This window comes from Kitasatospora sp. GAS204B (genome assembly GCF_029892155.1).
Lineage (GTDB): Bacteria > Actinomycetota > Actinomycetes > Streptomycetales > Streptomycetaceae > Kitasatospora.
In genome coordinates this window covers 1-115,343 of record NZ_JARZAG010000005.1, presented here as the reverse complement: position 1 = coordinate 115,343, position 115,343 = coordinate 1, and the positions used below count along the sequence as shown (strand labels likewise).

At 74.1% G+C, this 115,343-nt stretch carries 23 protein-coding genes and 2 pseudogenes (1 of these 25 running past the window's edge); 15 read left to right on the top strand and 10 right to left on the bottom strand.

Going from position 1 to position 115,343, the window contains the following annotated elements; translation table 11 throughout:
• The 4 genes from P3T41_RS08875 to P3T41_RS08860 all read right to left on the bottom strand — a co-directional run.
• On the bottom strand, positions 1 to 1,242 hold the 5' portion of the coding sequence (locus P3T41_RS08875) for a prolyl oligopeptidase family serine peptidase (protein WP_280689081.1). Its footprint begins 870 nt before the window's first position; only the first 1,242 of its 2,112 coding nucleotides appear in the window; it begins with the start codon at positions 1,240 to 1,242; its stop codon lies beyond the left edge, outside the window.
• A gap of 14 nt (positions 1,243 to 1,256) precedes the next feature.
• Positions 1,257 to 3,041, bottom strand: a complete 1,785-nt coding sequence (locus P3T41_RS08870) for an N-acetylglutaminylglutamine amidotransferase (RefSeq protein ID WP_280689080.1) — start codon at positions 3,039 to 3,041, stop codon at positions 1,257 to 1,259.
• Entirely contained in the window at positions 3,029 to 4,372 is a 1,344-nt protein-coding gene (locus P3T41_RS08865; RefSeq protein ID WP_280689079.1) for a YbdK family carboxylate-amine ligase, read from the bottom strand. Before P3T41_RS08865 ends, P3T41_RS08870 begins: the two co-directional genes overlap by 13 nt.
• A gap of 232 nt (positions 4,373 to 4,604) precedes the next feature.
• Positions 4,605 to 5,714, bottom strand: coding sequence for an agmatinase family protein (locus P3T41_RS08860; RefSeq protein WP_280689078.1), 1,110 nt, complete (start codon positions 5,712 to 5,714; stop codon positions 4,605 to 4,607).
• A 626-nt stretch (positions 5,715 to 6,340) separates the two neighbouring features.
• On the opposite strand from P3T41_RS08860, the gene P3T41_RS08855 reads away from it, so the two are divergent.
• Positions 6,341 to 21,871, top strand: coding sequence for a type I polyketide synthase (locus P3T41_RS08855; protein ID WP_280689077.1), 15,531 nt, complete (start codon positions 6,341 to 6,343; stop codon positions 21,869 to 21,871).
• Positions 21,872 to 22,166: 295 nt separating this feature from the next.
• On the opposite strand, the gene P3T41_RS08850 is transcribed toward P3T41_RS08855, so the two are convergent.
• Positions 22,167 to 23,009: an ABC transporter permease gene (locus P3T41_RS08850; RefSeq protein ID WP_280689076.1), complete on the bottom strand. Its 843-nt coding sequence runs from the start codon at positions 23,007 to 23,009 to the stop codon at positions 22,167 to 22,169.
• Complete coding sequence (locus P3T41_RS08845; protein WP_280689075.1) at positions 23,006 to 24,019, bottom strand: ABC transporter ATP-binding protein; 1,014 nt, start codon at positions 24,017 to 24,019, stop codon at positions 23,006 to 23,008. Before P3T41_RS08845 ends, P3T41_RS08850 begins: the two co-directional genes overlap by 4 nt.
• A gap of 566 nt (positions 24,020 to 24,585) precedes the next feature.
• Between P3T41_RS08845 and P3T41_RS08840 the strand changes: the two are divergent.
• The 7 genes and pseudogenes from P3T41_RS08840 to P3T41_RS08810 all read left to right on the top strand — a co-directional run.
• A pseudogene (locus tag P3T41_RS08840) lies at positions 24,586 to 35,250 on the top strand (type I polyketide synthase); the annotation flags it as partial.
• 60 nt (positions 35,251 to 35,310) lie between these two features.
• The gene (locus tag P3T41_RS08835; RefSeq protein WP_280689074.1) at positions 35,311 to 44,973 is read left to right on the top strand and encodes a type I polyketide synthase; all 9,663 of its coding nucleotides are present in this window, start codon (positions 35,311 to 35,313) and stop codon (positions 44,971 to 44,973) included.
• 119 nt (positions 44,974 to 45,092) lie between these two features.
• Entirely contained in the window at positions 45,093 to 56,939 is an 11,847-nt protein-coding gene (locus P3T41_RS08830; protein WP_280689073.1) for a type I polyketide synthase, read from the top strand.
• Between the two features lie 226 nt (positions 56,940 to 57,165).
• Complete coding sequence (locus P3T41_RS08825; protein ID WP_280689072.1) at positions 57,166 to 60,150, top strand: non-ribosomal peptide synthetase; 2,985 nt, start codon at positions 57,166 to 57,168, stop codon at positions 60,148 to 60,150.
• Between the two features lie 391 nt (positions 60,151 to 60,541).
• Positions 60,542 to 81,757 carry a type I polyketide synthase gene (locus tag P3T41_RS08820; protein WP_280689071.1) on the top strand — a complete coding sequence of 7,072 codons (21,216 nt, stop codon included), beginning with the start codon at positions 60,542 to 60,544 and terminating at the stop codon, positions 81,755 to 81,757.
• 59 nt (positions 81,758 to 81,816) lie between these two features.
• Positions 81,817 to 88,095 (top strand): type I polyketide synthase, encoded by a 6,279-nt coding sequence (locus P3T41_RS08815; RefSeq protein ID WP_280689262.1) that lies wholly within the window; start codon positions 81,817 to 81,819, stop codon positions 88,093 to 88,095.
• Positions 88,096 to 88,288: 193 nt separating this feature from the next.
• A complete protein-coding gene (locus P3T41_RS08810) occupies positions 88,289 to 89,050 on the top strand; it encodes an alpha/beta fold hydrolase (protein ID WP_280689070.1) in 762 nt (253 codons plus the stop codon).
• A 73-nt stretch (positions 89,051 to 89,123) separates the two neighbouring features.
• Here the strand turns inward: P3T41_RS08810 and P3T41_RS08805 are convergent, their stop codons facing one another.
• The 4 genes and pseudogenes from P3T41_RS08805 to P3T41_RS08790 form a co-directional block, all read right to left on the bottom strand.
• Positions 89,124 to 91,961: a LuxR family transcriptional regulator gene (locus P3T41_RS08805; protein ID WP_280689069.1), complete on the bottom strand. Its 2,838-nt coding sequence runs from the start codon at positions 91,959 to 91,961 to the stop codon at positions 89,124 to 89,126.
• Positions 91,962 to 92,879: 918 nt separating this feature from the next.
• Positions 92,880 to 93,041: pseudogene (locus P3T41_RS08800) on the bottom strand (transposase family protein); the annotation flags it as partial.
• A 251-nt stretch (positions 93,042 to 93,292) separates the two neighbouring features.
• Entirely contained in the window at positions 93,293 to 94,978 is a 1,686-nt protein-coding gene (locus P3T41_RS08795; protein ID WP_280689068.1) for an NAD(P)/FAD-dependent oxidoreductase, read from the bottom strand.
• 34 nt (positions 94,979 to 95,012) lie between these two features.
• Complete coding sequence (locus P3T41_RS08790) at positions 95,013 to 95,816, bottom strand: carbon-nitrogen hydrolase family protein (RefSeq protein ID WP_280689067.1); 804 nt, start codon at positions 95,814 to 95,816, stop codon at positions 95,013 to 95,015.
• A gap of 323 nt (positions 95,817 to 96,139) precedes the next feature.
• Between P3T41_RS08790 and P3T41_RS08785 the strand changes: the two genes are divergently transcribed.
• From P3T41_RS08785 to P3T41_RS08755, 7 genes are all read left to right on the top strand, one after another.
• Positions 96,140 to 97,027 carry an ACP S-malonyltransferase gene (locus P3T41_RS08785; RefSeq protein WP_280689066.1) on the top strand — a complete coding sequence of 296 codons (888 nt, stop codon included), beginning with the start codon at positions 96,140 to 96,142 and terminating at the stop codon, positions 97,025 to 97,027.
• Between the two features lie 28 nt (positions 97,028 to 97,055).
• Positions 97,056 to 97,919 (top strand): metallophosphoesterase, encoded by an 864-nt coding sequence (locus P3T41_RS08780; RefSeq protein WP_280689065.1) that lies wholly within the window; start codon positions 97,056 to 97,058, stop codon positions 97,917 to 97,919.
• Complete coding sequence (locus P3T41_RS08775; protein WP_280689064.1) at positions 97,916 to 98,572, top strand: 4'-phosphopantetheinyl transferase superfamily protein; 657 nt, start codon at positions 97,916 to 97,918, stop codon at positions 98,570 to 98,572. The genes P3T41_RS08780 and P3T41_RS08775 overlap by 4 nt, the downstream gene beginning before the upstream one ends.
• Positions 98,573 to 98,841: 269 nt before the next feature.
• Positions 98,842 to 100,278, top strand: a complete 1,437-nt coding sequence (locus P3T41_RS08770; RefSeq protein ID WP_280689063.1) for a class I adenylate-forming enzyme family protein — start codon at positions 98,842 to 98,844, stop codon at positions 100,276 to 100,278.
• A gap of 285 nt (positions 100,279 to 100,563) precedes the next feature.
• Entirely contained in the window at positions 100,564 to 101,064 is a 501-nt protein-coding gene (locus P3T41_RS08765; protein WP_280689061.1) for a PH domain-containing protein, read from the top strand.
• Positions 101,061 to 102,602, top strand: a complete 1,542-nt coding sequence (locus P3T41_RS08760; RefSeq protein ID WP_280689060.1) for a PH domain-containing protein — start codon at positions 101,061 to 101,063, stop codon at positions 102,600 to 102,602. Before P3T41_RS08765 ends, P3T41_RS08760 begins: the two co-directional genes overlap by 4 nt.
• A gap of 230 nt (positions 102,603 to 102,832) precedes the next feature.
• Positions 102,833 to 115,343, top strand: a 12,511-nt coding sequence (locus P3T41_RS08755; RefSeq protein ID WP_280689059.1) for a type I polyketide synthase, incomplete at its 3' end; no start/stop codon positions are given.

Here is a 115,343-nt window from a genome sequence, read left to right as displayed (position 1 = left end):
ACGCCGCCCGGAGCCGGAGACGGCCAGCGCGAGGCCGCGCGGACCGGCCGGGCTGACCCGGGTCACCACCTCGTGCGGCAGCGGGACGCGGCTGCCGTCGAGCCCGCCGACCCCGGTCGGGGGCAGCACGAGGGTCTCCAACTCGCTGCACCCGCGCATGTTCCAGGCCAGCACGGCGGTCCGCCCGTCGTCGCGGACCGAGAGCAGCTCCAGGTCGGCGTCCTGCCGCTCGGCGCTCACCACGAGCCGCCGGCAGCTGCCGTCGGGTGCGAGTTCGGCGGTGAGCAGGGCCGCGAACTCGCGGTCGACGTCGCTGCGCAGGTACAGCGCCCGGCCGTCGGGCGAGAAGCGGCCGATCCACGGATCGCCGTCGGCCACCGGCACCGTGCAGGCCGTCTCCCGGCTGCCGGTCCGCAGCACCACGGCCTCCCGCCGCCCGCGTGGTCCGCGCAGCAGCAGGACGAGCCGGGCGTCCGGGGTGGTGTCGCAGACCCGCAGGGTGGCGCCCGCCGGTTCGGTGGCGAGCAGCTCGGGCGGCCGGGCACCGGCCGGATCGGCCAGGTAGGCGGCGAGGCCGCCGCCCGAGAGGTGCGGCTCGGGGGCGGGTCCGTAGGGGGCCGGCGGTGGCGGGACCAGCGCTCTGCCGGGCTGCTCGGGCCCGGCGCCGCCGAGCAGCACCGAGCGCCCGTTGCGGCTGGCCCAGCCGCTCGGGTACGGCTCCTGGGGCGGTTGCCCGTACGGCGTGGCGGACAGCGGGGCGGCGCCGTGCTCGGCGACCAGCAGGCCGGACGGCGGGTCGGTGGCGGTGACGGCGATCGCCGAACCGTCACGCGTCCAGCGGCCCAGATAGGCGGTGCTGCCGGGCGCGGCACCGGCCAGCACCCGGCGGTCGCTGCCGTCCGGGCGCACGCACAGGACCCGGGTGTGCTCGCCGCCGCCGGGGGCGGTGGTGTAGGCGATCCAGCGGCCGTCCGGGGACCAGGAGACCTCCAGGACCGGGTCGGGCCCGGCGTCCAGCAGGTGCACCTCGCCGCCGTCGGCCGAGCCCGTCCACAGCTGCGGCACGCCGCCGCGGTTGCAGATGAAGGCCAGCTGCCCGCCGGCCGGGTCCGCCGACGGGTACCAGCAGCCGTGGGCGGTCACCGGGCTGGGCGCGTCCCGGGCCCCCGGGGCGTCCGGCAGGGCTTCGGCCAGCGGCGCCGCCTGCGCCGAGGCCACCGGGTCGGGCCGCTGATCCGCCACCGTGCGCCTCCCGCTCAGTCGATCCCGTGGGACTGCAGCCACATCTCCAGCAGCGCGACCTGCCACAGGGTGTTCGCCCCGCGCCTGGTGCGGTGGTCGTCCGGCGCGGCCAGCAGCTCGGCCAGATATCCGGGGCGGAAGATCCCCCGGGTCCGCGCCTCGGGCGCCGACAGGGCCTGCTGGATCCGGTCCAGCACCGGCGGAGCCATCCGGCGGATCGCCGGCACCGGGAAGTAGCCCTTGGGCCGGTCGACGACCTCGCTCGGCAGCAGCTTGCGGGCGGCGTCCTTGAGCACGCCCTTGCCGCCGTGAGCCAGCTTGAACTCCGGCGGGCAGGCGGCGGCCAGCTCGACCAACTCGTGGTCCAGGAACGGCACGCGTGCCTCCAGGCCCCAGTCCATGGTCATGTTGTCGACCCGCTTGACCGGGTCGTCGATCATCAGGACGTGGGTGTCCAGCCGCAGCGCCGCGTCCAGGGCGCTCTCAGCCCCCTCGACCGCCATCTCGGCCCCGACCAGCTCACCGGAGACGTCGCGGTCCGCCAGCAGCTCCGGCTGAAGCATCCGGCCCAACTCGGCGTGCGACCGGTCGAAGAACACCTCGACGAAGGTCTCGGGCTCCCGCTCGCGCGGCACGGCCGCCAGCGCCGGATGCCAGCGGTACCCGGCGAAGATCTCGTCGGCCCCCTGCCCGCTCTGCACCACGTTGACGTGCTTCGAGACCTGCTCCGCGAGCAGGTGGAAGGCGACCACGTCGTGGCTGACCATCGGCTCGCTCATGGCCGCCACCGCCCGGTCCAGCGCGGTCCGCAGCCGGTCCGAGGGGACCATGATCTGGTGGTGGTCGGTGGCGAACTCCCGGGCCACCAGGTCCGAGTAGTGGAACTCGTCGCCCTGCTCGCCGCGCTCCGCCTCGAAGCCCACGCTGAAGGTGGCCTGGTCGCACTGGCCCGCTTCGGCCAGCAGCGCCACGATCAGGCTGGAGTCGAGGCCGCCGGAGAGCAGTACGCCCAGCGGCACGTCGGCCACCGTGCGGCGGCGGACCGCCGTGCGCAGCGCGTCCAGCACTGCGTCGCGCCAGTCGGCGGCGTCCATGTCCGCGTGCTCGGGCCGCCGCCGGTAGGACGGCTGCCAGTAGCGGTGGTCGTGCTGCGTGCCGTCCGGCTCGACCACCCGCACGGTGGCGGGTGCCAGCTTGCGCACGCCGGCCAGCACGGTGCGCGGCGCCACCACGGTGCCGTGCAGGGTCAGGTACTGGTGCAGCGCGGCCGGATCGAGCGAGGTGTCCACCCCGCCCCCGGCGAGCAGGGCCGGCAGCGAGGAGGCGAAGCGCAGCCGGTCGGCCCGCTGCGCCAGGTAGAGCGGCTTGATGCCGAGCCGGTCACGGGCGAGCACCACCCGTCCGGTGTCCTGCTCGACCACGGCGAAGGCGAACATGCCGAACAGGTGGTCGACGCAGGCCGTCCCCCACTGCCGGTACGCCTTGAGCAGCACCTCGGTGTCCGAGCCGGAGAAGAAGCGGTGGCCCAGGCCCGCCAGCTCCCGCCGCAGCTCCCGGTAGTTGTAGATACAGCCGTTGAAGACGCCGGTCAGCCGGCTCTCCGAGTCGGTCATCGGCTGGGCGCCGCGCTCCGACAGGTCGATGATCTTCAGGCGGCGGTGGCCGAGCGCCACGGCGCCCTGGGACCAGAGCCCCCGGCCGTCGGGTCCGCGGGCCGCCAATCGGTCGGTCATCCGCTCCACGGCGGCCAGGTCCGGGCGCCCGCCGTCGAAACGGATCTCTCCGCTCAGCCCGCACATGCCGGTTCACCGCCGTCCGACCAGTGCTGGGGCGCTCGGGGCAGCAGCGCGGCCGTCGCCGGGTCGGCGCTGCAGGCGCAGGCCCGTTCCTCGATGGCCGCGATCCGGCTGCGCCGGCAGAGCGGCGTGCTCGGCCGGTGGGGCGCCAGCCGGGCCGGGCGGTTCGGTCGGCGGCGGGCGGGCGACCCGGTCCGGCCGAGCCGGGCCCGGCCGGCGTCGACGGTGCGGGCCGTCCGGGTCTGGGCGATCAGCAGGTCCACCGCGGCCGGCAGGCCGGCGGTGGCGGCGACCTGCCGCAGCCGGCGGGCGGCGGTGCCGCCACGCAGCGTGTGCTCGGTCAGCTCCACGACGGTCGACCAGTCGCCGTACGCCTCCAGGGTCGGGCGCGACCGGGCCAGCAAGGCGCGGACCACGGCGTCGGCCGGTGCGGGTTGCCCGGTGGCCGGGTCCAGCAGGTCGCCGTCCAGCCCCGAGCGGGCGGCCCGCCAGGTCGCGGCGCGCAGCCACTGCTGGCGGGCCGGCGGGCAGCGGTGCTCTCCGGGCGTCCGTTCTGCGGGCCTGTGCTGTACGGTCTCGCAGGCGTCGACCACCAGCGCGCGGAACAGCCCGGCGATCAGCAGCACGGTCTCCAGGCGCGGGCAGGCGTCGCAGATCCGCAGTTCCAGCGTCTGCTGGTGCGCGGAGGGCCGGACGTCGTAGTAGACCATCCCCGGGTCACTGACCACCCCGGAGCGCACCAGCTCGGCCACGGCGGCGTCGTACTCGGCCGCCGAGGCGAAGCAGCCGGCCGGCCCCGTGCTGGGCCAGCGCTGCCAGAGCAGGGTGCGCCAGCTGGCATAGCCGGTGTCCGCGCCGAGCCAGCAGGGCGAACTGGTCGACAGCGCCAGCAGGGTGGGCAGCCAGGGCGCCAGCACGCAGATCGCGCGGACCGCCGTGTCGCGGTCGGGCACGTCCACGTGGACCTGTGCGCCGCAGATCAGCTGCTCGTCGGCCACCCTGCGGTACTCGTCGGCCATGTGCAGGTAGCGGGGGTGCGCGGTGGCCGCCACCGTGCCCAGGCGGGCCAGCGGCGGGGTGCCGGCCGCGACGGGCGCCAGGCCCAGCGGGGCAGCGGCAGCGGCCAGGGTCCGCCGGGAGCGGGCCAGATCGGCGTGCAGGGCGTCCAGCGAGCGGTGCACGCCGCTGTTGGACTCGACGACCGACCGCTGGAACTCGTGAGCGAAGCCGCGCCGTGGTAACCGGTCCAGCACCTCGGGCGCTCGTGGGACCAGCATCCGGCTCTCCACATCGACGATGTGGAACTCCTCCTCGACTCCCATCGACACGGCCATGGGGCACCTCCGAACGGGCTCGACGGCCCGGCGGCCGCTTCGCCGCCGTGCTCCGGCGACCGCGATCACGCGGCCGCCGCTTCCGCCCCCAGAGACCAACCTCCCACCACCGCCCACCGCGCGCGCGGCCACCACGACGACGAGACGTGACGTTGCGGACGCGCACGGTCGCGGGTGCCCGGCGGCCTCGGCCTGGCGGGCCGGCCTCACCCCGCCGGGAAACGTGACAGCCTCAGCCCATCGGGAACTTGACCTGCCCGGAGACGATCGGGTTGAGGTAGTTCGGTCCGGCGATCTTCAGGCGGTTCATCGCCAGGCCGGTCAGGCCCTCGAAGATGGCGCGCCGGGCGTTCATCGTGGTCGAGTATCCGGGGTCCAGGTGCGGGGCGACCTCGACCACGTCCATGCCGATGACCTTGGTCTCGTGGCAGATCCGGCGGAAGGCCGGGAAGATCTCACGGTTCGTCAGGCCGCCGGGCTCGGGGGTGCCGGTGCCGGGCGCGAAGGCCGGGTCGAGCACGTCGATGTCCAGCGAGAGGTAGACGAACTCGGCCTTCTCCTGGACCTCGGCGATCGCCTTGTCCAGCACCGCGTTGAACCCGATCTGCTCGATCTCGGCCATGAAGTGCGACTTCATGCCCTGCCGGCGCATCCAGTTGAACAGCTGGTTGTCGGGGCCGGTGATGGTCCGCAGGCCGACCTGGACCACGTTGCCGGCCGGGACCTTCTCGTCCTCGATGATCCGCCGGATCGGGGTGCTGTGGGTCACCTTGTGGCCGAACTGGCTTTCGTGGCAGTCCGGGTGGGCATCGAAGTGGATCACGCCGATCTTCTCCGGGCCGTACACGTCGGCCAGCGCGCCGACGCTCGGCCAGAGCAGCGAGTGGTCGCCGCCGAGCAGCACCGGCACCGCGCCGACCTCGGCGATCTCCCGGACCAGGGAGCGGATCGGGCCGATCGAGTTCGGCGTGCTGAACGGGTCCACGGCGGCGTCGCCGTAGTCCACCACCTTGAGCACGTCGAACGGGTTGATCCGGGTGCTGGCGTTGATCACCGCTTCGGGGGTGTTGAAGACGTAGCGCTCGTCGGAGCGGATCATCCGCGGGCCGTAGGAGGCGCCGCGGTGGCCGACCGAGGCGTCCAGCGGGATGCCCAGCACGGCCACGTCGACGTTCCCGGCCCGCAGGTCGTCCTGGTTGAGGCAGAGCGGCACACCCATGAACGTGGCGATGCCCGAGTAGGCGGGGTGCGCGTAGTAGCGGCGGATGTCGATCGGCCCCGGCTCCCGAGCGGGCGACGCTGACCGGTCGATCTCCACGCGCTGCGCAGGTATCTGAGGCATCTCGTTCAACACATCTCCCCGGTGGCCGGCACGGCGCATTTCCCCATGCGATCGGTTCGCATATAACTCGCGATAACTTCAGCGTAGTTGCGCGGCAAATCCGCAGCCCCCCGATTCGCCTCCTAGCTGCCCCCTTCGACCCCTGTCCAGCGGCCGATCAACCCCTACGCGCGCCCCTTGTCGATCAGGGTGCTCGGGGCGGCCGTCAGGGTGCTGACGATCCGTCGGGAACGGCGCGGCGGCCAGGCGGCCCTAGGGGCAGGGTAGGGGTTGGCGCTCCGATCCGGCCGCTCTACCGTGACGCCGGAAAACGTCGTGTCGACTGCCCTGACCGCGCCTGGGCAGGCAGTTCGACCGGAGACCCGTTGGAGCGTCGCAGATGGCAGGAGTGTCGGGCCTGCTGCCGATCGGGCGCGATGACCACGGCAGTTCGGACCTGGTGAAGCCTCTGGCGGACGCGTTGCCCCCGCGCGGGGCAGCCGCCGCCCGGGGCTTCGCGGCGCTCCGGGCGGCCGTCGTCGGCGGGACTGTGCCCAGGACGTTTCGTCGCCCGCCCGAAAGCGTCGGAAAAACCTTCTGCGTGGGCGCACCCGCGCGCAGCCGGAATGCCGTAATGAGGTCACGAAATGGCGAATGAAGAGACACTCCGCAGCTACCTCAAGCGGGTGACGGCCGACCTGGCACAGACGCGGCTGCGGCTGCGCGAGGTGGAGGCCAAGGACCAGGAGCCGATCGCCATCGTCGGCATGAGCTGCCGGCTCCCCGGCGGGGTCACCTCGCCCGAGGAGCTGTGGCAGCTGGTCGCCGGCGGCCACGACGCGATCTCCGAATTCCCCACTGACCGCGGCTGGGACCTGGACGCGCTGTACGACCCCGACCCGGACTCCGTCGGCACCTCCTACACGCGCGAGGGCGGCTTCCTGCACGACGTCGCCGAGTTCGATCCGGCGGTCTTCGGGATCTCGCCGCGCGAGGCGCTCGCCATGGACCCGCAGCAGCGGCTGCTGCTCGAAGCGGCCTGGGAGGCGTTCGAGCGGTCCGGCATCGACCCGACCGGGCTCAAGGGCAGCCGGACCGGCGTCTTCGCCGGGACCAACGGCCAGGACTACCTGGCGGTCCTGCTCAACTCCACGGACGACGTCCAGGGCTATCTCGGCACCGGCAACGCGGCCAGTGTGCTGGCCGGGCGGCTCTCCTACACCTTCGGGCTGGAGGGTCCGGCGGTCACCGTCGACACCGCCTGCTCGTCCTCGCTGGTCGCCCTGCACCTGGCGGTGCAGGCGCTGCGCAACGGCGAGTGCTCGCTGGCGCTGGCCGGCGCTGTCACGGTGATGAACACCCCGGGCAACCTGATCGACTTCAGCCGCCAGCGCGGGCTGGCCGCCGACGGCCGGTGCAAGGCCTTCGCGGACGCCGCCGACGGTACGGGCTGGGGCGAGGGCGTCGGCATGCTGCTCGTCGAGCGGCTGTCGGACGCTCGTCGCAACGGGCATCCGGTGCTGGCGATCGTGCGCGGTAGCGCCGTCAACCAGGACGGCGCTTCGAACGGTCTGACGGCGCCGAACGGGCCGTCGCAGCAGCGCGTCATCCTCCAGGCGCTCGCCAGCGCCCGGCTGACGCCGGATCAGGTGGACGCCGTCGAGGCGCACGGCACCGGCACCCGGCTGGGCGACCCGATCGAGGCGCAGGCCCTGCTGGCCACCTACGGCCAGGGCCGCCCCGAGGGCCGGCCGCTGCTGATCGGCTCGATCAAGTCCAACCTCGGGCACACCCAGGCCGCGGCGGGCGTCGCCGGTCTGATCAAGATGGTCATGGCGATCCGGCACGGCGTGCTGCCCAAGACGCTGCACGTGGACCGGCCCTCGTCGCAGGTGGACTGGTCGGCGGGTGCGGTCGAGGTGCTCACCGAGGCCCAGCCGTGGCCGGAGACCGGGCAGCCGCGCCGGGTCGGCATCTCCTCGTTCGGGGTGAGCGGCACCAACGCGCACGTCATTGTCGAGCAGGCCCCCGCCGTCGAGGCGACCGCTGAGGCCGTCGTCGAGCCGGCCGTTGAGCCGGCCGCTGTGCTCCCCGCCGTGCTGCCCTGGCAGCTCGCCGGGCGCACCGAGGACGCGCTGCGCGCGCAGGCAGCCCGGCTGCGGGACCGGCTGGCGGCCGACCCCGGGCTCGAACCGTTGGACGTGGGCTACTCGTTGGCGACCGGCCGGGCCGCGCTGGAGCAGCGCGCGGTGCTGGTGGCGAGCGACCGCGCGGAGTTCCTGCGCGGGCTCGGCGCACTGGCGGCGGGCGAGCCGGCCGCCGGCGTGGTGCGGGGCTCGGCGGCGGAGCGCCGCACGGCGTTCCTGTTCACCGGGCAGGGCAGCCAGCGGGTTGGGATGGGCGCGGAGCTGTACAGCGCTTTCCCGGTGTTCGCGGCCGCCCATGACGCGGTCTGTGCGGAGCTGGACCGGCACCTGGAGACGCCGCTGAAGGATGCTTCGGCGCTGATCGACCAGACCGCGTACACCCAGCCCGCGCTGTTCGCGATCGAGGTGGCGCTGTTCCGGCTGGTCGAGTCGTTCGGGGTGCGGCCGGACGTCCTGGCTGGTCACTCGATCGGTGAGTTGGCGGCCGCGCATGTCGCGGGTGTGCTGTCGCTGGCGGATGCGGCGAAGTTGGTGGTGGCGCGTGGGCGGTTGATGCAGGCGTTGCCGTCCGGTGGTGCGATGGTGGCGGTGCAGGCGGCTGAGGACGAGGTGCTGCCGCTGTTGGCGGGTCGCTCGGACGTGGCTGTCGCTGCGGTCAACGGGCCTTCCTCGGTGGTGATTTCGGGTGCCGAGGCAGCCGTGGTCGAGGTGGCCGGGCAGTTGGCGGAGTTGGGGCGCAAGACGAAGCGGCTGACGGTCAGTCACGCGTTCCACTCGCCGTTGATGGAGCCGATGCTGGCCGAGTTCCGGGCTGTCGCCGTGGAGTTGACGTTCAACGCGCCGCAGTTGCCGATCGTCTCGACGCTGGACCAGGGTGCCGATCTGACCTCGCCCGAGTACTGGGTGCGGCATGTGCGCGAGGTGGTGCGGTTCGCCGACGCGATGCGTGCGCTGGAGGCCCAGGGCGTCACGAGTTACCTGGAGTTGGGCCCGGACGGTGTGCTCAGCGCGATGGGTCAGGAGTGCGTCGGCGGCGATGCGGTGTTCGCGCCGGTGCTGCGTGGCGACCGACCCGAGGTCCAGGCGCTGACCACCGCCCTCGCCCAGGTCTTCGTGCGGGGCACGGCCGTCGACTGGCGGGCGCTGTACGCCGACCGCGGTGCCCGCCAGGTGGACCTGCCCACCTACGCTTTCCAGCGCCGCCGCTACTGGCCGACCGCCGCTGCCTGGGCGGAGACCGCGGCGGCCGGGTCGTCCGAGAGTGACGCGGTGGACGCCCGGTTCTGGGCGGCCGTGGAGCGCGGTGACTTGGAAGCGCTCACCAGCACGTTGGCGCTGGACGGTGATCAGCCGCTGAGTTCGGTGCTGCCGGCGTTGACCGCTTGGCGTCGGCAGAGCCGGGATCGTTCCACGGTGGACGGTTGGCGCTACCGGATCGGTTGGCGGCCGACCTCGGAGGCGCCGGGGGCCGTGGTCGCGGGTCACTGGCTGCTGGTGGTCCCGGCTGGTGGAGCGGGCCAGGAGTGGTCGGACGCCGTCGAACAGGCGCTTGTCCAGTGTGGTGTGACGGTTGGTCAGATCATCTGGGATGCGGCGTCCACGGGCCGTGCCGAGCTGGCCGAGCTGCTGCGTGCCGCGTGCGCGGCGGATGGGCAGCCGGTTGCCGGGGTGCTCTCGCTGGTGGCGTTGCGGGAGGGCGCGTGCCCTGGTCTGCCGTCGGTGCCGGCTGGGCTCTCCGGCACGCTGGCGCTGGTTCAGGCGCTGGGGGACGCCGGGATCGGGGCGCCGCTGTGGTGTGCGACCCGGGGCGCGGTGTCGACCGGGCGGTCCGATCGCCTGGACTCGCCGGCACAGGCGCCGGTCTGGGGTCTGGGCCGGGTGGTGGCGCAGGAGTATCCCGAGCGTTGGGGCGGTCTGGTCGATCTCCCGGTGACGCTCGATGAGCGGGCGTTGGGCCGGTTGGTGGCCGTGCTGGGTGGCCTGGGTGCTGAGGATCATCTGGCGATCCGTTCCTCCGGGATTCTGGCGCGCCGGTTGCTGCGTGCGCCGCGGGTCGAGGCGGCCCGGGCCGAGGCGGTGGTTCCGGGGTTCGCTCCGCGCGGGACGGCGCTGGTCACGGGTGGTACCGGCGCGCTGGGTGCGCATGTCGCGCGGTGGTTGGTCAAGGCCGGCGTCGAGCATCTGGTGCTCATCAGCCGGCGGGGTCGCGAGGCGGCGGGTGCGGCCGAGCTCGAGGCCGAGCTGACCGCGCTGGGCGCGCGGGTGACGGTGGCCGCGTGTGATGTGGCGGATCGTGGCGCGCTCGCGGAGCTGCTGGCCGCGATCCCGGCCGAGTTCCCGCTGACCACGGTGGTGCACGCCGCCGGTGTGCTGGATGACGGTGTGCTGGACGCGTTGACGCCTGAGCGGTTGGCGGGCGTGCTGCGTTCCAAGGTGGATGCCGCGGTCAACCTGGACGAGCTGACTCGCGAGCTGGACCTGTCCGCGTTCGTGCTGTTCTCCTCCTTCGCGGGTGCCTTCGGCGGCCCGGGGCAGGGGAACTACGCGGCGGCGAACGCTTTCCTGGACGCGTTGGCCGAGCAGCGTCGGGCCGCCGGTCTGCCTGCCACCTCGGTGGCCTGGGGTGCCTGGGCCGAGGGTGGCATGGCGGGGGACGCGGTGGTCACCGAGCGGCTGCGCCGGGCCGGGATGCCGGCGCTGGCGCCCGAGCTGGCGATCACCGCGCTGCAGCACGCGCTCGATCACGACGAGACCTACTCGCTGGTGGTGGACCTCCTCTGGGACCGGTTCGCACCGCAGTACACCGCGATCCGGCCGAGCACCTTCTTCACCGAACTGCCCGAGGCGGTGCAGGCGATGGTGGAGGCCGACACGAAGGACGGCGAGCCGTCGGATGCCGGGTCGCTGCGGCAGCGGCTGGCGGCCGCCTCCGGTGGTGAACGTGCGCGGCTCGCGTTGGACTTCGTGCGGACGCAGGTGGCGGCCGTGCTCGGGTACCCGGGGCCGGAGGCGGTGGAGCCGGCGAGGGCTTTCCGGGAGTTGGGCTTCGACTCGCTGACAGCGGTGGAGCTGCGCAATCTGATCGCCGCGCTGACCGGTCTGAAGCTGTCGGCGACGCTGGTCTTCGACTACCCCAACGCCACCGCTCTCGCCGAGCAGCTCTGTGTCGAACTCCTCGGCACGGTCGGGGAGACCGCTGTCCTGGCGGCGGCCGAGGGGCGCCCGGTCGATGACGACCCGATCGCGATCGTCGGCATGGCCTGCCGGTTCGCGGGTGGGGTGAGCACGCCCGAGGACCTCTGGCGGCTGCTCGCGGACGGCACCGACGCGCTCACCGACTTTCCCACTGACCGCAGTTGGGACCTGGACGCGATCTACCACCCCGACCCCGAGCATCCCGACACCACCTACGTGCGGGAGGGTGGTTTCCTGGCGGCGGCGGGTGCTTTCGATGCCGGCTTCTTCGGGATCTCGCCGCGTGAGGCGCTGGCGATGGATCCGCAGCAGCGGTTGCTGCTGGAGGTCTCCTGGGAGGCGTTCGAGCGGGCCGGGATCGACCCGGCCGCGTTGCGTGGCAGCCGGACCGGTGTGTTCACCGGTACCAATGGTCAGGACTACCTGCCGCTCATCCTGATGGCACCGGACGGCTCCGAGGGCTTCCTGGGCACCGGCAACGCGGCGAGTGTGATGTCGGGGCGGGTCTCCTACAGCCTGGGGCTGGAGGGGCCGGCGGTCACGGTGGACACGGCGTGTTCGTCCTCGCTGGTCGCGCTGCACTGGGCGATCCAGGCGCTGCGGGCGGGCGAGTGCTCGCTGGCGCTGGCCGGTGGTGTGACGGTGATGTCGACGCCGGGGTCGTTCATCGACTTCAGCCGGCAGCGTGGGCTGGCGGCGGATGGGCGCTGCAAGGCGTTCGCGGCGGCGGCCGACGGTACGGGCTGGGGCGAGGGTGCGGGCATGCTGCTGGTCGAGCGGCTCTCCGACGCCCGTCGCAACGGGCATCCCGTGCTGGCGATCGTGCGCGGTTCGGCGGTGAACCAGGATGGCGCTTCGAACGGTCTGACGGCGCCGAACGGTCCCTCGCAGCAGCGGGTGATCCGGCAAGCGCTTTCCAGTGCCGGGCTGACGGCCGATCAGGTGGACGTGGTCGAGGCGCACGGGACGGGTACGGCGCTGGGCGACCCGATCGAGGCGCAGGCGCTGCTGGCGACCTATGGGCAGGACCGGCCGACGGACCAACCGCTGTGGCTGGGTTCGGTGAAGTCGAACCTGGGACACACCCAGGCGGCGGCCGGTGTCGCGGGCATCATCAAGATGGTCCTGGCGATGCGGCACGGCGTGCTGCCCAAGACGCTGCACGTGGACGAGCCTTCGCGGCAAGTGGACTGGTCCGCCGGCGCGGTGGAGCTGCTGACCGAGGCCCGGCCGTGGCCGGAGACCGGTCGGCCGCGTCGCGCGGCGGTGTCGTCCTTCGGGATCAGCGGCACCAACGCGCACACCGTGCTGGAGCAGGCGCCGGAGGTCGGCGCGGCGCCGGTCGCCGAGGTGACCGTGACGGCGCCGGTGGTGCCGTGGCCGCTGTCCGCTCGCACCGAGGCGGCGCTGGCGGCCCAGGCGGAGCGGCTGAGTGACCACCTGGTGGCGCTGCCCGAGGCGCGGCCGGTGGATGTCGGCTACTCGCTGGCCACCACGCGGGCCGCGCTGGAGCACCGCGCGGTCGTGGTGGCCGAGGACCTGGACGGCTACCGCTCGGCGTTGGCCGCGCTGGTGGCGGGAGAGCGCTTTCCGGGGTTGGTGGAGGGTACGGCGGCGCTGGGGCGTACGGCGTTCCTCTTCACCGGGCAGGGGAGCCAGCGCCCGGGCATGGGCGCGGAGCTGTACAGCGCTTTCCCGGTGTTCGCGGATGCGCTGGACGAGGTGTTCGCGCACCTGGACCAGCACCTGGAACGGCCGCTGCGCGAGGTGATGTTCGCCGCTGAGGGTGAGCTGATCGACCAGACCGCGTACACGCAGCCCGCGTTGTTCGCGGTCGAGGTGGCGCTGTTCCGGCTGCTGGAGTCGTGGGGTGTGCGGCCCGAGGTGCTGGCGGGCCACTCGATCGGTGAGCTGGCCGCCGCACACGTTGCGGGCGTTCTCTCGCTCGCCGACGCGGCCAAGCTGGTCGCCGCCCGTGGCCGTCTGATGCAGGCGCTGCCCGCAGGCGGCGCGATGGTGGCCGTCCAGGCGGCCGAGGACGAGGTGCTGCCGCTCCTCGCGGACCGCACGGACGTGGGTGTCGCTGCCGTCAACGGGCCTTCCTCGGTGGTGATTTCGGGCACCGAGGCGGCTGTGGTCGAGGTGGCCGGGCAGTTGGCGGAGTTGGGGCGAAAGACGAAGCGGCTGACGGTCAGTCACGCGTTCCACTCGCCGTTGATGGAGCCGATGCTGGCCGAGTTCCTGGCTGTCGCTTCGGAGTTGACGTTCAACCCGCCGCAGCTGCCGATCGTCTCGACGCTGGACCAGTCCGCTGACCTGACGTCCCCCGAGTACTGGGTGCGCCACGTCCGCGAGGCCGTCCGCTTCGCCGACGCGATGCACACGCTGGACGCCCAGGGCGTCACGAGTTACCTGGAGTTGGGCCCGGACGGTGTGCTCAGCGCGATCGGCCAGGAGTGCGTGACCGAGCCGGCGTCGTTCGTGCCGGTGCTGCGCGCGGGCCGTCCGGAGGCGCGCGCCGTGGTCACCGCCGTCGCGCAGGCCTACGTGCAGGGCGTGGCCGTGGACTGGGACGCGGTCTTCGCCGGCCAGGGTGCCCAGCGGATCGAGCTGCCCACCTACGCCTTCCAGCACGAGAACTACTGGCCCGATGTCCCGGCGCTGGGTGCCGGCGACGTCACCATGGCGGGCCTCGGTGCCACCGACCATCCGTTGCTCGGCGCGGCGGCCGAACTGCCGGACTCCGGTGGCCTGGTGTTCACCGGCCGGCTCGCGCTCGGTACCCACCCGTGGTTGGCCGACCACGCCGTGATGGGCTCGGTGCTGCTGCCCGGCACGGCCTTCGTCGAGATGGCCGTGCGCGCGGGCGAGCAGGTCGGCTGCGACCTGCTGGAGGAGCTCACCCTCACGGCGCCGCTGATCCTGGCCGCGCAGGGTGCGGTCCAGCTGCGCCTGACCGTGGCCGCGCCGGACGCGTCCGGGCGGCGGGCGCTCAGCGTGTACTCGCGGCGCGAGGACGTCCCGGCCGAAGAGCCGTGGACCCGGCACGCGACCGGTCTGCTCGGCTCCGGCGCGCAGCCGGCCGCATTCGACCTCGCCGAGTGGCCGCCGCCCGGCCTGACCGAGGTCGAGCTGGACGGCCACTACCAGGGGCTGATCGAGCTGGGCTTCGAGTACGGCCCGGCCTTCCAGGGCCTGCACCGGGTCTGGCGCGGCGACGGCGAGGTCTTCGTCGAGGTCAGGTTGCCGGAGCACGCGCAGGGCGACGCCGGCCTGTTCGGCCTGCACCCGGCGCTGCTCGACTCCGCGCTGCACGCGCTCGGCATGGCCGACACCGACGGCGAGACCGACTGGCACGGCCGGCTGCCGTTCTCCTGGACGGGCGTCTCGCTGTTCGCGGTCGGCGCCTGCGCCCTGCGGGTGCGGCTGACCAAGACCGGCTCGGACGTGGTGTCGCTGGAGCTGGCCGACGAGGCCGGACGTCCGGTGGCGTCGGTGGACGCGCTGGTGCTGCGGGCCGTGTCGGCCGAGCAACTGCGGTCCGCGCAGGCCGCGTTCCACGAGTCGCTGTTCCGCCCGGAGTGGGTGGCGCTGGCCCCGGCCGCCGCCCCGGCGGGCGAACGCTGGGCGGTGCTCGGCGACGGTGCCCGGGCGCTGGACGGCCTGGATCGCGACCTGCCGTCCTACGCCGACCTGGACGCGCTGCTGGCGACCGGGACGCTCCCCGACGCGGTGATCGTGCCGTGCTTCGTGCCGGACGCCCCGGACGCCCCGGCGGCTGACACGCCCGGGACGGTGCTCGCGACCGTGAACCGGGTGCTCGCGCTGGCGCAGGCTTGGCTGGCCGAGGACCGGACGGCCGACACGCAGCTGGTGCTGGTCACCCGGGGCGCCGTCGCGACCGCCGACGACCCGGACCGGACCGACCTGCCGCACGCCGCCGCCTGGGGCCTGGTGCGCTCGGCGCAGACCGAGAGCCCCGCGCGGATCGTCCTGGTCGACCTCGACGAGGACGCCGCCTCGGCGCGGGCGCTGACCACCGTGCTGGCGCACGAGGAGCCGCAGCTGGCGATCCGTCAGGGCGTGCCGCACGCGCTGCGGTTGGCCCGGGTGGAGTCCACGTCGCGTCCCGAGGCGGCGGCCGAGGCCCCCGCCTTCGGGCCGGACGGGACCGTCCTGATCACCGGCGGCACCGGCACGCTCGGTGCCTTGCTCGCCCGCCACCTGGTCACCGAGCACGGCGTCCGGCACCTGCTGCTCACCAGCCGCCGTGGTGCCGACGCCCCGGGTGCGGCCGAACTCATCGCCGATCTGGACGAGTTGGGCGCCTCGGTGACGGTCGCGGCCTGCGACGCCGCCGACCGGGAGGCGCTTGCCGCGCTGCTCGGCAGCGAGCTGGCGCAGCCGCTGCGTGCCGTCGTGCACACGGCGGGCATCACCGACGACGGCATCCTCGCCTCGCTCACCCCCGAGCGGATCGCGCAGGTGCTCCGGCCGAAGGCCGAAGGAGCCTGGAACCTGCACGAGTTGACCGCCGGACTCGACCTGTCGGCCTTCGTGCTCTTCTCCTCGGCCGCCGGTCTCTTCGGTGGCCCGGGCCAGGGCAACTACGCCGCCGCCAACGCCTTCCTGGACGCGCTCGCGCACTACCGCCGGGCCCAGGGCCTGGTGGCGACCTCGCTCGACTGGGGGCTGTGGGCGCAGCAGAGCGGTGTCAGCGGCCACCTGGACGCGAACGACCTGGCCCGCCTGGAGCGTTCGGGTCTCGGCGCGCTCGGTTCGGCCGAGGGCATGGCACTGTTCGACGCCGCGCTGGCGGCCGAGGGCGCGGACGCCGTCCTGGTGCCGATGCACCTGCGGACCGCCACCCTGCGCGAGCAGGCGGCAGCGGGCCTGCTGCCCACGTTGCTGCGCGGGCTGGTCCGCACCCCGCTGCGCCGGAGCGTGATGCCGGTGGCCGCAGGCGCGGTCGGTGGCGAGTCCGAGCTGCTCACCCGGCTGGCCCCGCTGCCGGTGGCCGAACAGCGCGAGGCGCTGCTGGAGCTGGTGCGCGGGCAGATCGCGGCCGTGCTCGGCTACTCCGGTGCCGAGGCCGTCGGCGCCGACCGGGCCTTCAAGGAGCTGGGCTTCGACTCGCTGACCGCCGTCGAGCTGCGCAACCAGCTGAACACGGCGACCGGACTGCGGCTGCCCGCCACGCTGATCTTCGACTACCCCAACCCGGCCACCCTGGCCGGCCACCTGCGCGACGAACTGCTGGGCTCGCAGCCGGAGTTCACCCAGCAGTCGGCCACCGTCCGGACGGCAGCGGCGGCGGCGGTCGATGACGACCCGATCGCCATCGTCGCGATGGCCTGCCGCTACCCGGGCGGGGTGTCCTCGCCCGAGGAGCTGTGGCAGCTGATCGCCGCCGAACGCGACGGCATCGCCGGATTCCCCACCGACCGCGGCTGGGACCTGGACGCGCTCTACGACCCGGACCCGGACTCGCTGGGCACCTCGTACACCCGCGAGGGCGGGTTCCTGTACGACTCCAGCTACTTCGACCCGGCGTTCTTCGGCATCTCGCCGCGTGAGGCGCTGGCGATGGACCCGCAGCAGCGGCTGCTGCTCGAGACCTCCTGGGAGGCCTTCGAGCGGGCCGGGATCGACCCGGCGACCGTGCGGGGCACCTCGGTCGGCGTCTTCGCCGGTGTGATGTACCACGACTACGGCACCCGCCTGCGGGCCGCTCCGGACGAGGTCGAGGGCTACCTCGGCACCGGTAGTTCCAGCAGCGTGGTGTCCGGGCGGGTCTCCTACACCTTCGGTCTGGAGGGCCCGGCGGTCACCGTCGACACGGCCTGCTCCTCCTCGCTGGTCGCGCTGCACCTGGCGGTCCAGGCGCTGCGCAACGGCGAGTGCGCGATGGCGCTGGCCGGCGGTGTGACCGTGATGTTCACCCCCGGCACCTTCATCGAGTTCAGCCGGCAGCGCGGCCTGTCCGAGGACGGCCGCTGCAAGTCCTTCGCCGCGGCGGCGGACGGCACCGGCTGGGGCGAGGGCGCGGGCATGCTGCTGGTCGAGCGGCTCTCCGACGCCCGGCGCAACGGGCACCCGGTGCTGGCGATCGTGCGCGGCTCGGCGATCAACCAGGACGGCGCCAGCAACGGTCTGACCGCGCCGAACGGGCCCTCGCAGCAGCGGGTGATCCGGCAAGCGCTCTCCAGTGCCGGGCTGACGGCCGATCAGGTCGACGCGGTGGAGGCGCACGGTACCGGCACCGCGCTCGGCGACCCGATCGAGGCCCAGGCACTGCTCGCCACCTACGGCAAGGAGCACTCCGCCGACCGGCCGCTCTGGCTCGGGTCGGTCAAGTCCAACCTGGGACACACCCAGGCGGCCTCCGGCGTCGCGGGCATCATCAAGATGGTGCAGGCGATGCGCCACGGCGTGCTGCCGAAGACGCTGCACGTGGACGAGCCCACCCCGCAGGTGGACTGGTCCGCCGGCGCGGTGGAGCTGCTGACCGAGGCCCGGCCGTGGCCGCAGACCGGACGTCCGCGCCGCGTCGCGGTCTCCTCCTTCGGCATCAGCGGCACCAACGCGCACACCGTGCTCGAGCAGGCGCCGGAGGTCGGCACGGAGCCGGCCGCCGAGGCGTCCGGGTCGGCGCCGGTGGTGCCCTGGGTGCTCTCCGCCAAGGGCGAGCCGGCGCTGCGGGCACAGGCCGCCCGGCTGCGCGCCCGGCTGCTGGAGCAGCCTCAGGCGCGCCCGGTCGACGTCGGCTACTCGCTGGCGACCACCCGGGCCGCGCTGGAGCAGCGTGCGGTGCTGGTGGCCGACGACCGGGCGGAGTTCCTGAGCGCGCTGGACGCGCTGGCGTCCGGGACGGCGCCCGGCGCGAACCTGGTGCAGGGTTCGGCCGGTGCAGGGCGCACCGCCTTCCTCTTCACCGGCCAGGGCAGCCAGCGAGCCGGGATGGGCGCCGAACTGTACAGCGCTTTCCCGGCGTTCGCCCAGGCCTACGACGCGGTCCGCGCGGAGCTGGACAAGTACCTTGAGACGCCGCTGTTGGAGGCCGACGCGCTGATCGACCGGACGGCCTACACCCAGCCCGCGCTCTTCGCGGTCGAGGTGGCGCTGTTCCGGCTGGTCGAATCCTGGGGTGTGCGGCCCGACTTCCTGGCCGGGCACTCGATCGGTGAGCTGGCCGCCGCGCACGTCGCGGGTGTGCTGTCCCTGAGCGACGCGGCCGAGCTGGTCGCCGCGCGCGGTCGCCTGATGCAGCAACTGCCCACGGGCGGTGCGATGGTGGCGGTGCAGGCGGCCGAGGACGAGGTGCTGGCGCTGCTGACGGGCCGCGCGGATGTCGGTATCGCCGCTGTCAACGGGCCGTCGGCCGTGGTGATTTCGGGTGCCGAGCAGGCAGTGCTTGAGGTCGCGGAGAAGCTGGCGGCCGACGGTCGCAAGACGAAGCGGCTGACCGTCAGCCACGCGTTCCACTCGCCGCTGATGGAGCCGATGCTGGCCGAGTTCCGCGCGATCGCCGCGCGGTTGGAGTTCCACGAGCCGCGGATCCCGATCGTCTCGACGCTCGACCAGGGCGCGGACCTGACCTCGCCCGAGTACTGGGTGCGCCACGTCCGCGAGGCCGTCCGGTTCGCCGACGCGGTCCGGACCCTGGAGGCGCGCGGCGTCACCCGGTACTTGGAACTCGGTCCCGAGGGTGTGCTGGCGGCCATGGGCCAGGAGTGCGTGGCCGAACCGGCGGTCTTCGCGGCGGCGCTGCGGGCGGGCCGTCCGGAGGCGCGGACGCTGGTGACGGCGGTGGCCCAGGCCTACGTGCAGGGCACGGCGGTCGACTGGGCGACGGCCTTCGCCGGGCACGGCGCCCAGCGGGTCGACCTGCCCACCTACGCCTTCCAGAAGGAGCGGTACTGGCTGGACATGGGCGTCTCGCTCGGTGACCTGGCCACCGCCGGCGTCGACCCCACCGGGCACCCGCTGCTCGGTGCGGCGGTCGAACTGCCGGACTCCGGCGGCTTCGTCTTCACCGGCCGGCTCGGGATCTCCACCCAGTCGTGGCTGGCCGACCACGCCGTGATGGGCTCGGTGCTACTGCCCGGCACGGCCTTCGTCGAGCTGGCGCTGCGGGTGGGCGAGGAACTCGGCTGCGACCTGCTGGACGAACTCACGCTGGCCGCACCGCTGATCCTGCCGGAGCGCGGCGGCGTCCAGCTGCGGATCACGGTCGGCGCGCCGGACGACTCCGGCAGCCGCCCGCTGACCCTGCACTCGCGCCATGAGGACGCGAGCGCCGAAGAGCCGTGGACCCGGCACGCCACCGGCCTGCTCAGCTCCGGCGCGCAGCCGGCCGGCTTCGATCTGGCCAGCTGGCCGCCGGTCGACGCCGAGCCGATCGACCTCGCCGACTTCTATGCCGGGATGGCGGCGGCCGGGCTGGAGTACGGCCCGCTCTTCCAGGGGCTGCAGCGGGCCTGGCGTCGCGACGGCGAGGTCTTCGCCGAGATCCGGCCCGCCACGGCCGGATCGGCACCGGACGCGCACGGTCCGCACCAACTGGGTCTGGACACCGCCGCGTTCAGCCTGCACCCGGCGCTGCTCGACGCGGCGCTGCACGGGGTGGGCCTGGGCGGCGTCGTCGCGCGCGCCGACCAGGACGCGGGCCGGGCCCGGCTGCCGTTCTCCTGGAGCGGGGTCCGCCTGCACGCCGCCGGCGCGGCCGCGCTGCGGGTGCGGCTGACGCCGGCCGGGACGGACGGGGTGTCGTTGGAGCTGGCCGACGAGGCCGGACGTCCGGTGGCGTCGGTGGACGCGCTGGTGCTGCGGGCCGTCTCGGCCGAGCAACTGCGCTCCGCGCAGGCCGCGTTCCACGAGTCGCTGTTCCGCCCGGAGTGGGTGGCGCTGCCGCCGGTGGCCGCCTCGGCGCCGGAGAACTGGGCGGTGCTGGGCGATGAGACCCAGGCCCAGGCGCTGGGCGCGTTCGGCCGCGAGCTGACCGTGCACCCCGACCTCGCCGCGCTGGTGGCGAGCGGTGCGGCGCCCGAGGCCGTGGTCGTCCCGTGCGTCGCGCCGGACGGCACCGGGCCGGAGCTGGCCGAGGTGGCCCGGACCGCCGTGCACCGGGCGTTGGCGCTGGTCCAGTCCTGGCTCGCCGAGGACCGCCTCGCCGACACCCGCCTGATCGTCGTCACCCGGGGCGCGGTGGCGACCGGCGAGGACGCCGGCGTCACCGATCTGGTGCACGCCCCGGTCTGGGGTCTGCTGCGCTCCGCCCAGGCCGAGAACCCCGACCGGATCGTGCTGGTCGACCTGGACGCCGACGCCGACCCGCGGCGCGACCTGCCGGCGGCACTGGCCACCGGCGAGCCGCAACTGGCCGTCCGGGCGGGCCTGCCGCACGGGTTCCGGCTGGGCCGGGTGCCCGCCGCACCGACCGAGCGGGCGAGCCTGCTCGACCCGACCGGCACGGTGCTGGTCACCGGCGGAACCGGCGCGCTCGGCGCGCTGGTCGCCCGCCGGCTGGTCACCGAGCACGGCGCCCGGCACCTGCTGCTCACCAGCCGGCGCGGGGCCGACGCCCCGGGAGCGACGGAACTCGTCGCGGAGCTCGGTGAGTTGGGTGCCCAGGTGGAGCTCGCCGCGTGCGACGCGGCCGACCGGAAGGCGCTTGCCACGCTGCTGGCCGCCGTGCCGGCCGAGCGGCCGCTGACCGCGGTCGTGCACACCGCCGGCGTGCTGGACGACGGCGTGATCTCCGCGCTGACGCCCGAGCGGCTGGACACCGTGCTGCGCCCCAAGGTGGACGCGGCCTGGCACCTGCACGATCTGACGCAGCATCAGAATCTGGCCATGTTCGTGCTGTTCTCCTCGTCCTCCGGTGTCTTCGGCGGCGCGGGACAGGGCAACTACGCCGCCGCCAACACCTTCCTGGACGCGCTGGCCCAGCACCGCAGGGCGCTGGGTCTGGCGGCCGGTTCGCTGGCCTGGGGCCTGTGGGCGACGGACGGCGGCATGGCCGGCGGTCTGGACGAGGCGGACGTGGCCAGGCTGGCCCGGGCCGGGTTCGCCCCGCTGGCGCCCAAGGAGGGCATGGAGCTCTTCGAGCTGGCGCTGGGACTGGACGACCCGGTGCTGGTCCCGATGCGGCTGGACGCGGCGGTGCTGCGCGGCCAGGGCGACCCCGAGCTGGTGCCGCACCTGCTGCGCGGTCTGGTCCGGATCCCGGTCCGCCGCCCGGCGTCCGCCGGGGCGGCCGGAGCGGCCGGACGGGGCGCGGAGGCGACCGAACAGAGTTCGCTGGCCGAGCGGTTGCGCGGCCTGCCGGACGCCGAGCGGGATCGCCTGCTGCTGGACCTGGTGCGCGGCCAGGTGGCCGCGGTGCTGGGCTACGGCAACGCCGAGGCGATCGAACCGGAGCGCGGCTTCGTCGAGTTGGGCTTCGACTCGCTGACCGCCGTCGACCTGCGCAACCGCCTGGGCGGGCTGGCCGGGCTGCGGCTGCCGGTCACGCTGATCTTCGACTACCCGACACCCGTGGCGCTGGCCGGCTACCTGCGCGAGGAGACCCGCCAGGACGAGGCGGCCGGCGGCCCGGCCCTGCCGATCGGTGCGGAGTTGGACCGCCTGGAGTCGGTGCTCGCCACCCTCACCCCGGGGGACGAGGACCGCCGGAGCATCACCACCCGCCTGCGCACCCTGCTGTCGATGTGGACCGAGACCCAGCAGCCTGAGGCGGCCGCCACCGCCGACCCGGCCGCCGACGCCGAGTTGAGCTCGGCCACCGCGGACGAGCTGTTCAGCCTGCTCGACGAGGAGTTGGGCCTGAACTGACCAGCCTCGGGCCTGAACCGGCCCGGCGCAGACCGGGCCCGCCGGGGGACTGACACCCCGGCGGGCCCCCGCAAGCTCGATCGCCCCCTTTGGACCGGAGCACCGTCCCGGTCCAAGGGGGGCGATCGTGTGTCGGGGGGCACGCCTCGTTGGAGTCGGCTGCGTTGCGGGCGCCTCGCCGGCCCCGGACCGCGAAAAGGCTTCGGCCCCGCGACCGTTGTGCCGGTCCCGGGGCCGAAGCCGTTGCCGCGCTTCCGTCTCAGGTGAACCCACGCAGGCTGGGCCAGAACTGCGTTCAGTCCAGTGCCCGCTTTCGGAAGCCGCGGATGCCGAGCAGCCCGAACAGCAGGCAGGCGCCGACCAGGGCGGTCGCGTCGATCCAGAGCGGGATCGAGTGCTGGACGGCGTGCGGGATCAGCACGGCCCGCATCCCCTCGCTGACGTAGGTCAGCGGGTTGAGCGCGCAGAGCACCTGGAACGGCCGGACGGCGGCGAGGCCGAACCACGGGAACTGGGTGGCGCCGGTGAACATCAGCGGCGTCAGCACCACCGTGATGATGATGCTGATGTGCCGGGAGTCGACCGCCGTGCCGATGGTCATCCCCACCGTGGCGCCGGCCAGCGAGCCGAGCGCGAGGATACCGGCGATCGGCAGCGCGCTGGAGAGCGGCCAGTGCACGTGGTTGAGCAGCAGGAAGCCGAGCGGGATCATCACGGCGGCGCCGATCATGCCGCGGATCGCCCCGAACAGCAGCTTCTCCAGGGCGACCAGGGCGAGCGGGATCGGGGAGAGCAGCCGGTCCTCGATCTCCTTGGTGAAGGAGAAGTCCACGATGAGCGGGAAGGCCGTGTTCTGCAGGGCCACCAGGAAGCTGCTGAGCGCCACCACGCCGGGCAGCAGCACCTGCTGGAAACCCTCGCCGGTGAAGCCGATGGTGGTCAGCACCTTGCCGAAGACGAACAGGATGAAGAACGGCTCGATGATCACCTGGGCCAGGAACGGCACCAGTTCGCGGCCGGTGACGAAGATGTCCCGCCAGAGGATGTAGCAGAACGCCCAGGCCGCTGAGCCGCCCTTGCGGGGCTTCGCCCGCTCGGCACCGCCGTGCAGGGGCATGGTGGGGGTGGTGGTGCTCAACGGAGTTCTCTCCCGGTCAGTTCGATGAAGACGTCCTCCAGGGTCAGTTCGCCGAGGGACACGTCGTCCAGGTCGCAGTGCAGCTCGGCGAAGACGCCGACGACGGCGGGCAGCGCCGTGGTCGGGCGACCGGTGGTGTAGATCCGCAGCCGGCTGGTGCCGGGCTGGACGTCGCCCTCCTCGTCGGGGGCGACCCGCTCGACCGGCTCGACCCGCTCGACCCCGGCGGTCTTCTCCAGGGCCCGGACCACGTCGTTGAGTTCCGCAGAACCGGCCTCGGCCGCCTCGGGGGTGCGCAGCGTGACCGTCAGGGTGCCGGTGCCGGGCAGCGACTCGGTCAGCGCCGCCGGGGAGTCGAGCGCCAGCAGCTTGCCGTGGTCGACGATGCCGACCCGGTCGCAGAGCTTGGCGGCCTCCTCCATGTCGTGCGTGGTGATCACCACGGTGATGCCGCCCGCGCTCAGCTCGGCCACCCGCTCGTGGACGAAGAGCCGCGACTGCGGGTCGAGACCGGTCGCCGGCTCGTCCAGGAAGAGCACCCGGGGCCGGTGCATCAGCGCGCGGGCGATCATCACCCGCTGCGCCTGGCCGCCGGAGAGCTCGTCCACCCGGGCCTTGCCGTGGTCGCTGAGGCCGACCCACTCCAGGCTGCTGTCGGCCAGCCGGTTGCGCTCGACCCGGCCCATGCCGTGGTAGCCGGCGTGGAAGACCAGGTTCTGCCGGATGGTCAGGGAACGGTCGAGGTTGTTGCGCTGGGGGACGACGGCGAAGTTCCGGTGCGCGGTGGACGGGTCGGCCGCCACGTCGACCCCGAGGATGGTGACGCTGCCCGAGGTCGGCGCCACCCGGGTGGTCATCATTCCCACCGTGGTCGACTTTCCGGCGCCGTTCGGCCCGAGCAGGCCGAACACCTCGCCGGGCCGGACCCGGAAACTCAGCCCGTCGACCGCAGGACGATCGCGATTACGGTATCTCTTGACCAACTGGTCGACCACGACGGCTGAATCCACGGCCTGTGGTGCGCGTGCTGTATTCATTGATGCCTGCGAATCGAGCGGGACGCGATAACGGCGGCATAGGGGTTACGCGGCGAGGAGTTCACGCGCATCCTGATACGACGTCATGCGCCGGTGGAAAGGGACACGGAACCGTGCGCACCATGTATAGCATGGGGAGAGTTGGCCAGCTCCGCCGCAATCCGGCGCTCTCCGGAACAGGGGGGCTAGGGGGCGGCTAGGGGATGTCTCCCACTGGCGGCCGCTGCTAGCGTGGCGGAGCAGCAATTGTGTTCCGCGAGTCCGCCGGAATCATCGCCCAGCAATGACGCGACCGGGCCGGTGGGGTGCGCGAATACCGATGCCGGAACTGTGCGGGACCCCCGTCGGAAATGGCAGAGGTCCTTCCCGGGCGGCGGGGAGCTGCGGGCGCGCGCTTTCATCACGAATCAATTGGTGGTCGATCAATTGGTGGTCATGCCCGGTCCGCTCGACGGCGTCCTTCGGACGTCGGCGGCGACCGGCAGGACCTTCACGGCCGGTTCAGGGGTGTGACGGACAACGTGGAGAACGAAGAGAAGCTCCTCGACTACCTCAAGCGGGCGACCGCCGACCTGCGTGAGACCCGCCGGCGGCTTCGCGATCTCGAGGAGCAGGAGCCCGAGCCGATCGCGATCGTCGGCATGGCCTGCCGCTATCCGGGCGGCGTGCGCTCTCCCGAGGACCTGTGGCGGCTGGTGGCGACCGGTGCCGACGGCGTGTCGGGCTTTCCCGTCGACCGTGGCTGGGACCTGTACGACGAGGACCCCGAGCAGCCGGCCAGCTCCTACACCCGGGAAGGCGGTTTCCTGCACGAGGCCGCCGAGTTCGACCCCGACTTCTTCAACATCTCGCCGCGCGAGGCGCTGGCGATGGACCCGCAGCAGCGCCTGCTCCTGGAGACCTCTTGGGAGGCCTTCGAGCGGGCCGGCATCGACCCCGAGTCGGCGCGCGGCAGCGCCACCGGTGTCTTCGCGGGCCTGATGTACCACGACTACGCCGCCCGCCTGTTCGACGTCCCCGAGGGCGTCGCGGGCTACCTCGGCAACGGCAACTCGGGCAGCGTGGCCTCGGGCCGGGTGGCCTACGCGCTCGGCCTGGAGGGCCCGGCGGTCACGGTCGACACCGCGTGCTCCTCCTCGCTGGTCGCCCTGCACTGGGCGATCCAGGCCCTGCGCGCGGGCGAGTGCTCGCTGGCACTGGCCGGTGGCGTCACGGTGATGTCCACCCCCAACGCCTTCATCGACTTCAGCCGCCAGCGCGGACTCGCGGCGGACGGCCGTTGCAAGTCCTTCGCGGCGGCGGCCGACGGCACCGGCTGGGGCGAGGGCGCGGGCATGCTGCTGGTCGAGCGGCTCGCCGACGCCCAGCGCAACGGGCACCCCGTGCTCGCCGTGGTGCGCGGCAGCGCGGTCAACCAGGACGGTGCCAGCAGCGGACTGACGGCCCCCAACGGCCCGGCCCAGCAGCGGGTGATCCGCCAGGCGCTGGCCTCGGCACGGCTGACGGCCGGTCAGGTCGACGCGGTGGAGGCACACGGCACCGGCACCCGGCTCGGCGACCCGATCGAGGCGCAGGCGCTGCTCGCCACCTACGGGCAGGACCGGCAACGCCCGCTGCTGCTGGGCTCGTTGAAGTCCAACATCGGCCACACCCAGGCGGCGGCCGGGGTCGGCGGCATCATCAAGATGGTGATGGCGATGCGCCACGGCGTGCTGCCGAAGACGCTGCACGTGGACGAGCCGTCCCCGCACGTGGACTGGTCGGCCGGTGCGGTGGAGCTGCTGACCGAGGCGCGGCCCTGGCCCGAGACCGGGCGGCCGCGCCGCGCGGCGGTCTCCTCGTTCGGCGTGAGCGGGACCAACGCGCACATCATTATCGAGCAGAGCATCATCGAGCAGGACCCGGCGGCCACGGCCGGCGGGCCGGGCCCGCTCGCGCGACCGCTGCCGCTGGTGGTCTCAGGGCGGGACGAGCGGTCGCTGCGCGCCCAGGCGGCGCGGCTGGCGGAGCACTTGGCGGGTGAGGCCGATCTGACGGTCGCCGACCTGGGCTTCTCGCTGGCCACTTCCCGCACGGCCTACAAGCGGCGGGCCGCGCTGCTGGTCCGGGACCGCGCCGAGGCCCTGGCGGCCGTCGAGGCGCTGGCGAACGGCGAGTCGGCTTCGCGCGCGGTGCTGGGGACGGCCGGGTCGGCGGGTCGGACGGCGTTCCTGTTCACCGGTCAGGGCAGCCAGCGGGCTGGGATGGGTGGCGAGCTGTACAGCGCTTTCCGGGTGTTCGCTGCGGCCTATGACGCGGTCTGTGCGGAGTTGGACCGGTGGCTGGAGACGCCGCTGAAGGATGCTTCGGCGTTGATCGACCAGACCGGGTACACGCAGCCGGCGCTCTTCGCGCTTGAGGTGGCGCTGTTCCGGCTGGTGGAGTCGTGGGGTGTCCGCCCGGACTTCCTGGCCGGGCACTCGATCGGTGAGCTGGCGGCCGCGCATGTGGCGGGCGTGCTCTCGCTGGCGGATTCGGCCAAGTTGGTCGCCGCGCGCGGGCGCCTGATGCAGGCGCTGCCGGCCGGTGGCGCGATGGTGGCCGTGCAGGCGACCGAGGACGAGGTGCTGCCGCTGCTGGCGGACCGCACTGACGTCGGTATCGCCGCCGTCAACGGTCCGTCGGCCGTGGTGATTTCGGGCGACGAGCAGGCCGTGCTGGAGGTTGCGGAGCAGCTGGCGGCCGAGGGTCGCAAGACGAAGCGGCTCACGGTCAGCCACGCGTTCCACTCGCCGCTGATGGACCCGATGCTCGCCGAGTTCCGTGCGGTCGCCTCGGAGTTGACCTTCAATGCCCCGCGGATCCCGATCGTCTCGACGCTCGACCAGCAGGCCGATCCGACCTCGCCCGAGTACTGGGTGCGCCACGTCCGCGAGGCCGTCCGCTTCGCCGACGCGGTCGTGACCCTGGAGCGCGAGGGTGTCCGCACCTTCCTGGAGTTGGGCCCGGACGGCACGCTGTCCGCTCTCGCGCAGGAGTGCGTGACCGCCGAGGAAAGCGCCTTCACCCCGGTACTGCGCCGCGACCGCGCCGAGCCGGAGACGTTCAGCAGCGCGCTTGCCCAGCTGCACGTGCGCGGCGTCAAGCTCGACTGGCCGGCGGTCTTCGCGGACACGGCAGCCCGGCGGGTCGACCTGCCGACCTACGCGTTCCAGCGGCAGCGCTACTGGCTGGACACCGGCGACTTCCCCGGCGGCGACGTGACCACGGCCGGCCTCGGCGCGGTCGATCACCCGCTGCTGGGCGCGGTGGTCGCGCTGCCCGACGCGGACGGCCTGCTCTGCTTCGGGCGGTTGTCGCTCGACGCGCAGTCGTGGCTGGCCGACCACACGGTGGCCGGCAGCGTGCTGCTGCCCGGCACCGCGTTCGTGGAGCTGGCGGTGGCGGCCGGCGACCAGGTGGGTTGCGGCCTGCTGGAGGAGCTGACGCTGGAGGCGCCGCTGGCCCTCCCGACCGCAGGTGCGCTCCAACTCTGCCTCGCTGTCGGCGAACCGGACGACGCGGGTCGCCGGACGCTGCAGGTGCACTCCCGCCCGCAGGACGAGACGGCCGGCGCGGCGTGGTCCGACCGTCCGTGGACGCGGCACGCGACCGGTCTGCTGGCCGTGGGTGAGCGGGCGGCGTCGTTCGAGCTGACCCAGTGGCCGCCGGTGGGCGCCGAGGCGGTGCCGGTCGAGGGGCTGTACGACGGCCTCGGGCAGGCCGGTTTGGCCTACGGCCCGCTGTTCCAGGGGCTGCGGGCGGCCTGGCGGCGCGGCGGCGAGCTGTTCGCCGAGGTGGCGCTGCCGGAGCAGGCCCGGGAAGCTGCGGCCGCATTCGGGCTGCACCCGGCGTTGCTGGATGCCGCGCTGCACGCGATCGGTCTGGGCGGGCTGCTGGCGGACTCCGGTCAGGGCCGGCTGCCGTTCGCCTGGTCGGGTGTCTCGCTCTTCGCTGCCGGTGCGGCCGAGTTGCGGGTGCGCCTGTCGGCGGCGGGTGCGGACGCGGTCTCGCTGGCGGTGGCCGACGGCACGGGTGCGCCGGTGGCCCTGGTGGACTCGCTGGTGCTGCGGCCGTTCTCGCCCGAGCAGTTGGCGGGTGACGGCGGCCACCAGGAGGCGCTGTTCCGTCCGGAGTGGACGGGCGTGTCGCTGCCGTCGGCCGGTTCGCTCGGCGTGGTGGCGGTGCTCGGTGACGACGGCTTCGGGTTCGCGGATGCCGTGTGCGTCGACGAGTTGGGTGCGCTGGTCGAGGCGGCGCCCGAGACGATCGTCCTTCCGGTGCTGCCGGGTGCTGCTCTCGACGTGGTCGCGGTCACGCATCAGGCTGTGCACCGCGCGCTGGCGCTGGTTCAGCAGTGGCTGGCCGAGGAGGCGTTCGCCGACTCCCGGCTGGTCGTGGTGACGCGTGGCGCGGTGGCCGTCGCCGGCGAGGAGGTCCGCGACCTGCCGTCGGCCGCCGTCCTGGGTCTGCTGCGCTCGGCGCAGTCGGAGAACCCGGGCCGGATCACGCTGGTCGACCTGGACGAGGAGTCGTCGGGCCTGCTGCCCGCCGCCGTCGAGTCGGGCGAGCCGCAGCTGGCGCTGCGCGCGGGTGCGGCCTTCGCCCCGCGCCTGGCGCGGGTGATGGCGGCTGCCGAGGCGCCGGCGCCGGCGCTGGACCCCGAGGGCACGGTGCTGCTGACCGGTGCCACCGGCACGCTGGGCGCGCTGGTGGCCCGGCACCTGGTCACCGAGTACGGCGCGCGCAACCTGCTGCTCGTCTCGCGTCGCGGTGAAGCGGCCCAGGGCGCTGCGGAGTTGGCCGCCGAGCTGGCGGAGCTGGGAGCGGTCGCGAGGTTCGCCGCCTGCGACGTGGCCGACCGCGAGGCGCTGGCCGCCCTGCTCGGTACCGAGCTTGAGCATCCGCTGACCGCCGTCGTGCACACCGCCGGTGTGCTGGACGACGGCGTGATCTCCTCCCTCACCCCCGAGCGCGTCTCTGCGGTGCTGCGCCCGAAGGTCGACGCGGCCTGGCACCTGCACGAGTTGACGAAGGGTCAGAACCTCGCCGCCTTCCTGCTCTTCTCCTCCGCCGCCGGCGTGTTCGGCGCGGCCGGTCAGGGCAACTACGCTGCGGCGAACGGCTTCCTGGACGCGCTCGCCGAGCACCGTCAGGCCGCCGGGCTGCCGGCCGCCTCGCTGGCCTGGGGCCTGTGGGCCGAAGACGGCGGCATGGCTGGCGAGTTGGCCAGTACCGATGTCGAGCGGATGGCGCGCGGCGGTGTGCTGCCACTCTCCGCCACCGAGGGCCTGGCGCTGCTCGATGCCGCCGCGCGCTCCGGTGAGCCGCTGCTGGTGCCGGTCCGGCTCGACCTGGCCGGCCTGCGGGCGCAGGCCGAGGCGGGCCTGCTGCCGCCGTTGCTGCGCGGCCTGGTCCGGGCGCCGCTGCGTCGCGCCGCCTCCGCTGCCGCCGGCGCCGAGTCCACCGCGCTGGGAGCCCGGCTCGCCGAGCTGTCCGAGGCCGAGCAGGACGCGCTGCTCCTCGACCTGGTCCGGACCCACGCGGCGGCCGTGCTGGGCTACGGCGGGCCGGAAGCGGTCGACCCGACCCGTGCCTTCCGCGAACTGGGCTTCGACTCGCTCAGCGCTCTCGAACTGCGCAACAGCCTCACCGCGGCGAGCGGCCTGCGCCTGCCGGCCACCCTGGTCTTCGACCACCCCAACTCGCAGGTGCTCTCCCGGCACCTGCGGGCCGAACTCCTCGGCACGACCGGTCTCGACCAGCCGGCGGCCGCTGTGGCCCGCCCGACGGCGGCCGACGAGGACCCGATCGCCATCGTCGCGATGAGCTGCCGCTTCCCCGGCGGGGTCAGCACCCCCGAGGAGCTGTGGCAGCTGGTCGCCGACGGGCGGGACGCCATCTCGGGCTTCCCCGAGGACCGCGGCTGGGACATCGAGCGCCTCTACCACCCGGACCCGGAACACCCCGGCACCTCGTACACCCGTGAGGGCGGCTTCCTGCACGACGCCGCCGAGTTCGACCCGACCTTCTTCGGCATCAGCCCGCGCGAGGCGCTGGCCACCGACCCGCAGCAGCGGCTGCTGCTCGAGACCTCCTGGGAGGCCTTCGAGCGGGCCGGTATCGACCCGGCCACGCTACGCGGCAGCAGGACCGGCGTCTTCGTCGGCGTGATGTACCACGACTACGCCACCCGCCTCCAGGACGACCCGGCCGGTGGCGAGGGCTACCTGGGCGGCGGCGACACGGGCAGCATCGCCTCGGGCCGGGTCTCCTACACCTTCGGCCTGGAGGGGCCGGCGGTCACCGTGGACACGGCCTGCTCGTCCTCGTTGGTCGCGCTGCACTGGGCGATCCAGGCGCTGCGCAGCGGCGAGTGCACGATGGCGCTGGCCGGCGGTGTGACCGTGATGGCCACCCCCAACACCTTCGTCGGCTTCAGCCGCCAGCGCGGCCTGTCGGCCGACGGGCGTTGCAAGGCGTTCTCGGACGAGGCGGACGGCACCGGCTGGGGCGAGGGCGCGGGCATGCTGCTCGTGGAGCGGCTCTCGGACGCACGCCGCAACGGGCACCCGATCCTCGCCATCGTGCGCGGATCGGCGGTCAACCAGGACGGCGCTTCGAACGGTCTGACGGCGCCGAACGGCCCGTCCCAGCAGCGGGTGATCCGGCAGGCGCTTTCCAGTGCGGGGTTGACCGCCGATCAGGTCGACGCGGTCGAGGCGCACGGCACGGGAACCACGCTGGGTGACCCGATCGAGGCCCAGGCGCTGCTCGCCACCTACGGCCAGGACCACACCGAGGAGCAGCCGCTCTGGCTCGGCTCGATCAAGTCCAACCTGGGCCACACCCAGGCCGCCGCCGGCGTGGCCGGCGTGATCAAGATGGTCATGGCGATGCGGCACGGAGTGCTGCCGCGCACGCTGCACGTCGGCGAGCCGTCCCGGCACGTGGACTGGACCGCCGGCGCGGTGGAACTGCTCACCGAGACGCGGCCGTGGCCGCAGACCGGGCAGCCACGACGGGCCGCGGTCTCCTCCTTCGGTATCAGCGGCACCAACGCCCACACCGTCATCGAGCAGGCCCCGGACGTCGAGCAGGCCCCGGACGTCGAGCAGCCGTCACTGCTCCCGCTCGTCCTGTCGGGCCGGACACCGCAGGCCCTGCGCGGCCAGGCGGCCCGGTTGCGGGACCACCTCGCCGCCCACCCCGGGCCGGCCATCGCGGACCTCGGCTACTCGCTGGCCACGGCACGCGCCGCCTTCGACCACCGTGCCGCTCTGGTGGCGCACGACCGGGCGGAGCTGCTGCGCGGGCTGGAGCTACTGGCGAGTGACGAGGCGACCGTCAGCGCCGGGGTGGTCAGCGGCGGCCGGACGGCCTTCCTGTTCACCGGCCAGGGCAGCCAGCGCGCCGGGATGGGCGCCGAACTGTCCAGCGCTTTCCCGGTGTTCGCGGCGGCCTACGACGCCGTCTGCGCGGAGCTGGACCAGCACCTGGAGACGCCGCTGAAGGACGCCGGCGCGCTGCTCGACCAGACGGCCTACACCCAGCCCGCGCTCTTCGCGATCGAGGTCGCGCTGTTCCGCCTCGTCGAGTCCTGGGGTATCCGCCCGGACTTCCTGGCCGGCCACTCGATCGGTGAGCTCGCCGCCGCGCACGTCGCGGGCATCCTCTCGCTGGCCGACGCCGCCGAGCTGGTCGCCGCGCGCGGTCGCCTGATGCAGCAACTGCCCACGGGCGGCGCGATGGTGGCCGTCCAGGCCGCCGAGGCCGAGGTGCTGCCGCTGCTCGCCGGGCGCGAGCACGAGCTCGGCATCGCCGCTGTCAACGGGCCCACCTCCGTGGTGATCTCGGGCGCCGAGCAGGCCGTGATCGAGGTCGCCGGGCAGCTGGCGGAGCTCGGCCGCAAGACCAAGCGGCTCACCGTCAGCCACGCCTTCCACTCGCCGCTGATGGACGGCATGCTCGCCGAATTCCGGTCGGTGGCCGAGGAATTGACCTTCCACGCGCCGAAGATCCCGATCGTCTCCACCCTCGACCGGAGCGCGGACCTGACCTCGCCCGAGTACTGGGTGCGGCATGTGCGCGAGGCGGTCCGGTTCTGCGAAGCGGTCCAGGCCCTGGAGAGCGAAGGCGTCCGCACCTTCCTGGAGTTGGGCCCGGACGGCACCCTCACCGCGATGGCGCAGGACTGCCTGACCGACGAGACGGCCGCCCTGCTGACGCCGCTGCTGCGACGCGACCGCCCGGAGACCGAGGCCGCCGCCACCGCCCTGGGCCGGCTGCACGTGCGCGGGGTGCGGGTCGACTGGGCGGCGCTGTATGCCGGGAGCGGGGCGCGGCTCGTCGAACTGCCCACCTATGCCTTCCAGCGCGAGCGCTACTGGCCCAGGCCGCAGGCCGGGTGGCTCGGCGATGTCGCCTCCGCCGGCCTCGGGTCGGCGGATCACCCGCTGCTGGGCGCCTCGTTGGCGCTCGCGGACGCCGACAGTCACGTCTTCACGGCTCGACTCGCACTGGACAGCCACCCGTGGCTGGCCGACCACGCGGTGGCGGGCAGCGTGCTGCTGCCGGGCACGGCGTTCGTGGAGCTGGCGATCCGGGCCGGTGACCAGGTGGGTTGCGGGCTGCTGGAGGAGCTGACGCTGGAGGCGCCGCTGGTGCTGCCGGCCAAGGGCGCGATGCAGGTGCAGCTGACCGTCGGCGCGCCCGACGAGAGTGGCGGGCGCCGGCTGGCGGTCTTCTCGCGCCCGGCGGAGGCCGAGCCGGACCTGCCATGGACCCGGCACGCCACCGGCCAACTGGCCGCAGCCGAGCGGACCGCGTCGTTCGACCTCGCGCAGTGGCCGCCGGCGGGCGCCCAGCCGGAGCCGGTCGAGTCGGTCTATCCCGCCTTCGAGGCGGCCGGGTTCGGCTACGGCCCGACGTTCCAGGGCCTGCGGGCGGCCTGGCGGCGGGACGGCGAGCTGTTCGCCGAGGTGGCGCTGCCGGAGGAACACCGTTCGGAGGCAGGCCTGTTCGGTCTGCACCCCGCGCTGCTGGACGCGACACTGCACGCGCTCGGCCTGGGCGGCCTGCTCGGCGAGGAGAGCCGTGGCCGGCTGCCGTTCGCCTGGTCGGGTGTCTCGCTCTTCGCCGCCGGTGCGGCCGAGTTGCGGGTGCGGATCACCTCGCTCGGCGCGGACTCGGTCTCGCTGGCGGTGGCCGACGGCACCGGCGCGCCGGTGGCCTCGGTGGACTCGCTGGTGCTGCGGGCCTTCTCGCCCGAGCAGTTGGCGGGCGACGGGTCCGGCCGGCACGAGGCGCTGTTCCGCTCCGAGTGGACGGGCGTGGCGCTGCCCGCCACCGGTTCGCTGGGCGTGGTGGCGGTGCTCGGGCAGCACGACCTCGGGCTGCCCGGCGCCGAGTGCTTCGACGACCTGGCGACGCTGAGCGAGCTGCTGCCGGACACGGTCGTGGTGCCGGTTGTGCCGGCTGCCGCCGCCGATCTCGCGGTGGCCACCCACGGGGCGGTCCACCGCGCGCTGGCGCTGCTCCAACAGTGGCTGTCCGACGAGGCGTTCGCCGACTCCCGGCTGGTCCTGGTGACCCGTGGCGCGGTGGCCGTCGCCGGTGTGGACGTCCGCGACCTGGCCGGGGCCGCTGTCTGGGGCCTGGTGCGGTCCGCGCAGGCCGAGAACCCGGGCCGGATCACGCTGGTCGACCTGGACCAGGACGTGGCTTCGACGGCCGCCCTGGCCGCCGCCGTCGACACGGGCGAACCCCAACTGGCGCTGCGCGCCGGTGCGGCGCTCGCCCCGCGCCTGGCAGCCGTGGCCACCGGCGAACCCGAGGTCACCCCGGCGTACGACGCCGACGGCACGGTCCTGGTGACCGGCGCGACTGGCTCGCTCGGCCGCGCGGTGGCCCGGCACCTGGTGGCCCGGCACGGCGTGCGGCACCTGCTGCTGGTCTCGCGTCGTGGTGAAGCGGCCGAGGGCGCGGCGGAGTTGGCCGCCGAGCTGGCGGAGCTGGGTGCGGTCGCCAGGTTCGCCGCCTGCGACGTGGCCGACCGCGAGGCGCTGGCCGCCCTGCTCGGCACCGGACTCGAGCATCCGCTGACCGCCGTCGTGCACACCGCCGGTGTGCTGGACGACGGCGTGATCTCCTCGCTCACCCCGGAGCGGCTCGACACCGTCCTGCGCCCGAAGGTGGACGCGGCCTGGCATCTGCACGAGCTGACGAAGGATCAGAACCTCGCCGCCTTCGTGCTCTTCTCCTCCGCCGCCGGCATCTTCGGCAACGCGGGCCAGGGCAACTACGCCGCCGCCAACGCCTTCCTGGACGCGCTCGCCCAGCACCGCCGGGCCGCCGGGCTGCCGGCCGCCTCGCTGGCCTGGGGCCTGTGGGCCGAGGACGGCGGGGGGATGGGCGGCGAGCTGGACGAGGCCGACGCCCGCCGGCTGAACCGCGGTGTGGCGGCGCTCTCGGTCGAGGAGGGCCTGGCCCTGCTCGACACGGCCGTCGGCCTGCCGGACCCGGTGCTGCTGCCGGCCCGGCTGGACCTGGCCGGACTGCGGGCCCAGGCGGCCGAGGCGGGCGAGGTGCCCGCGCTGTTGCGGGGCCTGATCCGCCAGCCGGCACGGCGCGCGGCCGGCAGCGCGGCCGCCGACCCGGGCACCGCGCTGGTGCGGCAGTTGACCGGTCTGGCCATCGAGGAGCAGGAACGCATCCTGCTGGAGCTGGTGCGCGGGCAGGTCGCCGCGGTGCTCGGCTACTCCGGTGGTGCGGCCGTCCAGCCGGCGGCCAGCTTCCGGGAGTTGGGCTTCGACTCGCTGACCGCCGTCGAGCTGCGCAACCGGCTGAACGCGGTGACCGGCCTGCGGCTGCCGGCCACGCTGGTCTTCGACTACCCGAGCCCGGCCGAGCTGGCCGGGCAACTGCGGGGCGCGCTGCCGCTGGACGAGCAGGCGGCCGGGGACGGCGTCTTCGCCGAGCTGGACCGCCTGGCGCAGGCCCTGGCGGCCACCCCCACCGACGAGGAGACCGGCACCCGGGTCACCCTGCGCCTGCAAGCGCTGCTGGCCCAGTGGCGGGACTACGTCGGTGCGGACCAGCACCCGGCGGAGGACGACACCGACATCGAATCGGCCACCGACGACGAGCTGTTCGACCTGCTCGACGACGAGCTCGAAACCTTCTGACCGGGCTTCCGGGCCCCCAGTACGCAGGCGCGACCCCTTTTCCGCAAGGAATGGACGGACATGGTGAACGAGGACAAGCTGCGCGACTACCTCAAGCGCGCCACCGCTGATCTGCGGAACGCTCGCCGGCGCCTGCGGGAGCTGGAGGAGCGCGACCAGGAGCCGATCGCGATCGTCGGCATGGCCTGCCGCTACCCCGGTGGGGTGTCCTCTCCGGAGGAGCTGTGGCGGCTGGTGGCCGACGGTGGTGACGCCGTCACCGGCTTCCCGACCGACCGTGGCTGGGAGGTCGAGTCGCTGATCGACGAGGACCCCGACCAGCAGGGCACCAGCTACGTCAGCCAGGGTGGTTTCCTGCACGACGCCTGCGAGTTCGACCCGGCCTTCTTCGGGATCTCGCCGCGCGAGGCACTGGCGATGGACCCGCAGCAGCGGCTGCTGCTGGAGACCTCCTGGGAGGCCTTCGAGCGGGCCGGCATCGACCCGACCGGGCTCAAGGGCAGCCGGACCGGCATCTTCGCCGGCCTGATGTACCACGAGTACGCCAGCCGGCTCAGCTCGGTGCCGGAGGGCGTCGAGGGCCACCTGGGGACCGGCAGCTTCGGCAGCGTCGCCTCGGGCCGGGTCTCCTACACCCTCGGCCTGGAGGGCCCGGCGGTCACCGTCGACACCGCGTGCTCCTCCTCGCTGGTCGCCCTGCACCTGGCCGTGCAGGCGCTGCGCACCGGCGAGTGCACGCTGGCGCTGGCCGGTGGCGTCACCGTGATGGCCACGCCCGGCACCTTCGTGGAGTTCAGCCGGCAGCGCGGGCTTGCCACCGACGGGCGCTGCAAGGCCTTCTCGGCCGACGCGGACGGCACCGGCTGGGGCGAGGGCGTCGGCATGCTGCTCGTCGAGCGGCTCTCCGACGCGCGGCGCAACGGGCACCCGGTGCTGGCCATCGTGCGGGGCTCGGCGATCAACCAGGACGGCGCCAGCAACGGCCTCACCGCCCCGAACGGCCCGTCCCAGCAGCGGGTGATCCGGCAAGCGCTCGCATCGGCCGGTCTGACGCCGGGTCAGGTCGACGCGGTCGAGGCGCACGGCACCGGCACCACGCTGGGCGACCCGATCGAGGCGCAGGCCCTGCTGGCCACCTACGGCCAGGAGCGGGCGGCCGAACGGCCGCTGCTGCTCGGCTCGTTGAAGTCCAACATCGGCCACACCCAGGCGGCGGCCGGGGTCGGCGGCATCATCAAGATGGTGATGGCGATCCGCCACGGCGTGCTGCCGAAGACGCTGCACGTCAGCGAGCCGTCCCCGCACGTGGACTGGTCGGCCGGTGCGGTGGAGCTGCTGACCGAGGCGCGGGACTGGCCGGACACCGGGCAGCCGCGCCGGGCCGCCGTCTCCTCCTTCGGGTTCAGCGGCACCAACGCACACATCATCATCGAGCAGAGCATCATCGAGCAGAGCACCGCCGAGCAGGCTCCGTCGGCCGAGCAGCCGCCCGCCGAGCAGCAGCCGCCGGCCCAGGTGCAGGGCGCCGCGATCGAGGCCGACGTGCTGCCCTGGCCGGTGTCCGCCCGAGGCGCGGCGGCGCTGCGCGGGCAGGCGGCCCGGCTGGCCGCCTTCGCGGCCGTCGAGCCGGTGCCGGACGCGGCGGCCGTCGGGCTCTCGCTGGCGGTGGGCCGGGCCGCGCTGGAGCACCGGGCCGTGGTGCTCGGCACCGACCTCGCGGAGTTCGGTCGCGGACTGGAGACGCTCGCCGCCGGTGGGGTGGCCGCCGACCTGGTCGAAGGCGTGGCCCAGCCGGTCGGCAAGGTCGCCTTCGTCTTCCCCGGGCAGGGCTCGCAGTGGGCCGCGATGGGCGTCGAACTGTGGGACCGGTCGCCGGTGTTCCGCACCGCGATCGAGGAGTGCGCGGCTGCGCTCGCGCCGTTCACCGACTGGTGGCTGCCGGACGTGCTGCTCGGCCGGGCCGGCGAGGAGTGGCTGGACCGGGTCGAGGTCGTGCAGCCGGTGCTGTGGGCCGTGATGGTCTCGCTCGCCGAGGTCTGGCGGGCGGCGGGTGTCGAGCCCGCGCTGGTGGTGGGCCACTCGCAGGGCGAGATCGCGGCCGCCGTGGTGGCCGGGGTGCTGTCGCGTGCCGACGGCGCCAAGGTCGTCGCGCTGCGCAGCAAGGCGATCGCCGCCGGCCTGGAGGGCCACGGCGGCATGGTCTCGATGGCGCTGCCGGTGGCCGCGGTCCGCGAGCGGCTGGCCGCCTGGGGCGAGCAGCGGATCTCGGTGGCGGCCGTCAACGGCCCGACCTCGGTGGTGGTCGCGGGCGAGCCGGCGGCGCTGGACGAGCTGCTCGCCGGCTGCGAGGCGGACGGTGTCCGGGCCCGTCGGGTGCAGGTCAGTTACGCCTCGCACTCCGCCCAGGTCGAGGCGATCCAGGAGGAGCTGGCCACCGCGCTGGCCGGGATCGCCCCGGTCACCGGGCGGGTGCCGCTGCTCTCCACGGTGACCGGCGAGCTGCTCGACGGCGCCGCGATGGACGCCGCGTACTGGTACACCAACCTCCGCTCCACCGTGCGGTTCAGCGACGCGGTCCGGGCCGCCGTCATGGACCACGGGGTCGGCGGGTTCGTCGAGGTCAGCCCGCACCCGGTGCTGCTGACCGGCCTTCAGGAGGTCCTGGAGGAGGCCGACGCGCCGGCCGTCACCGTCGGCACGCTGCGGCGCGGTGAGGGCGGCGCCCGCCGGATGGCGGCCTCCTTCGCCGAGGCCTGGGTGCGCGGCATCGCCGTGGACTGGCAGGCCGCCGTGTTCGCGGGCACCGGCGCGCAGCGCGTCGAGCTGCCCACCTACGCCTTCCAGCGCAGCCGCTACTGGTTGGACGCGCCGAGCGCGGCCGCCGCCGAGCAGCGTGACGCCGCGCTGGATCCGGTGGAGGCGGAGTTCTGGGCGGCCGTCGAGAACGAGGACCTGACGGCGCTGGCCGGCTCGCTCGACCTGGGTGGGGACGCCCCGTTGAGCGCTGTGCTGCCCGCGCTCTCCTCCTGGCGGCGCCAGCGCCGCGAGCAGTCCGTGATCGACGGCTGGCGCTACCGGGTCGGCTGGCAAGCGCTTACCGACCTGCCCGCCCCGGTGCTCTCCGGCACCTGGCTGGTCGTCGTGCCGGCCGGCCTCACGGCGGACGCCTGGGCCGTCGGCGCCGTCCAGAAGCTCACCCAACGCGGCGCGGACCTAAAGCAGTTGGTGGTCGACGAGGCCGACCTGGAGCGGGCGGCGCTGGCCGAGCTGCTCCGCCGGGAGCTGCCGGAGGGCGCCGCGCCCGCCGGGGTGCTGTCGCTGCTCGCGCTGGACGAGACCCGCTGCCCCGCGTACCCGTCGGTGCCGTTCGGCATGGCGGGCTCGGTCGCGCTGCTCCAGGCGCTGGCGGACGCCGGGTTCGAGACGCCGGTGTGGACCGCCACCCGGGGTGCGGTGGCGGTGAACCGCGGCGAGCGGCTGGCCAGACCCGCGCAGTCACTGGTCTGGGGGCTTGGCCGGGTCGCCGCGCTGGAGGACGCGCAGCGCTGGGGCGGTCTGCTGGACCTGCCCGAAACGGTCGACGAGCGCGCCCTGGATCACCTGGTCGGCGTGCTGGCCGGCACCGGGGTCGAGGACCAGCTGGCCGTCCGGGCCGCCGGGGTGTTCGTCCGCCGCCTGCTGCACGCGCCGGCCGGCCCGGCGCAGGGCGAGAGTTGGCGGCCGAGCGGCACCGTCCTGGTCACCGGCGGCACCGGCGCGCTCGGCGCGCACGTGGCCCGCTGGCTGGCCGGCAACGGCGCCGAGCACCTGCTGCTGACCAGCCGCCGCGGCCCGGACGCCGAAGGCGCCGCCGAACTGCACGCGGAGCTCACCGCGCTGGGCGCCCAGGTCACCATCGCCTCCTGCGACGTCTCCGACCGTGCGGCGCTGGCCGAGCTGCTGGCGGGCATCCCGGCCGACCGGCCGCTGACCGCCGTGATGCACACCGCCGCAGTGCTGGACGACGCGGTCATCCAGGCCCTGACGGCCGATCAGCTGGAACGGGTGCTGCGGGTCAAGGTCGACGCCGCCCTGCACCTGCACGAGCTGACCCGCGACCTCGAGCTGTCCGCGTTCGTGCTCTTCTCCTCCTTCGCCGCCACCTTCGGCGCCCCCGGCCAGGGCAACTACGCGCCCGGCAACGCCTTCCTGGACGCGCTGGCCGAGCAGCGGCGGGCCGACGGCCTGCCCGCCACCTCGGTGGCCTGGGGGCCGTGGGGCGAGGGCGGCATGGCGGCCGAGGACGGCGTCGGCGACCGGATGCGCCGGCACGGCATCCTCGAGATGGCGCCCGGGCGGGCGGTGGCCGCCCTTCAGCAGGCGCTGGACCAGGGCGACACCGTGCTGACCGTCACCGAGATCGACTGGCAGCGCTTCGCGCTCGCCTTCACCTCGGGCCGGGTCCGGCCGCTGCTGTTCGAGCTGCCCGAGGCCGTCGCGGCCCTGGCGCGCACCGGCGGCGGCGCCGAGGAGCAGGAGAGCGCCGGCGACGGCCTGGCCGCCCGGCTCGCCGGTCTCGCGGCGGCCGAGCGCGAGGAGATCCTGCTCGACCTGGTCACCTCCCACGTCGCGGCCGCGCTCGGCTACCCGGGCCCGGAGGCGGTGGACACCGGCCGGGCCTTCAAGGAGCTCGGCTTCGACTCGCTCACCGCCGTCGAGCTGCGCAACCGGCTCGGTGCGGCCGCCGGGATCAAGCTCCCCGCCACCCTGATCTACGACCACCCCAACGCCGTCGCACTCGTGCGCCACCTCGCGGAGGAACTCTCCGGCACCGCCGGCGCGGTGGCCGCCCCGGTCGTGGTCAGGGCCGCCGACGAGCCGATCGCGATCGTCGGCATGAGCTGCCGGTTCCCCGGCGGCGTGGCCTCGCCCGAGGACCTGTGGCGGCTGCTGGTCAACGCGGGTGACGCGCTGTCGGAGTTCCCCGCCGACCGTGGCTGGGACCTCGACGCGGTCTTCAACGCCGACCGCGACCACCAGGGCACCTCCTACATCCGCGAGGGCGGGTTCCTGGACGACGCCAGCCGCTTCGACGCCGCCTTCTTCGGGATCTCGCCGCGTGAGGCGATGGCGATGGACCCGCAGCAGCGGCTGCTGCTTGAGACCTCCTGGGAGGCGCTCGAGCGGGCCGGCATCGACCCGGGCGCGCTGCGCGGCAGCCGGACCGGCGTCTTCGCCGGCACCAACGGATCGGACTACCTGGCCCTGCTGGCCGGCGCGGCCGAGTCGGCGGAGGGCCATGTCGCCACCGGCACGGCGGCCAGCGTGGTCTCCGGCCGGGTCTCCTACCTGTTCGGCCTCGAAGGCCCGGCGATGACCGTGGACACCGCCTGCTCGGCCTCGCTGGTGGCCCTGCACCTGGCGGTGCAGGCGCTGCGCAACGGCGAGTGCGAGCTGGCGCTGGCCGGTGGCGTGACCGTGATGTCGACCCCGGGGACCTTCGTCGAATTCAGCCGCCAGCAGGGGCTGGCCTCCGACGGCCGCTGCAAGCCGTTCTCGGCCGCCGCGGACGGCTTCACGCCCTCCGAGGGCGTCGGCATGCTGCTGGTCGAGCGGCTCTCCGACGCGCGGCGCAACGGGCATCCGGTGCTGGCCGTGGTGCGCGGCTCGGCGATCAACCAGGACGGTGCCAGCAACGGGCTGACGGCGCCGAACGGTCCGTCCCAGCAGCGGGTGATCCGGCAAGCGCTCTCCAGTGCGGGATTGACGGCCGCTCAGGTCGACGCGGTGGAGGCGCACGGCACCGGCACCGCGCTCGGCGACCCGATCGAGGCCCAGGCGCTGCTCGCCACCTACGGCAGGGACCGGCCCGAGGGCCGGCCGCTCTGGCTCGGTTCGGTGAAGTCCAACATCGGCCACGCGCAGGCGGCGGCCGGCCTGGCCGGCGTCATCAAGATGGTGCTGGCGATGCGGCACGGCGTGCTGCCGGAGAGCATCCACATCGACGAACCGACCCCGGAAGTGGACTGGTCGGCGGGTGCGGTGGAGTTGCTGACCGAGGCCAGGGCCTGGCCCGAGACCGGGCAGCCGCGCCGGGCGGGCATCTCCTCGTTCGGGTTCAGCGGGACGAACGCGCACATCATCCTGGAGCAGGCACCGGCCGTCGAGCAGGAGCCGGTCCTCCAGGCCGAGCCGTCCGACCCGCCGCAGGCCGGCAGCCCGGTGCTCGGCGCCGAGGTGCTGCCGTGGCTGGTGTCGGGCCGAGGCGCGCAGGCGCTGCGCGGTCAGGCGGCGCGGCTGCGGGCCTTCGCGGCCGCCGAGCCGGAGTTGGACGCGGCGGGCGTCGGCCGCTCGCTGGCGGTGGACCGCGCGGTGCTGGAACACCGGGCGGTGGTGCTGGGCGGGGACGTCGAGGAGTTGGGTCGCGGTCTGTCGGCGCTGGCCGCCGGCGAGGTCTCGGCCGAGGTGATCCAGGGGATCGCCGGTGCCCCCGGGAAGGTGGCGTTCGTCTTCCCGGGCCAGGGCTCGCAGTGGGCCGCGATGGGTGCTCGGCTCTGGGAGGAGTCGGCGGCGTTCCGGGCCTCGATCGAGGCGTGCGGCGCGACGCTGGCGCCGTTCACCGACTGGTCGTTGGAGGACGTGCTGCTCGGCCGGGCCGGTGAGGCGTGGCTGGAGCGGGTGGACGTGGTGCAGCCCGTGCTCTGGGCGGTGATGGTCTCGCTGGCGGAGGTCTGGCGCGGGGCGGGCGTCGAGCCCTCGGTCGTGCTGGGTCACTCGCAGGGCGAGATCGCGGCCGCCGTGGTCGCCGGTGCGCTGTCGCTCGAGGACGGCGCCAAGGTCGTCGCGCTGCGCAGCAAGGCGATCGCGGCCGGCCTGGCGGGTCTGGGCGGCATGGTGTCGCTGGCGCTGCCGGTGGCCGCCGTCCGCGAGCGTCTCGCCCGCTGGGGCGAGCGGCGGATCTCGGTGGCCGCCGTCAACGGGCCATCCTCGGTGGTGGTTTCGGGCGAGCCGACCGCGCTGGAGGAACTGCTGGCCGCCTGTGAGGCGGACGGTGTCCGGGCCCGGCGGATCCCGGTGGACTACGCCTCGCACTCGGCACAGGTCGAGCTGATCCGCGACGAGCTGCTCGGCGTGCTGGCCGGCATCGAGCCGCGCGCAGGGCGGGTGCCGCTGCTGTCCACGGTGACCGGCGAGCTGGTGGACGGCTCGGGCATGGACGCCGAGTACTGGTACACCAACCTCCGCGAGACCGTGCGGCTGCAGGAGGCCACCGAGGCGCTGCTCGCCACCGGCTACGGGACGTTCATCGAGGTCAGCCCGCATCCGGTGCTGGTGATGGCGGTTCAGGAGAGCATCGAGGAGGCGGACCGCGACGCGGTGGCCTTCGGCACGCTGCGCCGTGGCGAGGGCGGCGCCCGCCGGGTGCTGGCCTCGTTCGCCGAGGCCTGGGTGCGCGGTGTCGCGGTGGACTGGCAGGCCGCCGTCTTCGCGGGCACCGGCACGCGGCGGGTCGAGTTGCCGACCTACGCCTTCCAGCGCCGCCGCTTCTGGCCCGAGGCGGCCAGGCCCGAGACCTGGTCCGGGCAGGCCGGCAACGACCCGGTGGAGACGGCGTTCTGGGAGGTCGTCGAGAGCGAGGACCTGGCGGCGCTGGCCGGCTCGCTCGACCTCGGCGGGGAGGCCCCGCTGAGCGCCGTGCTGCCCGCGCTCTCCTCCTGGCGGCGCCGGCGCCGCGAGCAGTCCGCCATCGACGGCTGGCGTTACCGGGTCGGTTGGCAGGCGCTCACCGACCTGCCGGCCGCGCCGAGCCTGGCCGGCACCTGGGCGGTCATCGTGCCCGAGGAACTCGCCGAGCAGGGCTGGGTGGCCGACACCGCCCGGGCCCTGGACCGGGCCGGCGCGGAGGTGCGGACGTTCAGCCTCAGCGGGCTCGACCTGGACCGGGAGGCGCTGGTCGACGTGCTCCGCAAGGAACTTGGCGATGTGGTCGAGCTGACCGGCGTGCTCTCGCTGCTCGCGCTGGACGAGCGGCCGCACCAGGACCACCCGGGCCTGCCGCTGGGCCTGGCCGGGACCGTCGGGCTGGTCCAGGCACTCGGCGACGCCGGGTTCGAGGCGCCGCTGTGGTGCGCCACCCGGGGTGCGGTGGCGGTGAACCGCGGCGAGCGGCCGGCCGGACCCGCGCAGTCGCTGGTCTGGGGTCTCGGCCGGGTCGCGGCGCTCGAGCAGCCGCAGCGCTGGGGCGGCCTGCTGGACCTTCCCGAGCGGATCGACGAGCGCGCGCTGGACCGGCTGGTCGGCGTGCTGGCCGGCGCCGGGGTCGAGGACCAGCTGGCCGTCCGGGCCTCCGGGGTGTTCGTCCGCCGGCTGCTGCCCGCGCCCGCGGGCCTCGCGCCTGAGGCGAGTTGGCGCCCGAGCGGCACCGTCCTGGTCACCGGCGGCACCGGCGCGCTCGGCGCGCACGTGGCCCGCTGGCTGGCCGGCAACGGCGCCGAGCACCTGCTGCTGACCAGCCGTCGCGGCCCGGACGCCGAAGGCGCCGCCGAACTGCACGCGGAACTCACCGCGCTGGGCGCCCAGGTCACCATCGCCTCCTGCGACGCGGCCGATCGGGCGGCGCTCGCCGAACTCCTGGCCGCCGTACCGGCGGACCGGCCGCTCACCGCGGTCGTGCACACCGCGGGCGTGCTGGACGACGGCGTGCTCGACTCGCTGACGCCCGACCGGGTCGCCGGGGTGCTGCGTCCGAAGGTGGACGCCGTGCTCAACCTGCACGAGCTGACCCGAGAGTCGGACCTGACGGCCTTCGTCCTGTTCTCCGGCATCGCCGGCACGCTGGGCGACCCCGGGCAGGGCAACTACGCGGCCGCCAACGCCTTCCTGGACGCCTTCGCCGAGCACCGCCGGGCCCAGGGCCTGCCCGCCACCTCGGTCGCCTGGGGCCGCTGGGGCGAGTCGGGCATGGCGGCCGACGGCCTGATCGGCGACCGCCTGGACCGGGCCGGACTGCCCGGCATGCGGCCCGAGTCGGCGATCGCCGCCCTCCAGCAGGCGTTGGACCTGGACGAGACCGTGGTCACCATCGCTGACATCGTCTGGGAGCGGTTCGCGCCCGGCTTCACGGCCGTGCGCGCCTCCGCCCTGCTGGACGAACTGCCCGCCGCCCGCCGGCAGTCCGGTGGCGAGGAGGCCGGCGCGCAGGCGGCGCCGAGCGACGCCGCCGAGCTGCGCCGGCGCCTGGCGGGGATGGCGGAGCTGGAGCGCGAGCAGGCCGTCCTCGACCTGGTCCGGGCCCACGCGGCGGCGGCGCTCGGCCACGCGACGGTGGACGAGGTGGTCGGCGGCCGGGCGTTCAAGGAGCTCGGACTGGACTCGCTGACCGCGCTGGAGCTGCGCAACCGGCTCAGCGCCGCCACCGGGCTGCGGCTGCCGGCGACGTTGGTCTTCGACTTCCCGACCCCGGCCGCGCTGGCCACCCGGCTGCGGGCGGAGCTGCTGCCCACCGGCGGCGGGCAGGGCGAGCCCTCGCTGGCCGACCTCGACCGGCTGGAGGCCGCGCTGGCGGCGGTCTCCGCCGACGAGGACACCCGCGCGGACGTCGCCGCCCGCCTCCAGGCCCTGGCGGCCCGGTGGAGCGGCGCGCCGCGCGAGCGGGAGGCCGAGGAGCAGGTGACCGAGAAGCTGCAGGCGGCCTCGGCCGACGAGCTGTTCGCCTTCATCGACAACGAGTTGGGCATCGCCTGACGGGCCCGCCTCCGTGGGCGCGGCCCGTGCGGCCCGCACGGCCGCGCCCACGACCGGACCGGGCCCGGATCGGCCCGCAACTACTTGCAGCAGTGATCGAATTGGGTGAGGTTCCAACAGTGGATCAGGAAAAGCTCCTCGACTATCTGAAGCGCGTCACGGCGGATCTGCACCAGACCCGCCAGCGGCTGCGTGAGGCGGAGTCGGGCGACTCCGAGCCGATCGCCCTGGTCTCGATGAGCTGCCGGTTCGCGGGCGGGGTGAACTCTCCCGAAGATCTCTGGCAGTTGGTGGCCGAGGGCCGCGATGCGATCGGCGACTTCCCGGCCGACCGGGGCTGGGACATGGAGTCGCTCTTCGACGAGGACCCCGAGCAGCAGGGCACCAGCTACACCCGGCAGGGCGGCTTCCTGTACGACGCAACCGAGTTCGACGCCGCCTTCTTCGGCATCAGCCCCCGCGAGACGCTCGGCATGGATCCGCAGCAGCGGCTGCTGCTCGAGGCGTCCTGGCAGGTGCTGGAGCGGGCGGGCATCGATCCGACCTCGCTCAAGGGCAGCCGGACCGGTGTCTTCGCCGGGACCAACGGCCAGGACTACGGCGAGCTGCTCTACCAGGTGCCCGAGGGAGTCGAGGGCTACACCCTCACCGGCAACTCGGCGGCCGTGCTCTCCGGCCGGCTCTCCTACACCTTCGGCCTGGAGGGCCCGGCCGTCACCGTCGACACCGCCTGCTCCTCCTCGCTGGTCGCCCTGCACCTCGCGGTGCAGGCGCTGCGCCAGAAGGAATGCTCGCTGGCGCTGGCCGGCGGCGTCACGGTGATGTCCAGCCCGCGGGCGTTCATCCAGTTCAGCCGCCAGCGCGGGCTCGCCGCCGACGGCCGCTGCAAGTCCTTCGCCGCCGCCGCCGACGGCACCGGCTGGGGCGAGGGCGTCGGCATGCTGCTGCTGGAGCGGCTCTCCGACGCCCAGCGCAACGGCCACCCGGTGCTCGCGGTGATCCGCGGCTCGGCGGTCAACCAGGACGGCGCTTCGAACGGTCTGACCGCGCCGAACGGCCCCTCCCAGCAGCGGGTCATCCGCCAAGCGCTCTCCAGCGCGGGGCTGACGCCCGGTCAGGTCGACGTGGTCGAGGCGCACGGCACCGGGACGGTGCTCGGCGACCCGATCGAGGCCCAGGCCCTGCTGGCCACCTACGGGCTGGAGCGGCCCGAGGACCGGCCGCTCTGGCTGGGCTCGGTCAAGTCGAACCTGGGCCACACCCAGGCCGCCGCCGGTGTCGCGGGCATCATCAAGATGGTGCAGGCGATGCGCCACGGCGTGCTGCCCAAGACCCTGCACGTGGACGAGCCTTCGCCGCACGTCGACTGGACCTCGGGCGGCGTGGCGCTGCTCGAAGAGGCCCGGCCGTGGCCGGAGACCGGCGAGCCGCGCCGCGCGGGCATCTCCTCGTTCGGCGTCAGCGGCACCAACGCCCACATCATTGTCGAGCAGAGCATCATCGAGCAGGCACCCGAGGTCGAGCAGGCACCCGCGGTCGAGCCGTCCGCCGGCCGGACCCCGGCGGCCGCCGCCCCCGCGCTGCTGCCGCACCTGGTCTCGGGCCGGACGGCCGAGGCGCTGCGGGCCCAGGCCGCCCGGCTGCGGGCCCACCTGGAGACCGTCCCGGACCTCGCCCCGGCCGACCTCGCCCACTCGCTGGCCACCACCCGCGCCGCCCTGGACCACCGCGCCGTCGTGCTGGCCGCCGACCGCGCCGAACTGCTGACCGGCCTGGACGCGTTGGCCGCCGATGAGAGCGCGCCGCAGCTGGTGCGCGGCGTCGCCGCCACGGGCCGCACGGCCTTCCTCTTCACCGGCCAGGGCAGCCAGCGCGCCGGGATGGGCGCGGAGCTGTACAGCGCTTTCCCGGCGTTCGCGCAGGCCTACGACGAGGTCTGCGTGGAGCTCGACCGGCACCTGGCGACGCCGCTGAAGGACGCCGACGCGCTGATCGACGAGACCGCCTACACCCAGCCGGCGCTGTTCGCGATCGAGGTGGCGCTCTTCCGGCTGCTGGAATCCTGGGGCCTGGCACCGGACTTCCTGGCCGGCCACTCGATCGGCGAGCTGGCCGCCGCGCACGTCGCGGGGGTCCTGTCGCTCGCCGACGCGGCCGAGCTGGTGGCGGCGCGCGGCCGGCTGATGCAGGAACTGCCGCGCGGCGGTGCGATGGTGTCGCTCCAGGCGGCCGAGGACGAGGTGCTGCCGCTGCTCGCGGGCCGCGCCGACACGGTGGGCATCGCCGCCGTCAACGGCCCGAGCGCCGTGGTGATTTCGGGCGCCGAGGACGACGTGCTGGCCATCGCCGGGCACTTCGAGGAGCTGGGCCGCAAGACCAAGCGCCTCACCGTCAGCCACGCCTTCCACTCCCCGCTGATGGACGGCATGCTGGCGCAGTTCCGCAAGATCGCCGAGGGCCTGGACTACCAGCCGCCGCGGATCCCGATCATCTCCACCGTCACCGGCGCCTCGCTGAGTGCCGAGGAGGTCTGCTCGCCCGAGTACTGGGTGCGCCACGTCCGCGAGGCCGTCCGTTTCCTGGACGCCGTCCGCCGGCTCGACGCCAGCGGTGTCACCAGCTACCTGGAGCTCGGCCCCGAGGGCGTCCTCACCGCGATGGCCCAGCACTGCCTCGGCGAGCAGGCCGACGGCGCCGCCCTGGTGCCCACGCTGCGCGCCGGCCGCCCCGAGGTGCGGAGCCTGCTGACCGCGCTCGCGCTGGCCCACGTGCACGGCGCCGCGCCCGACTGGTCCGCCGTCAGCGCCGCTTGGGGCGGCGCCCGGGTGGACCTGCCCACCTACGCCTTCCAGCGCCGCCGCCACTGGCCCGAGCCGCTGGCCGGCTGGCTCGGCGACGTCGCCTCGGCCGGTCTCGGCACGGCCGACCACCCGCTGCTCGGCGCCGCCGTCGCGCTCGCCGACGCGGACGGGGTGCTCTTCACCGGGCTGCTCTCACTGCGGACCCACCCCTGGCTGGCCGACCACGCCGTCATGGGCAGCGTGCTGCTGCCCGGCACGGCCTTCGTCGAGCTCGCGATCCGGGCCGGCGACCACGTAGGCTGCCACCAGCTCGCCGAACTGACCCTGCAGGCCCCGCTCGTGCTGCCCGAGCACGGTGCCGTCCAGATCCAGCTCGCGGTGGGGGAGGCGGACGCCACCGGCGCCCGCGGCTTCACCCTGCACTCCCGTCCCGAGCCCGAGGAGGCCGTCAGCGGCGCGGCCCTGACCGCCGAGCACGCCTGGACCCGGCACGCCACCGGCATCCTCGCGCCCGCCGGTACCGGCCACCGCGCCGAGCCGCTCGGCCTGGACAGCTGGCCGCCGGCCGGCGCCACCCCGGTCGAGACCGAGGGCCTCTACGACTTCCTGGCCGAGGCCGGGTTCGGCTACGGCCCCACCTTCCAGGGCCTGCGCGCCGCCTGGCAGTCGGGCGACGAGATCTTCGCCGAGGTGCGGCTGCCCGAGCAGGCCAGGGCCGAGGCCCGCCGGTTCGGCCTGCACCCCGCCCTGCTGGACGCCGCCCTGCACGGCGTGGGCATGGGCACCCTGCTGAGCCCCAGCGAGTCCGGGCGGCTCCCGTTCGCCTGGAGCGGCGTCACCCTGCACGCCTCGGGCGCCGACACCCTGCGGGTGCGGCTCTCCCCGGCCGGTGCGGACGCCGTCTCGGTCACCGTCGCCGACGGCACCGGCGCCCCGGTCGCCCACATCGACTCGCTGCTGCTGCGCCCGGTCTCGGCCGCCCAGGTGCGGGCCGCCCGCGGCGCCCACGTGGAGTCGCTGTTCACCGTGGAGTGGCAGCCCGCCTCTCTCGGTGGTGCGGACACCGCGGGGTGGGCGCTGCTCGGCGCCGAGCGGCTCGCCCTCGATCTGCCCGGACACGCCGACCTGACCGCGCTGGCCGCGGCCATCGACGCCGGCGCGACGCCGCCCACCACCGTGCTCACCGTGGTGGCGGCCGAGCCCGGCGAGCTGCCGCAGGCGGCGCACGCGACGGCCCGCCGCGCCCTCGCCCTGGTCCAGGAGTGGCTGGCCGCCGACGAGTTCGCCGACGCTCGGCTGGTGCTGGCCACCCGCGGCGCGCTGGCCGTCAGCGCCGGCGAGGCGGTCGCCGAGCTGGCCGCCGCCACCGTCTGGGGCCTGGTCCGCTCGGCCCAGACCGAGAACCCGGGCCGCCTGGTGCTGCTCGACCTGGACGGCGACGAGGCTTCGCTGCGGGCGCTGCCCGCCGCCCTGAGCACCGCGCTGGCCGCCGACGAGTCGCAGCTGGCGCTGCGCGAGGGCGTCCTGTTGCTGCCCCGGCTGGCCCGGGTCGCCGCCCCCGCCGACGACGTCTCGCCCGGTCTCGAGGTGGGCCCGGACGGCACCGTGCTGGTCACCGGCGCCACCGGCACGCTGGGCCGGCTGGTCGCCCGTCACCTGGTCGCCGTGCACGGCGTGCGGCACCTGCTGCTGGTCTCCCGGCGCGGCGCCGAGGCGGCCGGCGCGGCCGAACTCGCCGCCGAGCTCGGCGAGTCGGGCGCTTGTGTCCGGTTCGCCGCCTGCGATGTGGCCGACCGCGAAGCGCTGGCCGCGCTGCTCGACTCGCTCGCGCCGGAGCACCCGCTGAGCGCCGTGGTGCACACCGCCGGCGTGCTGGACGACGGCATCGTCTCCGCGCTCACCCCCGAGCGGCTGACCCCCGTGCTGCGTCCCAAGGTCGACGCGGCCTGGCACCTGCACGAGCTGACGAAGGATCAGGACCTCACCGCCTTCGTGCTCTTCTCGGCGGCGGCGGCCACCCTCGGCGGACCCGGCCAGGCCAACTACGCCGCCGCCAACGCCTTCCTGGACGCGCTCGCGCAGGACCGCCGGGCCGCGGGGCTGCCCGCCACCGCGCTGGCCTGGGGCCTGTGGGCCGAACGCAGCGGCATGACCGGCAGCTTGGAGGCGGCCGACCTCCAGCGGATGGCTCGCGGCGGGGTCGCCGCGCTCTCCTCCGAGCAGGGCCTGTCGCTGCTCGACACCGCTGCCGCGCTGGGCGGTGCGAGCTACGTCCCGATCCACCTGGACCTGGCCGGGCTGCGGGCCCAGGCCGCGAGCTCGGCGCTGCCCGCCCTGCTGCGCGGCCTGGTCCGGGCGCCGGCCCGGCGTGCCGCGCAGGTCGAGCAGGCCGCCGGCTCGCTCGGCGAGCAGCTGGCCGCGCTGCCGGCCGCCGAGCGGAGCAAGGCGCTGCTGGCCCTGGTCACCGGTGAGGTGGCCGCCGTGCTCGGCCACGGCGGCGCCGACGCCATCGAGCCGAACCTGGCCTTCAAGGAGCTCGGCTTCGACTCGCTGACCGCCGTCGAGCTGCGCAACCGGCTGACCGCCGCGACCGGCCTGCGGCTGCCGGCCACCCTGGTCTTCGACTACCCGAACCCGGCCGCCCTCGCCGACCAGCTGGGCGCCGAACTCCTCGGCTCGGTCCAGAGCGTGGCCACCCCGGCCGGACCGCGCGCCAGCACCACCGGCGTCGCCGACGACCCGATCGCGATCATCGGCATGGCCTGCCGCTACCCGGGTGGGGTGACCACGCCCGAGGAGCTCTGGCAGCTGGTCACCAGCGGCCGCGACGGCATCTCCGGATTCCCCACCGACCGCGGCTGGCTGGTGGACGCGCTGCACAGCGCCGACGCCGAGCGGGCGGCCGCCGCGCTGCAGGGCGGGTTCCTGCATGACGCCAGCGCCTTCGACCCCGGCTTCTTCGGCATCAACCCGCGTGAGGCGCTGGCGATGGACCCGCAGCAGCGGCTGCTGCTCGAGGCGTCCTGGGAGGCCTTCGAGCGGGCCGGCATCGACCCGACCTCGGTCAAGGGCAGCCGGACCGGCGTCTTCGCGGGCGTGATGTACCACGACTACGTCACCCGGCTGCCCGCCGTCCCCGAGGACGTCGCGGGTTACCTCGGCACCGGCGGCTCCGGCAGCGTGGCCTCGGGCCGGGTCTCCTACACCTTCGGCCTGGAGGGGCCGGCGGTCACCGTGGACACCGCGTGCTCGTCCTCGCTGGTCGCCCTCCACCTGGCCGCCCAGGCGCTGCGCAGCGGCGAGTGCTCGCTGGCGCTGGCGGGCGGCGTGACCGTGATGGCCACGCCCGACACCTTCGTCGACTTCGCCCGCCAGGGCGGCCTGTCCTCCACCGGCCGCTGCAAGTCCTTCTCCGCCGACGCGGACGGGACCAGCTGGGCCGAGGGCGTGGGCATGCTGCTCGTCGAGCGGCTCTCCGACGCCCGTCGCAACGGGCACCCGGTGCTGGCGATCGTCCGGGGCACGGCGGTGAACCAGGACGGCGCTTCGAACGGTCTGACGGCGCCGAATGGTCCCTCGCAGCAGCGGGTGATCCGGCAAGCGCTTTCCAACGCCGGGCTGACGGCCGATCAGGTCGACGCGGTCGAGGCACACGGCACCGGCACCTCGCTGGGCGACCCGATCGAGGCGCAGGCGCTGCTCGCCACCTACGGCCAGGAGCACGGTGCGGAGCAGCCGCTCTGGCTGGGCTCGATCAAGTCGAACCTCGGGCACACCCAGGCCGCCGCCGGCGCCGCCGGGATCATCAAGATGGTGATGGCGATGCGGCACGGCCTGCTGCCGCAGACGCTGCACGTCGGTGAGCCGACCCCGCACGTGGACTGGACGGCGGGCGCCGTCGAGCTGCTGACCGAGGCACGGGACTGGCCGGAGACCGGCCGGCCGCGCCGGGCGGGCGTCTCGTCCTTCGGCGTCAGTGGCACCAACGCGCACGTCGTTATCGAGCAGGCACCGCTCGCTGCGGCTGAGCCCGCCACCCCGGTCGAGCCTGCCGCACCGGCCGCGCTGCCCTGGGTGCTCTCCGCCAAGACCCGCGAGGCGCTGCGGGATCAGGCGGGCCGGCTGCACGAGCAGCTGACCGCCGACGAGGCGTCGCACCCGCTCGACGTCGCCTTCTCACTGGCCACCACGCGCGCCGGCCTGGAGCAGCGTGCCGCAGTGGTCGGCGGCGACCGGATGGACCTGCTGCGCGGCCTGGCGGCACTGGCCGCCGGCGAGCCGGCCGGGCAGCTGGTCGAGGGCACCGCCGGCAGCACGCTGCGGACGGCGTTCCTGTTCACCGGTCAGGGCAGCCAGCGGGCTGGGATGGGTGGCGAGCTGTACAGCGCTTTCCCGGTGTTCGCCGCGGCGTATGACGCCGTGTGTGCGGAGCTGGACCGGTGGTTGGAGACGCCGCTCAAGGACGCCGACGCGCTGATCGACCAGACCGCGTACACCCAGCCGGCGCTCTTCGCCGTTGAGGTGGCGCTGTTCCGGCTGGTGGAGTCGTGGGGTGTGCGGCCTGACTTCCTGGCCGGGCACTCGATCGGTGAGCTGGCGGCCGCGCATGTGGCGGGTGTGTTCTCGCTGGCGGACGCGGCCAGGCTGGTGGCGGCGCGCGGCCGTCTGATGCAGGCGCTGCCGTCCGGTGGCGCGATGGTGGCCGTGCAGGCCGCCGAGGACGAGGTGCTGCCGCTGCTGGCGGACCGCGCGGATGTCGGTATCGCCGCCGTCAACGGGCCTACGTCTGTGGTGATTTCGGGTGCCGAGCAGGCCGTGGCCGAGGTGGCCGAGAAGCTCGCGGCCGACGGTCGCAAGACGAAGCGGCTGACCGTCAGCCACGCGTTCCACTCGCCGCTGATGGACGGCATGCTCGCCGAATTCCGTGCGATCGCAGCCGAGTTGACCTTCAACGCCCCGCAGATCCCGATCGTCTCGACGCTCGACCAGAGCGCCGACCTGACGTCCCCCGAGTACTGGGTGCGTCACGTCCGCGAGGCCGTCCGCTTCGCCGACGCGGTCGTGACCCTGGGGCGCGAGGGCGTGCGCACTTTCGTGGAGTTGGGCCCGGACGGCACGTTGTCGGCCCTCGCGCAGGAGTGCGTGACCGCCGAGGAAGGCGCTTTCACCCCGGTACTGCGCCGTGACCGCGCCGAGGCGCAGACGTTCACCACCGCGCTCGCCCAGTTGCACGTGCGCGGCGCCAAGCTCGACTGGCCGGCGGTCTTCGCCGGCACCGGCGCCCGCCGGATCGAGCTGCCGACCTACGCGTTCCAGCGCGAGCGCTACTGGCTGGAGGCCCCGGCGCTGTGGGCCGCCGATGTCGCCTCGGCCGGGCTGCTGGCCCCCGTGCACCCGCTGCTCGGTGCCGCCGCCCCGCTGGCCGAGTCGGACGGCTTCCTGTTCACCGGGCGGCTCGCCCTGGACACCCACCCCTGGCTGGCCGATCACGCCGTCTCCGGGACCGTGCTGCTGCCCGGCACCGCCTTCGTCGAACTCGCGGTCCGCGCCGGCGACCAGGCGGGTTGCGACCGGCTGGAAGAGCTCACCCTGCAAGCGCCGCTGCTGCTGCCGCCGAGCGGTGCGCTGCAGTTGCAGCTCTGGCTCGGCGCCGCCGACGAGTCCGGCACCAGGCCGCTCTCGGTCTACTCCCGTCCCGAGGACGCGGAGGCCGACGAGCCGTGGACCAAGCACGCCGGCGGCGCGCTGGGCACCGGCGGAGTGCGTGAGCCGGCCGAGGCCGGCGACCTCGCCGTCTGGCCGCCGGTGGACGCGGTGCCGCTGGAGACCACCGGCTTCTACGAGCGCCTGGCGGTCGGCGGATTCGCCTACGGGCCCGCCTTCCAGGGGCTGACCGCCGCCTGGCAGCGCGGCGAGGAGATCTTCGTCGAGGTCTCGCTGCCGGAGGGCACCGAGCCGGACGCGAGCCTGTTCGGGCTGCACCCCGCGCTGCTCGACGCCGCGCTGCACGGCACCTTCCTCCAGGGGAGCGGCGCCGAAGGGGGCCGGCTGCCGTTCTCGTGGAGCGGCGTCACGCTGCACGCCGCCGGGGCGAGCGCGTTGCGCGCACGGATCACCCCGCAGGGCACGGACGCGGTCGCCCTCACGCTCGCCGACGCCACCGGCGAGCCGGTGGCCACCGTGGAGTCGCTGGTGCTGCGCCCGATCGGCGCCGACCAGCTGCGCGGCGCCGCCCGCGGCACTCACCACGACTCGCTCTTCCACGTCGACTGGTCTGCCCTGCCGGCCGCGGCCGAGGTGACGCAGGACGGCCGCTGGGCGGTCGTCGGCGGCGACTCGGACCTGTCCCGCGCCTTCTCCGCCGCGGGCCTCGCGGTCGACACCTTCGCCGATCTGGCGGCGGTGGCGGCTGGTGGGACGGTGCCGGACGCGGTCTTCGTGCCGTGCTCGCCCTCGGCCGTCGGTGAATTGTCGGCGGATGTGGTGCGGGAGGCGACGCACCGGGTGCTGGGCCTGGCTCAGGCCTGGCTGGCGAAGGAGCGGTTCGCTGACTCGCGGCTGGTGTTGGTGACCCGGGGCGCGGTGGCGCCGTTGGCGGGGGAGGAGTTGGCCGATCCGGCGCATGCCGCCGTCTGGGGCCTGGTTCGTTCCGCGCAGGCGGAGAATCCCGAGCGGTTCGTGCTGCTGGACCTGGACGACACCGAGGCCTCGGTCGCCGCGTTGCCGGCCGCGCTGGCGCTGCCCGAGTTCGAGCTGGCGCTGCGTCAGGGCACCTGTTACGCAGCGAGGTTGGCGCGACTGGCGACCGATGACGCGCTTGCCGAGCCGCAGGACGCGGTTGCCTGGCGCCTGGGCATCCCGGTCAAGGGTGCGCTCGACAACCTGGCGCTGATCGAGCACCCGGCGGCCGTCGCTCCGCTGGAGCCCGGCAGCGTGCGGATCGGGGTGCGGGCCAGCGGCCTGAACTTCCGTGACGTGCTGAACGCGTTGGGGATGTACCCGGGCAACGCCGGTCTGCTGGGCCTGGAAGGCGCCGGCGTGGTGCTGGAGGTGGCAAGTGACGTCACCGATCTCGCGGTCGGTGACCGGGTGTTCGGCATGATGTCCGGCGGGTTCGGCCCGGTCGCCGTGGTCGACCGCCGGATGATCGCCAGGATGCCCGCCAGCTGGAGCTTCACCGAGGCGGCCTCCGTCCCGGTGGTCTACCTGACCGCGTACTACGCGCTGGTGGATCTGGCGGAGTTGCGGGCGGGTGAGTCGATCCTGGTGCACGCGGCGGCCGGTGGCGTCGGGATGGCAGCCGTGCAGCTGGCCCGTCACCTCGGCGCGGAGGTCTACGGCACGGCGAGCGCGGGCAAGTGGGACGCGCTTCGCGCGCTGGGGCTGGATGATGCGCACATCGCGTCTTCGCGTGATCTGGAGTTCGAGGAGCGGTTCCGCTCGGCGACCGGTGGTCGTGGTGTGGATGTGGTCCTTGACTCGCTGGCACGGGAGTTCGTGGACGCCTCGCTGCGGCTGCTGCCGCGTGGCGGGCGGTTCGTGGAGATGGGCAAGACCGACGTCCGCGACCCCGAGCAGGTGGCTTCCGAGCACCCGGGCGTGCGCTACCAGGGCTTCGACCTGATCGAGGCCGGCCCGCAGCGCACCGGCGAGATGCTCGCCGCCGTCCTGGAGCTCTTCGAGCAGGGTGCGTTGGCGCATCTGCCGATCGCGACCTGGGACGTTCACCGGGCGCCGGAGGCGTTCCGTTTCGTCTCGCAGGCCAAGCACATCGGCAAGGTCGTGCTCACCGTCCCGGCCCCGCTGGACCAGGACGGCACCGTGCTGATCACCGGCGCGACCGGCACCCTCGGGGCGCTGGTGGCCCGGCACTTGGTGGTCGAGCATGGTGCCCGGCATCTGCTGCTCACCAGCCGGCGCGGCGCCGACGCCCCGGGCGCGGCCGAACTGGCGGCCGAGCTGGAGCAGTTGGGTGCCTCGGTGACCGTCGCGGCGTGCGATGCGGCCGACCGGGCCGGGCTCGCGGCGCTGCTCGGCTCGCTGGCGCGCCCGCTGACCGCCGTCGTGCACACGGCGGGCGTGCTGGACGACGGGGTGGTCAACGCCCTGACGCCCGACCGCCTGGACACCGTGCTGCGGCCCAAGGTGGACGCCGCGCTCAATCTGCACGAGCTGACCGCCGGACTCGACCTGTCGGCCTTCGTGCTCTTCTCCTCCGTCGCCGGCACCTTCGGCGGCGCCGGGCAGGGCAACTACGCGGCTGCAAACGCTTTCCTGGACGCGCTGGCGACCAAGCGCACCCAGGCGGGCCTGCCCGCGCTCTCGCTGGCCTGGGGCCTGTGGGCCGAGAGCAGCGGCATGACCGGCGACCTGGCGCAGGCGGACCTGGAGCGGATGGCCCGCGGCGGCATCACCCCGCTCTCCTCCGCCCAGGGCCTGGCGCTGCTCGACACCGCCGCGACGCTGGGCCGCGGCACCGTCGCCGCGATGGGCCTGGACGTCGCCGGGCTGCGCGACCACGCCGACCCGGCCACCGTCCCGCCGCTGCTGCGCGGCCTGGTGCGCGGCCCCGCGCGCCGCGCCGCCCGTGCCGCGGCCGGGGTGGTGGAGGGGCCGACGCTGGAGCAGCGCCTGAGCGGCCTGGCGCAGGACGAGCGCCGCAAGCTGCTGCTCGAACTGGTCTGCGTCCAGGTCGCCGCCGTCCTCGGGTACTCCGGACCGGAGGTCGTCGAGGCCGAACGGGCCTTCAAGGAGATCGGGTTCGACTCGCTGACCGGCATCGAGCTGCGCAACCGGATGAACGCGGCCACCGGCCTGCGGCTCTCCGCGACGCTGGTCTTCGACTACCCGACGCCCGCCGCACTCGCCGAGCTGCTGCTCGCCGAGATCACCCCGGCCCCGGCCGCCGCCGCACAGTCGCTGCTGGCCGAACTCGACCGCCTGGAGGCGGCGTTCACGGCAGCTCCGGTGCCCGACGGCGAGCTGCGCGGCAGCCTGGCGGCCCGGCTGCAGGCGATGCTGGGCCGGCTCGGCGAGCCCGCCGCGCCCACGGCGGTGGCGGGTGGTGGCGCGGTGGACGGCGGGCAGCTCAAGGCGGCTTCCGACGACGAGCTGTTCGCGTTCATCAACGACCAGCTCGGCCGCTCCCATGGAGGCGGCAACTGACCACCTGAGAGACGGAGTTGCCGCGGCCCCGGCCCGACGCAGTCGGTGCCGGACCGGGGCCGCGGCAAGGCTTCCCGCCTCGAAGAGCCGCGCCCGACGACCCCGCCAGGGCGCAGGAACGCCACAAGAGATTGCGATCACGTTGAGTACCCAACAGGAGAACCAACGCCCGCCCGCTGCACCGGCGGTGAGCACCTCCGCCGGCTCGCAGCCGTACAGCCGAGTCATGACGCCGATGGAGCGGGCCTTCCTGGGCCTGCGGCCGGCGCAGAGCGTCGTCCAGCACGTGGTGGAGGGCGAGGGAGTCCTGCCGGCCGGCGAGCTCGCCGCCGCGCTGGCGACCGCGGCCGCGGCGTCCCCGGGCATGCGGCTGGTCCGCCGGGGCCGGGACTGGGTCGACAGCGGCAAGGCTCCCGAGCTGCACGTCCTGGCGGCGGGCAGCTTCGACAACGAGCGCTTCGACAGCCCCGCACTGCGCCGCGGGCTCGACGGCAGCGGCCCGACCTGTGAGGTGGTGCTGATCCCCGGCACGCCGACCACGCTGCTGTTCCGCGCCTTCCACGGCATCACCGACGCCCGCGGCCTGCAGCTGTGGGCCGCCGACGTCTTCCGGGTGCTGCGTGGGGAGCCGCCGCTGGGCTACGACGCCACCGCCGACCACCACGAGTTCGCCGAGCGCGTCGCCGGTCACCAGCCGCCGCCGGCGCCCGCCGCCGCGCTGGAGTGGCCCTCGCTGCTGGGTCACCCGGTGCCGGACCCGAGCCGCCTGCTCTGGCGCCGCCGCACGATCGACGGCCGCCATCCGGCGGCGGTGGCCAAGGTGGCAGCCGCGCTCGCCGCGACCACCGAGTCCGGCGCCGGCCGGTTCTTCGTCCCGGTGGACCTGCGCCGCCACGATCCCGAGCTGCGCTCGACCGCCATGCTGGCGCACAGCCTGAGCGTGGACGTCGCGGCCGGGGAGCAGTGGCAGCAGGTGCACGAGCGGCTGCTCGGCTCGCTGGTCAAGCGCGAGGAACTGGCGCTGCCACTGGGCTCCTGGCTGCTGCGGGTTCCGGTGCCGCTGCTGCGGGTGTTCAACGCCGGGATCGAGCGGTCCGCCGCGCGCAGGCGCCGCCACTCCGGCACCGCCCTGCTCTCGCACCTGGGCGGCATCGAGCTCGCCGAGCTGTCCACCGAGGGCTTCCGGGCCGACGCCTACTACTCGCTGGGCAGCACCAGCCCCGGCGGCCCGCCCGAGATCGACCTGATGGAGTGCCCCGGCCGCACCGAGGTCACCGTCGCCTGGCATGACGAGCCGGGAATGGCGGAACGCGTCGAAGGCCTGCTGGAGACGATCACGGACGCGCTCTCCCCGCCCGCACACCGCCAGTGGGCCGGCAACCGCACCGAGCGTGCGCTGCCCAGCGAGCGCTCGGTGGTCGAGCTCTTCCGCGAGCAGGTCGAGCGCACCCCGGACCGGATCGCGCTGAGCGGCCCCGAGGGCAAGGTGACCTACGCCGAACTGAGCCGCCGGGCGGACCGCGTCGCCGCCGAACTGCGCAGACAGGGCGTGGGACCGGGCAGCGTGGTCGGCCTGCTGGCCGGCCGCACGGTGGCGGCGCTGGCCGGACTGTGGGGGGTACTGCGGGCGGGGGCCTGTTACCTGCCACTGGACACCCGGCACCCCGACGCCCGGATCGCCGATCTGCTCGCGGACGCCGAGAGCGGCCACTGCCTGCTGGAGCGGGCCTACGAGCAGCGCGACTGCCTGCCGACGGGCTGCCAACCGCTGCTGCTGGACGAGTTGGCCCTGGACGGCGACGCGCCCGCGGACTTCCAGGACGCGTCCATCGATCGTTCAGATCTCGTCTACATCATATACACCTCGGGATCGACCGGGCGCCCCAAGGGCGTTCAGATCGAGCACCACAGTCTGGCCAACTACGTGCACTGGGCCACCCGTGCCTTCGGGGTGGACGCCGACACCCGGCTGCCGCTGATCACCTCACCCTCCTTCGACGTCACGGGCACCTCGGTCTTCCTGCCGCTGCTGGCCGGCGGTGAGGTGATCCTGCTGCGCGAGGAGCCCAACCACCTGTCGCTGGGCCGCCTGTTGGAGCAGTCGGGCGCCAACACGCTGAATCTGACGCCCTCCCACCTCGACCTGATCGGCCGCCTCGACCTGACGCCCACCGGCTACCGCACGGTGCTGGTGATCGGTGAGCAGTTGCGGGTGGAGGTCGCCGCCCGGGCCCAGCAGATGTTCGGGCCCGACTGCAGGATCATCAACGAGTACGGGCCGACCGAGGCGACCATCGGCTGCACCGCGCACACCTTCGACCCGGAGCGCGACGCCGAGCGGGCGGTGGTGCCGATCGGCCTGCCGGCCGACAACACCACGGCCCATCTGCTCGACCAGGAGCTGCGGTTCGTCGCGCCCGGCGAGATCGGCGAGCTCTACCTGGGTGGCGCACAGCTGGCCCGCGGCTACCTCGGCCGGCCCGAGCTGAACCGGGAGCGGTTCGTCACGTTGGCCGACGGCACCCGGGTCTACCGCACCGGCGACCTGGTCCGGCTGCTGCCCTCGGGCGAGTTGGAGTGCGTCGGGCGGATCGACGACCAGGTCAAGGTGCGCGGCCACCGGGTGGAGCCGGCGGAGGTGGCGCAGGCGCTGGAGACGCATCCCGCCGTCGAGCGCGCCGTGGTGATCGCCCGGTCCAGGACCGGCGGATCGGCCAAGGCACTGTACGGCTACGTGCTGGCCAACGCGGCTGTCGGCGAGGACGCGTTGACCGCGCACCTGGCCGACCGGCTGCCCTCGTACATGGTGCCGGCAGCCGTCCTGGTGCTGCCGGAGCTGCCCTACACGGTGAGCGGCAAGGTCGACACGCGCGCGCTGCCCGACCCGTTCGCGGCGGACCCGGAGGCCGCTGCCGAGCCCGGGACGGAGCCGGCGGCGCCGCTGGACCCGGTCGAGGCGGCGGTGGCCGAGATCTGGGCCCGCACCCTCGGTGTGCCACGCGGCCGGCTCGACGGGACGGCCGACTTCCACCAGCTCGGCGGGGACTCGGTGGGGTTGCTGGCGATGCTGGCCGCCGTCTGCCGCGAGGTGCTGCTGGAGCCCGCCCAGGAGGAGGGCTTCATGGGGCAGTTGGCCTGGTTCCTGCGCGAGCCCACGCTGGCCCGGGTGGCCGACCTGGCCCGCCGCGCCCGGGCCGGCAAGCTGCGCTGACGGCTCGTCCCTGACGGCCCCGGTCACCACCCACGACCTCCTGCGGCCGCACCACAACGCCCGCGACCGCCCGCCACCGTGCCGGGCGGTCGCGGGCGTTGTGGTGCGGCCGGGACCCGCCGCCGTCGCTCCGGCCCGGTCCGGCCGGGCTGCCGGGCGCCCGGACCGGACCTAGGGGACGAATAGGGGTTGAGACGGCTAGGGGGGCCAACCATCATCGCGATAGCGAAATGCAATGGGTGAGCTGGGCGAAAACGCCCGGTGCCGAAGGCCGCCGAGGAATCCGGCGGCCGCTGCATGCCGTCGGGGTCATGGCTGCGAATTCCTGCCGGTGAAATCCGTCGAAGCGCGACGTGAGCCGACTGGATGCGTTGAAGAGGTGGGCAATTAGATGGCGAATGAAGAGACGCTGCGTGACTACCTCAAGTGGGTGACCGCCGATCTGGCGCAGACCCGCCAGCGCCTCCAGGAGGTGGAGAGCGCCGACCACGAGCCGATCGCGATCATCGGCATGGCCTGCCGCTTCCCCGGCGACGTCGGCTCCCCCGAGGAGCTGTGGCAGCTGGTCAGCGAGGGCCGTGACGCCGTCGACGCGTTCCCCGTCAACCGCGGCTGGGACGTCGAGACCATCTACCACCCGGACCCCGAGCACCCGGGCACCTCGTACATCAACGAGGGCGGCTTCCTGCACCGGGCCACCGAGTTCGACCCGGAGTTCTTCGGCATCTCGCCGCGCGAGGCGATGGCGATGGACCCGCAGCAGCGGCTGCTGCTCGAGACCTCATGGGAGGCCTTCGAGCGGGCCGGCATCGACCCGGGCACCCTGCGCGGCAGCCGGACCGGCGTCTTCGCCGGCGTCATCTACCACAACTACGCCGCCCGCCTGCACGCCGTGCCGGAGGGCGTCGAGGCGTTTCTGGGCACCGGCAGCTCGGCCAGCATCGCCTCGGGCCGGGTCGCCTACGCGCTGGGCCTGGAGGGCCCGGCGCTGACCATCGACACCGCCTGCTCCTCCTCGCTGGTTGCCCTGCACCTGGCCGTGCAGTCGCTGCGCCGCGGGGAGTCGACGCTGGCGCTGGCCGGTGGCGTCACCGTGATGTCCACGCCCGACGCGTTCATCGACTTCAGCCGCCAGCGGGGCCTGGCCGCCGACGGCCGCTGCAAGGCGTTCTCGGCCGGCGCCGACGGCACCGGCTGGGGCGAGGGCGTCGGCATGCTGCTCGTCGAGCGGCTCGCCGACGCGCGGCGCAACGGCCATCCGGTGCTGGCCATCGTGCGCGGCACCGCGGTCAACCAGGACGGTGCCAGCAACGGCCTGACCGCCCCCAGCGGCCCCTCGCAGCAACGGGTGATCCGCCAGGCCCTGGAGGACGCCCGGCTGACGGCCCAGCAGGTCGACGCGGTCGAGGCGCACGGCACCGGCACCTCGCTCGGTGACCCGATCGAGGCCCAGGCGCTGCTCGCCACCTACGGCCAGGACCGGCCCGAGGACCGCCCGCTGTGGCTCGGCTCGATCAAGTCCAACATCAACCACACCCAGGCCGCCGCCGGCGTGGCCGGCGTGATCAAGATGGTCGAGGCGATGCGCCACGGCGTGCTGCCGCGCACCCTCTACGCCGAGCAGCCCTCGCCGGTGGTCGACTGGACGGCGGGCGCCGTGCGGCTGCTCGCCGCGGCGCAGGACTGGCCGCAGGGTGACGAGCCGCGCCGGGCCGGCGTCTCCTCCTTCGGCTTCAGCGGCACCAACGCGCACGCCATCATCGAGCAGGCGCCGGAGCCCGAGGCGGCCGCCGAGCAGCCCGCGGTGACCGTGCGCACGCCGGTGGTGCCGTGGGCGCTGTCGGGCCGCACCGAGCGGGCGCTGGCCGAGCAGGCCGAGCGGCTGCTGGAGCGGCTGGACGCCGAACCCGAGCTGAACCCGGTCGACCTGGCCTTCTCGCTGGCCACCTCCCGGGCCGCCTTCGAGCACCGGGCCGTCGTGGTCGGCGGGGAGCGGGCCGAACTGCGCCGGGCACTGGCGGCGCTGGCGGGCAGCGAGCCGGCCGCCGGCACGCAGCAGGGCAGCACGGGCCCGGTCGGCCGGGTGGCCTTCCTGTTCGCCGGACAGGGCAGCCAGCGAGCCGGGATGGGCGCCGAACTGTCGGACGCCTTCCCGGTGTTCGCCGAGGCCTACGACGCGGTCTGCGCCGAGCTGGACCGCTACCTGGACCGGCCGCTCAAGGAGGCGGTCGCCGACGCCGAGCTGATCCACCAGACCGCCTACACCCAGCCCGCGCTCTTCGCGATCGAGGTGGCGCTGTTCCGCCTGGTCGAATCCTGGGGTGTGCGGCCCGACTTCCTCGCCGGGCACTCGATCGGTGAGCTGGCCGCCGCGCACGTCGCCGGGGTGCTCTCGCTCGGCCACGCCGCCGCACTGGTCGCGGCGCGCGGCCGGCTGATGCAGCAACTGCCCGCCGGTGGGGCGATGGTGGCTGTGCAGGCCGCCGAGGACGAGGTGCTGCCGCTGCTCGCAGGCCGCTCGGACGTCGCCATCGCCGCCGTCAACGGGCCTTCGTCCGTGGTCATTTCGGGTGCCGAGCAGGCCGTCCAGGAGATCGCCGAGCAACTGGCCGCCCAGGGGCACAAGACCAGGCGCCTGACGGTGAGCCACGCCTTCCACTCGCCGCTGATGAGCGGCATGCTGGACACCTTCCGGGCCGTCGCCGAGCGGCTGAGCTACGCCGCGCCGCGCATCCCGATCGTCTCCACCCTCACCGGCCGGCTCGCCACCGCCGAGGAGTTGGGCTCGCCGGACTACTGGGTGCGCCACGTCCGCGAGGCCGTCCGCTTCCAGGACGCGGTGCGGAGCCTGGAGCAGGAGGGCGCCCGCACCTTCCTGGAGCTGGGCCCCGACGGCACCCTGACCGCGCTGGCCCAGGAGTGCGTCACCAAGGACGCCGTCCTCGCCCCCGTGCTGCGCCGCGACCGTCCCGAGGCCCAGGCGTTCACCGCCGGCCTTGCCCGGCTGCACGTGCGCGGCGTCAAGCTCGACTGGCCGGCGGTCTTCGCGGGCCGCGGCGCCCAGTGCGTCTCGTTGCCCACCTACGCCTTCCAGCACGAGGAGTACTGGATCGACCGGTCGGCCCCGCTGCCGGCCGACGCGCGCGCGATCGGCCTCGGCTCGGCCGAGCACCCGCTGCTCGGCGCGGCGGTGGCGCTCGCCGACAGCGACGGCTTCTTCTTCTCCGGGCGGCTGTCCTGCGCCACCCACCCCTGGCTGGCCGACCACGCGGTGGCCGGCACCGTGCTGCTGCCCGGCACCGCCTTCGTCGAGCTGGCGATCCGGGCCGGCGACTACGTCGGCTGCGACCGGCTGGAGGAGCTGACCCTCCAGGCACCGCTGGTGCTGCCCCAACAGGGCGGCATCCAGGTGCAGTTGTGGGTCGGCCAGGCCGATCCGGCAGGCCTGCGCCCGCTGACCGTCTACTCCCGCCCGGAGGACGCCGAGGACGACGAGCCGTGGACCCGCCACGCCGAAGGCCTGCTCGGCGCCGGCGGCGCGGCTCCCGAAGCCGGCTTCGACCCGGCCGTCTGGCCGCCCGCCGAGGCCCGCCCGGTCGAGCTCGACGGTTTCTACCAGGCGCTGGCCGAGGCCGACTTCGGCTACGGCCCGACCTTCCAGGGCCTGGGCGCGGCCTGGGTGCGCGGCGAGGAGGTCTTCGCCGAGGTCGCCCTGCCGGCGGGCGCCGTCGCGGACGCGGCCGGCTTCGGCCTGCACCCCGCGCTGCTCGACGCCGCCCTGCACGCGGTCGCCCTCAGCGGCGCCGACGCGGCCGGGCCCGCCCAGGGCCGGCTGCCGTTCTCCTGGACCGGCGTCGCGCTGCACGCCGTCGGCGCCGCCACGCTGCGGGTGCGGATCGTCCCGGCGGGCCCGGACGCGGTCTCGCTGACCGCCGTGGACCCGGCCGGCGCGCTGGTCTCCACCGTGGAGAGCCTGATCCTGCGGCCGCTGGTCCCGGAGCACCTCCAGGAGGCCGACCGCCGCGCGGCCGCCCTCGCCGACGCGCTGTTCGGCCTGAGCTGGACCCCCCTCGCGCTGCCCGAGCGCACCGACGCGCCCGCCGAGCGGCACACCGTCATCGGCGCCGACCGGCTCGGCCTGGCCGCCGGCCTGCTGACCGCCGGCCACGGCGTCGACACCCCGCCGAGCCTGGCCGCCCTGGCGGCGCGCCTGGACACCGACGAGCACGCGCCCGCCACCCTCTGCCTGCCGCTCGGCACCGGCGGCGGCACCAGCGATGGCGCCGAGCGCTCGGCGAGCGCGGTGCGCACCGCCGTCCACGAGGCGCTGGCGCAGCTCCAGCAGTGGCTGGCCGAGGACGCGTTCGCCGCCTCCCGGCTGGTCGTGGTGACGCGTGGCGCGGTGGCCGCGGGCGCCGGCGAGGAGGTCCGCGACCTGGCCGCGGCCGCTGTCCTCGGCCTGGTGCGCTCCGCCCAGTCGGAGAACCCGGGCCGGATCACGCTGCTCGACCTGGACGAGGACCCGGCTTCGCTGCGCGCGCTCGCCGCCGCCGTCGACGCTGCCGCGGATTCGGGCGAGCCGCAGCTGGCGCTGCGCGCGGGTGCGGCCCTCGCACCGCGACTGGCCAGGGTGCCCGCCGCCGCCGAGGCGGCGCCGGTCGAGCTGGACCCCGAGGGCACCGTCCTGATCACCGGCGCCACCGGCACGCTGGGTGGTCTCTTCGCCCGGCACCTGGTCACCGCGTACGGTGCGCGGCACCTGCTGCTGGTCTCGCGTCGCGGTGAAACGGCCGATGGCGCAAGCGAGTTGGCCGCCGAGCTGATCGAGCTGGGCGCCTCCGTCCGGTTCGCCGCCTGCGACGTGGCCGACCGCGAGGCGCTGGCCGAGTTGCTCCGGTCGTTGGAGCACCCGCTGACTGCCGTGGTGCACACGGCCGGTGTGCTGGACGACGGCATCGTCACCTCGCTCACCCCGTCGCGGACCGATGCGGTGTTGCGGCCGAAGGTGGACGCGGCCTGGCATCTGCACGAGCTGACGCAGGATCAGAACCTGGCCGCCTTCGTACTCTTCTCCTCCGCGTCCGGCGTCCTCGGCGCCGCGGGCCAGGGCAACTACGCCGCCGCCAACGCCTACCTGGACGCGCTGGCCGAGCACCGTCGAGCGACCGGCCTCGCGGCCACCTCGCTCGCCTGGGGCCTGTGGGCCGGCGGCATGGCCGGCACCCTGGACGAGGCCGACATCGAGCGGATGACCCGGGGCGGCGTCGCCCCGCTCACCGCCGAGCTGGGCCTGGCCCTGTTCGACGCGGCCATCGCGCAGCCGGCCGCCACGTTGGTGCCGATCCGGCTCGACCAGGCCGGACTGCGCCAGCAGGCCAGGACCGGCCGGCTGGCCGCCGTCCTCACCGGCCTGGTCCGCACCCCCGTGCGCCGGGCGGCCGCCGCCGGTGCGACCGGGGACGCCTCGCTGGTGCAGCGCCTGCTCGCCCTCACCGAGGATGAGCAGCAGCGCGCCCTGGTCGAACTGGTCCGCACCCAGGTCGCCCTGGTACTGGGCCACGCGGGCGCCCACACCGTCGATCCGGCCAAGGCCTTCCGCGAGATCGGCTTCGACTCGCTGACCTCGGTCGAACTGCGCAACCGCCTGAACGCGGCGGCCGGTGTCCGGCTGCCGGCAACCGTCGTCTTCGACTACCCGACGCCCGTCGCGCTGGCCGGCTACCTGCACACCGAGGCGCTGGGCCTGAGCGAGGCCGCCACCGAGACGGCGCCCACCCTGGTGGCAGCGTCCGACGACCCGATCGCCATCGTCGGCATGGCCTGCCGCTACCCGGGCGGCGTGCGCTCGCCCGAGGACCTGTGGCGGATGATCGCGGCCGGGGTCGACGGCATCTCGCCCTTCCCCACCGACCGCGGCTGGGACGTCGAGAACCTCTACCACCCGGACCCCGACCACCCCGGCACCTCGTACACCAGCGAGGGCGGCTTCCTGCACAACGCCAGCGAGTTCGACCCGGCGTTCTTCGGCATCTCGCCGCGCGAGGCGCTGGCGATGGACCCGCAGCAGCGGCTGCTGCTGGAGACCTCCTGGGAGGCCTTCGAGCGCGCCGGCATCGACCTGGAGACGGTGCGGGGCAGCCGGACCGGGGTGTTCGCCGGCATCATGTACCACGACTACATCACGCGGCTGCCCGCCATTCCGCCGGGCGTCGAGGGGTATCTCGGCACCGGGAACTCGGGCAGCATCGCCTCGGGCCGGGTCTCCTACGTGCTGGGCCTGGAGGGTCCGGCGGTCACCGTCGACACGGCCTGCTCCTCCTCGCTGGTCGCGCTGCACTGGGCGATCCAGGCGCTGCGCACCGGCGAGTGCACCATGGCGCTGGCCGGCGGCGCGACCGTGATGGCCAAGCCCGACACCTTCGTCGACTTCAGCCGCCAGCGCGGCCTGGCCCGCGACGGGCGCTGCAAGTCGTTCTCGGACGACGCGGACGGCACCGGCTGGGCCGAGGGCGCGGGCATGCTGCTGGTGGAGCGGCTCTCCGACGCGCAGCGCCTCGGGCACCCGGTGCTGGCCATCGTGCGCGGCTCGGCGATCAACCAGGACGGCGCTTCGAACGGTCTGACCGCCCCCAACGGGCCGTCGCAGCAACGGGTGATCCGGCAAGCGCTCTCCAGTGCGGGACTGACCGGGGATCAGATCGACCTGGTCGAGGCGCACGGCACCGGCACCACGCTGGGCGACCCGATCGAGGCGCAGGCGCTGCTCGCCACCTACGGCCAGGAGCACACCGAGGACCAGCCGCTCTGGCTCGGCTCGGTGAAGTCCAACCTGGGCCACACCCAGGCGGCGGCCGGGGTCGCCGGCATCATCAAGGTCATCATGGCGATGCGGCACGACACGCTGCCGCAGACGCTGCACGTCGGCGAGCCGTCCACGCACGTGGACTGGGCGGCGGGCGCCGTGGAGCTGCTCACCGAGGCGCGGGAGTGGCCGAAGGCCGATCGGCCGCGCCGGGCCGGCGTCTCGTCGTTCGGCATCAGCGGCACCAACGCGCACGCCATCATCGAGGAGCCGCCGGCACTGCGCGGGACTGACCCCAAGGCGGTGGCGCAGCCGTCGGTGCAGCCGTCGCGGGTGCTGCCCGTGCTGCTGTCCGCGAAGAGCCCCGAGGCGCTGCGGGCGCAGGCCGAGCGACTGCGCGAGCACCTGCGGGAGCGGCCTTCGTCCACACTGCTCGACATCGCCTTCTCGCTGGCCACCACGCGCACCGCCTTCGAGCACCGCGCAGTCCTGCCGGTCGCCGAACGCGAGCCGCTCGAAGCGGAGTTGGCCGCCCTCGCGGCAGGCGAGCCGGCCTCGCGCGCGGTGCTGGGGACGGCCGGGTCGGCGGGTCGGACGGCGTTTCTGTTCACCGGTCAGGGCAGCCAGCGAGCCGGGATGGGCGCGGAGCTGTACAGCGCTTTCCCGGTGTTCGCGGCTGCGTATGACGCCGTGTGTGCGGAGCTGGACCAGCACCTGGAGACGCCGCTCAAGGACGCCGACGCGCTGATCGACCAGACCGGGTACACGCAGCCGGCGCTGTTCGCGCTCGAGGTGGCGTTGTTCCGGCTGGTGGAGTCGTGGGGTGTGCGGCCTGACTTCCTCGCGGGCCACTCGATCGGTGAGTTGGCGGCCGCGCATGTGGCGGGTGTGTTCTCGCTGGCGGATGCGGCCAAGTTGGTCGTCGCGCGCGGGCGTCTGATGCAGGAGCTGCCGGCCGGTGGCGCGATGGTGGCCGTGCAGGCTGCTGAGGACGAGGTGCTGCCGCTGCTGGCGGGCCGCGTGGATGTCGGTATCGCTGCCGTCAACGGGCCCACGTCCGTGGTGATTTCGGGCGCCGAGCAGGCCGTGCTGGAGGTTGCGGAGCAGCTGGCCGCCGAGGGCCGCAAGACGAAGCGGCTCACGGTCAGCCACGCGTTCCACTCGCCGTTGATGGACCCGCTGCTCGCCGAGTTCCGGTCCATCGCCTCGGAGTTGACCTTCCACGAGCCCCGGATCCCGATCGTCTCGACACTCGACCAGTCCGCTGACCTGACGTCCCCCGAGTACTGGGTGCGCCACGTCCGCGAGGCCGTGCGCTTCGCCGACGCGATCGTGACCCTGGAGCGCGAGGGCGTCCGCACCTTCCTGGAGTTGGGCCCGGACGGCACGCTGTCCGCTCTCGCGCAGGAGTGTGTGACCACCGAGGAAAGCGCCTTCACCCCGGTACTGCGCCGCGACCGCGCCGAGGCGGAGACCTTCACCACCGGCCTGGCCCGGCTGCACGTGCGCGGCGTCAAGCTCGACTGGCCGGCCGTCTTCGCCGGACTCGGCGCCCAGCAGGTCGAGCTGCCCACCTACGCGTTCCAGTACGAGCGTTACTGGCTGGAGGCCCCGCCGGTCCTGGTGGGCGAGGCGGCGGTCGCGCTGCTCGGCCTCGACCTGGCGGACCACCCGCTGCTGGGCGCCTTCGTCGGCCTGGCCGACGCCGACGGGCTGCTCTTCACCGGCCGGCTCGCGGTCGACACCCACCCGTGGCTCGCCGACCACGCCGTCGGCGAGGTCGTCCTGCTGCCGGGCACGGCCTTCGTCGAGCTGGCGATCCGGGCCGGCGACCAGCTCGGCTGTGACCTGGTGGAGGAGCTGACGCTGGAGGCGCCGCTGGTGCTCCCCGAGCGCGGTGGCGTCCAGGTCCAGGTCGCGGTGGGCGGCCCCGACGAGGCGGGCCGGCGTCAACTCTCCGTCTACTCCCGGTTGGAAGACGCCGACCCGGGCGAGCTGTGGACCCGGCACGCGACCGGTCTGCTGGCCGTGGGTGAGCGGGCGGCGTCGTTCGAGCTGACCCAGTGGCCGCCGACCGGTGCCGAGGCGGTGTCCGTCGAGTCGGTCTACCCGGCCTTCGAGGCAGCCGCGTTCGGCTACGGCCCGGTCTTCCAGGGACTGCGGGCGGCCTGGCGACGCGGCGGCGAGCTGTTCGCCGAGGTGGCGCTGCCGGAGGAGGCCGTCGAGGCCGCCGCCGGGTTCGGGCTGCACCCGGCGCTGCTGGACGCCGCGCTGCACGCGATCGGCCTGGGCGGGCTGGTGGCGGACACCGGTCAGGGCCGGCTGCCGTTCGCCTGGTCGGGTGTCTCGCTCTTCGCTGCCGGTGCGGCCGAGTTGCGGGTGCGCCTGTCGGCGGCCGGTGCGGACGCGGTCTCGCTGGCGGTGGCCGACGGCACGGGTGCGCCGGTGGCCCTGGTGGACTCGCTGGTGCTGCGGCCGTTCTCGGTCGAGCAGTTGGCGGGCAGCGGGGCCGGTCGGCACGAGTCGCTGTTCCGCGCCGAGTGGTCCGAGGTGGCGTTGCCCTCGGCCGGTCCGCTCGGCGTGGTGGCGGTGCTCGGTGACGACGGCTTCGGGTTCGCGGAGGCCGTGTGCGTCGACGAGTTGGGTGCGCTGGTCGAGGCGGCGCCCGACACGATCGTGCTTCCGGTGCTACCGCTTGCCGGTCCGGACGTGGTCGCCGCCACCCATGAGGCCGTCCATCGCGCGCTGGCGCTGGTTCAGCAGTGGCTGGCCGAGGAGGCGTTCGCCGACTCTCGGCTGGTCGTGGTGACCCGTGGCGCGGTGGCCGCCGCACCCGGTGCGGACGTGCACGACCTGGCCTCGGCCGCTGCCCTGGGCCTGCTGCGCTCGGCGCAGTCGGAGAACCCGGGCCGGATCACCCTGGTCGACCTGGACGAGGACGCTGCTTCGCTGCTCGCCCTGCCCGCCGCTGTCGAGTCGGGCGAGCCGCAGCTGGCGCTGCGCGCGGGTGCGGCTTTCGCCCCGCGCCTGGCGCGGGTCGTGGCGGCTGCCGAGGCGACGGCGCCGGCGCTGGACCCCGAGGGCACGGTGCTGCTGACCGGTGCCACCGGCACGCTGGGTGGTCTCTTCGCCCGGCACCTGGTCACCGAGTACGGCGCGCGCCACCTGCTGCTGGTCTCGCGTCGCGGTGAAGCAGCCGAGGGTGCAGCGGAGTTGGCCGCCGAGCTGATCGAGCTGGGCGCCTCGGTCCGCTTCGCCGCCTGCGACGTGGCCGACCGCGAGGCGCTGGCCGCCCTGCTCGGCACCGGACTTGAGTACCCGCTGACCGCCGTGGTGCACACCGCCGGTGTGCTGGACGACGGTGTGATCTCGTCTCTCACCCCGGAGCGCATCGATGCGGTGCTGCGCCCGAAGGTGGATGCGGCCTGGTATCTGCACGAGTTGACGAAGGATCAGAATCTCGCCGCCTTCGTGCTCTTCTCCTCCGCCGCCGGTGTGTTCGGTGCGGCCGGTCAGGGCAACTACGCGGCGGCGAACAGCTTCCTGGACGCGCTCGCCGAGCACCGCCAGGCCGCCGGCCTGCCGGCCACCTCGCTCGCCTGGGGCCTGTGGGCCGAGGACGGCGGGATGGCTGCCGCCCTGGTCCGCTCCGACGTGGAGCGGATGGCGCGCGGCGGTGTCACCGCCTTGACCGCCGAGGACGGGCTGCTGCTCTTCGACGTGGCCGTCCAGTCGCCCGATCCCGTGCTCGTCCCGGTCCAGCTCGACCTCGCGAGCCTGCGGGCCCAGGCCGGCGTCGGCCTGCTGCCCCCGCTGCTGCGCGGCCTGGTGCGGGTGCCGGTGCGGCGCCTGGCCCAGACCTCGGGCGGCGCCACCGGCGCCGCCGGGTCGGCGCTGGCCCAGCGGCTGGTGGCGCTGCCCGTCGCCGAGCGTGAGACCGTCCTGCTGGATCTGGTCTGCGCCGAGGTCGCGGCGGTGCTCGGCTACCCGAGCCACGCGACGGTCGACGCCGCCCGGGCCTTCAAGGAGCTCGGCTTCGACTCGCTGACCGCCGTCGAACTGCGCAACCGCCTCAACGGCGCGACCGGCCTGCGGCTGCCGGCCACCCTGGTCTTCGACTACCCGAGCCCGACCGCGCTGGCCGCCATGCTGGGTACCGAGCTGCTGGGCGCGCTGCCCGGTGACGGGTTGCCGGTCGCGGTGACCACGGCTGTCGATGACGAGCCGATCGCCATCGTGGGCATGGCTTGCCGCTTCCCCGGCGGGGTCACCACGCCCGAGGGCCTGTGGGATCTGGTCGCCGGTGGACGTGACGCCGTCTCGTTCTTCCCCGAGGACCGGGGCTGGGACACCGAGAGCCTCTACCACCCGGACCCGGACCACCAGGGCACCACCTACGCCCGCGAGGGCGGATTCCTGCACGGCGCGGGGGCGTTCGACCCGGCGTTCTTCGGGATCTCGCCGCGCGAGGCGATGTCGATCGACCCGCAGCAGCGGCTGCTGCTGGAGACCTCCTGGGAGGCATTCGAGCGGGCCGGCATCGACCCGAGCACGCTCAAGGGCAGCCGGACCGGCGTCTACGTCGGTGTGATGTACAACGACTACGGCGTCGTGCTCCAGCAGTCGATCGAGGGCCTGGAGGGCCAGGTCGGCACCGGCTCGACCGGCAGTGTCGCCTCGGGCCGGGTCTCCTACACGCTGGGCCTGGAGGGCCCGGCGGTGACCATCGACACCGCGTGCTCCTCCTCGCTGGTCGCGCTGCACCTGGCCTGCCAGTCGCTGCGGTCGGGCGAGTCGACGCTGGCGCTGGCCGGTGGTGTCACCGTGATGCTGACGCCGGGCACCTTCGTGGAGTTCAGCCGCCAGCGCGGGCTGTCGGTGGACGGGCGCTGCAAGGCGTTCTCGGAGGACGCGGACGGCACGGGCTGGGGCGAGGGCGTCGGCCTGCTGCTGGTCGAGCGGCTCTCCGACGCTCGGCGCAACGGGCACCAGGTCCTGGCCATCGTGCGCGGCAGCGCCGTCAACCAGGACGGTGCCAGCAATGGCCTGACCGCCCCGAACGGGCCGTCCCAGCAGCGGGTGATCCGGCAAGCGCTCTCCAACGCGGGACTGACGGCCAGTCAGGTCGACGCGGTGGAGGCGCACGGCACCGGCACCAGGCTCGGCGACCCGATCGAGGCCCAGGCACTGCTCGCCACCTACGGTCGGGAGCACACCGAGGACCAGCCGCTCTGGCTCGGCTCGGTGAAGTCCAACCTGGGCCACACGCAGGCCGCCGCCGGCGCCGCCGGTGTGATCAAGATGGTCATGGCGATGCGGCACGGCGTGCTGCCGAAGACGCTGCACGTCTCCGAGCCGTCAAGCCATGTGGACTGGTCGGCGGGTGCGGTGGAGCTGCTGAGCGAGGCGCGGGACTGGCCGCAGACCGGCGAGCCGCGCCGGTCGGCCGTCTCCTCCTTCGGCATCAGCGGCACCAACGCCCACATCCTGCTGGAGCAGGCCCCTGCGGTCGAGACGGCGGCGGAGCCCGAGGCGACCGTGCCCGGTGCAGTGCTGCCGTCGGTCCCGTGGGTGCTGTCGGCACGCACGGCTGAGGCGCTGCGCGGGCAGGCCACCCGGCTGCTCGGCCGGCTGGACGAGGAGCCGGCGGCGCGGGTGGCGGACGTCGCCTACTCGCTGGCGACCAGCCGGACCGCCTTCGAGTACCGGGCGGCGGTGATCGGTGGCGACCGCGAGGAGCTGTGCGGCGCGCTGGCGGCGCTGGCGCGCGGTGAGTCGGCGCGAGCGGTGGTCGGGCGCGCGGGATCCGCGGGTCGGACGGCGTTCCTGTTCACCGGCCAGGGCAGCCAGCGGGCTGGGATGGGTGGCGAGCTGTACAGCGCTTTCCCGGTGTTCGCCGAGGCGTATGACGCGGTCTGTGCGGAGTTGGACCGGTGGCTGGAGACGCCGCTGAAGGACGCCGACGCGTTGATCGACCAGACCGGGTACACGCAGCCGGCGCTCTTCGCGCTCGAGGTGGCGCTGTTCCGGCTGGTGGAGTCGTGGGGTGTGCGGCCCGACTTCCTGGCCGGGCACTCGATCGGTGAGCTGGCCGCCGCGCACGTCGCGGGCGTGCTGTCACTGAGCGATGCGGCCAAGCTGGTCGCCGCGCGCGGCCGCCTGATGCAGCAACTGCCCTCCGGTGGCGCGATGGTGGCCGTCCAGGCCGCCGAGGAAGACGTGCTGCCGCTGCTCGCGGACCGTGCGGATGCCGGTATCGCCGCCGTCAACGGGCCCACATCCGTGGTGATTTCGGGCGCCGAGCAGGCCGTCCTTGAAGTCGCCGAGCAGCTCGCCGCCGACGGCCGCCGCACCAAGCGGCTGACCGTCAGCCACGCGTTCCACTCGCCGCTGATGGACGGCATGCTCGCCGAATTCCGTGCGATCGCGGCCGAGTTGACCTTCAATGCTCCGCAGATCCCGATCGTCTCGACGCTCGACCAGCAGGCCGACCTGACCTCGCCCGAGTACTGGGTGCGTCACGTTCGCGAGGCTGTCCGCTTCGCCGACGCGGTCGTGACCCTGGAGCGCGAGGGCGTGCGCACCTTCCTGGAGTTGGGCCCGGACGGCACGTTGTCGGCCCTCGCGCAGGAGTGCGTGACGGCCGAGGAAAGCGCTTTCACCCCGGTGCTGCGCCGTGACCGCGCCGAGGCGCAGACGTTCACCACCGCGCTCGCCCAGCTGCACGTGCGCGGCGCCAAGGTCGACTGGCCGGCGGTCTTCGCCGGCACCGGCGCCCGCCGGATCGAGCTGCCGACCTACGCTTTCCAGCACGAGCGCTTCTGGCCCCGGCCGGTGACCGGCTGGGTCGGTGACGTCGCGTCCGCCGGTCTCGGGTCGGCGGATCACCCGCTGCTGGGTGCTTCGCTCGCGCTCGCGGACGCCGACGGGCACCTGTTCACCGGGCGGCTCGCGGTCGAGGCGCAGCCCTGGCTGGCCGACCACGCGGTGGCGGGCAGCGTGCTGCTGCCGGGCACGGCGTTCGTGGAGCTGGCGATCCGGGCCGGTGACCAGGTGGGTTGCGGGCTGCTGGAGGAGCTGACGCTGGAGGCGCCGCTGGTGCTGCCGGCCAAGGGCGGTGTGCAGGTCCAGCTCTGGGTCGGCACGCCTGACGAGTCGGGCCGGCGGAGCGTCAGCCTGTACTCGCGCGCCGAGGACGCGCCGTTCGACGAGCCGTGGACGCGGCACGCGGCGGGCGTGCTGGCGGTGGCCGAGCAGGCGGCCTCGTTCGAGTTCGCGCAGTGGCCACCGACGGGTGCCGAGGCGGTGTCGGTCGAGTCGGTGTACCCGGACTTCGCGGCGGCCGGGTTCGGTTACGGTCCGGCGTTCCAGGGGCTGCGGGCGGCCTGGCGGCGGGACGGCGCGCTGTTCGCCGAGGTGGCGCTGCCGGAGGAGCACCGGGCGGAGGCGGGTCACTTCGGTCTGCATCCGGCGCTGCTGGACGCGACGTTGCACGCGATCGGGCTGGGCGGCCTGGTGGCGGACACCGGTCAGGGTCGGCTGCCGTTCGCGTGGTCGGGTGTCTCGCTCTTCGCTGCCGGTGCGTCGGAGTTGCGGGTGCGGATCGCCTCGCGCGGTGCGGACTCGGTCTCGCTGGAGGTGGCGGACGGGTCGGGCGCGCCGGTGGCCTCGGTGGATTCGCTGGTGCTGCGGGCCTTCTCGCCCGAGCAGTTGGCGGGCAGCGGGGCCGGCCGGCACGAGTCGCTGTTCCGCCCGGAGTGGACGAGCGTGGCGCTGCCGTCGGCGGCGTCGCTCGGCGCGGTGGCGGTGCGCGGCGGTGACAGCCTCGGGTTCGCGGATGCCGCGTGCTTCGCGGAGTTGAGCGCGCTGGTCGACGCGGCGCCCGACACGATCGTGCTGCCGGTGCTGCCGGCTGACCTGGCCGATGTCGCTGCGGCCACCCATCAGGCTGTGCACCGGGTGCTGGCGAACGTCCAGGAGTGGCTGGCGCAGGACGCGTTCGCCGACTCCCGGCTCGTGGTGGTGACCCGTGGCGCGGTCGCGGCCGATGCCGGTGAGGATGTCGAGGACCTGGCCTCGGCCGCCGTGGTGGGCCTGCTGCGTTCGGCGCAGTCGGAGAACCCGGGCCGGATCGTGCTGGTCGACCTGGACGAGGACGAGGCTTCGGCGGCCGTGCTGGCGGCGGCGATCTGCTCTGGCGAGGCGCAGTTGGCGCTGCGGGCTGGTGCGGCGTTCGCGCCGCGGCTGGTTCGGGTGCCGGTGGTGGCCGAGGCCGAGCTGCCCGCGCTGGACCCTGAGGGCACGGTGCTGTTGACGGGTGCGACCGGGTCGTTGGGTGGTTTGGTGGCCCGGCATCTGGTCGGCGAGTACGGTGCTCGGCGTCTGCTGCTGGTCTCGCGTCGGGGCCGTGCGGCCGGTGGCGTGGACGAGTTGGCGGCCGAACTCGCCGAGTTGGGTGCGGAGGTGGCGGTCGCGGCCTGTGACGTCGCCGACCGCGTCGCGTTGGCGGAGTTGCTCGGTTCGCTGGAGTATCCGTTGACGGCCGTGGTGCATTCGGCGGGTGTGCTGGATGACGGGATCGTCTCCTCGCTGACCCCGGAGCGGATCGATGCGGTGTTGCGGCCGAAGGTGGATGCGGCGTGGCATCTGCACGAGTTGACGAAGGATCAGAGTCTCGCTGCTTTCGTGCTGTTCTCCTCCGCTGCCGGTGTGTTCGGTAATCCGGGTCAGGGTAACTACGCGGCGGCGAACAGCTTCCTGGACGCGCTGGCTCAGCATCGGCAGGCGTCCGGTCTGCCGGCGACCTCGCTGGCCTGGGGTCTGTGGGCCGAAGATGGTGGTATGGCCGGTGAGTTGGGCTCGGCTGACGTGGAGCGGATGGCGCGCGGTGGCGTGCTGCCGCTCGTCGCCGCCGAGGGCCTGGCCCTGCTTGACGCCGCCGCCCGCTCCGGCGAGCCGCTACTGGTGCCGATCAACCTCGACTTGACCGGCCTGCGAGCTCAGGCGGAGGCGGGCATGCTGCCGCCGCTGCTGCGCGGCCTGGTCCGGGCGCCGATGCGCCGCGCCGTCGAGAGCGCCGGCAGTGTCGCCGCCTCCCTGCTCACCCAGCGACTCGCGGGTGTGGCCGAGGCCGACCGCGAGGCCGTCCTGCTGGAACTGGTCTGCGCCGAGGTGGCGGCCGTTCTCGGTTACGCCGGGCCGCAGGCCGTCGAGGCCGACCGGGCCTTCAAGGACCTGGGCTTCGATTCGCTGACCGCCGTCGAGTTGCGCAACCGCCTCAACGGCGCGACCGGCCTGCGGCTGCCGGCCACCCTGGTCTTCGACTACCCGAGCCCGACCGCGCTGGCTGCCCTGCTGCGCGCCGAACTCCTCGGTGCGCTGCCCGATGACGGGCTGCCGGTCGCGGTGACCACGGCCGTCGATGACGAGCCGATCGCCATCGTGGGCATGGCCTGCCGCTTCCCGGGCGGGGTGACCAGCCCCGAGGGCCTGTGGGACCTGGTCGCCGGTGGCCGCGACGCCGTCTCGTTCTTCCCCGAGAACCGCGGCTGGGACACCGAGCACCTCTACCACCCGGACCCCGATCACCAGGGCACCTCCTACACCCGCGAGGGCGGCTTCCTGCACGAGGCGGGCCTGTTCGACCCGGCCTTCTTCGGGATCTCGCCGCGTGAGGCGATGTCGATGGACCCGCAGCAGCGGCTGCTCCTTGAGACCTCCTGGGAGGCCTTCGAGCGGGCGGGCATCGACCCGAGCACGCTCAAGGGCAGCCGGACCGGCGTCTACGTCGGTGTGATGTACAACGACTACGGCGCGCTCCTCCAGCAGTCCGTGGAGGCGCTGGAGGGCCAGGTCGGGACCGGCAGTTCGGCCAGCGTCGCGTCCGGCCGGGTCTCCTACACGCTGGGCCTGGAGGGCCCGGCGGTGACCATCGACACGGCCTGCTCCTCCTCGCTGGTCGCGCTGCACCTGGCCGTCCAGTCGCTGCGGTCGGGCGAGTCGACGCTGGCGCTGGCCGGTGGCGTCACCGTGATGCTGACGCCGGGCACCTTCGTGGAGTTCAGCCGCCAGCGGGGACTTGCGACCGACGGGCGCTGCAAGGCCTTCTCGTACGACGCGGACGGCACCGGTTGGGGCGAGGGCGCCGGCATGCTGCTCGTGGAGCGGCTCTCCGACGCCCGCCGCCTTGGTCACCCCGTGCTGGCGATCGTGCGCGGCAGCGCCGTCAACCAGGACGGTGCCAGCAATGGCCTGACCGCCCCGAACGGGCCGTCCCAGCAGCGGGTGATCCGGCAAGCGCTTTCCAGCGCGGGACTGACAGGCGCTCAGGTCGACGCGGTCGAGGCGCACGGCACCGGCACCACGCTGGGCGACCCGATCGAGGCCCAGGCGCTGCTCGCCACCTACGGTCGGGAGCACACCGAGGACCAGCCGCTCTGGCTCGGCTCGATCAAGTCCAACCTCGGCCACACCCAGGCCGCCGCCGGCGCGGCGGGGATCATGAAGATGGTCATGGCGATGCGCAACGGCGTGCTGCCGAAGACGCTGCACGTCGGCGAGCCGTCCCGGCACGTGGACTGGTCGGCCGGCGCGGTGGAACTGCTCAGCGAGGCGCGGGACTGGCCGCAGACCGGCGAGCCGCGCCGGGCGGCCGTCTCGTCCTTCGGGTTCAGCGGCACCAACGCGCACATCATCCTTGAGCAGGCGCCGCCGGTGACCGAAGCAACCGAGCAGCCCGCCGCCGGGGCGCACCCGCCGCTGGTGCCGCTGCTGCTCTCCGGCCGCACGGCGCCGGCGCTGCGCGGGCAGGCCGCCCGGCTGCTGGCCCGCCTCGACGCCGAACCCGAGCTGAACCCGGTGGACATCGGCTACTCGCTGGCGACCACCCGAACGCTGCTGGAGCACCGCGCAACCGTGCTCGGCGAGGACCGCGACGAGCTTCGCCGCGGCCTGGCGACCCTGGCGCGGGGCGAGTCGGCGGCGCGGATCGCGGTCGGCGGCGCCGGCTCGGCGGGCCGGACGGCGTTCCTGTTCACCGGTCAGGGCAGCCAGCGGGCCGGCATGGGCGCGGAGCTGTACAGTGCCTTCCCGGCATTCGCGGCGGCCTACGACGCCGTGTGCGCGGAGCTGGACCAGCACCTGGCGATGCCGCTCAAGGACGCCGACGCGCTGATCGACCAGACCGGCTACACCCAGCCCGCGCTGTTCGCGATCGAGGTGGCCCTGTTCCGCCTGGTCGAATCCTGGGGTGTCCGCCCGGACTTCCTCGCGGGCCACTCGATCGGCGAGCTCGCTGCCGCGCATGTCGCGGGTGTCCTCTCGCTGGCCGACGCGGCCAGGCTGGTCGCCGCGCGCGGTCGCCTGATGCAGCAACTGCCGGCCGGTGGCGCGATGGTGGCCGTCCAGGCGGCCGAGGACGAGGTGCTGCCGCTGCTGGCGGACCGCGCGGATGCCGGTATCGCCGCCGTCAACGGGCCCTCGGCCGTCGTCATTTCGGGCGACGAGCAGGCCGTGCTGGAGATCGCCGAGAAGCTGGCCGCCGACGGCCGTCGCACCAAGCGGCTGACCGTCAGCCACGCGTTCCACTCGCCGCTGATGGACCCGATGCTGGCCGAATTCCGTGCGATCGCAGCCGAGTTGACCTTCAACGCTCCGCAGATCCCGATCGTCTCGACGCTCGACCAGCAGGCCGACCTGACCTCGCCCGAGTACTGGGTGCGTCACGTTCGCGAGGCCGTGCGCTTCGCCGACGCGATCCAGACCCTGGAGGCCGGGGGCGTCCGCAGCTTCCTGGAGTTGGGCCCGGACGGGGTGCTCACCGCGATGGGCCAGGACTGCGTGAGCGGCGAGGAAAGCGCTTTCACGCCGGTGCTGCGCCGCGACCGATCCGAGGTGGAGACCTTCACCACCGCGCTCGCCCAGTTGCACGTGCGCGGTGCCAAGGTCGACTGGCGGGCGGTCTTCGCCGGCACCGGCGCCCGCCGGGTCGACCTGCCGACCTACGCCTTCCAGCTGGAGAACTTCTGGCCGCGGGTCCGCTCCGGCCTGGTGGGCGATGTGGCCTCCGCCGGTCTCGGCGCGGCGGATCACCCGCTGCTGGGTGCGTCGTTGGCGCTCGCGGATGCCGACAGCCATGTCTTCACGGGCCGGCTCGCGGTGGACACGCATCCGTGGCTGGCCGACCACGCGGTGGCCGACACGGTGCTGCTGCCGGGTACCGCCTTCGTGGAGTTGGCGGTGCGGGCCGGGGACCAGGTGGGCTGCGACACCGTGGAGGAGCTGACGCTGGAGGCGCCGCTGGTGCTGCCGGCCAAGGGCGCGGTGCAGGTCCAGGTGACGGTGGGCGAGCCCGATGAGGCGGGTCGGCGCGGCATCAGCCTGTACTCGCGCGCCGAGGACGCCGAGCCGGACCAGCCGTGGACCCGGCACGCGACGGGCCAACTGGCGGTCGGCGGCGCCCAGGCGCCGGGCGAGCTGACCCAGTGGCCGCCGGCCGGTGCGGAGGCGGTGCCGGTCGACGGCCTGTACGACGGGTTCGCGATGGCCGGGTTCGGCTACGGCCCGACCTTCCAGGGCCTGCGGGCGGCCTGGCGGCGCGACGGTGAGATCTTCGCCGAGGTGGCGTTGCCCGAGGGCAGCCGGGCCGAGGCGGGCCTGTTCGGTCTGCATCCGGCGCTGCTGGACGCCACGTTGCACGCGATCGGCCTGGGCGGACTGCTCGGCGAGGAGAGCCAGGGCCGGCTGCCGTTCGCGTGGTCGGGTGTCTCGCTCTTCGCCGCAGGTGCGGCGGAGTTGCGGGTGCGGATCGCCTCGCGCGGTGCGGACTCGGTCTCGCTTGAAGTGGCGGACGGGTCGGGCGCACCGGTGGCGTCGGTGGATTCGCTGGTGCTGCGGGCCTTCTCGCCCGAGCAACTGGCAGGCAACGGTGGTCGCCACGAGTCGCTGTTCCGCTCCGAGTGGATGGGCGTGGCGCTGCCCGCCGCCGGTTCGCTCGGTGTGGTGGCGGTGCTCGGCCGCGACGACCTCGGGTTGGCGGGCGCCGAGTGCTTCGACGACCTGACGACGCTGAGCGAGCTGCTGCCGGACACGGTGGTGCTGCCGGTGCTCCCGGCCGCCGCCGCGGACGTCGCGGCGGCCACCCACGGGGCGGTCCACCGCGCGCTGGCGCTGGTTCAGCAGTGGCTGGCCGAGGAGGCGTTCGGCGGCTCCCGGCTGGTCCTGGTGACGCGTGGCGCGGTGGCGGCCACCGCGGGCGAGGACGTCCGCGACCTGCCGTCGGCCGCGGTGCTGGGTCTGCTGCGTTCGGCGCAGTCGGAGAACCCGGGCCGGATCGTGCTGGTCGACCTGGATGAGGAGGCGCCCTCGCAGCGCGCCCTCGCTGCCGCCGTCGGCTCTGGCGAGTCGCAGTTGGCGCTGCGGGCTGGTGCGGCGTTCGCGCCGCGGCTGGTTCGGGTGCCGGTGGTGGCCGAGGCCGAGTTGCCGGTGCTGGATCCTGAGGGCACGGTGCTGTTGACGGGTGCGACCGGGTCGTTGGGTGGTCTGGTGGCCCGTCATCTGGTCGGCGAGTACGGTGCTCGGCGTCTGCTGCTGGTCTCGCGTCGGGGCCGTGCGGCCGGTGGTGTGGAGGAGTTGGCGGCCGAACTCGCGGAGTTGGGTGCGGAGGTGGCGGTCGCGGCCTGTGACGTCGCCGACCGTGCGGCGTTGGCGGAGTTGCTCGGTTCGCTGGAGTATCCGTTGACGGCCGTGGTGCATTCGGCGGGTGTGCTGGATGACGGGATCGTCTCCTCGCTGACCCCGGAGCGGATCGATGCGGTGTTGCGGCCGAAGGTGGACGCGGCCTGGCACTTGCATGAGTTGACGAAGGATCAGAATCTCGCGGCGTTCGTGCTGTTCTCCTCCGCTGCCGGTGTCTTCGGTAATCCGGGTCAGGGTAACTACGCGGCGGCGAACAGCTTCCTGGATGCGCTGGCTCAGCATCGGCAGGCGTCCGGTCTGCCGGCGACCTCGCTGGCCTGGGGTCTGTGGGCCGAAGACGGCGGTATGGCCGGTGAGTTGGGCTCGGCCGATGTCGAGCGGATGGCGCGTGGTGGTGTGCTGCCGCTCGCCGCCGCCGAGGGCCTGGCCCTGCTCGACGCCGCCGCCCGCTCCGGCGAGCCGGTCCTGGTGCCGGTGCACCTCGACCTGGCCGGGCTGCGGACCCAGGCGGAGGCGGGCATGCTGCCGCCGCTGCTGCGCGGCCTGGTGCGCGGTGTCGCCGCCCGGCGCACCGTGGAGGCGACCGGTCCCTCGCTGGCCCAGCGGATCGCGGGCGTGGCCGAGGCCGATCTGGACGGCGTGCTGCTGGAGCTGGTCTGCGCCGAGGTCGCGGCGGTGCTCGGCTACGCCGGGCCGCAGGCCGTCGAGGCCGACCGGGCGTTCAAGGACCTGGGCTTCGATTCGCTGACCGCCGTCGAACTGCGCAACCGCCTCAACGCGGTGACGGGTCTGCGGCTGCCGGCCACCCTGGTCTTCGACTATCCGACGCCGATGGCCTTGGTCGACCTGCTGCGCGCCGAGGCGGTGCCCGACGCGGCACAGGCCGTGGTGCCGCTGCTGGCCGAGCTGGACCGGCTCGAAGCCTCCCTGCTGGGGACGGCGGCGGACGACGAGGGCCACCTGCGGGTCGCCAACCGCCTGCAGGCGCTGCTCGCCCGGTGGAACGACCAGCAGGTCCCGGCCGAGGACGCGGGCGTCGCCGAACAGCTCGACGAGGCCACCGACGACGACCTGTTCGACTTCATCGGCAAGGAATTCGGCATCTCCTGATCGCCGCACGCGCTTCCTGCAACATCCCCGAGAGGTGACCTGACATGTCGGCTGAGATGATGGCCGAGGACAAGCTTCGGTACTTCCTGAAGCGAGTGACGGCGGATCTGCACGAGACGCGTCGCCGCTTGAAGGAGGTCGAGGAGGGCGAGCACGAGCCGATCGCCATCGTCGGCATGGCCTGTCGCTTTCCGGGCGGGGTGAACGGTCCTGAGAGCCTGTGGGACCTGGTGGCGGACGGACGGGACGCGGTCTCGGTCTTCCCCGAGGACCGGGGCTGGGACACCGAGAACCTCTACCACCCGGACCCGGACCATCCCGGGACGTCCTACTCCCGGGAAGGCGCTTTCCTCGACCGTGCAGGGGCGTTCGACCCGGGGTTCTTCGGGATCTCGCCGCGTGAGGCGATGTCGATGGACCCGCAGCAGCGGCTGCTCCTTGAGACCTCCTGGGAGGCCATCGAGCGGGCCGGCATCGACCCGACCACGCTCAAGGGCAGCCGGACCGGCGTCTTCGTCGGCGTGATGTACAACGACTACGGCATCGTGCTCCAGCAGTCCGTGGAGGGCCTCGAAGGCCAGCTGGGGACGGGGACCTCGGGGAGCATCGCCTCGGGCCGGGTCTCCTACACGCTGGGCCTGGAGGGCCCGGCGGTGACCATCGACACCGCGTGCTCCTCCTCGCTGGTCGCCCTCCACCTGGCCTGCCAGTCGCTGCGCCAGGGCGAGTCGACGCTGGCGCTGGCCGGCGGTGTCACCGTGATGCTGACGCCCAGCACCTTCGTGGAGTTCAGCCGCCAGCGGGGCCTTGCCACCGACGGGCGCTGCAAGGCGTTCTCCGACGACGCCGACGGCACCGGCTGGGGCGAAGGCGTCGGCATGCTGCTGGTCGAGCGGCTCTCCGACGCCCGGCGCAACGGCCACCCCGTGCTCGCCGTGGTCCGTGGCAGTGCGGTGAACCAGGACGGCGCTTCGAACGGTCTGACGGCGCCGAACGGACCCTCGCAGCAACGGGTGATCAAGCAGGCCCTGGCCGACGCCGCCCTCACCAGCGAGCAGGTCGACGTGGTCGAGGCGCACGGCACCGGCACCACGCTGGGCGACCCGATCGAGGCCCAGGCCCTGCTGGCCACCTACGGTCAGGGGCGCCCGGCCGAGCGGCCGTTGTGGCTGGGGTCGGTGAAGTCGAACATCGGTCACACGCAGGCGGCGGCGGGTGCGGCCGGGATCATGAAGATGGTCATGGCGATGCGCCACGGGGTGCTGCCGAAGTCGCTGCACGTCGGTGAGCCGTCGCGGCACGTGGACTGGTCGGCCGGCGCGGTGGAGTTGCTGAGCGAGGCGCGGGACTGGCCGCGGACCGGCGAGCCGCGCCGGGCGGCCGTGTCCTCCTTCGGGTTCAGCGGGACCAACGCGCACATCATCCTGGAGCAGGCGCCGGCCGTCGAGCAGGCGCCGGCCGAGCCGGCCGCGATCGGGCAGTCGCCGGTGGTGCCGTGGCTGCTCTCCGGCCGCACGCCCGAGGCGCTGCGCGAGCAGGCCGAGCGGCTGCTGACCCGGCTCGACGCCGAGCCCGAACTGGAGGCGGTCGACGTCGCCTTCGCGCTGGCGACGACCCGCGCGGCCTTCGAGCGCCGGGCGGCGGTGGTCGCCGGCGACCGTGAGGCGCTGGCGGCGCTGGCGCGCGGTGAGTCGGCGGCGCGGGCGGTGGTCGGGCGCGCGGGATCGGCGGGCCGGACGGCGTTCCTCTTCACCGGTCAGGGCAGCCAGCGGGCCTGCATGGGCGCGGAGCTGTACAGCGCTTTCCCGGCGTTCGCCGAGGCCTATGACGCCGTGTGCGCGGAGCTGGACCAGCACCTGGAGACGCCGCTCAAGGACGCCGACGCGCTGATCGACCAGACCGCTTACACCCAGCCGGCGCTCTTCGCCGTCGAGGTGGCGCTGTTCCGGCTCGTCGAGTCCTGGGGTGTGCGGCCCGACTTCCTGGCCGGGCACTCGATCGGTGAGTTGGCGGCCGCGCACGTCGCCGGTGTCCTCTCGCTGGCCGACGCCGCCGAGTTGGTCGCCGCGCGCGGTCGCCTGATGCAGGCGCTCCCCGCCGGTGGCGCGATGGTGGCCGTGCAGGCTGCCGAGGACGAGGTGCTGCCGCTGCTGGCGGACCGCTCGGATGTCGGTATCGCCGCCGTCAACGGGCCTACGTCCGTGGTGATTTCGGGCGACAAGCAGGCTGTGCTGGAGGTTGCCGAGAAGCTGGCGGCCGACGGTCGCAAGACGAAGCGGCTGACCGTCAGCCACGCGTTCCACTCGCCGCTGATGGACGGCATGCTCGCCGAGTTCCGCGCGGTCGCCGCCGAGTTGACTTTCAACACCCCGCAGATCCCGATCATCTCCACGCTCGACCAGTCGGCCGACCTGACCTCGCCCGAGTACTGGGTGCGTCACGTTCGCGAGGCCGTCCGCTTCGCCGACGCGATCGCCACCCTGGAGCGTGAAGGCGTGCGCACCTTCCTGGAGTTGGGCCCGGATGGCACGCTGTCCGCGCTGGCCCAGGAGTGCGTGACCACAGCGGAGAGCGCATTCCCGCCCGTGCTGCGCCGCGACCGATCCGAGACGCAGACGTTCACCCTCGCCCTGGCCCAGCTGCACGTGCGCGGCGTCAAGCTCGACTGGCCGGCCGTCTTCGCCGGCAGCGGCGCCCAGCACGTCGACCTGCCCACCTACGCCTTCCAGCGCGAGCGCTACTGGCCCAAGCCGTACACCGGGTTCTTCACGGACGTGTCCTCGGCCGGGCTGGGCACGACGGACCATCCGCTGCTGGGTGCTTCGCTCGCGCTCGCGGATGCCGACGGTCACGTGTTCACCGGACGGCTCGCGCTGGACACCCACCCCTGGCTGGCCGACCACGCCGTGCTGGGCTCGGTGCTGCTGCCGGGCACGGCCTTCGTGGACCTCGCGATCCGGGCCGGCGACCAGGTCGGGTGCGAGGTGCTGGAGGAGCTGACCCTGGAGGTGCCGCTGGTCCTGCCCGAGCGCGGCGGGGTGCGGGTGCAGGTGGCCGTGGGCGCGCCGGACGCGTCCGGCCGGTGCCGGTTCAGCCTGCACTCGCGGCCCGAGGACGCGCCGGGCGACCTGCCGTGGATCCGGCACGCCACCGGCGAGTTGTCCGCCGGGGCGCCGGCCGCCGCGGCCTTCGGGCTCGGCGAGTGGCCGCCGCAGGACGCCGAGCCCGTCGCGGTGGACGGCCTGTACGACAGCTTCGCCGCGCTCGGCCTCGCCTACGGCCCGACCTTCCGGGGCGTACGGGCCGCCTGGCGCCGGGACGGCGAACTCTTCGCCGAGCTGGCGCTGCCGGAGGAGTCCCGGGCGCAGGCGGCGGCCTTCGGGCTGCACCCGGCGCTGCTCGACTCCGTCCTGCACACCCTCGCGCTCGGCGGGCTCGTCGCGGACACCGGCGGTGCGCGGCTGCCGTTCGCCTGGAGCGGGGTCCGCCTGCACGCCACCGGCGCGACCGAACTGCGGGCGCGGATCCGGCTGGTGGGCGAGAACGCGGTGGCGCTGGAGCTGGCCGACGCGGGCGGCCAGGCGGTGGCGGCCATCGAGTCGCTCGCGCTGCGTTCGATCTCGCCCGAGCAGCTCGGCGCCACCGGCGGCGGAGCCGGGGACGCGCTGTTCGGCCTGGAGTGGGTCACCGTACCCGCGCCCGCCGCCACCGGCCCGGACTGGGCGCTGCTCGGTCCTGACCCGGAGGACTGGTCGACTCTGCTGGGTGGCACGGGCGTTGACGCCCCACGCCACACCGATCCGACCGCGCTGGCGGCGGCGGTGGCGGCCGGGGCGTCGATGCCCCGGACCGTGCTGGCCGCCTGCCCCCCGTCCGCCTGCCCCCCGTCCGCCGGCCTGGCGGGCGACGTCGCACGGGCGACGCACGAGGCGGCGCACCGGGCGCTGGCGCTGGTCCAGCAGTGGCTCGCGCAGGACTGCACGGCCGACGCGCGTCTGGTGCTGGTCACCCGCGGTGCGGTGGCGGGCCGTCCCGGCGAGGACGTGACCGACCTGCCGTCGGCCGCCGTCTGGGGTCTGGTCCGCACCGCGCAGAGCGAGTACCCCGACCGCTTCGTCCTGATCGACCTGGACGGACACCAGGACTCGGCCCGCGTGCTCGCCGCCGCATGCGCGCTCGACGAGCCCCAACTCGCCATCCGGGCCGGGCAGCTGCTGGCTCCCCGGCTGACCCGGGTGGCGCTGCCCGCCGAGCCCATCGAGCCTGCCGGGCCCGCCGAGTCCGCCGCCTGGAACCCCGCCGGGACGGTCCTGCTCACCGGCGCCACGGGCTCATTGGGCCGCCTGCTGGCCGGCCACCTGGTGGCCGAGCGCGGTGTGCGGCACCTGCTGCTGGTCTCGCGGCGTGGCGAGAACGCCGACGGCGCAGCCGAGTTGAAGCGTGAGCTGAGCGCATCGGGCGCCGAGGTCAGGTTCGCCGCCTGCGACGCGGCCGACCGCGAGGCGATGGCCGAACTCCTCGCCTCGGTGCCCGCCGAGCACCCGCTGACCGCGGTGGTGCACGCCGCCGGCCTGCTGGACGACGGAGCCGTGGTCTCGCTCACTCCCGAGCGGGTCGATGCGGCGCTGCGCCCGAAGGTCGATGCCGCCTGGCAGCTGCACGAACTGACGAAGCATCAGAAGCTGGACGCGTTCGTGCTCTTCTCCTCCGTCGCCGGTGTCTTCGGTGGCCCCGGGCAGGCCAACTACGCTGCGGCCAACGCCTTCCTGGACGCCCTCGCCGAGCACCGGCGGGCCCAGGGCCTGGCGGCCACCTCGCTGGCCTGGGGCCTGTGGGCGACGGACGGCGGCATGGCAGGCGAGCTCGACCGGGCCGACCTGGAGCGGCTGGCCCGCGGCGGGGTGGCACCGCTGACCACCACGGAGGGCCTGGCCCTCTTCGACGCCGCCGAGTTGCTCGACCGGGCGCTGCTGGTGCCGGTCAAGCTCAACCTGGCCGGCCTGCGCGCGCACGCCGCCGCGACCGGCCAGGTGCCGGCGCTGCTGCGCGGCCTGGTGCGGGTGCCGCTGCGCCGGGCGGTGGCGGGGGAGCAGGAATCGGCCGCCGTACTGGCCGAACGGCTCGCGGGCCGCAGCGAGGCGGAGCGCGAGGCCGTCCTGCTCGATCTGGTACGCACCCACGCCGCCGCCGCACTCGGCCACGCGGGGCCGGAGGCGGTGGAGATCGAACGGGGCTTCCTGGAGCTGGGCTTCGACTCGCTGACCTCGGTGGAGCTGCGCAACCGGCTGGCCCTGGTCACCGGCCTGCGGCTGCCGGCCACGCTGCTCTTCGACCACCCGACCCCGGGTGCGCTGGCGGTCCGGCTGTGCCAGCAGCTGGTGTCGGCTGCCGCCGCGGGCGACGCGGCAGCGGGGGCGGGGGCGGGGGCGGTCGAGCCGAGCCGTCCGCTCGGCACCATCGGGGCGATGCTGCGCATCGCCGCCGAGAGCGGGCGCAGCCAGGAGTTCATGGGACTGCTCTTCGCCGCCTCGCGCTTCCGGCCCGCCTTCGCCGCGGCGCAGGCAGCCGAGCTGGCACCGGAGTTGCTGCGCCTGGCCGATGGGCCCGAGCAGCCGCTTCTGGTCTGCCTGCCCTCGCTGCTGGCGATCTCGGGCCCGCACCAGTACGCCCGGATCGCGGCGGCCTTCCGGGGCCGGCGCCAGGTGCTGGCGCTGCCGTTGCCGGGCTTCCTGGACGGCGAGCCGCTGCCCGAGTCGCCCGAGGCGATCGTCGAACTCGGTGCCCGGGCTGTCCTGCTGGCCACCGGGGGAGCGCCGTTCGTGCTGCTCGGCCACTCCACCGGCGGCATGCTCGCGCAGGCCACCGCGGTCCGGCTGGAGGAGCTGGGCGCCGCCCTGGCGGGTGTCGTCCTGGTGGACACTTACTCGTTCGCCGACGCGGACAGCGAGGCGGGCTCTGTCGACGCGGACGGCGAGGCCGCCGGCCTGGGCGACGCGGCCGAGGTGCTGCCGGTGCTGACCGGGGCGATGCTCGCCCGCGAGGGCGGGTACGTCCCGATCGACGACACCAGGCTCACCGCGATGGGCGGCTACCTGCGGATCTTCGCGGGCTGGCGGCCGGCCGGGATCGCCGCTCCCACCTTGCTGGTGCGCGCCGTCGACCTGCTCACCGCCCCCGGCGCGCCCGGCACGGACGAGCCGCAGACGGCGCGGGCGCGGGCGTCCTGGCCGCTGCCGCACACCGCGGTGGACGCCCCGGGCAACCACTTCACCGTGATGGAGGAGCACGCCGCCGCCACCGCCGACCTGATCGAGGACTGGCTGCGCGAGGTGCGCTGACACCCAGCCCGCCAGCACCCCCGCGCCGCCGGCACGAAGACCGCCGGCACGAAGACCGCCGCTCCGGCCCGACCCCCGGCGGGCCGGAGCGGCAACCCCCTGGCATGGTCGTCCTGAACGGGAGCGCGGCCCCTGACGGCCGGCAGCTCCCCCCACAGACCCGTACCCATCCCGAGAGAGACGAGAGATCCGTATGACCGTCCCGACCAGCGCCGAGTACGACCTGTGGATCCGTCGCTTCCACCAGGCCCCGGACGCCAAGGTGCGCCTGCTCTGCCTGCCGCACGCGGGTGGCTCGGCCAGCTTCTACTTCCCCGTGTCGGCCGCGCTGTCGCCCGACATCGAGGTGCTCGCGGTCCAGTACCCGGGGCGTCAGGACCGCCGCGCCGAGCCGAGCATCGGCACCATCGCCGAACTGGCCGACCAGATCCACCGGGTGCTCGCCACCCTGGACGACCGGCCGCTGGCGCTGTTCGGCCACAGCATGGGTGCGATCCTCGGCTTCGAGCTGGCCCGCCGGCTGGAGGCCGACGGGCGGGTGCCGGCGGCGCTGTTCGCCTCCGGGCGGCGCGGACCGGCCACGCACCGCGCGGAGTTCGTCCACCAGCGGGACGACGACGGCCTGGTGGCCGAGCTCAAGACGCTCAGCGGAACCAACACCGCGCTGCTGGGCGACGAGGAGATCCTGCGGATGATCCTGCCCGCGATCCGCAACGACTACCGGGCGATCGAGACCTACGAGCGCCCGGCGGGCGGGCCGCTGAGCTGCCCGATCGTCACGCTGATCGGCGACGACGACCCGAAGTCCACGGTGGACGAGGCCAAGGCCTGGGCCGAGGAGACCACCGGCGAGTTCTCGCTGCGGGTCTTCTCCGGTGGCCACTTCTACCTGGCCGCCCAGCAGCGGGCCGTGCTCGGCGAGATCACCGACCGGCTGCGGGCGCACACCGGCTGACCGGGGCACGCCGAAGGCCCGGAGCGATCGGCATCGGCCGGCCGCTCCGGGCCCTGGAGCCCAGCGAGTGACGTCAGGCGCTGGGCACCAGGCAGAGTTCGCTGGGCAGATCGCTGCGGCGGGTGACCTTGAGCTTGCGGTAGACCCGGGTCAGGTGCTGCTCGACCGTGCTGACGGTGATGAACAGCTCGCGGGCTATCTCCCGGTTGGTGTGCCCGAGCGCGGCCAGCGAGGCGACCCGCCGCTCGGCGTCGCTCAAGTCGCCCGCGTAGGAGGCGGACTCGGCGTGGTCCGCCGTCGTCGCCGGCGCCGGCTCCCCGCTCAGGTCGGAGAACATGCTGGACAGCCCGCGCTGGATCGGCTCGGCGGCCTGCTCCTTGGCCAGCTGCCAGGCCCGGCTCATCATGATCCGGGAGCGCTTGTGGTCGCCGAGGTTCTGGTGCGCGTAGCCCAGGTCGGCCAGGGCCAGCGCCAGTTCGACCCGCGAGTCGCAGCGCTGCAGATCGTCCACGGCCTGACGCAGCAGCGAGGGACGGTACTTGAGCTCGGCCACCGCCGCGCTCAGCCGCACCGTGCTGCCGCGCGAGAGCGAGGAGCCGGGCTGCAGCCGCTTGGTCTGCTCGTCGATCAGCACCTTGGCCTGCTGGTGGTTGCCCATCTGCAGGTGGACCCGGGCCGCCGCCCCGCGCCAGGGCACCACGCTCGGCAGGTCGAGGTCCCAGTCCTGCATCATCTCGCCGCAGATCAGGAAGTCGTCCAGCGCCGCGTGCGGGTGGTTGGTGGCCAGCCGGAACTCGCCACGGGCGTGCAGGTAGTGCATGCCGTAGCGGGTCTGGTAGATGGCCTGCGGGACGGGGTGGTTGAGCAGCTGCGCGGCGTCCTCGTACTTGCCCATCAGGGTCTGCGCCGCCAGCAGGGTGGCCAGCGGCAGGCCGATGTTCACCCCCCAGCCCTTCCAGGGGAGCTGGTCGAGCGCGCTCTTCGCGTAGCGCTCGGCGTCGAGCAACCGGCCCTGGCGCAGCGCGATCTGGCTGCGCAGCGCGAGCAGCGGCGGCCGCCAGCCCTCGGCGGCCCGCCCGACCCGCTCGAGCAGCTGCTCGCAGCAGAGCGCGGCGCGCTCCAGCTGGTCGCCGTAGATGAGCGCGAGCAGGGCGAACTCGACCTGTTCCCAGTGGCGGTAGGTCAGGCCGATGCTCCGCAGCACCTGCTCGGCGCCGAGGAAGGTGTTCTCGTCGGCCCGGCCGCTGAGCACCTCGTCCAGCGCGGCCGCGGCCTGCAGGCGCGGGTCGGCGCGGACGGCCGCGGGGGTGCGGTCCTGGTTGATGCTGCAGGAGCCGAAGTCCGGCAGCTCGGCCAGCGCGCCGGGGTAGGAGCTGGAGAGCAGCAGCTTGACGGTCTGCACCTCGGAGGCGGTCCGGCCGTCGATCTTGCGGCCCTGGGCCAGCATGTGCTCCAGCAGACCGGTGGCCTCGGTGATCCGGCCGTGCCGCAGCAGGTACTTGACGACCACCACCGAGTGCCGGTCGCCCAGCTCACCGGCCCGCAGGGCGGCGGTGAGCATCGGCAGGTGGCGGGTGGCGTTGCCCGGCTGCAGCTGCCACTCGACGCCGGCCAGCAGGGTGAGCACCTCGCCGCGCTGACGGGCGTCGGTGCAGTTGCGATGGGCGTGCTCGACGCACTGCCGGGCCAGGTCCGCGTCGCCGTCGAAGAGCGACTGCCGGGCGACGTCGCACAGCACCCGGGTGCTCCAGGCCTCGCCGGGCTGGTCGGAGGCCAGCAGCTGTTCGGCGATGGCCCGTTCCGGCGCGCCCTGGGCGTAGAGCAGCCGGGCGGCCTGCGCGTGCAGCCGGCTGAGCTCGGCCGGGTCGGTGTCGTGCAGCACGGCCGTGCGCACCGCCGGGTGCCGGAACCGGCCCTGCTCCAGCAGGCCGGCCGAGTCCAGGCCGTCGATGACGCCCGCCACCAGGCTTGGGAAGAGACCCAGCAACTGGCCGAGCTGCTGGTCCGAGGCGAGGTCGCCGAAGACGGCGATGCCGCGGGCCACCGCGAGCGCGGCCGGCTCGCTGCGGTGCAGGCAGCTGACCACGGCCTGGGAGAAGGCGAACCCGCCGCCCAGGCCGGCCGGGTGCTGGTCGGCGGCGAGTCGGGTGGAGGAGCGCAGGTCCTCCAGCAGGCTGTGCACCAGGAGCGGGTTTCCGCCCGTCAACGCGTCGACCCGGGCGGCCAGTCGGTCGGCCCGCTCGTGGTCGAGTCGGGTGCCGAGCAGCTGGACCACGCCCTCGTGGGTGAGCGGTCCGAGCATGATCCGGCGGCAGTGCGGCTGGCGCAGCAACTCGGCGTGGAAGGCGGGCTGCGGGTGCTGGCGGGCGGTGCGTTCGGTGAGCACCACGGCGATGCGTGCGGTGCCCAGCCGGCGGATCAGGAAGAGCAGCCACTGCAGGGAGAGCGCGTCGGCGTGGTGGGCGTCGTCGACGCAGATCAGTAGCGGAACGGTTCTGGAGAGGTCGAACAGGACCGCGCAGAGCGCCTGGACCAGGTCGGCCGGCAGCTGGTGGGCGCCGGTCGCCTGCGGCGCGATGCCCGCCGGGTGAGCCGTCGCGGCCTCGGCCGCCGTCGCGAGCAGGTGCTGGGTCTGCCGCAGGCGATCGGCGTCCAGCGGGGCCTGCTGGAGCAGTTGACCGACGATGCTGAGCGGCGTGCGGTGCTCGGCCTGCGCGCCGGTGGCGCGCAGAACGGTGGCGCCCGCCTCGGCGGCGTGCTCGCCCAAGGCGCACAGCAGGACGGACTTTCCGCTCGCGACAGGGCCGACCACCAGGCCGACCGATCCCTTGCCCCGGACGGCGTCCGTGGTGATTCTGCGGAGGAGGTGCAATTCTTCGGCGCGCTCGATGAGATCAGGACGGCCAGTCATGTTGTGGCTCCTTGCGTCGGGTCCTGCATCCGGTCCAGTCGAGGTCTGGTGGGGGCAGACGTTGCGTGGAGTGGAGAAACTGGCTGGGGCGTAGAGAGGGGAACCCGGTGCAGCGGGAATCCCGACGGATGAGTTGTGCCGCACTCCGTGCTGGAACACTTTTCTCCCAGATGAAATGCACGAAAATTCTGGCGAACCGCTGATGATCGATGGGTGACTATTCGGGCCTCAATAGTGTGGTCGGCCCACAACTCCCCATTCCCGCGCACCGGTGAGCCGTTTCGGGTCGGCGGCTACTAGTTGCGGGACAGCTGATCTGAAACATAACACTGCTCCGGCCGACGGGGACATGCCTGTCGCTAGGAACTGATCAAGAATTGAGGATGGCGGGCCGGTGGGCCGCCCGGAGGGGTGTCGGCGGCCGTGACCGATCCGGCAATTGCTGATGAATCGGGCAAATGGGCGCGCTGGCGGGGAGTCACGGGAGCTGGAAACGCCGCGTTAACTCGGCCGTTGCAGAGGAGGAGTGATGGACCGTCAACGTTCATCGGGGCGCGGCCGGGCCGAGGTGGGCCGGACCGAGGGGCGGAGTACGGTTGTCCCGTAGTTGCCGCAGCTCTGACCTGGTCCGATGACGTCGATGGCCGGTCCGGTCCAGCCTGTTCGCTGGATCGGACCGGCCATGGGCTCGGTCGGTTCGGGCTGTTCGCTGGATCGGACCGGCCGTCGGGCCGGGCTGCTCTGTGCTGCTCTGTGCTGCTCCGGGCCGCTCTGGGCTGGTCCGGTGACGTTCGCTCAGGCCCGCTGCGGCTCCGTGCCCGGCGGTACGCAGCGGTCGACCGTCAGCTCGGCGGGTGCCTGGCACTCGGTCCGGTCCAGCCGCAGGGTCAGCCGGCAGCGCCGGTGCCGCACCCCCGGCAGGTCGAGCATCGGCCCGAGGTGGCCGACGATCCGGTCGGCGGCCGACTTGGAGATCCCGAACACCACGGCGACCTCACGCATGGTCAGATTGGTCCGCCGGTAGACCGAGACCAGCAGGACCCGGTCCGCCAGGGACAGCGTCCAACGCCGGCCCACCCGGGGCGTATCCGCCTGCGTGTGCGGCCGCAGTGCCTCCAGCAGTTCTTCGAACTCCGCGGTGTCCAGACCCGTGAGGAGCTCGACCCACGTGGTCTGCGCTGCGCTGATCAACTGTGCCATGGCTGTTTCTGTGTCGTCCCGACCGGTCGCCTGGCACAGCACGGCCCGTCCTGGCGCACCGCCGATGCCCTTCCCCCGTGTTTCCATCAATTCCCCCGTTGTTCACTCAACTGTCATTTCCGCGACTGGCTTCACTCCTCCGGCAACTGGATCGGCGCGAGTGCCTCGAAAACGTCCCCCGGGCCGGGGTTGGCAGGGTGGCTGGCGCCGCCCAGGTGGCGGACCACTCCCCAGACAGCGTTGAGCGCCGTGGTGACCGCGCCCTCGGCGAAGCCCGCGGTCCACGACACGTCGTCGCCGGCCAGGAACAGCCCGCGCTGGTCGGCCGGGAAGCCATCCTGGACGAACTGGGTGAACAGCCGGCGCTGGTACCGGTACTGCCCGGGCAGGTTGGCCTTGAAGGCCCCCATGAACAGCGGGTCGGTCTCCCAGGTCACCGAGATCGGCGGCCCGACGATGTGCGCGCGCACGTCGACCTCGGGGTAGATCCCGCGCAACTGGGTGAGCAGCACCTCCAGCCGCTGCTCGTCGCTGAGCGTGGCGACCTTCAGCGAGTCGTCGTTCCAGGTGTAGGAGAGGCAGATGACCCCGGGCCGGTCCGGGCCCTCGTCGAAGAGGTAGATGCCACGCGGCATCCGGTCGCTGAGCGTCATGCTCATCGCGTCCCGGCCGGTCGCGCCGTCCCGGTCCAGCCAGAACGGCCGGTCGGTGAGCACGAACAGCTTGGAGGAGCCCATGTAGTGGGTCCGCTCGACCGCCGTCCAGTGCTCGGTGGAGAGCAGTGCCGGGTCGCAGTCGATCTGGCTCAGCAGCGTCCACACGTGCGGGGTGAAGACCACCGCCGGATAGGTCGCGCGGCCGCCCTCGGCGTCCTCGACCTGCACGCCCTCGGCCACCCGGCGCAGCGCGCCGACCGCCGGGCGGGGCGTGCCGCCGTGCAGCGTGGCGAGCGAGGTGCCGGCCGGCCAGTGCGCCGCCCGGCCCACCGGCCGCGTCCACAGGCCCCGCACCAGCCGGCCCGTGCCGCCGACGATGCCGACCTGGTCCTGGTCGGCGCCGGTGAAGACCACCCGCAGCACCTCCAGGATCGAGTTGGGGAAGTCGGTGTCCCAGCCGCCGGTGCCGAAGCCGACCTGGCCGAACAACTCCCGGTGCCGGAACGAGCGGAAGAACGGTGAGGCGGCCAGGAACCCGTAGAACGACTGGTCGTCCAGGGTCCGCACCATCCGGTTCCACACCGCCTTGAGCAGTGCGGTGTCGCGGCGGCGCACCGCGTCCTCCATCACCGCGAGCTCGGCCTGGTCCAGCAGCGTCTTCTGCCAGGCGTCGGCCACCTCCTGGTAGACCGACGGCAGGTCCTCGACGGCGCGCGCGTAGTGCCGCTCGCCGCCCAGGTGCACCAGGGTGCTCGAGGTGCCCGGGGCGAGCGGGTTGGGGAACGGCCGGGTCCGCAGGCCCAGCGCGTCGATGTAGTGGAACAGCGTGGTGGCCGAGACCGGGAAGCGCATCGCCCCGAGCTCCGCGGCGAACTCCGGGTTCGCCTCGAACGGCACCGAGCGCATCCGGCCGCCCAGGTCGCCCGCCTCGTAGAGCACCGGCCGCAGCCCCAGGCGCAGCAGTTCGTGGCCCGCGACCAGGCCCGCCATGCCGCCGCCCACCACGGCAACCGGGGTGCCGTGGTGGGCGGCGGGGACCGAGCCGAGCCCGGCGGGGTGGCGCAGCCAGTCGTCGTAGGCGAAGGGGAAGTCGGGTCCGAACATCGTCAGAGGTGCGGTCACATCACGCACGGCCGGATACTCGCGGGCACTGAGGGACATCTGTGGACACCTTTCGGGACCCGGCTCGCGGTGGTCAGCCCAGGCGGTCGGGCAGACCCCGGTAGAGCTCGGGGCGCCGGTCATGGAGGTAGGGAGTGTCGAGGCGCGCCTTCGCCACCACCGCCGGATCGATCTCGGCCAGCAGCAGGCCCTCGGTGGGCTCCTCCCGGGTGAGCCGAGTGCCGTCCGGGGCGGCCACGGTGGTCAGCCCGCAGAAGTCCAGGCCGCCGCGCTCGCCGATCCAGTTGGCGTAGGCGATGTAGAGCTGGCTCTCGAAGGCCCTGGCGGGTACCAGCGTTCGCGCCACCACGTCCCAGGGACGCATCAGCGCGGTCGGTACCAGCAGCAGTTCGGTGCCGGCCAGGCCGTGCGCCCGGACCGCCTCCGGGAACTCGACGTCGTAGCAGACCAGTAGACCCACCGTCAGCTCGCCCAGCTTGGCCTGCACCACGCCGTGGTCGCCCGGCGCGAACCGGGACCGGTCCACCTCGCCGAACAGGTGCGCCTTGCGGTAGTTGGCCAGCAGCACGCCTTCGGCGGAGACCAGCCGGCTCGCGTTGTAGACGGCGTCGCCGTCGCGCTCCGGCCAGCCGTGCAGCACGGCGATGCCGAACTCGCGAGCGATCGCGGCGACTTCGAGGCCGTGCGGCCCGTCCACCGGCTCGCTGGCCTGAGCCAGCGCGGCCGGTCGCAGCGGGTAGCCACCCACCGTCATCTCCGGGGCGACCAGCAGTTCCGCGCCCGCTTCGGCCGCCTGCCGGGCCACCTCCCGAAGCCGCCCCAGCAGGTGCGGCACGTCGGGGGAGCCGCACGCGGCCTGCCAGCAAGCAATCCTCATCGCGGGCTTCCTCGTGGTGCGGTGGAATCATCGGCCGTGCAGCCTTGATCCCTGATACGGAGTTGGCATCCGGGACGGGCATTGCCGCGGCCGAAGTTATGGGGCGGCCCTATCCCGGGCAACCCCTAGCTCCCCCCTACGGTCCGGTTTCCGGCACTGCCGAAATGCGCCACGGGGCCCGGGCATAAGGGTGGGTAGGGGGTGGGCAGGGGTGGTGGACGCCGCCCGCGCGGATAGGCTTCGACGGGACCGAAACGGTGCCGAGAGAACGGGCTGACATGACGACCGGTGAGCCGGGCAGCAACGCTATCGTCTTTCCTGCCATGGGCCCGTCGCGATTCGCCGACTTCGGCCGGTTCATGGTGGTCAACCGGCAAGCCAGAAAGCTGTTCGGGATCGCCGACGAAGTGCTCGGCTACCGGGTTTTCGACGCATTGCGACAGAGCGAGGACGACTACGCCGAGGTCGCGCAGGTCACCTCGTTCGTGGCCTCGCTCGCGCTGGTCGAGTGGAGCGGGCCGGAACTCCCGGGGCCGGTGGGCCACTGCGCCGGCGTCAGCTTCGGCAAGATGGCCGCCGCCGCGCACGCGGGCGTGCTGCCCTTCGAGGAGGCCGTGCGGCTGGTGGCCGAGATGGCCCGCTGCGAGCACGAGTACTTCACCGAGCAGCACAGCGACATCGTCACCCACTCCTTCGTGAAGGTCGGCTCGGACACCCTCGACGAGCTGCTGGCCGAACTGGCCGCGGCTGACGAGTGGTACGAGATCTCATCGTACATGGATCGCGACATGTACATGGTCTCGCTCAACGAGCGGGCCCTGGACGGATTCAAGCAGCGGATCGGCGCGGTCGGCGGCTACTCCCTCTACACCATGCGCCCGCCGGCCCACGCGAGCATCTTCGGCCCGCTGCGCGAGCGGGTCGACCAGCAGCTGCTGAGCGGTTACCGGTTGCGCGACCCGCTGGTGCCGATCGTCTCCGACCAGGACGGCTCGCTGGTCACCACCGCCGAGCAGGCCCGGGACTGGATCCTGGGCGGCTTCACCCGCCCGATGCGCTGGCCCGGTGTGGTGGACACCCTGGTCGGGCAGGGCGTGCGGCGGATCAGTATCGTCGGTCGGGACCGGCTGCTGCGGCGACTGAAGTGCACGGTCGACAACTTCGCCACGACCACGATCGCCCCGGAGTCGGCCCTGAAGCCCAGGAGTTGACGCGGCGGGGCCCGGAAGGCACGATCCCTTGACGAACAGTAGCAACGGACCGGGCGGCGCTCTCCTCGCCACCAGTGACCTGCACATCAGTTACCCGGAGAACCGCGAGATCGTCCGGGAGCTGCGGCCCCGGTCGCCGCAGGACTGGCTGATCGTCGCCGGTGACATCGGCGAGGTCGTCGAGGAGATCGAGTGGACGCTCCGCCTGTTCAGTGAGCGGTTCGCGGCCGTGGTCTGGGCGCCGGGCAACCACGAGCTGTGGACCCACCCCAGTGACCCGGTGAAGCTGCGCGGCGTGGAGCGCTACCAGCACCTGGTGGAGATCTGCCGCCGGCTGGGCGTGCACACCCCCGAGGACCCGTACCCGCTCTGGCCGGGCCCCGACGGGCCGGTGCGGATCGCCCCGCTCTTCGTCGGCTACGACTACACCTTCCGCCCGGCCGGCACCACCACCAAGGAGCAGGCGCTGGCCCGCGCCCACGAGACGGGCGTGGTCTGCTCCGACGAGTACCTGCTGCACCCCGACCCGTACCCGAGCCGCGAGGCCTGGTGCGACGCCCGGGTGGCCGCCACCGAGGAGCGGCTGGCCGCCCTGGACCCGGCGATCGCGACCGTGCTGGTCAACCACTACCCGCTGGTCCGCCAGCCGACCGATGTCCTGTACTACCCCGAGTTCGCGCAGTGGTGCGGCACCACGGCCACCGCCGACTGGCACACCCGCTTCAACGTGGCGGCGGTCGTCTACGGCCACCTGCACATCCCCCGGGTCACCCACTACGACGGCGTCCGCTTCGAGGAGGTCTCGGTGGGCTACCCGCGCGAGTGGCGCCGCCGGGGCGATCAGGCGCCGGGCGGACTGCGCCAGATCTTCCCCGAGGTGACGAAGCGTTGATCGAGCGGATCCTTCCCGAGCCGGTCGTCTGGGCCGAGAGCCGAGCCCAGCGCGAGCAGATCGACCTCTTCCCCGAAGAGGCCGCGCACATCAGCCAGTCGGTGCCGCAGCGCCAGGACGAGTTCCAGGCGGTCCGCTCCTGCGCCCGCCGCGCGCTGGCCGCCCTCGGCCTGCCGCCCGTCCCGCTGGTCCCCGGCCCCCGTGGCGAACCCCGGTGGCCCGCAACGGTGGTGGGCAGCATGACGCACTGCGCGGGCTACCGCGCCGCCGCGCTGGCCCCGGCCGCCACGGTGCTCACCCTGGGCATCGACGCGGAGACCAACGAGCCGCTGCCGGAAGGGGTGTTGGAGGCGATCGCGGTCCCGGCGGAGCTGCCGATGCTGGCCGCGCTGCGCCGCGCGGACCCGGCCGTGCACGGCGACCGGCTGTTGTTCAGCGCCAAGGAAAGCGTTTACAAGGCCTGGTTCCCGCTGATGGGCAAGATGCTGGACTTCTCCGAGGCCGAACTGCGGCTGGAGGCGGACGGTACCTTCACCGCCCGGCTGCTGGTGCCGGGCCCCGTGGTCGAGGGCCGGCGACTGCCGGGGTTCGAGGGGCGCTGGGTCGCCGAGGAGGGGCTGGTGGCGACGGCGATCACGGTGGCTCGGGACTGACCCGCCACCCCCGAGCCGCGGCAACTCCCCGAGTGTGCCGCGGCTTTGGCGCGTGCGTGGCCGAGCGGGGTGTGCCGAGTGGGGTGCGGCGACCGGCTGGGGCGGCTGGGGTCGGATAGGGGTACTGCCCCCGCAGGGCGGCTGGATACGCTCCGGTACGTACGGGCAGGGCGCGCCCAGCCCGCCCCGAACCCCTCCGACCACTCCCCGGCCCCCCGGGTGCGGGTGTCCATGGTGGCCGCCGAGCACGAGAAGGATGAGTGGAGCCGATGCCGGCCAAGATCCTCGCGGAGAGCTCCGCAGCGACGCTCGCCGAGTTCGAGCAGGACACCCTGCGCATCGCCCAGGTGCTGCGGGAACGCGGGGTCGGGCTCGGTGACCGGGTGCTGCTCAAGGCCGGCAACTCGATCGCCTACGTGTCGGTCCTCTTCGCCCTGATGCACGTGGGCGCCTCGGTGGTCATGGTGGACCAGCAGGAGAAGCAGGAGGCCACCGGCTCCATCATCCGGCGGGCCGGCACCAAGCTGGTCCTGGTCGACGACGACGCCCCGGTGCCCGCCGACACCGAGCCGGTTTACCTCTACGAACTGCTGGCCGCCGCACCAGACTTGGCGGTGACGGACCGGCGGCTCGACTTCGGTGCCTGGTCCGACCTGGACGACGCGCTGATCATGTGGTCCTCCGGGTCCACCGGCGAGCCCAAGGGCATCGTCAAGAACGGCGGGCGGATGCTGAAGAACCTGGAGCGCAACGCGCGCCACATGGGCCACTGTTCGGACGACGTGCTGCTGCCGCTGCTGCCCTTCTCGCACCAGTACGGCCTGTCGATGGTGCTGATCGCCTGGATCGTCCAGGGCTCGCTGGTGATCGCCCCCTACAAGCGCGCCGACCGGGCGCTGCGGATGGCCGGGCACTCGGGTGCGACCGTGCTGGACGCGACCCCCGCCACCTACCGCAGCATGCTGAACATCATCAGGCAGAAGCCCGCGCTCGCCGACTCGCTCGGCACGGTCCGGATGTTCTGCAGCGGGGCCGCGCCGCTCGACCAGTCGCTGGTGGAGCGCTACCTGGAGCACTTCGGCCTGCCGCTGCTGGACAGTTACGGCAGCACCGAGGCGGGCAACGTGGCGTTCGCGACCAGCGACAACGCGGTCTCCTGCGGGCAGGTGATGGACGGCCTGCGGGTGCGCGTGGTGGACGACGAGGAGAACGAGGTGCCGGCCGGCGAGGTGGGTGAACTGCTCATCGAGACACCGGATGTGATGGTCGGTTACCTCACCGCCGAGGGCGGCATCGACCCGGTGGACCAGAGCGTCTTCCGCACCGGCGACCTCGGCTACCTGGACGCGGCTGGCAACCTCTTCGTGCTGGGCCGCAAGTTCGCCGTGCACCGCAACGGCTACACGCTCTACCCCGAGATCATCGAGCGCAAGGCGGCCACCGGCGGCTGCTCGACCCGGATCGTGCCGCTGCCCGACGAGCGCCGCGGCAGCAGCCTGGTCTTCTTCGTCGAGGACGAGCAGCAGCGGGACTCCGCGCACTGGCGCGAGCTGCTGGCCGAGGTGCTGCCGAGCTACGAGCAGCCGAACCGGGTGATCGTGCTGGAGCAGTTCCCGCTCAACCGCAACGGCAAGCCGGACAAGCGGCGGATGACCGAACTCGCCGAGGCGGCGGCCGGATTGGCCGACGCCGGGAACCCTGCCTGACGGTCCGTCAGCCTGGTGGGCGCGCGTGGCCGCCGTCCTGGTGCTCCCCTTCCACCCCGCACACCCGAACGGCGGGGCCGCCAGCCGCAATCGGGACGAAGCCGGACAGGTCTAGACTCGGACCGGTCGGCTGCCCGCGCCGGACCGGGTGCGGCACCGGTGCCGATGGCGTCCGCTATCGCGGTGGCCACGCCACCGCGCTGACGAGGCGTCGGTGCCGGCCGCCGGCCCGGGACGGTGGCCCGGCGGCCGGGTAGCACTGTCGCAGAGTGGAAGGAAACACCCATGCCCCAGTCCGACGGTCTGCTCCTGCGGCCGCCCCGCCATCGGGTCGAACGCCGCGCCATCGTCTGGTGGGTGCTGCGTGCCGCGCTGATCCCGGTGCCCACCGCGCTGGTGCTGGGCGTGCTGGACCTGCTCATCCCGCCGGCCCGGTTCGTCTTCGGCCCGCTCTTCCTGGCCGTCGCGCTGCCCGGGCTCTGCTACCTGATCGTCATGCCGCTCTGGCGCTACCGGGTGCACCGCTGGGAGACCACCGACCAGGCCGTCTACACCGCCTCCGGCTGGCTGTGGCAGCGCCGGCGGGTGGCGCCGCTGTCGCGGATCCAGACCGTGGACACCGTCCGGGGCCCGCTGGAGCAGCTCTTCGGGCTCAGCGGCATCAAGGTCACCACGGCCTCCGCCGCCGGCGCGCTGACCATCCGCGGCCTGGACCGCGGCCGCGCCGCCGAGCTCGTCGAGCAGTTGACCAGCGCCACCCAGGCCACCCCGGGGGACGCGACATGAGCACCGCCACCCAGGACCCGACCGAGGTCGCCGAGCCGGCCGAGCCCGCCTGGCGGCGGCTGAGCCCGCGGCTGATCCCGGTGCACCTGGCCTGGCTGGTCCCCCCCGTGGTCACGACCACCGGCACCCTGCTCGGCACCGGCGGTCGGCTCAACCTGCAAGCGCTGATCACCCTCTCCTCGTTCACCGTGGCCTTCCTGACGGTGGCGGGCATCAACCTGACGCGCCTGTTCACCACCGGCTACCGGATCACCGACGAGCGGCTGGAACTCCGCTCCGGCCTGCTCTTCCGCAGCCACCGTGCCGTCCCGCTGGACCGCATCCGCAGCGCGGACGTCACCGCCCGTCCGCTGCACCGCCTCCTCGGGCTCGCCACGGTGCACGTCGGCGCCGCCGTGCACGGCACCTCGGCGGGGCGCGCGCTCAGGCTGGACGGCCTGACCGTCGCCCAGGCAGGCGCGCTGCGCCAGGAGTTGCTGAACCGCCGGGGCGCCCTGCTCGCCGAAGGGCCTGCCGACGCGGAGCCCGACGCCCCGATCGCCCAACTCTCCTGGCGCTGGCTGCGCTACGCCCCGCTGACCATCTGGGGAGTCGGTGGACTCTTCGCGGCCCTCGGGATCGGCTACAACACCCTGCACGACATGCAGATCGACCCGCTGAAGCTGGGCCTGGTGCACCAACTCGTCGCCGCCTTCAGCTCGGTGCCGCTCTGGGTCGCGGTGCCGGCGCTGCTGCTGGTGCTGGTCGTGCTGGGCACGGTGGCCTCGGTCGGCCAGTACGTCGAAGGCTGGTTCGGGTACCGCCTGGAGCGCGAGGACGGCGGTGTCCTGCGGGTCCGGCGCGGCCTGTGGATCCACCGCTCGGTCTCGCTCGACGAGCGCAGGCTGCGCGGCATCGAGCTGGCCGAGCCGCTGCTGCTGCGCCTGGGCGGCGGTGCGCGGCTGCTCGCCATCGCCACCGGCCTCGGCAACGCCGAGGAGAACCGCACCCGGAGCGTGCTGCTGCCGCCCGCGCCGCGCGCGCAGGCGCTGCGGGTCGCCGCCGAGATCCTGCCGGACGGCCAAGCCCTGCCCATCACCGCCGAGTTGACCCCGCACCCGAGGTCGGCGCGGCGCCGCCGGATCAACCGCGCCGTGGGCGTGGTCGCCCTGACGGCCGGGGCGCTGGCGCTGCCCGGCATCTGGGTGTCGCAGTTCCTGCCGCTCGCCTGCGCGGTCGCCGTCGTCCTGCTGCCGCTCGCGCTGCTGCTGGCCGTCGACGCCCACCGGGCCCTGGGCCACGCCCTGGTGGGCCGCTACCTGGTGGTCCGCTCGGGCACCTTCGCCCGGCGCACGGTCGCCCTGGAGCGGGCCGCCGTGATCGGCTGGACGGTCAGCCAGTCGCCGTTCCAGCGCCGCCTGGGCCTGCTCACCCTGACGGCCGCCACCGCTGCGGGCCGGGGCGCCTACCGGGTCCGCGACATCGCCGTCGCCGACGGCCTGGCCCTCGCCGCGCGGGCCGTGCCACAGCTGCTCGACCCGTTCCTCGAACAGGGTTGACGGCGGCCGCCGGAAAAGGCAATTCGCCTTTCCGGGCGTCCGCCGTAACGCATTTCCGGCCCCCCGGAACACCACTTGGAAATTCCTTCCGAGGCACCTGAAAATCAGTCAGGGGTCCCCGGATGATTGGCTAGGGGTGGCTAGGGGGGCCTAGGGGTTTCTGCTGCTCACCGCTCCTGGCAGGCTGGCCGACGGTTTTGGATACCGTCTGCTGGGTGGTGGAGCGCGCGATGATGAACCAGTCCGAGGGTCGCATTTCGGAGCCGGGCGGTAGGGGTGCTGGAAATTCCGATGCGCTGACCTCCTGGTGGGAGCGGCTGGCCGGCTGCGCGGCGGCGGATCAGCAGCGGCTGCTGCTGGCCCTGGTGCTGGAACACGCGATGGAATCGCTGCGCGGTAAGCCGGCCGCCCCCATCGAGGCCGACCGGCCGTTCCTGGAGCTGGGGTTCGACTCGCTGGCCGCGGTCAACCTGCACAGCCGGCTGGCCGCCGCGACCGGGCTGCGCCTGCCGGTCACCCTGGTCTTCGACCACCCGACCGCGGCCTCGCTGGCCCGGCACCTGCGCGCGGAGATCCTGGGCCTGGCCGCCGACAGCGGCGAGGTCCAGCCGCTCGGCTCCGCCGACGACGAGCCCATCGCGATCGTCGCCATGGCCTGCCGGTTCCCCGGTGACGCCCACTCGCCGGAGCAGCTCTGGCAGTTGGTCGCGGACGGCACCGACGCGATCTCGACCTTCCCGGCCGGTCGCGGCTGGGACCTCGGCGGCCTCTACGACCCGGACCCCGACCACCCCGGCACCAGTTACGCCCAGGCCGGCGGCTTCCTGCACGACGCCGACACCTTCGACCCCGGCTTCTTCGGCATCTCGCCGCGTGAGGCGCTGGCGATGGACCCGCAGCAGCGGCTGCTCCTTGAGACCTCCTGGGAGGCGTTCGAGCGGGCCGGCATCGACCCCACCACCTTGCGCGAGTCGCGCACCGGCGTCTTCATCGGCGCCGAGGCCCAGGACTACGGCCCGCGCCTGCACGAGGCCGCCGAGGGCATGGAGGGCTTCCTGGTCACCGGCAGCGCGCTGAGCGTCGCCTCGGGCCGGCTCTCCTACACCTTCGGCTTCCAGGGCCCCGCCGTCACCATCGACACCGCCTGCTCCTCCTCGCTGGTGGCCCTGCACCTGGCCGTGCAGTCGCTGCGCCGCGGCGAGTGCGGTGTGGCACTGGCCGGCGGTGTGGCCGTGATGGCCAACCCCGGCTCGTTCATCGCCTTCAGCCGCCAGCGGGGACTTGCCCCCGACGGGCGCTGCAAGCCGTTCGCCGACGCCGCCGACGGCACCGCCTGGGGCGAGGGCGTCGGCATGCTGCTGGTCGAGCGGCTCAGTGACGCCCAGCGCAACGGCCACCCCGTGCTCGCCATCGTGCGCGGCACCGCGATCAACCAGGACGGCGCCAGCAACGGCCTGACCGCCCCCAACGGCCCCGCCCAGCAGCGCGTCATCCGCCAGGCCCTGGCCGACGCCGGTCTGACGCCCGCCGAGGTGGACGCGGTCGAGGCGCACGGCACCGGCACCACCCTGGGCGACCCGATCGAGGCCCAGGCCCTGCTCGCCACCTACGGCCAGGACCGCCCCGCGGACCAGCCGCTGCGCCTGGGCTCGCTGAAGTCCAACATCGGCCACACCCAGGCCGCGGCCGGCGTCGGCGGCGTCATCAAGATGGTGATGGCGATGCGGCACGGCGTGCTGCCGCGCACCCTGCACGTCGACCGGCCCAGCGAGCACGTCGACTGGAGCGCCGGCGCCGTCGAGCTGCTCACCGAGGCGATGCCCTGGCCCGAGAACGGCCACCCGCGCCGGGCCGGCGTCTCCTCGTTCGGCATGAGCGGCACCAACGCCCACGCCGTCATCGAGCAGGCCCCGACGGCCGACGAGCTGGCCCCGGCCGCGCCCGCCGCCGTGGCCCCGGCCGTGCTGCCCTGGGCGCTCTCCGCCAGGACCCCCGAGGCGCTGCGCGGCCAGGCCGAGCGCCTGCTGGCCCACCTGGCCGCCCACCCCGAGCAGACCCCGGCCGACCTCGGCCTCTCGCTGGCCACCAGCCGCGCGAGCTTCGAGCACCGCGCCGTGCTGCTGGGCGGCGAGCGTGCCGAGTTCGAGCAGGCGCTGCGGGCCCTGGCCGACGGCGGTGAGCTGCCCGGCCTGCTCCAGGGCACCCCGGCCGCCGGCCGGACCGCCGTCCTCTTCACCGGACAGGGCAGCCAGCGCCTGGCCATGGGCCGCGAGCTGTACCAGACCTTCCCGGTCTTCGCCGCCGCCCTCGACCAGGCCTGCGGCCACCTCGACCTGCAGCTCGAACGACCGCTGCGCGAGGTGCTGTTCGCGGCCGAGGGCTCGGCCGAGGCCGAGTTGCTGCACCAGACCGCCTACACCCAGCCGGCGCTCTTCGCGATCGAGGTGGCGCTGTTCCGGCTGGCCGAATCCTGGGGCCTGCGCCCGGACTTCCTGGCCGGCCACTCGATCGGCGAGTTCGCCGCCGCCCACGCGGCCGGCGTCCTCACCCTGGCGGACGCCGCCCTGCTGGTCGCCGCGCGCGGCCGCCTGATGCAGGAACTGCCGTCCGGTGGCGCGATGCTGGCCGTCCAGGCCACCGAGGACGAGGTCGCGGCCGCGCTCGCCGACCGCGCCGGTCAGGTCGCCGTCGCCGCCGTCAACGGCCCGCAGGCCGTGGTGATCGCCGGTGACGAGGACGCCGTGCTCGCCGTCGCCGAGCAGTTCCGCGCCGAGGGGCGCAAGACCAGGCGGCTGACCGTCAGCCACGCCTTCCACTCGCCGCACATGGACGCCATGCTGGACGAGTTCCGGCGCTGCGCCCAGGTGGTGACCTACCACGCGCCCCGGATCCCGATCGTCTCCACGCTCGACCAGGGCGCCGACCTGACCACGCCCGAGTACTGGGTGCGGCACGTCCGCGAGGCCGTCCGGTTCGCCGACGCGATGCGCGCGCTGGAGGCCGCAGGCGTCAGCACCTTCGTCGAACTCGGCCCGGACGGCGTGCTCTCGGCGATGGGCCAGGAGTGCGTCACCGAGTCCGCGGTCCTCCTGCCGGTGCTGCGCGGCGACCGGCCCGAGGTCCGCAGCTTCACCGCCGCCCTCGCCCAGGCCCACCTGCGCGGCCAACTCCTCGACTGGGACGGCGTCTTCGCGGGCCAGGGCGCGCACCGGGTGGACCTGCCCACCTACGCCTTCCAGCGCGAGCGCTACTGGCTGGAGAGCGGCAGCCCGCTCGGCGACATCGCCTCGATCGGCCTGGGCGCCGCCGACCACCCGCTGCTCGGCGCGGCGGTGGCCCTCGCCGACGTCGACGGCTTCCTCTTCACCGGCCGGCTCGCCCTGGACACCCACCCCTGGCTGGCCGACCACGCCGTGCTGGGCACCGTGCTGCTGCCGGGCACCGCCTTCGTCGACCTGGCGATCCGGGCCGGCGATCAGGTCGGCTGCGACCTGGTCGAGGAACTCACCCTGGAAGCACCGCTGATCCTGCCGCAGCAGGGCGGCGTGCAGCTGCAGATCGTGGTCAGCGGCGCCGACGAGCACGGCAACCGCTCGCTCAGCCTGCACTCCCGGATCGAGGGCGCCCCGGCCGACGAACCATGGACCCGGCACGCCACCGGTGTGCTCAGCGCCGGCGCCGCGCCGGCCGGTTTCGACCTGACCGCCTGGCCGCCCACCGGCGCCCGCGCGGTCGACGTCGAGCAGCTGCACACCGGCCTGGCCGAGGCCGGCTTCGGCTACGGCCCGACCTTCCAGGGCCTGCGGGCCGCCTGGCTGCGCGGCACCGAGATCTTCGCCGAGATCGCCCTGCCGGACGGCACCGAGGAGGACGCCGACCGGTTCGGCCTGCACCCGGCGCTGCTGGACGCCGCCCTGCACGCGCTCGGCGCCGACAGCTCCGACGAGGCGCTCCGCGGCGGCCTGCCGTTCAGCTGGACCGGCGTCACCCTGCACGCCACCGGCGCTGCCACGCTGCGGGTGCGGGTCACCCCGCTCGGGCGTGGCGAGGTGGCGCTGGAGCTCGCCGACGGCACCGGCGCGCCGGTGATGTCGGTGCGCTCCCTCGCGCTGCGCGAGATCTCCGCCGAGCAGCTGGGCGCGGCCCGGTCCGCGCACCACGAGTCGCTCTTCCGCGTGGAGTGGGCTCCGCTGCCCGCTCCTGCTTCCCTGCCCGGCCGCTTGGCCACGCTCGGTGACTTCAAGGTGCCCGGCGTCGAGACCTTCGCCGATCTGGCGGCGGTGGCGGCAGCCGAGAGCGTGCCGGACGCGGTGTTCGTGCCGTGCGCGGCGCTGGTCGGCGAGCTGTCGGCGGACGGGGTGCGGGAGGTGACGCACCGGGTGCTGGGCCTGGCACAGGCCTGGCTGGCGGAGGAGCGGTTCGCGGACTCGCGGCTGGTGTTGGTGACCCGGGGCGCGGTGGCGCCGTTGGCGGGGGAGCAGTTGGCCGATCCGGCGCAGGCCGCGGTCTGGGGCCTGATCCGCTCGGCGCAGGCGGAGAACCCGGAGCGGTTCGTCCTGCTGGACCTGGACGCCTCGGATGCCTCGGTGGCCGCCCTCCCGGCCGCACTGGCCTCCGGCGAGCCGGAGCTGGCGATCCGTCAGGGAAGCTGCTACGCAACCCGGTTGGCGCGGGTCGCCACCGATGAGGCGCTCACCGAGCCGGCGGGCGCGGTCGCCTGGCGCCTGGACATCCCGGTCAAGGGCACGCTGGACAACCTGGCGCTGGTCGAGTACCCGGCGGCCGTCGCGCCGCTGGAGGCGGGCCAGGTCCGGATCGGCGTGCGTGCGGCCGGCCTGAACTTCCGTGACGTGCTGAACGCGCTGGGCATGTACCCGGGCAACGCGGGGCTGCTGGGCCTGGAGGGCGCGGGCGTCGTCCTGGAGGTGGCAAGTGACGTCACCGATCTCGCCGTCGGCGAGCGGGTGTTCGGCATCATCTCCGGCGGCTTCGCCCCCGTGGCAGTGGCCGACCGTCAGCAGATCGCCCGGATGCCGCGGAACTGGACCTTCGCCCAGGCCGCCTCGGTGCCCCTGGTCTACCTGACCGCCTACTACGCGCTGGTGGACCTCGCGGACCTCCAGGCGGGTGAGTCGATCCTGGTCCACGCTGCCGCCGGTGGTGTGGGGATGGCGGCGGTTCAGCTGGCCCGGCACCTGGGCGCGGAGGTCTACGGCACGGCGAGTGCGGGCAAGTGGGAGGCGCTGCGGGCGCTGGGTCTGGACGAGGCGCACATCGCCTCCTCGCGTGACCTGGAGTTCGAGGAGCGGTTCCGCTCGGCCAGTGGCGGACGCGGTGTGGACGTCGTACTCGACTCGCTGGCACGGGAGTTCGTGGACGCCTCGCTGCGGCTGCTGCCGCGCGGCGGGCGGTTCGTGGAGATGGGCAAGACCGACGTCCGCGACCCCGAGCAGGTCGCCGCGGAGCACCCGGGCGTCCACTACCAGGGCTTCGACCTGATCGAGGCCGGTGCTCAGCGCACCGGCGAGATGCTCGCGGCGCTGCTGGAGCTCTTCGACCAGGACGCGCTCGACCACCTGCCGATCGCCACCTGGGACATCCATCGGGCACCGGAGGCGTTCCGCTTCGTCTCGCAGGCCAAGCACATCGGCAAGGTCGTGCTCACCGTCCCGGCCCCGCTGGACCAGGACGGCACCGTCCTGATCACCGGCGGCACCGGCGCGCTGGGCGCCGTCGCCGCTCGCCACCTGGTCGCCGAGCACGGCGCGCGGCACCTGTTGCTCACCAGCCGGCGCGGCGCCGACGCCCCGGGCGCGGTCGAACTGACGGCCGAGCTGGAGCAGTTGGGTGCCTCGGTGACCGTCGCTGGGTGCGACGCGGCCGACCGGGCCGAACTCGCGGCACTGCTCGGCTCGCTGGCGCGCCCGCTGACCGCCGTCATCCACACCGCCGGCGTCCTGGACGACGGCGTCCTCGCCTCGCTCACCCCGGAGCGGCTCGACGCCGTCCTGCGGCCCAAGGTGGACGCCGCGCTCAACCTGCACGAGCTGACCGCCGGACTCGACCTGTCGGCCTTCGTGCTCTACTCCTCCAACGCCGCCACGCTCGGCGGCGCCGGCCAGGCCAACTACGCGGCTGCAAACGCTTTCCTGGACGCGCTCGCGACCAAGCGCGCCCAGGCCGGCCTGCCCGCGCTCTCGCTGGCCTGGGGCCCGTGGGCCGAGGGCGGCATGGCCAGCACCCTCGACGCCGCCGACCTCCAACGCCTGGCCCGCGACGGCATGCGCGGCCTCGCCAACGCCGAAGGCCTGGCCCTGCTCGACACCGCCGCGCGCCTCGGACAGGCCGCCTTGGTCCCGATGCACCTCGACGTGACCGCGCTGCGCGCCCAGGCTGCCGCCGGCACCCTGCCCGCCCTGCTGCGCGGCCTGGTCCGGGTGCCGACCCGGCGTGCCGCCCAGGCCGGGGCGGGCGGCGGCTCGGAGCTGATGCGCCGGCTGGCCGGGCTCTCCGAGGCCGAGCTGGACCGCGAGCTGCTCGAAGTCCTGCGGGTGCGGGTCGCCGCCGTGCTGGGCCACGCCTCGCCCGAGGTGATCGAGGCAGGCCGGGCGTTCAAGGAGCTCGGCTTCGACTCGCTGACCTCCGTCGAGCTGCGCAACGCGCTCAACACCGCCACCGGGCTGCGCCTGCCGCCCACCCTGATCTTCGACTACCCGACCCCCGCCGCGCTCGCCGAGTACCTGCGCACCCAGATCGCCGGCGCCCAGCAGGCGGCCACGGCCACCGGCGCGACGATGCCCGCCCGTGCGTCCCGTGTGACCGACGAGCCGATCGCCATCATCGGGATGAGCTGCCGGTTCCCGGGCGGCGTGCAGTCGCCGGAGGACCTGTGGCGACTGGTCACCGGCGGGACCGACGCGATCGGCGAGTTCCCGGCCGGCCGTGGCTGGGACCTGGAGCGGCTCTTCGACCCGGACCCGGACCACCAGGGCACCAGCTACGTCGACCAGGGCGGCTTCCTGCACGACGTGGGTCTCTTCGACCCGGACTTCTTCGGCATCTCGCCGCGCGAGGCGCTGGCGATGGACCCGCAGCAGCGCCTGCTGCTCGAGACCTCGTGGGAGGCCATCGAGCGGGCCGGTATCGCTCCGGCCAGCCTGCACGGCAGCCGCACCGGCGTCTTCGCCGGTGTGATGGCCAGCGACTACGCCACCCGGATCGGTGCGGTGCCCGAGGGCGTCGAGGGCTACCTGGGCACCGGCACCGCCGGCAGTGTCGCCTCGGGCCGGGTCGCCTACACCCTCGGCCTGGAGGGCCCGGCGGTCTCGGTCGACACCGCCTGCTCCTCCTCGCTGGTCGCCCTGCACCTGGCCGTGCAGGCGCTGCGCCAGGGCGAGTGCTCCATGGCGCTCGCCGGTGGTGCCACCGTCATGGCGACGCCCGAGGCGTTCATCGACTTCAGCCGCCAGCGCGGCTTGGCAGCCGACGGGCGCTGCAAGGCGTTCTCGGACGAGGCGGACGGCACGGGCTGGGGCGAGGGCGTCGGCATGCTGCTCGTCGAGCGGCTCTCCGACGCGCGGCGCAACGGGCACCCGGTGCTCGCCGTGGTGCGCGGCACCGCGATCAACCAGGACGGTGCTTCGAACGGTCTGACCGCGCCGAACGGTCCCTCGCAGCAGCGGGTGATCCGGCAGGCGCTTTCCAGTGCGGGGTTGACGGCCGATCAGGTCGACGTGGTCGAGGCGCACGGCACCGGCACCGCACTCGGCGACCCGATCGAGGCCCAGGCACTGCTCGCCACCTACGGCCAGGACCGCTCGGCCGACCAGCCGCTCTGGCTGGGCTCGCTGAAGTCGAACATCGGTCACACCCAGGCGGCGGCCGGCGTCGGCGGCATCATCAAGATGGTGCTGGCGATGCGGCACGGCGTGCTGCCGCGCACCCTGCACGCCGAGCAGCGCTCGGCCAACGTCGACTGGTCGGCGGGTGCCGTCGAACTGCTCACCGAGGCCCGGGCCTGGCCCGAGACCGGCCGGCCGCGCCGCGCCGGCATCTCCTCCTTCGGCTTCAGCGGCACCAACGCCCACACCATCGTGGAGCAGGCGCCGGCCTTCGAGGAGGCCGAGACCGAGGCCACGGCGCCGGTGCCCGCCGTCCAGCCGTGGCTCCTGTCGGCCCGCAGCGAGCAGGCCCTGCGCGACCAGGCGCGGGCGCTGCTCGCCCACCTCGACACCGCTCCTGACGCGACCACCACCGAGCTGGCCTTCTCGCTGGCCACCACCCGCACCACGCTGGAGCACCGCGCGGTACTGGTGGGCGGTGAGCGCGCGGAGCTCGCCCGCGCGCTGGCGGCGCTGGCCGCCGGTGAGCCGGCCGGTGACGCGGTCGTCGGCACCGCCGGAGCGGCCGGCCGGACGGCGTTCCTCTTCACGGGGCAGGGCAGCCAGCGGGCTGGGATGGGCGCGGAACTGTACAGCGCTTTCCCGGAGTTCGCCGAGGCCTATGACGCCGTGTGCGCGGAGTTGGACCGGCACCTGGAGACGCCGCTGAAGGATGCTTCGGCGCTGATCGACCAGACCGGCTACACCCAGCCTGCGCTGTTCGCGATCGAGGTGGCGCTGTTCCGCCTGGTCGAAGCGTGGGGCGTGCGGCCGGACTTCCTGGCGGGCCACTCGATCGGTGAGCTGGCCGCCGCGCACGTCGCGGGCGTGCTGTCACTGAGCGATGCGGCCAAGCTGGTGGCGGCGCGTGGTCGCCTGATGCAGGCGCTGCCGGCCGGTGGCGCGATGGTGGCCGTGCAGGCCGCCGAGGACGAGGTGCTGCCGCTCCTCGCGGACCGTGCGGACGTCGGTGTCGCGGCGGTCAACGGGCGTACCTCGGTGGTGCTTTCGGGTGCCGAGGCGGCTGTCGTGGAGGTGGCCGCACAGCTGGCGGCTGAGGGTCGCAAGACGAAGCGCCTCACCGTCAGCCACGCGTTCCACTCGCCGCTGATGGACCCGATGCTCGCCGAGTTCCGCGCGGTGGCCTCGGAGTTGACCTTCAACGCGCCGCGGGTCCCGATCGTCTCGACGCTCGACCAGTCCGCCGACCTGACCTCGCCCGAGTACTGGGTGCGCCACGTCCGCGAGGCCGTCCGGTTCGCCGACGCGATCGCCACCCTGGAGGCCGGGGGCGTCCGCACCTTCCTGGAGCTGGGCCCGGACGGCGTGCTCTCGGCGATGGGCCAGGAGTGCGCCACCGTTGAGGAGAGCGCTTTCGCGCCGGTGCTGCGCGCCGACCGCCCCGAGGCCCGGGCGCTGACCACCGCGCTCGCCGCGCTGCACGTTCGCGGCGTCGTGCTGGACTGGCCGGCGGTCTTCGCCGGACGCGGTGCGCGCCGGGTCGACCTGCCGACCTACGCCTTCCAGCGCCAGTGGTACTGGCTGGAGAACTCCGCCGACCCGGCGGCCCCGCAGGCGGTACCGACCGACGCGGTGGACGCCCGGTTCTGGGCGGCCGTCGACAGCGGCGACCTGGACACTCTCACCACCGCCCTTGAGCTGGGCGGCGACCAGCCGCTGAGCTCGGTGCTGCCCGCGCTCTCGGCCTGGCGCCGCAAGAGCCGCGAGCAGGCGACCGTGGACGGCTGGCGCTACCGGGCCGGCTGGAAGCCGGTGCGGGAAAGCGCTGTCCGCACCCTCGCCGGCCGCTGGCTGCTGCTGGTTCAGGCCGGAGCGACCGAGGACCCCGCCGGGCCGGCCGTGCTGCGGGCGCTGACCGCGCGCGGCGTCGAGGTCCAGCGGGTCGAGGTGGACGCCGCCGTGACGCGCGCCGCCGTGGCGGCGCAGCTCGGCGAGATCGTGACGCGCGACGCCGTGTCGCAGAGCGGGCCGGTGGCCGGCGTGCTGTGGCTGGCGTCGCGCGACGGCGACCCGGCGCCGACCGCGACCCTGGTGCAGGCGCTGGGCGACGCCGGGCTGAGCGCGCCGCTCTGGTGCCTGACCCGCGGCGCGGTCTCGACCGGCCGCTCCGACCGCCTGACCAACCCCGAGCAGGCCCAACTCTGGGGCCTGGGCCGGGTGGTGGCGCTGGAGCACCCCGACCGCTGGGGCGGTCTGATCGACCTCCCGGTGGCGCTGGACCAGCGCGCACTCGCCCGCCTGGCCGGCGTGCTGAGCGGTGCGGAGGACCAGGTGGCGCTGCGCGCCTCGGGCCTCTTCGCCCGCCGCCTGCTGCGCTCCACTCGCGGGGAGGCCGCCGCCTGGCGGCCGGCCGGCACGGTGCTGGTGACCGGTGGCACCGGGGCGTTGGGCGCCGAGGTGGCGCGCTGGCTGGCCCGCAACGGTGCCGAGCAGTTGCTGCTGGTCGGCCGACGCGGCCCGGACGCCCCCGGCGCGGCGGAACTGGTCGCCGAGCTGGCCGAGTTGGGCGCGGCCGCGACCGTCGCCGCCTGCGACGTGGCTGACCGTGCGGCGCTGGCCGAGCTGCTCGCGGCCCACCAGGTCTCGGCCGTCTTCCACACCGCCGGCGTGCTCGACGACGGCCTGCTCGACGCGCTGACCGCCGACCGCTTCACCGCCGTGGCCCGCCCCAAGGTGGACGCCGCCCGCAACCTGCACGAACTCACCGGCGACCTGGGCGCGTTCGTGCTCTTCTCCTCGATCACCGGTGTCGTCGGCAGCGCCGGTCAGGCCAACTACGCGGCCGCCAACGCCTATCTGGACGCGCTCGCCGAGCAGCGTCGCGCCGACGGCCTGCCCGCCACCTCGGTCGCCTGGGGCCCCTGGGCACAGGGCGGCATGGCCGCCGACGCAGGTATCGAGCAGCGGCTGCGTCGTGACGGTGTCCCGCCGATGGCCCCGGCGCTGGCCATCGCCGCGCTCCAGCAGGCGCTGGACCACGGCGACGGCGCCCTGACGGTCGCCGACATCGCCTGGGACGTCTTCCTGCCGGGCAGCACGGCCGCCCGCCGCAGCGAGCTGTTCAGCGACCTGCCCGAGGCCCGGCCCGCCGCCGGTGGCGCGGTCACCGCTGCCGCTGACGCCGCCTACGCGCCGGCCGGCCGGCTGGCCGGCCTCACCCCGGCCGAGCAGCAGCGCGCCATGCTCGACCTGGTCCGCGGCACCGTTGCCGCAGTGCTGGCCCACACGGGCACCGAGACGATCGAGCCAGGGCGGGCCTTCAAGGAGCTCGGCTTCGACTCGCTGACCGCCGTCGAGCTGCGCAACCGCCTGGGCGCGGCCACCGGCCTGAGCCTGCCGACCACGCTGGTCTACGACTACCCGACGGCCGCCGCGCTCGCCGAGTACCTGCGCAGCGAACTGCTCGGCGCGCAGCTGGTGACCACGGTCGTCCCGGCCACCTTCGCAGCTGATGACGAGCCGATCGCCATCGTCGCCATGAGCTGCCGCTTCCCCGGCGGGGTGACCTCGCCCGAGCAGCTGTGGCAGCTGCTCCTCGCGGGCGGTGACGCGATGTCCGGCCTGCCGGACGACCGGGGTTGGAACGTCGACTCGCTCTACGACCCGGACCCGGAGCAGGTCGGCAAGATCTACACCCGCGAGGGCGGATTCCTCTACGACGCGGCCGAGTTCGACCCCGCCTTCTTCGGCATCTCGCCGCGCGAGGCGCTGGCGATGGACCCGCAGCAGCGCCTGCTGCTCGAGACCACCTGGGAGGCGTTCGAGCGGGCCGGCATCAACCCGGCGACCCTGCGCGGCAGCCGGACCGGCGTCTTCGCCGGCACCAACGGCCAGGACTACCTCGCGCTGCTGATGAACTCGCCGGAGGAGCTGGAAGGTCACCTCGGCACCGGCACCTCGGCCAGCGTGCTGGCAGGGCGACTCTCCTACACGTTCGGGCTGGAGGGTCCGGCGGTCACCGTCGACACCGCCTGCTCGTCCTCGCTGGTCGCGCTCCACCTCGCTGTCCAGGCGCTGCGCAACGGCGAGTGCTCGCTCGCCCTGGCCGGCGGTGTGACCGTGATGGCCACCCCGGACACCTTCCTCGACTTCAGCCGCCAGCGCGGCCTGTCCGCCGACGGCCGCTGCAAGGCCTTCTCGGCTGCCGCCGACGGCACCGCCTGGGGCGAGGGCGCCGGCATGCTGCTGGTCGAGCGGCTCTCGGACGCTCAGCGCAACGGGCACCCGGTGCTGGCGATCGTGCGCGGTTCGGCGGTGAACCAGGACGGCGCTTCGAACGGTCTGACGGCGCCGAACGGGCCGTCGCAGCAGCGGGTGATCCGGCAAGCGCTCTCCAGCGCGGGGCTGACGGCCGACCAGGTCGACGCGGTGGAGGCGCACGGCACCGGCACCGCACTCGGCGACCCGATCGAGGCGCAGGCGCTGCTGGCTACCTATGGTCAGGAGCGGGCGGCCGACCGGCCGCTCTGGCTCGGCTCGATCAAGTCGAACATCGGGCACACCCAGGCCGCGGCCGGTGTCGCGGGCGTGATCAAGATGGTCATGGCGATGCGGCACGGTGTGCTGCCGCCGACCCTGCACGTCGACCAGCCGACCCCGCATGTGGATTGGTCGGCGGGTGCGGTCACGCTGCTGGCCGAGACGACCGATTGGCCGCAGACCGGTGCGCCGCGCCGGGTTGGCATCTCGTCCTTCGGGTTCAGCGGCACCAACGCGCACACGATCCTGGAGCAGGCGCCTTCGGCCGAGCCGGAGCCGGTCGTCGAGGCGACGGTGTCGCCGTCGGTGCTGCCGGTGCTCCTGTCCGCGAAGACCGATGCTGCGCTGCGGGCTCAGGCCG

What these genes read in the sequence shown, in the direction of transcription:
- P3T41_RS08870 (WP_280689080.1), bottom strand. Translation starts at nt 3,041, where the DNA reads ATGTGCGGGCTGAGCGGAGAGATCCGTTTCGACGGCGGGCGCCCGGAC.
- P3T41_RS08865 (WP_280689079.1), bottom strand. Translation starts at nt 4,372, where the DNA reads ATGGCCGTGTCGATGGGAGTCGAGGAGGAGTTCCACATCGTCGATGTG.
- P3T41_RS08860 (WP_280689078.1), bottom strand. Translation starts at nt 5,714, where the DNA reads ATGCCTCAGATACCTGCGCAGCGCGTGGAGATCGACCGGTCAGCGTCG.
- P3T41_RS08855 (WP_280689077.1), top strand. Translation starts at nt 6,341, where the DNA reads ATGGCGAATGAAGAGACACTCCGCAGCTACCTCAAGCGGGTGACGGCC.
- P3T41_RS08835 (WP_280689074.1), top strand. Translation starts at nt 35,311, where the DNA reads ATGGTGAACGAGGACAAGCTGCGCGACTACCTCAAGCGCGCCACCGCT.
- P3T41_RS08825 (WP_280689072.1), top strand. Translation starts at nt 57,166, where the DNA reads ATGACGCCGATGGAGCGGGCCTTCCTGGGCCTGCGGCCGGCGCAGAGC.
- P3T41_RS08820 (WP_280689071.1), top strand. Translation starts at nt 60,542, where the DNA reads ATGGCGAATGAAGAGACGCTGCGTGACTACCTCAAGTGGGTGACCGCC.
- P3T41_RS08815 (WP_280689262.1), top strand. Translation starts at nt 81,817, where the DNA reads ATGGCCGAGGACAAGCTTCGGTACTTCCTGAAGCGAGTGACGGCGGAT.
- P3T41_RS08810 (WP_280689070.1), top strand. Translation starts at nt 88,289, where the DNA reads ATGACCGTCCCGACCAGCGCCGAGTACGACCTGTGGATCCGTCGCTTC.
- P3T41_RS08805 (WP_280689069.1), bottom strand. Translation starts at nt 91,961, where the DNA reads ATGACTGGCCGTCCTGATCTCATCGAGCGCGCCGAAGAATTGCACCTC.
- P3T41_RS08795 (WP_280689068.1), bottom strand. Translation starts at nt 94,978, where the DNA reads ATGTCCCTCAGTGCCCGCGAGTATCCGGCCGTGCGTGATGTGACCGCA.
- P3T41_RS08790 (WP_280689067.1), bottom strand. Translation starts at nt 95,816, where the DNA reads ATGAGGATTGCTTGCTGGCAGGCCGCGTGCGGCTCCCCCGACGTGCCG.
- P3T41_RS08785 (WP_280689066.1), top strand. Translation starts at nt 96,140, where the DNA reads ATGGGCCCGTCGCGATTCGCCGACTTCGGCCGGTTCATGGTGGTCAAC.
- P3T41_RS08770 (WP_280689063.1), top strand. Translation starts at nt 98,842, where the DNA reads ATGCCGGCCAAGATCCTCGCGGAGAGCTCCGCAGCGACGCTCGCCGAG.
- P3T41_RS08765 (WP_280689061.1), top strand. Translation starts at nt 100,564, where the DNA reads ATGCCCCAGTCCGACGGTCTGCTCCTGCGGCCGCCCCGCCATCGGGTC.
- P3T41_RS08760 (WP_280689060.1), top strand. Translation starts at nt 101,061, where the DNA reads ATGAGCACCGCCACCCAGGACCCGACCGAGGTCGCCGAGCCGGCCGAG.